Genomic DNA, 115,343 nt, shown 5'->3' on the forward strand with positions numbered 1-115,343 from the left:
TCAGAAATTGCCCAGAGGCGTTTTGCGAGCGTATGGTCTGACGCAGCCTCTGGCAGCCCGGCGTCACCAGGGAGACCGGTTCTTTCTCCCTTGCCCAGAGGCCCATAATAACCTCCGTCCTGCGCTTCAGGAGACGCCAGAGCATAGAGAAGCGGCCAAGCCCCCTCTTCCACTGTCTGTCCCATCATATGAAACACAGGGCCGGCGAAGCTTCGGGCAATTTTACGACCCCAGCGACCAACCGGGGTACCATTCCGATCAAGCGAGCCGTTATTGGAGACAATATCGCTTGCCGCCCAGCCTGGATGAGCAGCCCGTGAATGAATGGGCCAGGGAGCTTTCTTGGCCCGACGGTCTAGTTCCAGAGCAAAGAGCAGATTTGAAAGTTTACTCTGCCGGTAACGTGCCATCGGATTGTAGCGGTGCCGGGCATTCAGATCGCCAAACGGAATTTCACCCTTCAGGGCAGCAAGGGACGCGACAGTCATGATTGTCGCATTGCCTGCGGCTAACAGAGGGAGCAGCCGTCCGGTCAGAGCAAAATGACCAAGGTGGTTGGTACCAAACTGAAGTTCAAACCCGTCTTTTGTGGTGAGCCGGGATGCAGGGCCCATGATGCCAGCATTATTGGCAAGAAGCTGAATGGGGCGTCCCTGCTCGCGCAAAGCGGTGGCAAAAGCTGAAATAGAGGCCAGTGAGGCAAGATCCAGCACTTCAAAGCGGCCCTGCACACTTGGAACACGTTCATACAGACGGTTAAGAGCCGCCCTGCCCTTCTCCAGGTTACGCCCACTCAAAATGATGGAAGCGCCACGCTCAGCCAGCCCACATGCAATTTCGAAACCCAAGCCGCCTGTAGAGCCCGTAATGAGCGCAGTCTGACCATCCAGACGATTCAGATTATCAAGAGACCAGCTGGTCTGGGAAAGACGGGTCATCAGTGTTGTCCTTTTTCGTGGGCTCCGGCGGCTGAGCGCTTTTCATCTTCTTCAGCCTGTTTCATGGCTTCTTCGGTAAGTCGCTTCTCGTTCTTTTTGAGAAAGAGAAACGCTCCTCCCAGACAGCAGGCTCCTACGACGGCCAGAGCAATTCCAACCGGTCCAGTGATCTTTTCGATCTGCTTACCGAGTTCATAGGTGATGAAGGCATAGCCTCCAGCCCAGAAGAGACCGCCCAGCGCGTTGAAAAAAAGAAACGAATGCCAGGGCATTCGGTTTGCTCCAGCCAGAAGAGCAACGAACACACGCAGAACAGCGACAAAGCGTCCAAGGAAGACAACAATCCCGCCGTGTTTGCGAAAAAGATAGCGACCGAGCATCAGGCGCTCGTCAGTCAAGCCGACTTTCTTGCCGTGTTTCTTCAGGATGCTATAGCCAAAATGGTGGCCAAGCAGATACCCGAAATTATCGCCCATGATGGCGCCTGTCACAGCGGCAAGGGCAATCCATCGAATCTCGAGATGGTGTGTACTGCCTGCATAGAGGGACGCAGCAATGATGATGCTTTCCGCTGGCAGTGGCAGGCCCATGCTTTCCAGCATGACTGTCACGCCGATAACGCCGTAGCCATATTCCTGGAGCAGGTGATCGAGAAATTGCGTGAGATGAAACAGTGTCGTGATCCTGTGCGAATATGGCGGAAGGCAAAACCGCCAGCTACGATATTAGGACATCAGACACGGGATGAAAAATGACTGAGCTTTGCCCTCCTCACGTAGCCGGAAACTGGCCCTCCTGGGTTGGCCCTGAACTCGTGGCTGGCCGCACTCTTTCTTTCTCTGAACTCAGAACGATCGAAGACTGGGTATTCTGGCAGGAGACCCGACCAGAAGAGCAAGGCCGCACGGTGATCGTCGGACGACGTCACGATGGAACACTCGTAGATCTGATACCGCCAGAGAGAACCGTCGGAACCCGTGTTCACGAATATGGTGGAGGAGCGTGGGATGTCCGCCTGAAAAACGGATATCCAGAAGTCGTTTTCAGTGACCGAAAGGTCGGCGGCCTGTGGTTCAGCAACAGAGAGGGCACGTTTCAGGCGTTATCTGGCGATCGTGCACCGGAAATGCGTTATGCTGATCTGGCATGGGATACAGCCGGAGACGGTGTTTTCTGCGTTCGTGAAACGCATGACGAAGGTCTGCCAATAGCGGCGCTAGTTCATGTATCACGGTCGGGCCAGGAAACGGTTCTGGTAGACGGAGCTGATTTCTATGCAGCCCCTCGCCCCTCGTTGGACGGTGCCTCTTTGGCCTGGTTCTCCTGGCAGAATCCGGAAATGCCGTGGACAGTCACCCGACTGTATGTGGCACCTATTGACCGAACCGACCTCAAGCTTGGACGAGCCACAGATCTGAGTGGCCAGACACCCTGCAGCATTATTGAACCGCGTTGGGGGGCAGATGGTAGCCTCTATGCGACATCAGATGCTCAGGGCTGCTGGACGCCTGTTAAATTCGTGCATGATCAAACGGGATGGAAAGAGCAGTTTTTCCCAGAGGCTGGAGCTGAGATTGGTCTGCCGCATTGGGTCTTCGGACAAAGAACACTCACGCCACTGCCTGACGGTCAGCTTCTCGCATTAGGAATTCGGGAAGGCCTCACTGGCGTTCTGCTCTTTGCAGAGGGACATTGGAAAACTGTTCAGATGGGAGCGCCCGTCAACGTTCCAGAACGTCTGTCGAACGGACAGTTTGCCTGGATTGATGCCCCCGAAAACGCTCCACCTGCTTTGGCTGTTGGTGACATGGATGGGAATTTCGAGCGTTTTCGCCCAAGTGTGGTGCTGCCTGATACGATTACGTCTGACGACATTGCCAAGCCTTCTTTGTTCTCCTTTCCAACAGCCGGTGGATCGAAGGCATATGCGCTCTTCTATGAACCTGCGAGCAGCACTTCCCATCTAAAACAAGGCGAAAAACCGCCTTTGGTTGTTATGGCTCATGGCGGTCCAACAGGGCGTGCCAATTCAGGCTTTGCTTTCAAAGTGCAATGGTGGACCTCCCGCGGTTTCGCTGTTCTTGATGTCAATTACCGCGGTTCAACAGGGTTTGGTCGCAAATATCGGGAGGCCCTAAACGAACAATGGGGTGTTGCAGATGTTGAGGATTGCCTGGCTGGTGTTCAGTCTCTGATTGAACAAGGGCTAGTTGATCCAGCGCGCTGCGTTATTCGCGGAAGCAGTGCGGGAGGCCTGACTGTTCTGTCAGCGCTGGCACAGTCTGATCTCTTTGCGGCAGGCGCCTCTCTTTATGGCGTTACCGATCTAAGGGCCTTGGCAGCAGAGACGCATAAATTCGAAGCACGCTATCTGGATGGTTTGATTGGGCCTTATCCCGAAAAGGAAGCTGTGTATCTGGAACGTTCTCCTCTCACACATGCAGAGAAAATTTCCGTTCCTGTCCTGTTCCTGCATGGCGGTGCTGACAAGGTGGTGCCTCTCGCACAGGCTGAAGCCATGAGAACAAAACTGGCACAGTCTGATCTCCATGTTTACCCGGACGAAGGTCACGGTTTTAGAGCCCGTGAGGTTGTCGAGGATGCTCTTGAGAGAGAGCTCAGATTTTACCGAACTGTTTTTGCCACATCTGCTGATCCGGCCTTATGAGTAAAGAAATCAAAATAGAAGACTTTATAAAAATTCGATTTTATTCCGGAATTATATGTCTGAATGTTCCGAGTAAGAAATATTCAATTGGAAAGAATGAAATTGCTTTGCCGCGGGCGGCGCAAACATGCTTCCCCTGCCCTTGCGTTTGATCCCGGCACAGGAGAGACTCAGCTTAACCGGTTGCGCATTTATCTGTTGGATGCGCAACCTGACATCCAAGAAATCATCTCATCGGACCTTCTATGAAACATCGCAAACTTGGACGCACCGGTCTTCAGGTCAGTGAAATCTGCCTGGGCACAATGACTTTCGGTCAACAGAATACGGAAGCCGAAGGGCATGCGCAGCTCGATATGGCGCTCGATCAGGGAATCAATTTTATTGATACTGCTGAACTTTATTCCATTCCCCCGCGTGCTGAGACCTATGGCGCGACTGAGACCATTGTTGGAAGTTGGCTAAAAGCTCGCGGCGGCCGTGACAAACTTGTCATTGCGAGCAAAGTTGTTGGACGCAGTTCTTCACCATGGTTTCGGCCCGGCGGTGAGGAAGCCCGTTTGACGCCAAAGCAGATTTACTATGCTGTTGAAGGCTCTTTGCGTCGTCTGCAGACGGACTATCTTGATATTTATCAGCTCCACTGGCCCGATCGTAAAATTGGGTTGTTTGGTGAAGGCGGCACGACGTTTCGGGACGTGCCGGCAGCCAATGAAGTTCCGATTGCTGAAACTCTTGGCGCATTGGGTGATCTGGTCGCACAAGGTAAAATCCGTCATGTCGGTGTTTCAAACGAAACAGCTTGGGGTGTCTCACAATTCCTTGCAGCTTCGCAGAATGGTCTTCCGCGGCTGGCATCCATTCAGAACGCCTACAATCTCATTAACCGGACGTTCGAAATCGGTCTGGCAGAGATGTGCCTGCGGGAAGATGTCGGGCTTCTGGCCTACTCTCCGCTGGCTCAGGGATATTTGACAGGAAAATACCTGAACGGAGCACGCCCTGCTGGCGCACGCACCACGCTCTTTAATCGTGGTCAGCGTTACGAGAAGCCCGGTGTGGATGTTGCCATTGAGGCCTATCACGCATTGGCCCGTGAGGAAGGACTGGATCCGGTTCAGTTGGCTGTGGCTTTTGTGACGTCGCGTCCGTTCGTGACATCCAATATCATTGGGGCCACCAGCACGGATCAGCTTCAGACAATTCTGGATTCAACCCGTCTACAGATCACGCCGGAACTGGAAGCCAAGATCAACGCCATTTACCAGGTGCATTCAAACCCCGCTCCCTGAATTTCAACGATGCGGGCATGAGATCATGCCTGCATCTGTCAGGGGGCTGTGTGCGGCCCGAGCCGTCCAATGACGCGGAAAGCTGTCAGAACTGCAAACGTGCCAAAAATAACGACACCCAGAGACTGCCCAACGAGAATACCAATCGGGCCATAAGCTGAGCCGAACCACACAAACGGGATGGTTCCCAGTGTGGCGCGTCCCCAGTTGAAGCCGGTTGAGTAAAAAGGGTGCCCAAGGTTGTTGAATGCCGTATTGGCGACAAATAGCAGCCCGACGAACATATAGCTCAGGACCAGCCAGCAACAGAACAGGCGTACGATTTCCGCCCCAATACCCTGAACGTTGAAAAGCTGGAGAATGACATTGTGCCCGGCAGCAAGAACAAACCAGGTGGTTCCAACACAGAGCGCTGTCAGCTTCAGTGCGGCCATTAGGGCTTCACGCACCCGATCAAATTGTTGGGCACCAAGGTTCTGCGCCATGATGGGTCCGACAGAACCTGTCAAAGCAAAAACCAATGAAAACGCAACAGGCACAATGCGGTCGATAGTTGCCTGTCCCGAAACAGCATCCAGCCCAAACTGTGCCATGGCATGAGTTACGAACAGTGCGCCTGTTGGTGTGGCGAGATTGGTTGCAATGGCCGGGACAGCAATGCCGCCAATTTTTCGCATCGCAGGCTCAAAGGCTTCTTTCTTTGGCCATTCCAGCATGGCGTGCCCCCGGAGGTTCAGGAAGCCGCTCGCTGTAATGGCACATCGCGCCAGAATGGTGCTGATGGCTGCACCTTCCAAACCTAGATGCAGCACAAAGATCATCAAGGGGTCCAGCAGAGCTGAAACAAGCGCACCTGTCAGGGTAATGCGCATGGACCGTTTGGCATCACCAACTGCGCGCAACAGAGCTGACAGAGCCATTCCCAGGCACACTAATGGAAGAGCTGGCGACACTATGTGCAGGAAGGTCGCCGCGTTTTCCAAAGCTGCTCCCTGAGCGCCAAGCAGCCTGAGAAGTGGCGTGGCAAATACCGCCGTGAGCGTGCCAAGAACGGCCGCGATGCCAACCATGACAGCAATGAAAGCAGATGCGAGACTTCGGGCCTCCGCATGCTGGCGCGCGCCGATCAGACGACCAATGCAGGCGCCAAGTCCAATGGTCATGCCAATGGAGACTGAAATCTGCAGAAAGCTTAGAGACGTCGCAAAAGCGATGGCGGCCGTCAGGGCAGAATCATGCAGGTGGGAGATGTAGAAGTAGTTCAGAAGATCGACAGCAAAAACTGCCATGAGGCCAATGGCCCCGGTTCCAGCCATGGTAATGACATGACGCATGATGCTGCCATGCACGAATCTCGCCGGCTTTATGGGAGAATCGTCAGGAATTCTGGGCTTGGATGGGTCATCTGATGGTACTGGCATGTCGGCATATACTGCCTCGTCCCGTGACAAAGAACCAGTGCCTGAAGTGCTTTGTTGGGAAGGTTTTCTGTCTGCCAGAAAGGAAAGGGAGCGTGGGAGGAAGAAGGAGGTTTTCCGCGAGTGTAAGGGTTTCGTTAACGCATGGTGTGGAACTGTCAGGTCAGATAACACCCGGGCGTGAGGCCCGAAGCCCAGTTTCTGCCGGAGTCCGCCATGTCGATCATCAATTCTCTCAACACGGCTGTCAGTGGCCTCAATTCCCAGTCACATGCTTTCAGCGATCTCTCCAACAACATCGCGAACAGTCAGACGACAGGATATAAAGCTGCAACAACAAGCTTTGCCGATTATGTGACGAGCAATGATCTGGCAAGCGACGGGGAGTCACTGAGCGACAGTGTGGCTGCGACAACCAGGCAGCATACTGACAATCAGGGTATGGTTGTTTCTTCCACAAATACGCTGGCGCTCGCAATTTCAGGCAACGGATTCTTCAACGTTGTCCAACCCACAGGAAGCACGACATCCAGCACAGCGCCGACGTTCAGCAGCCAGCAATTTTATACGCGAAATGGTGACTTCTCACAAAATAACCAGGGATATCTGGTCAACACTTCGGGTTATTATCTGGAAGGGTATCAGGTGGGTTCAGAGGGTGCTTTGAGTAGCACTCTGTCACCTATAAAAATCTCTGATTCCGTCGCATTTCAGCCGACCAAGAGCACAACTGTTTCTCTGTCTGCTGCAATTGGCAGCACCTCTGGGGCAGAAGGTACCAATACATCTACGGCAACAGCCTATGACAGTAAGGGAAATGCTCAGGAGGTGAGCCTGAACTGGAACCAATCCTCCACGGATCCCTTGGTTTGGACTGTCAGTAATTCAGCAGATTCGAGCAATTCAGCCACAGTGAAGTTTAACAGTGATGGTTCTCTGGCGTCTGTAAATGGAGCGTCCCAGTCTACGGGTTCAGCGGCAACCTTTTCATATACAGGGCTGCCGCAGGATATGACCGTCAACCTGGGAACCATCGGGAGCACGTCCGGTGTGAGCCTGGCAACAGACAGCAGTAATTATAGCACCAATCCCACAATGACGACGGACAGCGTCACAAGCGGTACCTTCACGGGTCTGTCTATGCAAAGCGATGGGTCTGTGATGGCGACATTTGATAATGGGCTTTCTCAACTCCTTGCAAAAATACCACTCTCGACGTTCGCAGACCCTAATGGACTCTCTGCCCAGAACGGGCAGGCTTATACGGCAACGGCGTCATCTGGCGCACCGACAGTCAATGCAGTGAACACGAATGGGGCAGGGACGCTCAGCACCAGTTCTACTGAAAGCTCAACGACGGATCTGACCAGCGATCTTACCAAACTTATTGTCGCGCAGCAGGCTTATGGAGCGAATACAAAAATCGTGACCACTGCAAATCAGCTTCTGCAGACCACTTTGGCGATGATTCAGTAAGGCCGGGTGAGGGGAACTCTATATCATGGGGCTGACTGATTCACTTTCGATCGCCGTCTCTGGCTTGCAGGCCGTCCAGTATGGAATGTCTACGGCTTCCCAGAACGTCGCCAATGCGTCTACTGCAGGTTACATCAAAGAAGTCGCAAACGTTCAGTCTGTCGTAAATGACGGGACGGGTGGCGGCGTAAGACGCGCAACGACCAGTCTGGCTACAAACGCACATATCCAGACTGCTTTATATTCCCAGAATTCAGATGTTTCCCAATATACGACAACAAGCAACGCGCTCTCTGTCGTCACGGCTCTACAAGGTTCAACCTCTGCAGATTTTGGTAGCAGCGGGACACTTTCTGACCAGTTGGGAAATCTTCAGTCAGCCCTTATTTCTTTGACCAGCTCCGCGTCGAGTTCGACCACCCAAAGCACAGTTCTTTCGGCGGCCAATAGCTTTACCCAGTCGTTGAACACTCTTGCAGACACTGTGCAGGAGCAACGTCAGAACGCACACGATGGTGTTGTCTCGTCAGTTTCGGATATCAATACCAACCTGACGACTATTGGCTCTTTGTCTACCAAGATCATGGCTCTTAAAGGGCAGGGGCTTGATACTGCGGATATTGAAAATCAGCGCTTTACGGCCTTGTCATCGCTCTCTAGTGAATTGGGTGTGAGCTGGAAGGTTTCCTCCAATGGAGACATGTCCATTACCACGCAAGACGGTGTCACGCTCCCTACACACAATACGTCTTCGGGTTCAGCAAATACCATTTCCAGCACCTGGCCTTTGACGACAGCCTCAGCGCAAATTTCAACCAGTATGAGCTATCCGGGTAACTCAGACGCTAATGCGATTCCGGCAATTACCCTGAACGGAAAAGATATTACTGGTCATCTGACCGGTGGAAGCCTCGGAGCCGATATAACGCTGCGAGATACCACGCTCCCAACGATGCAGGCCCAATTTGACTCTCTAGCCTATACTGTAGCCAGCCGCTTCGATGCGCAGGGAATGTCTTTATTTACAACATCCAGTGGCAATATTCCCGATGCGTCCCAGACGTCCATTGTGCCTCAGGGAAGCGCTGGTTTTGCCCAGAATATTCAGGTTTCCCAGTCCTATCAGGATGATCCATCGCTTCTTGTATCTGGTGAGACTGCAAGTAGCAGTGTTGTCCAGAACGTTCTGTCTTATGCGTTTGGAACCACTCAATCAGATGGCACAGGACAGGTAGCCGCCCCTACCAATAATTTAGGTGTGACGGGGAAATTGTCTACCGGATATAGTGGAAGTCAAAGTCTTGTGGCTCTTGCGACGTCTTTGACAGCCAATCAGGCTGCGACAGCTAATAATGCAAGTAGCAGTCTGTCTCTTGCACAAGCAACGCAGACCAATCTCTCTTCAAGCCTGGCAGGAACATCAACTGTCTCTGTTGATACTGAAATGGCTAATATCGTTACATTACAGAACGCCTATTCAGCCAATGCGAAAGTTATTTCGTCCGTACAATCCATGTTTACCGCTCTTTTAAATGCTGTTGGAAGCTGATTATGACTGGAATTACGGCATTGTTTGGTTATGGCGGATTATCGAATCAACAGACGCTAAACTTGGCTTCGTTATCCCAGATAAAAGATAATCTTCAGGAACAAGCTTCTACGGGCGTAAAATCCAGCAACTACGCCCAGCTTGGAGAAACACGTGCTCAGGCGCTAGCGCTCCAGCCTGCAATCACTCAGGTTTCGTCCTGGAACTCCAACGTAATCATGGCACAAAACAGATTAACGGTCACGCAAAGTACAGTCAGCCAAATTGCGACAATTGCAGACAATCTGAATGACACTCTTTCAACTCTTGTCGGGAATGTTTCCTCAACGGCTATAAGTTCTGCCTCCGAACAGGCTAAATCATATTTATCGTCTTTAGGTAATTTGTTGAACACGCAGGAGGGCGGGAGCTATATTTTTTCAGGGTTGCAGTCTTCCACTGCTCCCGTAAGCACCAGCTTAAGCAGTTCCAGTCTCGCATCTTCTATACAGGAGACTGTAAAAAGCATGGGGAATGGTAGTGCGTCAGATGTTCTGTCAGAGACGCTTTCTCTTGCAAAAGACACCAGCCAGAATCAGCCATTTTCCGCTGCACTTTCGACTGACCCGGTTACTGCTGCACAGCAGAAATTAAAAATCACCGTTGGGACTAATCAAACAGTTTCTGCAGGCATCGTGGCGACAGAGGGAAGTACATCGTCAGAAACGTCAACGGGCTCTCCGATCCGAGATCTCATGCGAAACCTGATGGTTGTTGCTTCTCTAAGTTCTGATGACGCAGGGACCGCAGATTACACACAGTTGGTTCAAGGATTACAGACGACGAATACCGGTGTGACAGAAGGGCTATCCGATATCAGTGGTTCACTTGGAATACAGCAGAACAGCTTGACCAGTCAGAGTGCGATGTTGGCACAAATGAAAGCCGCTCTTACGACCCAGCTTGGAACGGCGAAGGATGCAGATCTTGCGCAGGTTTCCGTCCAATTGAATGATACCAGCAATCAACTCCAGGCATCATATTCCATTATCGCAAATATGAAGGGTATGACCCTTGCAAGTTATCTCTGACGTCTGTTGAAAAATTGACCCTGACGTCGCATATCTTCGTTACTTTCCTAAGAGGAGATTGATGACGATGAGTGCAACGCAAGGCCAGCCGGAACAGCATGAATTCAGTGCAGAGGTGGGGCGTCTGCTCGATCTTGTCGTGCATGCGCTTTATTCAGATCGAGAAATTTTTCTGCGTGAACTTGTTGCGAACGCAGCCGACGCAACAGACAAGCGCCGCTTTGAAGGGCTGACGAACTCTGCTCTTGCTCTTCCCGAAAATGCGTCAATTCGTATTGCCCCGGAAAAAGACAAGAAAGAGTTGGTCATTTCTGACGACGGCGTGGGAATGACACATGATGAACTGGCTCAAAATCTAGGTACAATTGCCCGTTCAGGCACACGCGCTTTTGGTGAAAAACTGAATGCTGCCAAAGCTGAAGATCGCCCAAGTCTGATTGGTCAGTTTGGTGTTGGGTTCTACGCGGCGTTCATGGTTGCCGACAGGGTGGATGTGACGTCCCGCAAGGCTGGGGCAGACGAGGCCTGGACTTGGTCTTCAGACGGGAAGGGCGCTTTTACCCTCACGCCTTCCACTCGCTCTACGCCTGGCACTGACATTGTTCTGCACATGAAAAGTGATGCGGAAGACTTCCTGGACAGCTGGCGTCTTCGATCAATTATTCGCAAATGGGCTGACCATATTTCCTGGCCAATCACTCTGCGTGAGGTCAATGAGGATGGAACAGTCGAAGAGAAAGCTGCCAACGAAGGAACAGCTTTGTGGCGCAAGCCTAAGGCCGAAATTACCCCTGAACAGTACACGGAATTCTACAGGCACATTGCGCGTGCTTTTGATGAACCTTATGCAACAATGCATTGGCATGCAGAAGGTACGACAGAATTCACAGCCCTTCTGTTTTTACCCAACGCCCGACCATTTGATTTCATGGAGCAGTCTCGGGAAAGCAAGATCCACCTTCATGTTCGCCGCATGTTCATCACAGATGAGGCAGATTTGCTTCCCAACTGGATGCGCTTTGTTCAGGGTGTAGTGGATACAGAAGATCTGCCGCTTAATGTGTCTCGTGAGATGTTACAGGCGACACCAGTTCTTGCTCGTATCCGCAAGGCGGTCACGAAACGCGTTCTGACGGAGATTAAAACCCGAGCCAAGGACGCAGATGCTGGATTTAATGCATTCTGGGAAAACTTTGGGGCGGTTCTCAAGGAAGGTTTGTGGGAAGATAGCGAGCACCGTCAGGAAATTGCCGGTTTCGCCCGTTTCCATACAACCCATGGTGACGATCTAACGACGCTTGATGACTATATCTCGCGTATGAAGGACGGACAGGACGTTATCTACTTCCTCACAGGTGACAACCTTGATGCTCTGAAGGCATCTGCACAGCTGGAAGGCTTCCATGCCCGGGGCTTGGAGGTTCTTCTTCTCTCTGATCCAGTAGATGCTTTCTGGCCAGAGCGGCTTCATTCATACAACGACAAAACTTTGCGGTCAGTCGTCTACTCTCATGGAGATCTTGAGAAGTTCTCGACAGACAATGAGGAAACAGTCGAGGCAGCTAACGTAGACACCTTGGTTCCTGCGTTGAAAGAGGCTTTGGGCGATGCAGTGAAAGATGTCCGGAGTACGGTTCGCCTGACAAATAGTGCGGTCGTGATTACGTCTGAGGGAGGCCCGGACTTGGCCATGCAGCGGCTGATGCGCCGATCAGGACAGGCTCTTCCGGAAACGCTCCCAATTCTGGAAATTAACCCTCGTCATCCGTTGATTAAAGCCTTGGCTCAGCGCGTTGAAAAGAAGGAAAGCATTCAAGATCTTGCACGCGTGCTGTTGGATCTCGCGCGTGTTCAGGAGGGCGAGCCCCTACCAGATCCGACTGGGTTTGCTCGGTTGCTTGCAGGTTTGCTTGCCGGAGCTGCTACTGTCTAATAAATCGCTTTTCGGCGATTTAGGAAGAATAGGAAAAAGCGGAAGATTACTCTTCCGCTTTTTTTGGATCTTGAGGGAACGAACGAAACTCTAGCCAGTCAATTTTCTCTGACGGAGTTCTCTGGGCGAAAGACCGAATTTTTGACGGAAGCGCCTTGAAAAATGAGCCGCATTTCTAAAGCCATGTTTTGCAGCGATTTCGGCAATGGCCATAGATGTGTATTCAGCCGATTGCAGGTCCTTATAAATTCTCTCCAGCCTCTTGTTTAAAATCCAACCTGAGACAGCACCTGGTTCTCCATCAAAAAGCAAATAAAGCGCTCTGGATGATATACCGTAGGCACTGGCAATGCTTTTTGGCGTTAAATCAGGCTCTTGTAATCTGCTTTCAATATAAGACCGAATATGTTTTTGACGGTGTTTGCGTCGACCAGCAACGCTTAACTCCAGATCGAGAGAATCCAGAAGTGTTGTGATCAGAAGGTCTGTCAGGTGTTTGAACAAACGCGTCTGCGTTTGAGAGGGGCTGGCTTCCAAGGCACCATCGAGAATTAATTCACAGCAGGTGAGAAGAAAGCGACCGGGGCCTGACTGGATTTCAAAATGGACCACAGGAAGGCCGGATAGGACAGGAAGGTGATTGAGCAGACCGCCCTTTGTCACAGATATAAGAATGCTGTCATTAGTCAGAAGATTTTCGTGATCTAAAGCAGGCTTTTCAGAGTGATGGGTTCTGATGAGCTGTTCACGGTCAATATACAGGTTTCCACCAGCATGTCGTGAGATTGTGAAGAGAGCTCTGTCTTCATTGAAATAGGGGGAAAGGCTCTCAATCGTTTCATGAGAGGCGCCTTGTCGTCTTTGAACGACGGGCTGCAGCCCTTGGGACGGAGTAGCAAGCGTCGCAAGCGGAATAATGCGAGCGGGCAGCTCTGGCGAAGGCCCTTTTTGGGTCATGGCAGAAACTCTATGGAGCCTCCAGAAGAAAACAGGAATGGTCTGCTATAACGAAATTACTCAGTCATAGAAATGAAAATATAGAATTTCGTTATGTGTCTGAGGAATGCCTCTAAAGCATAAAAATTAAAATATCCTTTAAATTTTATATTTCAAAGACGGGTAATATGACCAAAATTCTTTGCAATATCTGCAATATGTGCGTGGTGTGTGAAAAATAATATCTGAGTTCGTTTTGATATTGAAGAAAGAAGTTTAAGTCCCGAAAGAGATCTTTCTTCATCGAATGTTATAAAAAGATCATCTGCGATAAAGGGAAGTTGGATTCCACGGTCGAGAGATTGTTCTACCGAGGCAAGTCGTAATGCCAGATAAAGTTGATCTCTAGTCCCTTCACTCATGGAGTGTACAGGAACAAGAGAGGACTTATCTGGAAGAAGGCCGGACAAGGTCAGATTGTCCGTTCCTGTGTCCTCCAAAGCAATTCCTGCATATCGATGTCGTGTGAGGTGCGAAAACATGCTCCCTGCTTTCTTTAGCAAAGGACCATGAGTTTCCTGGCGCTGTTTTTCCACGAGACGACGTAACATCAGGCTTTGAAGGCGAAGCGAAAGATATCGCGCTGCACGATCATTCAGCTCTGCCTCGACTTCCTGTATCCGCTCGGCAGTTTCGTGCGCGCCGCCTTTATTTTCCAGAGATGTCAAAATTTGCCGAGCATCCCACAATCGCTTTTCAATTTCCGAGTGTTTTTTCTTTAGCATAAGACTTTGCTGCTCAAGTTCGTCAGATTCCCTTTCAAGTGTTTCAGGGTCAGACTTCTTTGCTTCTAACAAAAGGGCCTCAAGAGCCCGGCCGTTACCCGCGGAGAGAATAATGGTGTTCAGCTCATCACGGCGTTGAAGCAGAGTGGCGCGACGCCTAAGTTCCGCAGCGATATTATGGAGATCGTCACTGTATGGAATGCCAAGCCTCATTAATATGGGAGCTAGGCTTTGCCGCAATGATGCGAGCCTCATATTTGTGGCTTCGAGAGTTTCCTGGAGTGTTGCTCTTTGGGTTATGAATTCTTGACGTTTGTGTTCAGCCTCTTCGGACTGTTGAAGTGAGGTGCATAAATTTTCCAACGATTTCTTGTTATGCTTTTCAAGCATGAAATTGAGGGAATTTTTAAATTCCAGAATATCCGCGTAATTTTTATGGTTCTCTTTCTTTTCGCTTTCCAAACGGATTTGAATTGATCGCGCCTCTTGCACATCAACAAGATCAACATGCCGGGCCCCAGCAGGATAATGACAAGAGGCACATGCTGTTTCCCATGAAACCTGCCATGCGGCCAAATTATGCTTGAGCGTCTCAAGTTGACGCTCTTCAGCTGCGATAGCAGTTTGCAGTCTTTCTTGGGCCTGTTTTTTATCCAGTGCACTCCTTAAATGAGCCTCATATTCATCCTGAATATTTTGAGCATGCTGGAGGCAGAGAACAAAATTATCAGTCTGAGCCTCATGTAGATAAGGTGATAACTGTTCTAGTGCAGAACGTTTTTGCTGCTGTTTTTTCTGAAAAGATTCTGCAATTTGTTCCTGATGCTTTGATTTGGAAAGAGCATCAAGTCTAGCGTCACACCAGCTCAGAAACTCTTTAGGTGGAAGTGCGGGCAGTCCAAGATATTTTAACTTTTCAAACCAAGTGTTTTGGCGAGAAATTTGTTGTGATTTAACAAAGAGAATGTTTTTCTCAACCTGAGCAGCTTCAATTTTAATGCTGCTAATATGATGGCTAAGATCGTTCAGTCGAGCCGATTGCTCAGCATGAGTATGGCGCCGATCTGCAAGAATATCTGTGTTTTTCAGAAGAATGAAAAATGCATTTAAAACAGATGGATCCGGATATTGCTCTGTTTGTAAAATACCCTGAATGTTGCACCAGGTCGTATCGCGGAGATCTCGTGCATTTGAAAGAGCTTCTATGGAAACAGCATCGCCAGATTTTTCCAAAATATCACGATCAAAGATTTTCTTCGAAAGCGTTTCTTGGAGTTTTAGGAGAAGGCTATTTTCCTGAAGAGACTTCTCCTCAAGATCACGCCATTTAAGATACTCTTCGTCAATGATCTCTTTTTCCAGAACAGGAAGACCATCCAGCGCCGCCCAACGATTTTCAGTACTTGCTGACCAAGGAAGCAGACGATCAAATGCTGCATTAGTGTCGTGAATGGCTGTTTTCAGATCCTTCCTTAATTTTTCAATTTCATCATCAATTCCACTTAGGCTTCTCGCATAGTTCAAATTGGTTTTTAATTGCTCGAAATCGGCTGTAGAAACGGTTTTCTGCTTGTCAGAAGAAAAATTAGAAGATCGTATTAAATCAAAATCTTGGCGTAATTTTTCCAAGCGATCTTTTATTTCATGCTCAAGGGTCAGATAATTTTCTCGCTCTTGAAGCTTTTTATTTAAGGCGTCCAGCGCGCCTGCGTCAGGAAGGCGATTGGGCGTTGCGCAATGTCGTGCCCAAAATTGCTCCATCCAGATTTCGTCATTGCGAATTCGGCCTAACCTTAAATTTGTATCGATATCGATTTTATTTATAAAATCATTCCTGTTAGTTAATGATATTATCTGGTTTGCATCATCTAAAATTTTGCCTCTAGGTTCGGACTTATTTATACGTTCTGATATCGAATCTAATTTTAATTTTGTTGCGGATTCGATAGTTGTTTCTGTTTTTATTTCTGAAAGAATAACTTCAAAATTGTCGCATTCAGAGAAAGAAAATTCAGGAAGTCCTGATTGCGAAAGTCGTAATTGCAGATCCATAAGCTGAAGATAGGGAATGCTGATGTTTCTGGCCCGAGAGTTTTCTCTCTGCCGCACGACAAGGCGTTGTTGTTCAGCATTACATTCAGAAAGAGCTTTCTCTTCTTTTTCCTGCGTCTCGCGGGCGACAGTTAAATCGTGAGGGAGGACTGCGGTATTTCTCAGGGTTTTATTCAGATCTGAAAGGTCACGCTTTGCTTTCAGAATGGCAGATGTGCTGCTTCCCTTTCGCCATTGAGAATTCATTTCTTTTTCGAGAGAAGTTATCAGGCCGCCCAAACCGCCGACACCCAAACTTGCAGAAAGAATTTGCAGGCCTGCATCGTCCTTAAGGCGGCGCATTTCCTCACCGCCTTCACGCAGGCGACGATGGTCAAGAGCCCATCCGGTTTCGAAGCTTTTAGCGTCCAGGTCTCCCATCCATTGTCTTAGCAACTCGTCACTTTTGGGGGTGGCGTCATCGGAGGCGTAGAAGGTCTGTGTGCGGGCCCTACGTCGTATGCCCTCCAGTACCGCTCCGTTGTGACTTACCTGCCCGCCAACTCGCAGAAGGGGTGCTGCACTTAACCAGTCAGCACTGATGTGATGCGGGAACTGAAAGAGAAAATCCCTGATAGCTGCAAGCATCGTGGATTTCCCGGCTTCATTGTGTCCATGAATGACGTGAAAATCCCCTTCCGATTTTGGGAAGGTAATAGTGCGGTCTTGAAAGCCGCCATATCTGAACAGGTCAAGACGATCAAACCGCATCAGCTTGCGCTCCCCATCAGTCGTGCGCGCAAGGCAGAACTTGCTTCATCCAGCGGCCAACTATTTTCATCAGCCATCAAAGTACTTCTCTCGACACACCCAGGAAGTGCGGAGAAGAACATTTCAAAGTCATCAGAAAGCGTTGCTATAAACTCGGGATCGCTCATGAGCTCCGACAAAGCCGCATCCAGGTCATGGAGTGTATTTGTAGAGGGCGGAGAGGTTGTCTTGTTCCGGAGCTTCTCCAAGGCGATTTGGTTCTGACCGGTGTCCAGAGAGACAGCAACGCTCCTTAAATCGTCTTGCCAGCAGGTGGATGCACAGAGGCTGTCATGCAGAGTGGTTGTTCCCGTTAGCGTCACACGTGCGACAACGGTGCGTCCGTCGGCCTGAGCCAGAGCGTGCTCCATACGGAGCCTCGCGGCATGCATGACGTCATCCAGGTCATGCAGGTCCGCTATATCTATGACGATATGGCTCCAGCGTATGACATCACAGGCAACTGGTGTGACAGACTGAACGGTGTTGTTTTCGACACTGACGAGCATTGCCCCACAAGTGCCTGTCTCCCGGATGTGGCGCCCTTGAAGCACCCCAGGAAACACAATCCATGGATGATGACAAACAATCTGCCGGGCATGAACATGCCCTAGAGCCCAATAGTCATAGTGCTTTGACGCAAGTGTTTCGACGGAGCAGGGCGCATAGGTTTCATGTTCGCCGTAGCCGGAAAGAGAGGTATGGAGAACACCAATATTGAACCATCCGGAAACAGGCTCAGGGTATGTTGGCGTCATGTCTTTTCGAACATGTCTTTCACGAAAGCTCTGACCATGCAGGGCGACCTGGATGTCTTCCAGTCGTATGGTTTCAGGAGCATCATAACTGAAGTGATCGATACCAGCCGGTCGAGGAAGCTCACGTGCGATGACGGACTGAGCGTCATGATTGCCCGAAAGAGTAATCACTCGAATTCCAGCATGCACGAGGCGACTAAGAGATTTCATCATGTAGAGGCCGGTACTGGCGTCCTGCCAGCTCCCATCATACAAATCGCCTGCGAGGATCAGAAAACTGACCTTTTCCTCGATGGCAATAGCGATGAGACGATCCAGAGCTCGCCGGGTTGCATTCCGGATTTCTTCCAGTGGAAGACCCTCATAACGGCTTAGTCCTTTAAGGGGGCTATCGAGATGAATGTCGGCGGCGTGAAGGAAGCGGAAACTGGACATAGCGACACTCTAACGCGAGAGCAGAAACGAGCGAAGAGTGTTTTGGAAGATGGCCTTGACGAAGCAAGACAACCCACCCTATGCCGGATCAATGGATAGTGGGACAGCCTACGGTAATGCACCTCGTGAAGTGATTGCTGGAGTAGGACAACGGCCCACTCCCAAGCATCAGTTTTCTCTCGTGACCACGGTACGGTGGGAAACACCCTATATTTTAGAGTGGCTTACCTATCATTTTTCGATAGGGTTCGAGCACGTCTACATATATTGCAATGATGACGACCCAAGCGAACTTTATGATGAAGTTCTTCCTTTAACTGTCGGCCCCAATCCTAAAGTGACATTTGTTCACTATGGGGTTGTCGGTGCCCAGTTTCAGATGTTTTTTCATTATTTACGCCACTACTCGACTGAGACAGAGTGGCATATGTTCCTGGATGTCGATGAGTTTTTGTGTCTGAAAGATTGCGACAACATCGAAAAATTTCTTGGAAAATTCCCACAGAATGATGCTCTTTATTTCAACTGGTCATTTTTTGGCAATAATGGGCATAAAATTCGCCCTAAAGGTTTCGTCCTGACAAATTATACGCGCCGTGAGAACGGAGCGACGCCATTTACAAAAATCCTCGTAAGGTCAGCGGCTGTTCCTTATCAGGTTATCTTTGAAAACCCGCATGAAGCAATTCACCATAATCTTCTCACGGTAGCACCGGATCTCAGGGCCACGAATGTTCTGGGAGAGACGATGCTTGGCTACTATGAAAATTTTCCGGAAAACGCGTGGGCATATCTTAAGGAAAACGAGCGAAATCACAGTATAATGAATATCGCTTTTATTGCTCATTATAATATAAAATCAGAGCAGGACTTTGAAATCCGTGCAAAGCGGAGCGTTGTCGGGAGTTTTAGTGGTCAAAACACCTGGAAGTTAATGACGCAGGCAGAGCGCGAAAACTTCTTTTCGATGACGAATGCTGTTCACGACACTTATCTGGCCGATTACTGGAAAAAATTATCTGATGCGCGTGTAACCTGCGTTTTTCCGATTTCAATGTGGCCGCTTTTGTCAGAGGGATGCACCGCTACGCAGTCTTCAGCACTTTTGGACATCTCTCCAGAAGACGACGCTGAGGGTCCACTTTCAGGACAAATCGGTAATTTCCCTGCGCACCATACTACTGAAGAAAAAGACCCGTGGTGGCAGGTCGATCTTCAGGAAGAAGTAAGCGTTCATGAAGTGCGGTTGTTTAATCGACTTGATACTGCATTAGAGCGTGCAAACAATCTGGCAATCTCTGTTTCAGTTGATGGAGAGGCTTGGGCCGAAGTCCATCGTAAGGAAGACGGACAGATTTTCGGTGGTGCCGACGGGAGCCCCTACATTTGGGTGGCCCCAGAAGGTATCCGAGCGAGATTTGTAAGGATTACAATTCTAGGTGAAAGAACATACCTGCATTTCAGTCAGATTCAGGTTTACGGCCTGCCTGACTGAAGAGGGCGACTATGTTTTCAATGATTGGTGAGATACTGCGCCACGATAAAGGGCAAACTCTGCTGTAGCTTGTCAGTCGAAGCTGTTTCCTCATTGCGAAGCCGCTCCAGAAGAGACAGGTCGCTGCTGAAACCCAAGCGGTCTGCAAGGATCGCCAGCATATTCAAAGATGCAATCTGATGAGCGCGGTAACTGACGTCGGTGAGTACGTTCTTGAGGAGATTACTTTCCTCTCCAGTGCTCAATAAACTGGAAACAGTGCTGAGAATGGAAGATACGGTCTCATGCGCTGCGGGCGTTTGCCGACCATGTCGGCTCAGAAGGGCCGTGATGTCGCTGACATGTTTTCGACGCAGGATAAGGTCCTGTTCCATCTGGGCACTCACACTTCCATAGCGCTCGCAGAATGGAAGCTCTGAAAGAACGGTCTCGATAGCTTTGGTCTCGATTGCCAGATGGTCCTGCAACCGCTCCAGATAAATATCCAGTGCTGTTGTTTCTGCGGACTTTGTTCTGCCAGCCATGGGTTTCCTCTAGCGTCAAGACGACGGGGTCTTGGCTTATATCTGTGCATGACGCCTAAACTGTCAACGTCATGATGAAAATTCGGCGGAGGGTACAAAAAAAGTCCTCATACCAGAGACTGGCATGAGGACTGTACGAAGCGATATCTGGTCGGAAGATCAGAAACCGGCGCTGACGCTCGCAATAGCAGAGAACGGAGCTGCGATGGCGTAGGTGGGGACAGAGGCACTGACAGTCTTGCCAAAAATACCAACTGTCGGCTTGGCATTGGTCTGAAGGCCCTTCACGAAGCCCAAGTATGCCTTGTCTGTAATGTTGGAGAAGTTCAGCTTGATGTTCGGGCTCTGCAGGAAGCCAATGGTCTTGAAGCGGTAGCCAACATTCACGTTCATGACGACATAGCCTGGAATGGACTGGTCGTTCATGAAGGTGGAGTACTGCTTGGCAACATACTTCAGGTTGTAGGCACCGAAGAGGTGACCGTCATCATAGTCAAGGTTGAAGGCAGCCTGGAACTTTGGTGTTTCCGGAGCGAACTTACCTTTGGTACGCAGATAGTCGATGCCTGTACCGCTACCTGCCTGCAGGTTGCTGCCCAGACGGGCATCAACATACTCGAAGGAAACATACGGACGGAGGTGATAGAAGATCGGACGCGTTCCGATTTCAGCATCCACACCGTTTGTGGTCTGACCACCAGCGTTGATATTGGTGGAGTAATAATTCGTGCATGCAGAGTCCATGCACTGGCTGGTGGACATCAGACGGTTCGTGAAGTCGTAATGGAAATACGTCAGAGAGCCCATAATGGTTGGGCCAGTGTAACGGTAGCCCACTTCTTCAGAAATCGAGATTTCTGGCTTCTGGTTCGTGTTGGCGTGCGTTGAGTAGCCGGAACCAGCATAATAGGCGCCGGAGTCATACAGCGCATAGTTGGTTGGCATACGGAAATTGGTCGCAGCAGACACAAAGATCTGGTTTTCCGGATTGATCTGGTAACGAGCTGCGAAGGTTGGCAGCGGTTCCTTGTACGTCTGGCTGATATTGCGGCCGGTGGAAGTGTCCGGCAGCATGTTGGTGCCAGTACGAAGTACAATCGCGTATTTGAAACCAGCGTCGATTGTCAGCTTGTTATTCAGAAGTGACAAGGTGTCACCAATGAACATCGTATGGACGCGTGTCTGTGTTAGCGTGTTGCGGTATTGGTATGTCTGTCCGTTGGAAAGAACAACGTTTTCTGCGCTGCCCCAGATGTCCCAAGGATTACCGTCTTCACCGACGCCTGTGTAAGGGCCCTGCTGTGACTGCTTGGAATATTCGAACCAGTAACCAACCATCAGGCGGTTTGCACCTGTTGTGAGGGTCAGTTTCGTGGTTGCACCCGGACGGTAGGTTTTGGTGATGGACGGGTTGTAGAGGGTGCGCGTTCCGCTTTGCCCGTTGATGCTACCTGTAACCTTGGTGGTACCGTAGCTGAGGCTGTTCAGGTTGGTGCTGTATGCGCTGCCGCCACTACCTTCGCCATACCAGAAATACGGTGTTTCCGTCAGAACCAGGTGATCAGCCAACTTGAAGGTGGAAGGTCCACTGACATAGATGTTGGTGAAAGGATTCTGGTGCAACTGATAGTACGAAACGCCCTTGTCGGACGCGCTCGTGTTGTAAGACGAGTTCCAAACCGTGTTGGAGATCGTTGCGCCAGTCGTATTCTTATACGTCGTGCCATCGGCACGGGTACACGTTGCGTTATTGGAGCATGGTGCAACGTAACGGTTTCCAACGCCGCGACCATAGGCATTCCAGGATGCCTTGTTCACGCTTGGTGTCAGATAATTGTAAAGACGGTTACCCACGATCGCGAGAGAGACGCGGTTCCCGTCACCCCAATCGTTTACGATTTTCGTTTCAGCGTGCAGCTTACGCTGCGTAGCATCGCTGTTATTCACACCTTCGGTGGCATAAGACCCGGAGAAGTAGGCACGCAGATTGGTGTGACCAATCTTGCCTGTGTCGAGCCGCAGGAAGCCGCGGGTGTAATCGTATGAGCCGTATGAAACGTCAAATGCGCCGCCAGCCTTCATCTTCGGGTCGATCATATACATGTCGACCACACCGCCTGTGGCGCTGATGTGTGGGCTATCCAGATCTGCCGAACCCTGGGCAACGCGAACGGTGCGAAGGTTTTCGGAATCAACGATTTCCTGCGAATACACGGCGAAGTTGCCGATATCGTTGATCGGGAAACCTTCAAGGGTGAAGCCGATCTGTGAGGAATCAAGGCCGCGCATGCTCATGGAGCTGCCAGAGAGACCTGCAGGATCAGTCGAAGAAACGTTTGCACCCGGGAGCAGGGAAATCAACTGCATCGGGTCAGCGCCCGGAACCTGCTTCTCGATGAAGTCACGCGAGACGGCCGACACAGACTTTGCGCTGTCCTGCTTCTCCATCAGACCGCCGCCGACGGCACGACGTGTTACGCCGTCGAAAGAATGCCGACCGCTGACGGAGACATGCTCTTCATGCACATCTGTCGGAGCCGTATTACCCATCATGGATGGGGCGGCTATTTCCGTCTTCGGATGAGCCTTTTGATTTGGATGTTTCGTATCTGAAACAGGCGCTGCAAATGCTGGCAGTGTGCCAAATGCGATCAGCGCTGAGGTCGAGAGGAGGCGTGTAAGGCGCATCGTCTGTGGGGTCTTTCTCGGCCAGGTGGGTTTGGTTCGGCCGAGAAAGACCATGGTTTGCAGTGATCTTCAATCAGATCATGTAAGTCACACTATGACATTTAGGGTGTATGGTAATTTCGCAACAACACAGTCTTTCCGGGGCTATTTATAGAGCGATAGCTGTATGCTTTGTGACAGTTTAGAGAAAAGGGTCCTATTTTTCCCTTTGTCTATTCTTGGCGTTACGGGCGCAGCGCTTCATCCTGCTGGTAGAGCTTGCGGATTCTGCGAGCTTGTAGTGCCGTAACTTCGATTGCGTGCGGGTTCTGATTCAGGTGTGGGATGACGTGGCCCCGCATGGCTGGAACGAGTTCGGGCAGTTGCGCAATTTGTTCCATAGGAAACAGGTTATCCACCTCAAGCTGTCCGTCTTTTCCGCAAATGTACCAGGCCTGCGGGCGGAAGACGTGGTCTACGTCATATGGGGATGACTGGCTTTCCACGTGTGTGATGGCATCGTCCAGCGTGTGGAATGAGCGGTAAAGTGCATTTACAGAAGAGTGGATTTTGACTGTCGAAGTGCCGCCTTTTCTTGCGAACGCCCAGGCGGAAACAAATCGCTCTACCGGATCACGCCAAATGGCAAAGCTCGGCAGTTCCTTGGACAGCTCCGGTGTGACGTGGCGATAGTATCGAAACGTCTGATGCATCATGGAATAGCCGTAAAGCTGGTTACAGATTGATGTTCCGCCATTTTTGGGAACATGAATAAACAGTGCACCAGCACTTCGAATACATTCCAGACGTTTCAAGCGCTTTTTGCCCAAGGGCAGGTGCAGATGCAGTTCAGCAGCTCGTTCGTGAATGTCATTGAATTGCTGAACGCGGAAAAGTCGGCAGAGAAGAGATTGTGGAATGCCGTCTGGTACAGGCCTGAGTACCGACGATTCAGGAATTTTTTCCTGAACCAGGGTCGAGTATGACGGCATATTCTGTAGCTCCGGTTTTCAAACTGGGGCCACACTGGTCTACGAACCAAAGGGGGTCAAAGACCACCTCGTGACAAAAAGAAACCTCTTTAACAGCTTTGTCATGAAGCTCAGGAATGAGGCTTTGAATGCGTTTCCAGGTTTATGCGTTTTCCATAATGACGGGCCAGAAGCGTACAGGTGAAAAGCTGGATCTGGTGATAGATCATAAGGGGCAGAACAATGATGCCTACCGAGGCAGAGGGAAAGATAACGCTTGCCATCGGAACACCAGAGGCCAGCGATTTTTTTGAACCACAGAACTGAAGCGCGATGCTGTTTTCCGTGGACTGGTTCATGCCCTTACCCATGAAATGCGAGGCCACCAGCACCAGCGCGAGCATGAAGCTGTCCAGTAGCGCCACCTCAAGCAAATGAAGCGGTGAAACGCGGTGCCAGATGCCTTCGACAACGGCTGAACTGAACGCGGTGTAGACGACCACGGCGATGGAGCCACGATCTGTGAACGAAATCAGGAATTTGTGGCGTTTGACAATCGGGCCAATCCATTTCTGAAGGATCTGCCCGAGAATGAACGGAAGAAGCAGTTCCTTCGCAACGTCCAGAACGCTCTCAAGGGGTGAATGACCTGCACCAACGTGACCAAGGACAATGCCTGTCAGAAGAGGGGTCAATGCAATGCCTGCAATATTCGACACAGTGGCTGCGCAGATGGCCGCAGGAACATTGCCGCGTGCAATCGAAGTGAGGGCAATCGAGGACTGAACGGTTGAAGGCAGGCAACACAGGAAAAGAATGCCAGCCCACAAATCTTCCCCGAACAGAGCATTCGGGAACAAATTGCGGAAGAGCAGATGCAGCCCGATGCCAAGAAGCGGGAAGAGAGCAAATGTGCAGAGTAGAACCGTTCCCTGAAGGCGCCAGTCACGCACGCTTTCGATAATGGCATGGCGCTCAAGTTTGGCCCCTTGGAAGAAGAACATCAGGGTGATGAGAACCGTGACGACCTGCTGCAGGATATGTTGCATTTCCCCGCGGCAGGGCAGGACGGAGGCCAGGACGATCGCGCAGATCAGGGCCATCAGGAAAGGGTCTAAGCGCTTCATGACGCCCTTATGTGCGTATTCGCAACGGACATGCAATGTCCTTCCTCTTTTTGAAGACGAGCGCTTTCCTGAAAGGCTTCCGGGTTAAGGATCCTCCTGTATGGTGGAGGTATGACAGATCGAAACGACAGGCCCGAACTCGGGCGCCGCACGGCTCTGGCCAGCATTCTAGCCGCAGGAGCTGCTGTTGGCAGTAGCCGGATTGCCAGAGCCGCCGAGGAAACGCCGATGTCTGCAATGACTCCTCATCACGATGAACCCAGCAATTCCCATCAGGAGCCGGGCAATCATCCGGGGATAGCAAGCCAGCCTGTTGTCAGAACGCAGAGTGACTATCTCTATCGCCCCACGGTTCATTTCTCGCCACAGACCGGCTTCATGAATGATCCCAATGGTCTGATTTTCGACGGGCAGACGTATCATCTCTATTACCAGTACGACCCCTTTGCCCCCTATGCGGGTCAGGTGCACTGGGGGCATGCAACCAGTACGGATTTATACACGTGGCAGGATCAACCTATCGCGATTGATCAGACAGCCGCTGGCGAGGCGTATTCAGGGTGCGTGGTTCTGGACCGAAATAATGATTCTGGTCTTTTCCCCCCGAAGGCAAGCTCCCCTACGCAAGGGGACACTCCACCCGCTCCCAAGACGGCAACGCAGGCGGCAGTTGAGGCCTTGGCTCCCGGCTTGAACAAAGCCACGTCAGATGTGCCATTTTCGCCGGAAAACATGGACGTTCTTGGTCCGGGGACGAATGCTCCCTTCGGGCATGTCTTTGATCCACCGACAACAGCTGAACTTCCGCCAGCGGCTCCTTCGGTTCCGCCGTTACCATCCATGCCGGGTGGTCTGGTCGCTCTTTACACGCGCGCCACACCCCAGAAGCAGACGCAGTATCTGGCCTGGAGTCCGGATGGCGGTAAGCGCTTTATCGACTACGAGCACAACCCCGTTCTGGATATCGGGCTGAACTCTTTCCGCGATCCGAAAGTGTTCTGGCACCAACCCAGTGGAAAGTGGGTCATGGTCGTCGTGAAGGCTCGGGCTCACAGGGTGGCCTTCTACGGATCGATTGATTTGAAACACTGGATGCATCTCAGTGATTTTGGGCCAGCAGGTCTGTTCGGCGTGGATTATGAATGTCCCAATCTTATTGAATTGCAGGTTGAGGATGAGGGGAAGACGTCCCGTTGGGTGCTGTTCGTTTCAGTCAATCCTGGTGGACCTCAGGGCGGAAGTGTCACGCAGTATTTTGTAGGGGACTTCGACGGTGAGCGCTTTATCCCCGAGAATACGGTCATAGGCCTGACGGACTTCGCCAAAGACAGCTACGCCATGCAGGTTTATGAAAACATGCCGGGCAACGAGGCTGTCTATTTCGCCTGGTTTGGAAATTGGCAGTATTGCGAAGAGGTCCCGAACAGAAGCTGGCGCGGTCTTATGACCCTTCCGCGAACCTTGTCGCTCAGACGGGACGATATGAACTGGCTACGGTTGGTGCAGCGTCCTCGAGGACTGGAAACGCTGAGAGGCGAGCAGATTCCCTTTCGGGTTGAACGTATTGCTGCTCAGAGCGGCGTTCAGGTCTCCATCCCCACAGGCCAGGCCATTGAACTTTCTCTGACGGTAACCGTGGATGAGCGCAGAAACCCGCAACCCGATGGCAACAAGGGGCGAGCGGGTCGCTTCTTGATTGTCTTCTCCAACGGGCAGGGAGAATCTCTCTCTATCGGGTTTGACGCATTTTCAGCTCAGCTCTGGCTAGATCGCGGAGATCTGCATGGCTTTTCGCAGCCATTTTTCACGGAGAGGTTCTCCACGCCACTAACGGCAAACAGCCGACGTTTCTCGTTGAAACTGGTTCTGGATGCGTGTGCGCTCGAAATCTTCATCAATGATGGCTTGTCGGTCGGGACAGCTCTGGTGTTTCCTGCAAGTCCCTTGGATACACTCAGTCTTCAGGCAACGAACGCTGGTGCAACTATCGAAAATCTCAGTCTGTATCCTCTGCGGAAAACCATGAATCGTCCGACCGCCATATGATCGCAAACAGCCAAGGCTTCTGAACCGCGATACACGGAAGGCAGCGAAAGAGTAACAATGCATTTTACCCAGACCTTTGATGCGCACTCCTTTCTGGATACGTTCGGAAGCTATCTGGCTGCTTTTGTATTTGGGACGCTGATCGGGGCGGAACGTCAGTTCCGCCAACGGACCGCCGGGCTGCGTACCAATGCGCTGGTCGCGATTGGTGCGTCTGCTTTCGTAGATCTTGCGGAGCGTATTGGCGGAGATGTCTCGGCCATTCGCGTGATTGCCTACGTGGTATCAGGTGTCGGATTTCTTGGCGCCGGCGTCATCATGAAAGATGGCCCTAATGTGCGGGGCCTGAACACTGCGGCAACACTCTGGTGCTCAGCCGCCATCGGTGCGTGCACAGGGTGTGATATGATTGCAGAGGCAGCTCTGCTGACCGTCTTTATTCTCGGTGCCAATACGGTGTTGAGAGTTTTGGTGAAATGGATTGATCGGCGCCTGCCGCCGCAGATTGATGCAGTGGATCAGGAATGACGGCTCTGTTCGTGAGTCTCGGCGCAGCTAAGACGAGCTAGGCTTTAAGGTTTAGCACAAACAGATTTTTTTATTTTCTGGAAAAAATGGTGCCCAAGACCGGGATCGAACCAGTGACACTGCGATTTTCAGTCGCATGCTCTACCAACTGAGCTACTTGGGCACCGGGCTTAAGGTGAGACACCCGCTGCGGAAACGGGGTTTAGCTGATGATTCGCTTGGGATCAACCCTCAGTATGAGGATATTCTTCAGAGTCTTCTTCATTATCCTGCCTGAAGGATGGAACGCGGTAGTTACCGTTGAACCAGCGTCCCAGATCAATGTCTGCACAGTGCTGTGAGCAGAAGGGCCGAAAAGCCGGTTCCGTTGGGCGATTGCAGATAGGGCAGGTGGCACTCATGACAGGCTCCAGCTTGCTGGGGATGCGTTTGGATCCATGACCAGCTCCAGAGGAGCGGCCCGGCGGGAAGTAAAGTCACTCAGGGCTTCCGGATCGTTCTCCAGAGCCCTGACGAGAGAAATGGATGCTGTCAGAGTGCGACCCTTGCGGTCTTCTCGCAAAATGGTGCGGAGCACTGAGAGCGCCCTCCCATGTGGGGAGGACAAAAGCTCATGCAAGGGAGGTCTGCGCCGCGGGCGAGTGATTTCCAGAAGGCCGGAAGGCGTGGCTCCGAGCACCTGCGACTTCAAGGGATCCCCCAACAGGGCATCGCGCAGGAAGCTGACGAGGGCAGGTCTCTTGCGAGTTTTAACGCCTGCGGGATCAACCAGCAGCGTCCCTGACAGATTGCGGAGGCGGATCTGTTGCGCCAGGGCCGGAAAACTTGCGACGTTTCCCTTGAAGTCAGGAGCGCTGGCGCTGTCCAGGTCTATGGCGATCAGGGCGGGGGTGGGAAAGATACTGGCTGTAAGTTGGCCAAGATCTGCAAATTCGGAGCCAAGTTCGTCAAAGTCGCTTTCCAGCGTGTCGTCAAAAGCCTGCTGGCATCGCTGAAACCGGGGGCGCAGTCGGGCCGGAAGGCGCGCGGCAATACCTGGCGCATCAACGTACAGAGGGGCGTCAGGATAGCGGTCTGCCAGCTCTTCCAGTGGTGAAGGGCCGCATGCCAGAAGCGTCGGTGCAACAGGCATATCCGGCACAGGCTCTGCTTTACGCAGGCGCAGGCCCTTTCCATTCTGTGCGGAGCGACTGACGCGGACGGAGATCAGCTCTCCTTGAACCAGCGCGTTCCGGCAGGACAGAAAGCCATTGTCTCCGTTGTGGAGTGTGACAAAGGCCCCGCCCAATGCGGGAGCGACCGTTTGAATGCGCGCAATGTGCCAGTCATCAAACCCATCCGGAAGGCCGGGACGCCAAATGGCCGCATCCAGAAGGGTCTCATGGTCCGTAACCGCAATCCGCACATCGCCCGGAGAGCAGGCGGCGCGGATCTCGATCACGCGATCCACCCACCCTGACGACGGGGCTGCCCGCGCAGAAGCTGTGCGGTTTCGAACAACGGAAGACCCACAACAGCAGAGTAGCTGCCGCCAATCTGCCGGATATGAGCTGCGGCAGCCCCTTGGATGGCGTAGCCGCCAGCCTTGCCCTGCCAGTCTCCGTTGGCGATCAGTGCGTCGATCTGGCTGTCAGTCAGTCGGTGGAACGTGACGGACGTTTCCACAAGGCGCTCATTAGCCACACCGTCCTGCCACGCAGAGGTGGGACGCAGAGCCACTGCGGTCAGCACTTTGTGGTTTCGGCCTGAAAGCAGCCGCAGACACGCGCGTGCAGTCTGTTCATCCTCCGCCTTGGGGAGAATGCGTCGTCCAACCGCAACGACAGTATCCGCACCGATCACCAGAGCTGCATCCTGACGCTGTGCTGCTGCATGGTCAGCTTTCGCTCGGGCAAGACGCTGGACCAGCGCGCGGGGAAGTTCACCGGGGCGCGGTTCCTCATCCACATCTGTGCCGATGACGTCATCAGGCACAATTCCAATCTGCTTCAGAAGAGCCAGACGTCGGGGAGAGGCAGACGCCAGAACAAGCGCCGGGCGATCTGTCATGCCGTTTTCAGGCACGGGAGACTGGGAAAGGGGCATACGCCGCAGTCTCTTACTTGAAGCGGAACGTGATCCGGCCCTTGGACAGGTCGTATGGGGTCATTTCAACGTTTACGCGGTCACCAGCGAGAACGCGGATACGGTTCTTGCGCATCTTGCCGCTCGTATGGGCGAGAATGGTGTGCTCGTTGTCGAGCGTGACACGGAACATGGCGTTGGGCAGCAGTTCCATGACGGTGCCGGTGAACTCGATAAGGTCTTCTTTGGACATGGGAATCCTTGCTTCAGGGACAGGGTAAAGGTCTGCGGATGGCAGTGGCCCCGATCGGAGCCTGAAAATCCAGTTCCGCTATGTGCGGACTGTCCGGCAAAAGGTCAAGCTTAACGCGGTTTTTCTGATGTTTTTGGCCGAAATGATTGTGGACTTTTCACAAGACATACCGATTGTCCATGGCACCGGGTATGAAAATGGCAGAAATGGGCTGGCGCTTCGGTAATATGAAACAAAAGCGGGACGGCTTCTGACAGCTCCGCCCCGCAGGCGAGGACATGCGTGGCGAAAAGGTATGAGTGGGTGCGAGCGGTGCCTTCGATTGTCTGGGCTTTGGTCCTTGCCGTGCTCATGGGGCTGGGCGAGGGCGTGCATCTTGTCCCGCTGGATAGTCTAAGCCGTTTTCCAGTTTTCCAGGACGGAATCCAGGCCGTCGCTGGGCAGCGGTATTTCCTGGGAGATGCGTGGCAGTGGCCTTTGCTGGACACACACTCCCTCCTGGCACCTCGGGGTGCCAGCGTAGCAATGACAGACAGTACACCGTTACTGTTGTTACTGTTCAAACCGTTCGTGGCTCTGCTTCCTGCCGGATTTGTACCTTACAGGCTCTGGCTGGTGTTCTGTTTCCTTATGCAGCCGGTCTCTATGGTTCTGGCGCTATCCGCTGCGGGTGAACGGCGTTTTACGGCGTTGATGTCCGGAGCAATCCTGGCTCTCTGCATGCCATTTTTTCTGGGACGTATCATTCATCTCAGTCTGATGGGACAATTCCTTCTTCTGTCGGCATTTGCGTTTTATTTCTCCCTTGTGCGGGGGAAAAAGTGGGCTTTGGGGCTGACGCCGATCTTTCTTGTGATCTGCCTGCTTATTCATCCGATCCTGATGCTGTTGGCCTCTGGGACTATTGCGGCAGCAGCTCTGACGCTTCTGTGTCGGAGGGCTAAGGCGTCGCGTGAGGTAGCCTGTTCATGCGGGGCTGGAATTGCATTGGTCCTGATTGTCAGCGAGGTGCTGGGATATTTCCGGTATGCTCAAGGCGCTGGCGGGTATGGTCTGTTTTCCATGAACCTGCTGTCACCCTTCTGGCCCATGCATTCTAATCTGCTGGCGTTTATTCCTGCGCTGCATTACGGCATGGAGACCCAGTCTTTTGAGGGCTATTCCTATCTCGGTGCAGGGCTTCTTTTGCTTTTGTTCTGTGATGTGGTCTTTTGCAGGCGCGAACTTCTGAGCGTGATGTGGCGGCATGCCGGACTGTCGATTTTCCTTGGAATTATGGCGCTCTACGCTGTTTCCAACACGGGATATGCAGGGCCATACCGGCTTTGGCACATAGCCCTGTCGCCCCCTTTGGCAGACGTTTTTCGTGCGAGTGGACGATGCTTCTGGCCTGTAGGATATGGCCTGCTGATCGCGGCAATCCGTCTATCCCGCTTCATACCGAGAAGGGTGGGAGGCAGCCTGCTTATTGTTTGTGCCTTGCTGCAATTCCTGGACACCCGCTCGTTACGCGCGCAGGCACATGACCTGTGGAAGGCCGATTTTCCTGTTACGGGCGTTACCAGGTCTTTGACAGGTTTGATTGGGGACGCGCAGCAGGTAGCGCTCTACCCGGTTGCAGGCTGTGGATTGGATCTCTACGGCCCGGATGCCGATCGGATTATGATTGTTTTTCGGCTCTCTGCCGAACAAAACCGTCCGATCAATACGTTCTACCTGTCCCGCCCGCCTAAAGATTTGGCATGTGGCAGAGAAAAGCCCCAAGCCAAACAGGCGGAGGGGATGCTCGAAATTTATGTGGGCGGATTGCAGCCTGCAGCCAATCGGCACTGTCAGGATTTAGACGGCCTTAAGATTTGCCCGCCCTCGTAAGGGCGGGCGAACACTTAGTTTTTGATCTGGGCCAGACGCAGCGAAAGACTCAGAGCATGAGCATCCAGCCCTTCTGCCTGTGCTAGAGCAACACCCGCGGGGCCGATCTTTTCAAGTCCGGCTTCATCCGCCTCAATCGTCGTTGTGCGTTTGATGAAGTCGAACACAGAAAGCCCTGATGCGAAACGGGCCGTGCGGCTTGTGGGCAGAACGTGGTTGGGGCCGCCAACGTAATCGCCGACAGCTTCCGGGCAGTAGCGGCCCATAAAGATGGCCCCCGCATGGCGGATTTTTGCACTGAAGGCACGCGGTTCGTCGAGCAGAACTTCAAGATGTTCAGGAGCAAGCTGGTTCACAATCCGGGCGGCTTCATCCAGATCCCGAACGACAATGACTGCACCATGGTCTTCCCAGCTGCTGGCCGCGATAGCGGTACGGGGAAGGGTTTCCAGTTCTGTCTGGACAGCCACCGTTACTGCCTCTGCAAACGCGGCATCCGTGGTGATGAGAATGGCCTGTGCCTGTTCATCATGTTCAGCCTGCGCCAGCAGATCAACTGCTGCCAGACGGGGATCATTATTCCCATCTGCTACAACGACAACTTCCGAAGGCCCGGCGATGCTGTCGATGCCAACATGACCAAAGACCTGTCGCTTGGCTTCCGCCACGAACGCATTGCCTGGACCGACAATCCGGTCCACCGGAGCAATCAGTTCTGTTCCATACGCCATGGCGCCCACAGCCTGTGCGCCGCCGATCCGGTAAATCTCTTCTACGCCGCAGAGACGGGCAGCTGCCAGAACAAGTGGGTTCAGCACCCCATCGGGAGACGGAACACACATAGCCACGCGCTGCACTCCGGCGACGCGCGCGGGAAGGGCATTCATCAGAACCGAGGAGGGATAAGCGGCTTTTCCGCCGGGCACATAAAGACCCACGGCATCCAGAGCCGTCCAGCGCATGCCAAGCCGGATTCCTTCGTCGTCCGTGAAATCCAGATCCTTCGGCATCTGTGCAGCATGGAACGCTTCAATGCGCCGGGCAGCAATTTTGAGAGCATCCATCAGGTCTGATGGGACAAGATCTGCCTGCGTGGCAATTTCTTCCGCGCTGATGCGTAGGTTTTCAGCAGGCAGAGTCAGGCGGTCAAAGCGGGCCGTATAGTCACAGAGTGCCTTGTCCCCGCGCTGACGAACATCAGCCAGGATGGCCCGGACAGGCTCTGAAACGCTGCGCTCGTCGCTGCTGCGATCTGCCAGAAGGTTCGCAAGATCCTGCTCAAAACTGGCGCTCAGGGTGTCGAGACGTTTCATTTTGACGCTCCCTCAGTGTTGAGGGCTGCACGGAATCGCTCGATCAATGCGCCAATCTCTTCAGGGCGCGTCTTGAGCGCAACGCGATTGACGATCAGGCGGCTTGTGACGTGCGCAATGGTTTCGGTTTCCATAAGGCCGTTGGCACGAAGAGTGGAGCCCGTATCAACCAGATCCACGATTACGCTCGCCAGATCCAGGGTCGGCGCAAGCTCCATGGCACCATTCAGGTGCACGATTTCTGCATTCACGGCGCGGGACGCAAAGTGACGGCGTGCAATGGTCGGATACTTCGTGGCGACACGCAGGCGTGACTGGGACGCTGCCGGATCTTCAGTGACGGTTTGGGGGCGCGCCACGGAAATTCGGCAGCCACCAATTCCGAGATCAAGCGGTGCGTAAATGTCCGGATAGTCGAATTCCATCAGGACATCTGCGCCACAGACACCGATATGCGCTCCACCATACGCTACGAAAGTTGCGACGTCGAAAGAACGGACGCGCACAACATCCAGATTTGGATAGGAGGTGCCAAATCGCAGCCGACGGCTGCTTTCCTGAAGGCAGTCCGCATCGGGTTCGATGCCTGTTCGTGTCAGAACGGGGGCTAACGCCTTGAGAATCCGCCCTTTTGGAAGGGCAAGGATCAGCGGAGAACCGCTTCGGTCAGAAGTGTCCGTTCCGGTCTGAGGCGCTGTCATGGGGCGTCTGTCCTTGCTGTCCGCAGCCAATGAAAAGAGAACAGCAGCGCATATCACGAAGCGGCGGTCTTCCAAAATTTCTTGACAGGGAGGGTGCATATCGATGCATCTTGTATGTATGTCTGCAAACATAGAGACATTACTGTTTCCGACCCCCCTTTCTGCTGCGAGTGGCCTGCCCCTGCGCGCACAGATGCGGGAGCGTATCCTGACAGCGATAGGGTCTGGTCTGCTCTCTCCGGGAGACCAGCTTCCCACGATGCGGGCGTTGTCAGTTCATCTTCGGGTTGATCTCAACACTGTGCAGCGCGCTTACGCGGAACTGGAACGGCTGGGTGCCATCGAGACATATCGGGCGCGAGGCAGTTTTGTGAGCCAGCATCCTCCATCGGCCGATATTGATCGAAAGAGGGGAGAGCTCATGGATCTCGCTGCGGCAACAATCGCCCGGAGCCATGCTTTGGGGCTCGATCCAGACGCCCTCCTCCGGGCCATGCAGCACCTTCTTGAAGCGTCTTCGCCCACAATCGCGCCAGAGACCGGCGCCGGAAAGGCATAGTCATGATTTCGTATCCAACACTTCCGTCGTCCGTGTCGCGGCGCAGCAATGGCCTTCCTGTTAATTCGGTGTCTATTGCACTGGCTCTCGGGTGTGTTCTTGTCGGCGGGGGCTTACAGGCTCTGACCTTTAACCTCGCCTTCTCGATCATCGGCGTGGTGCTGGGCGTTCTCGTCCTTCTGTCTCTGAAGATGTGTAATTCCTGGCAGCGTGCTCTGGTCTTGCGCGCCGGTAAAATTCAGGGTTTGCGGGGCCCTGGGCTGTTTCTCATCATCCCTTTCGTAGATCAGGTCACCGAAGTGGTTGATCAGCGGATCAGGACGGTTCCGGTGCATACGCGGCAAACCCTGACGCGTGATACGACGCCGGTGGATGTGGATGCTGTTGTTTTCTGGATGGTTCATGATCCACTCCGCGCCATCACGGAGCTGGATGACTACGAGGGGTCCGTATCCATGGTGGCACTGACTACCCTGCGTGAGGTGGTCAGCAGCTCCGACCTTGCCGTGTTGCTGGAGGATCGTCGCAGAATTGATGACCAGCTTCGGGACCTGATTGAGGTCAAGACACGCGAATGGGGTGTTACGGTGCAGGCCGTTGAGATCCGTGATGTTCAGCTGCCAGATAATTTGCAGGATGCGATGAGCCGTCAGGCGCAGGCAGAGCGGGAACGTGCAGCGCGTGTTACGCTCGCCAGTGCCGAACGTGCTGTTGCTGTGGAACTGGCGGCTGCAGCCAAAACGTATGAAGCCTCACCGATTGCCCTGCAGATTCTTCAGATCAACCGCGTTTTTGAAATGAACAAAAACCGTGGAACGACCATTCTGATGCCGACCACCATGGCAGACGCGATGGGCAGTGCGACCGCCTTTGCTGCGGCCGTGCAGGCCGCAACACAAACGGATTCTGAAGCACCATCAGCCTGAATCACGTCAGAACGTGGCTTTTGATGAGAGGCTCCAGCCAGTCCACGAATGTTGTCACACGATCACCAGCGGAGTGCCTGTGTGGATATAGAATGGTCATGGGCAGAGCCTCTGCGCACCATTCAGGCATCACGCTGACGAGCTCTCCAGCCTGGATGTGCTGCTGCACGTCGTAGGCCGGAATCTGGATCAGACCCAGCCCGGCCAGGCAGCAGGCAATGAGGGCTTCAGCATTATCAACCGTCACCCGACTGGGTGGCGAAGCGGTTCTGGTCTCTCCGCCCTCCTGCCATTCCCATTCTTCCGGTCGGCCAGTAACGGGGGATGCATATCGCACCACGTAATGATCGTTCAGGGCATCTGGGTGGGCAGGGCAGCCAAACTGGTCAAGATAGGCCGCACTCGCGACGTTAATCAGATTGAGTTCTCCGATCCTGCGACTGATGAGACCAGAATCCTGCAATGGCCCTACACGCAAAACGCAATCCGCTCTGTCTTCCACCAGATTGATGGCTCTGTCCGTGACGCCAAGATCGACGGACAAGCCAGGGTGACGGGATAAAAAATCGGGTAAAGCCGGGGCGACAATGAGACGCCCGATCCTGCCCGGCATATTGACCCTTACGACACCGCTGAGGCCGTCACGGTCTTTCCGGAACAGCGTTTCAATGTCTTCCACCTCTCCAATGACGCGCAGGCAGCGCTTGTAAAAAGCCAGTCCGTCCTGAGTGGGAGAGACCGCGCGCGTGGTTCTGGCGAGCAAGCGTGTTCCTGCGCGCGTTTCCAGATCACGAATGGCTGTGGAGATGGTCGAACGTGGCATGTTCAGCATGTCAGCCGTGCGTGTGAAACTGGAAGTTTCAACGACTCTGGTGAAAATGCGGAAAAGGTCGATCCGGTCCAAAAAAGTCTCCGCAGAGCAGGGCCCTGAGTTTGTTCGTGATTCCTGACAGGTGTCGTCAGGAATACAGTCTTTGTTGTGTCCCGTCAGACGGTAGCCTGCGCGTTCCATTTCAAAAACGCGGAGACCGGATCATGACAGATCACAGTATCAAAGGAAAAACGGTTCTTATTGCTGGGGGCGCCAAGAACCTTGGCGGCCTGATCGCTCGGGATCTTGCGGCTCATGGGGCTCGTGCCATCGCCATTCACTACAACAGTGCAGCGACAAAACCCGATGCGGACGAAACGATCGCGGCTCTCAAAGCTCAGGGCGTGGAGGCCGTCGCCTTTCAGCAGGACCTGAGAACCGCGGGTGGGAACACCAAGCTGTTTGCTGACACTGTGGCTGCGGTTGGTCGGCCAGATATTGCGATCAATACGGTTGGCAAGGTGCTCAAGAAGCCGATGGCGGAGACGTCTGAGCAGGAGTTCGACGAGATGTTCGACGTGAACACGAAGTCGGCTTTTTTCTTCATCAAAGAAGCCGGAGAACATCTCAACGACAACGGCAAGATTCTGACGCTCGTTACGTCACTTCTGGGAGCTTACACGCCGTTCTACGCCACCTATGCAGGAAGCAAGGCGGCCGTCGAGCATTTCACACGGGCTGCTTCCAAAGAGTACGGTGCACGGGGCATTTCCGTGAATGCGATTGGTCCCGGGCCAATGGATACGCCCTTCTTTTATGGGCAGGAAGGTGCGGATGCCGTCGCATATCACAAGACGGCGGCTGCCCTGTCCGCTCTAAGCAAGACCGGCCTGACCGATATTGAGGATGTTGTTCCCTTTGTCCGGACGCTTGTATCTGATGGCTGGTGGATGACGGGTCAGACCATTCTTGTGAATGGTGGATACACGACCAAGTAAGAAAAAAGGGCTGCCAGGGGTTTTCTCCCCGGCAGCCCTTTGCAGGCTCAGAATGTCGCGTTGATACGGCCGTAGTAGTAGCCGCCGTTGATCGGCACCTGTGCAGAGTTGGAGTCATAGACAGCGGCACCGTAGGAGCTCAGCTCTTCCGGAAGCTTGCGGGGACGAACGTTGAAGACGTTGTTACCGCCAACAGCCACATGCCAGTGCTCGTTGAAGCGATAGCCGACTTCAAGATCGGTCAGCCAGCGCGGAGTGTTCTTGAACTGGCCAAAGCAGGTGTTGGAGTAACGAAGGGCGGCCCCGCCGGCAGCAGCGCAGGTAGCAGAGGTTGGCGTCCAGTCCTGATAGGTCATCATGCTGGTGGTCTCGCCGTAACGCGTCTGTCGCACGTTGATGTCCCATTTCCCAACCGTGTAGTACGCGTTGAGGATGATCTTGCTCCGCGGGTAGCCCGTGGTGAGATACCCAATTGTCTGCGCATTGAGCAGCGGGTTGCCATTTGTATCGCTGGCAACATGATGCATGCGGGTACGGTTCAGATCCAGCGCCATGCTGAGAGCGAGATTACCGTAGCGATGCAGGTGGAACGTGTAGTCCGCCTTGATGTCCAGGCCCTGTGTCCGCGTGCTGGCAACGTTGGCAAAGTAATAGGCCGAGACGTTGCTGATATCGAAGGAGTTGACTGGCAGCGCGTAACCCATGGCCTGAATGGCGTCGACAGCCGCCTGACCCTTCGTGGTTCCACCTTGAGAAATGCGGTTGCGCAGATTGATCTGATAGACGTCTGCCTCCACGTGGAAGCCCTTGACCGGTTCCACGACGACGCCGCCACTGGAGCTTACGGAGTATTCGGGCTTGAGCGGGCTGGCACCCAGGATCTGTGCTGCTGCGGAGCTGACAGGCAGAAGACCGCTGGCGCTAGTCGGGCTCACGCTCATCGTGCTGTAGTGCTGCTCGGCGAGGGTCGGGGCACGGAAGCCTGTGCTGATCGTTCCGCGGAAGGCCAGCCATGGCGTTGCGTCGTAGCGTGTGGAGACCTTGCCGTTCTGCGCATTGCCAACATCTGTATAATGCTCGAAGCGGCCTGCGAAATCCAGATCCCAGTGCTTCAGAGGGTGGAAATCGCCATCAATATAGGCGGCCCAGATGTTTCGGCTCCAGGAGCCAGCATTCTGTGGTCGCAGGCCAGCATAACCCTGCGTGCCACCAACTTCGTAAGAAGCGGGTTCACCAGCGACGATGTCATACATTTCGAGGCGATGTTCACCTCCAAAGGCAAGAACCATCGGGACGGTGTTGAAGATGTTGATCTTCCGGCGGAAATCCAGATTGTTGGTCCACTGGGCATTACGGTAGTTCAGCGCGCGCACAGTCGTGGGAGACCAGCCACACCCGGTGGAGGAATAATTGGCGACGTTGCCGTTGTTGCAGGTAGAGCCCAGCATACCGGTGTTGGCCGTGTTCTTGTTGCTGATCTTGTCCTGATCCGCACCGTAAACCGTGCTTAGATCCCAGTCGAAGCCATAGAAATCATGCCCTTTGAGGCCGAGTTCACCGGCGTAGTCGTCTTCATCAATGACTTCGAGGGGGGAGAAACCGGAGGGATAAAGCGTCGGGGCAATGCTGGGAACGCGGTAATTCTGAATGGCTTCGGCATGACGATGGGCGTAGGTCACCTGCCCATACAGATCGATTTTTTCAGTAATCGGCTTCCCGAAATCAATCCCTAGATTTTCGCGGGTTTCTTCAGGGGTGCTCATGATTTTGTTGGAGTTTTTCGGCACGTTTACAGCGTTGGCAACAACACCCGTGTAGTAGCCATTGGTGTTCGCGCCAGTGGGCCAGCTTCCAAGAAGGCGATGGTCATTCGCGCCAGCGACAAAGTGATCCGTGTGATAAACCTGTCCGCTGATGTGCATATAGCCATCATGTCCAAGTTTCAGGCCGCCGTCAGCGTTGAGCTGGTACTGCCAGCCGTCGCCATTGTAGGCGTTTGCGCCGGTCTGAGCTGACATGTTCAGGCCGTGATTCTGCTTTTTGGTGATGATGTTCACCACACCGGCAATCGCGTCAGAACCGTACATGGCTGCTGCGCCATCTTCCAGAACTTCGATGTGGTCGATCATGTTCGCCGGGATCATGTTCAGATCGACTGGCGTTGAACCAAACTGCGGCCCGGCGTTCTGAACAATGTTGGCTGTGACGTGGCGGCGCTTGCCATCAATCAGGATCAGCACCTGGTTCGGGTTCAGGCCACGCATCCGGATTGAGGATGTGAGAGCTGCGGTATCACTGCCCTTTGCAGAAACGTTGATCGAAGCATAGGTGCGGGTCAGGGCATCTGCCAGATTCATCTGGCCGGACCGTCGCAATGTTGCGGCGGACACGACTGTTACCGGGCTTGAGCTGTCACGAGCCCTTTTGTTACTGGCGTGTGTGCCTGTAACAATCATGCTCTCATTGCCACCTTCAGCAGCGCGACGCTGCACAGCCTGACGCTTTACGGTCGTGGGTGTGGTCGCTGCCTGCGCAGGTGTATGGTGATGTACTACCTTGTGATGAGTATCCGTTGCTGCCGTTGGTGTTGCGGCCAAAGCATGGGTTTCAACAGAGGACGCCAGGAGAGACGTGGTTGCGAGGAAAAAAAGACGCCTTGATGACATACCGTCGACTCCCAATAAGCTACGGCCTTCTGCAGCACCAATGCTGCTGTCATTATTCATAACGAACTCGTTACGTCTGGCTACGCAAATTCTGATACCGAAATGTTTTGTCATTCTGGAAAAGAAATGAAGACCGCAATCAGGAAATTGCGGCCTTCCGTAAACTCAGTTTTTGAAGATGTCAGGCGGTCTTGTTGAAAGCCGCTACAATATTGGAGAGATTTCTCTGCCGTCTGGTTGCCAACCGAGCAGCCGTCAGGACTGATCTGGCCTGAGAAATAGCTGTGTCCAGATCAGAATTAATGATCGTGTGATCGAATTCCGCCCAGTGAGAGATTTCATCCAGCGCGGCTTTCATGCGCTTTGCAATTTCTGCAGGATCATCAGAGGCCCGTTTGTGAAGCCTGCGTTCCAGCTCTTCGAGTGATGGTGGCAGAACAAACAGGCTCACCACGTCTGCGGGGAGGGCGGCTCTCAGTTGGCGATGGCCCTGCCAGTCAATGTCAAAGACCATGTCATGACCGGCTTCCAACGCTTCTTCAACAGGCGCACGCGGAGTGCCATAGCCGCGGCCGAAAACTTCTGCCCACTCAAGAAGTTCGCCGGCCTCTGCCATCGTGCGAAACGCTTCGATATCCCGGAAGTGATAATGAACACCCTCAACTTCACCAGGACGGGGCCCACGGGTCGTCACGGAAACAGAGTGCTTCAACGACGGCTCTGACGCACGCAGAGCGTTTGCAATCGTGGATTTACCCGCACCGGAGGGGGCTGAAATCACCAGGCAGACACCGCGTCGGGGCTGTTGGATCATGAGGGTCTCCTTGATGTTTCCTGAGGCAGGACAATGTCGCTGCCTCTAGCCTGAAAACCCCTTGTCTGACCAGATGTTCCTCAGGTTTCCGACTGAAGCTGTGCTGTTATTGCGCTGCTGAGAGACCGCCTGCGGGATCCGCCAAGGATGTGGCCGAGGGGGGCCAGCACCTCGATATGGTCACAGATGATCTTAAAAACGGCGAGCATCGGGACAGACAGGAAAGCACCGGAAATGCCCCACATCCAGTCCCAGAACAGAAGAGACCCCATGACGAAAACCGGGTTCAGCGTGAAGCGCCGGGCCAGAAGCATGGGGGTGATGGTTTCTCCTTCCAGCACATGAATCAGCAGGTAGATGGAAGGTGGAACCAGCGCATAAAGCAGGGACGGGAAGGTAAAGAGCCCTACAACGAAATAGACTACCATTCCGGTCAGGGGGCCGATGATCGGGACGTAGTTGAGCAGAAAAGCCAGAACCCCCCAGAGCAGGGGATTGGGCATGCCCGTTGCCCAGCACTGGATCATGTTCGCAAGCCCCACCAGCAGGTTCATCATCGTGATGGTTGCAAGGTAGAGCGAGACATTCCGTTCAATCTGGGTCGTGATCTGAACCAGTCGGCGCTTCTTTCGGAATGTGGGCATGATTTCCACAATCCGACGCAGCAATGTGTCTCCTTCCGTCATGAGGAAGAAGAGCATCAGCAGCATGGAGAAGAAGCCGCCTGCAATTTCTCTGGTGCCTGCGAGAACGGACGTCCCAAGGCGGCTCAGGGCATTCTCCCCGCCGATTGGCGCTGCTACAGCATGTGAGCCAGAGGGTCTGTAGCCGCCGAACATGCCGGACAGCCGCATGTAATCCCGTTCCATGACTTCAATCGGCCCGCGCATGACGGCCAGTTTGCTTTGAAGAGCAGGCAGTGTCTGTGGAGCACGGGAAATCCATCCTGCCGCCGGGACAGAAATTGTTGTCGCAATTCCACCAACCACACCGAACATGGCAACGATGAGCAACAGCGCAGCCAGATGTTTGGGCAGATGCAGTTTTTGCCGAAGAAAACGCATCGGCGAGATCATCATCAGGTTGACGACCAGCGCGAACACAAAGGGCAAAAGGATGGGAGCGGTGAAATACAGCGAGTAAAACACGGCCAGAATCGTCAGGATCAGGACGCAGATGTCCCTGACGTTCAGGTGCTGACGTAATATGTTACGGTCGAGCGTCGGATCTGGCAGCTCGTCTCCTTCCCGCTGACTGGGTCGACTTGGGCCGGATGCATCCTCTTCCGGCGGAAGAGAGCCTTTCTGGCTGGAAATTGCGGAAGGCTCTGTCGGACAGCCGGACATGTTTGACGCCTGAAGCGGGGAGGGGTGACATCAGGGTAAAAGCCCTGACAGAGGACACAGTTGCGTGTTCTGCCCAAAAACCCTCTTGAACTCCAGTGGGAAGAGGTAACTAAATAATGATCAGAGCTGGTAGGGGTCTGCCCTGCTGGCGAACCTGGAGCTAGGAGAACAGCCATGGCTTGGAACACGCCGAAAGTTACCGAAATTCCGCTAGGCGCAGAAATCAACTCGTACGTCTGCGGCGAGAAGAAGTAATCATCTTTTCCCTTTCGGGGAAAAATGGCGGCCGCCTCCCACAGGGGCGGCCGTTTTCTGTTCATGCTTCCCAGACGGTTTTCTGAAAAATGATTGATGTCATCGTGCTCGGCTCCGCGGCCGGCGGTGGTTTCCCCCAATGGAACTCCGCAGCGCCGGGTTGTGTAGCCGCCCGCACGCGACAGGGCGCACGCCCTCGCACTCAGGCCTCCATTGCCGTGAGTGCTGATGGAGAGCACTGGTTTGTTCTCAACGCTTCCCCTGATCTCCGGCAGCAGATTATCGAGACTCCGGCCCTTCACCATCAGGGTAGTCTGCGCGGGACGCCGATCCAGAGCGTCATTCTCACCTGTGGTGAAATTGACGCCATTACGGGTCTGCTGACCCTGCGGGAACGTGAGCCTTTCACGCTCATGGGGAGTGACTCCACACTGGAGCAACTGGCGGCTAATCCGATCTTCGGTGCGCTCGATCCTGCGATTGTTCCTCGCGTTCCTCTGACGCTTGATGCGCCTATAGCTTTGAAGCTGAAGGATGGCAGCCTGTCAGGCCTGACGCTCACAGCCTTTGCTGTGCCGGGGAAAGCTCCGCTTTACGCTGAGGCTGAAGGGTCGCGGCCTGATGAAACTTTGGGTGTGTCGATCACGGATGGGACTCAGACGGTTCTGTTCATCCCCGGCTGCGCCCACATCACACCAGAAATCATCGAACGTGCCGCTCAAGCGGATATGCTGTTTTTTGACGGCACTCTGTGGCGCGATGATGAAATGATCCGAGCGGGACTGAGCCCCAAGACAGGTCAGCGTATGGGGCACGTCTCTGTCCGGGATAGTGGTGGGCCGGTGGAGTGCTTCGCGTCCTGCTCAAAACCGCGTAAAGTCTTGATTCACATCAACAACTCGAACCCGGTTCTGATGGAAGACAGTCCGGAACGCAAAGACGTCGAGAACGCGGGGTGGACCGTGTCCGAAGACGGCATGACTTTCAGACTGGAAACACCATGACACTCCTGACCCCTGACCAGCTCGAAGCTCGCCTCCGCCAGATTGGTGCTGAGCGCTATCACAACCGTCATCCGTTCCACCGCAAGCTGCATGACGGGCTTCTGACGAAGCAGCAGGTGCAGGCCTGGGCCTTGAACCGCTATTATTATCAGGCGAAGATCCCAGCCAAGGACGCCACGCTCCTTGCCCGCCTCCCCACCGCCGAGCTGCGCCGCGAATGGCGTCGCCGCATCGAGGATCATGATGGTACGGAGCCGGGAACAGGCGGTGTCGCCCGGTGGCTCGTACTCACGGATGGTCTGGGTCTTGATCGGGACTACGTGGAGAGCACGGACGGCCTGTTGCCCGCGACGCGCTTTGCCGTGGATGCGTATGTGAATTTCGTGCGTGATCAGTCCATTCTGGCTGCTATCGCGTCGTCCCTGACCGAGCTGTTCTCCCCGACGATCATCAGCGAACGTGTCTCAGGGATGCTGCGGCACTACGACTTCATTTCTGAAGAAACGCTGGCCTACTTCACACCGCGCCTTACGCAGGCTCCTCGGGATTCGGACTTTGCGCTGGCCTATGTCCGGGAAAATGCCCGCACACCGGAACAACAGCGCGAAGTTTTGGGTGCTCTGGAGTTCAAGTGCTCCGTTCTGTGGTCCATGCTGGATGCGTTGGATTACGCGTATGTTGAAGGGCATATCCCGCCGGGCGCTTTCGTCCCATGAGTGTGACGGAAGAGACCGTCCTGTCCTTCGCGCGTGGTCATCGGTTGCAACATGACCGTGTTCGGGATGTCTGGCTTGTCCAGGCTCCCGAAAAGGCTTTCATTATCGAAGGCGCCGCCCCACATATCCTGGGTCTTGTGGACGGAGAGCTGGCTGTTGGCTCTATTGTAGAGAAGCTGACGGAACAGTTCTCCGCCCCGCGCGAAGTCATCTCCACGGATGTTCTCGCGCTTCTTTCTGATCTGACGGAAAAGGGCGTTCTGCGCGCATGACTTTGCCCCAGCCACCGATGAGCCTTTTGGCTGAACTGACCCATCGTTGTCCGCTTGCCTGCCCATACTGCTCCAATCCGCTGGACCTGGAACGCAAGGCGGCAGAGCTGGATACGGCTGGATGGAGACGGGTGCTTGAACAGGCAGCGGAGATGGGCGTCCTGCAGGTTCACTTCTCGGGCGGTGAGCCAATGGCCCGGCCAGATCTGGTCGAACTGGTGACGCTGGCGCGCAAGCTGAATCTTTATACAAACCTCATTACGTCCGGCGTCCTGCTGGATGAAGCTAAACTTGATGCGCTGGATAAGGCCGGACTGGATCACATCCAGCTTTCTTTCCAGGATGTGACGGAAGAGGGCGCCGAACGCATTGGCGGCTTGAAAGGCGCGCAGCCTCGCAAGCTTAAAGCCGCCCGGCTGATTCAGGCTTCCGGGATTCCCATGACGTTGAACTTTGTTGTCCATCGGGAAAATGTCGCGCGCATTCCGCAAATGTTTGAGTTGGCACGTCAGCTTGGGGCAGGCCGCGTCGAAATTGCTCATACTCAGTATTATGGCTGGGGCCTCAAAAACCGCGATGCGCTGCTTCCCAGCAGAGAACAGCTCGAAGAGTCCACGCGTGCTGTAGAAGCCGAGCGTGAGAAGGGAGGTCTGGCCATTGATTACGTCACGCCAGATTATCATGCAGACCGTCCCAAGCCCTGCATGGGCGGCTGGGGGCAGCGGTTCGTGAACATCTCCCCCTCTGGTCGCGTGCTTCCCTGCCATGCTGCGGAAATCATTCCGAATGTGACCTTCCCGAACGTGCGGGATGAATCGCTGGCCGAGATCTGGAACAATTCCCACCTGTTCAACATGTTCCGTGGAACAGAGTGGATGCCGGAAGCCTGCAGGGCCTGTGACCGCAAGGAGATCGACTGGGGAGGCTGTCGTTGTCAGGCGCTGGCTCTGACAGGGAGTGCCGCCAACATGGACCCGGTTTGCAGCCGCTCACCATTTCATGACATCGTCGAGAAGGCGGTGGAGCAGGCAGAAACGCCTGAACTGGTTTACCGCCGCTTCTGAAGTTTTGTACCGAGTTTCCCATGCCCGTTCCGGACATTGACCAGTTTCACGCTATCTCCATTAGTGCGCTTGCTCACAAGCTTGCGGCGGAGGGGCGCAGCATCATTCATATGGAATTTGGTCAGCCCTCCACTGGTGCGCCAAAGGAAGCCATTGAACGGGCACAGCATATTCTGGCGACAGATCCCATGGGATACTGGGAAAGCCAGCCGCTCAAGGAGCGTATTGCCCGGCATTACCAGGAGACCTACGGCGTTGCCGTTAAGCCAGAGCAGGTAATCCTGACCTGCGGCGCCTCCCCGGCGCTTGTCCTGGCTTTGACAAGCTGTTTTGTGCCTGGGCAGCGTATTGCGCTCGCGCGACCGGGTTATGTTGCTTACCGCAATACGCTCCGCACACTTCATATGGTGCCGGTGGAAATGCCTTGCGGAGAAGCTGAACGCTTCCAGTTGACGGCACAAGCCGTGGCCAAGCTGGAACCTGCTCCAGACGGTCTTATTATTGCCAGCCCCGCCAATCCAACGGGAACAATTCTGCCAGACAGTGAATTGCAGGCTATCATTGATGTCTGCAAGGCCCGTGGAATCCGGATTGTATCAGACGAGATTTATCATGGTCTGAGCTACGGGGAGCCCGCCCATAGTGTTCTGGAACATGATCCACACGCGCTGGTGGTCAACAGCTTTTCAAAATACTTCAGTATGGCTCCATGGCGGCTGGGGTGGCTGATTGTACCATCCGACACGATAGATGCTGCTCGGGCGCGCATGGGAAACCTTTTCCTTACACCGTCGGCACTGAGTCAGCATGCAGGACTGGTCGCTTTTGACTGTCGGCAGGAGCTTGATGGCCATATTGAGACCTATCGGCGAAACCGCGATCTGCTTCTTGAAGCTCTGCCCGCGCTTGGCCTGACGCATATCGCACCACCGGACGGTGCATTCTATATCTACGCGGATATTAGACATCTCACAGAGGATAGCCTGTCGTTCTGTCGTAAGCTTCTTCTGGAAACGGGGGTCACGACGGCGCCTGGTGTAGACTTCGACCCTGTTCATGGGAACCGATTCATACGTTTCAGTTTTGCGCTTTCAACTGATTTGATTGAAGAGGCAATTCGCAGGTTGAAAACCTGGTTTAACGTACAGAACGCTTAAGGTAGGTGCTCGATCTGGTACTAATTGAGCATTTATTAATAATTAATTTTGCAGGTCTTGAAAATACTTAAGCCTGGGTTAAAATTGGCGAGACAGTAAGAAACCCTTCATGCTGTCGTCTGTCTAAGTGGGAGTATGAGACATGAAGGTTGCAGTATGTCTGGTTGTAAAAAATGAACAAACGGAAATTATTTATTGGGCCGCGTGGTATAAGGCGCTAGGTTTCGATACTCTAATTATTTATGACGATTTCTCCGATGATGCAACGGAAGAAGTAATTCTTTCCATGCAGGGCGGAATTGATATTCGTTATATGAGAAACGCCGTTAACCGCGACATTCATAATGTGCGTCAGGTGCGTGCTTATAATGATGCCGTCATTCGATATGGTCATGAGTTTGACTGGATTGCGTTTTTCGATGCAGACGAATATCTCGATCTGTATGGGAAAAATATAAAATCTTATCTGTCAGAACAAGGCAATGCATCGCTCGTTGCATTTAATTGGTGCTGTGTTGGAACAAACGGGTATGTTAGCCGCCCAGAAGGCGTTCCATTTCTGAATTACACCCGAATGGGCAGTAATGAACTTTTCTGGAACCGGCATACCAAAGTTATATTCCGTCCTGATCGGTTGTCGAGGTCGGTTTACCAGGTCCATAATGTCGATGTTCACGGCACCAGTGTAGACAGTGAAGGTCTGCCTGTTGAGTGGGAATCTCCGAGCGGTGGTTTCACCCGGAATATTCCGACGTGGAAAGGCGCACGCCTTATTCACTACCAATCCAGATCTCTGGAACATTATATTAACCGGGATCGCCATCTGGAAGACGTCCGCAGAGATGTGAACGACCCGCTTCATACTGTCGTGAATAATCCAGAATATAATGCTATCGAGAGCACCATATCTGCCGATTACATTCGTGATTTCTATAAGTGGATGGATCATATTGTCTCGCAGCAGACACATACGATTGCACGCGTTTTACGCTCTACCTCATCCTGTTTTATAACTCAGCTTGAGAGCATCCTTGCACCCCCCAATGTTCCTGTGTTCCAGCCTGCCTATAAGGCAGAAGCTCATGAAATCGCGCATAACTGGATTTCATTTCATACAACTCCAGGAAAAATACTGAGCGAACATTTCGATGGTCGAAGCTCTTTTGTCGCCTTTCATATTGAAAACCATTTTGGCCACAGGCTGACATCTGTCGACGGTAAGCTGTCTACAGATTCTGAAAATGGAATTCCGTTAATTGGAATTTACTGTGAAGGAAGTGAATATGTTCACGTATTCACGTCTAGTGGAGAAGAGCTAAGGGTCAATGGGGACTCTCGCGTCACCAGAGTGCTGACTTATAAGGTATGGAATAACGAAGATGGGTCCATTTCTATTTCCCATCCAAGAACCCATAGATATTTAGGTTTTGCTCCGGACGGAACATATAATATTCGTAAAATTCGTGCGCTTGCATGGGAAAGCTTCAATTTGAAGCTCGTGGACATCGCTGAGTGCCCACAGTTTGTGCGTGATGCAGGTGTTTACCTTGGACGTATCACCAGTCTTGAAGACTTAAAGCGTTCCTGCGAAACCGCAGAGCAAGTTGATGGCTTGGTTATCAATGCTCTTACAGCGCTTGATGACGTCTCCAAGTCGGCAGTTTCTTTCTTGAGCCGCGGCATCCTTGGCGAACATATTCTCTGACCTGCCTCACAGCACCCGTCTTCAGAGCTTTCTGAGGACGGGACAACCTTTCCAGAGCCCCCTTCGCTGGGAACTCTGAAAAGGTCTTTCATGCTGTAAATCGGGGCAGCTTAAAGGGGAGCGTAGATCGCGCCCAGATAGTCAGGTGTGCCACTCACACGGTCTAGGTGCGGGTAACGCAGGCCATCATGATATGGGATGGAAATCGTGCTGATATGCTCGCCAGATTTTACCACAAGCCTGATCGGCTGCTTCGGGTCTTTCTGCGCATCCGCGATGGCATGACGCAAACGATCCCCAGTGTAGGCCATGTCATTGACAGCCAGGATTGTCTCCCCTGATGCCAGGCCGGCCTTGTATGCCGGGCTCATCCAGTGAACGCGTGCTGTTTTGCCATCACGTGTGACACTCATACCGAGCGAGAACGTCAGATCCACACTATGGCGAACGGCCTCTGATGCTTTGATGAAGGATGTTGGTTTGTCTGTGTAGACAAGCTTGTAGCCACCGTTTGTCAGGCCATCCAGCGGAGCATGCGGCCGGATGGTGTCCAGACGATCATGCAGGAATTTGGCCCAGTCATATGGCTGGATACTGTTCAGGGTCGAAGCCACTTCATCGAACTGATAGGGGCTGACAATAAAGCTCCCATTATTCGTGCCGAAAAAGGCCTTCGCGAAATCGTTCAGAGATTTCTGCCCGTTGGAAAGCTTGCGGATCAGCGTATCTGCGTCGAGCCAGACAAGCTGCCCTTCCACATAGTAGTCTTCCGAACGCTGCCAGTCGCGCCATGACAGAGGGGCACGCTGAGCAATAACAGGGTCATTGGTGGTGTCTTCCAGCGGGCGCCACAGACGGCCTGTCTGGTTTTCGTAGGTCGCTGCCATATAGGCCAGCGCTTCGAAGCCCTGATCCTTCGTCACAAGCCCTGAACGGGCTGCAAGAACATTCCCCCAATACTGGGTCTGGCCTTCATACACCCAGAGCAGGGAGCCGCGTTGTGGAACATTGAAGTTTGGAGCCCACATATCAGCCGGGCGACGATACTTGCCGTTCCAGGAATGCGTATACTCATGCGCGAGCAGATCACGCTCGGGGAACGTTTTATCCCATTCCGTAAAATACCCTGGAGCAGCAGCATTTTCGCTGGATTGATGATGCTCCAGCCCGATCATGCCCAACTCTTCCGTCAGAGCGAGCAGGAAGTCGTAATGGTCATAATGATGGGAGCCGAAAAGAGCCGTAGCCTGTTTGACGAGGTTCTTATGGGCTTCAATCTGCTGCGGCGTTGCATTCAGGGAGTCTGCATCGTCTGCAACAACATTGAGTGCGACAGGCACATGATCCGGCCCGGTCAGATCAAACTTACGGAAATACCGGCCCGCATAAATCGGGGAGTCGACCAGCGTATTATAGGTCGTTGCATTGAAGTGGGTGTCATCGCCATAGGCAGAGGCGCGCAGAGCGGAGCCAATCTGCCATCCATGCGGCACCAGAACGCTTGGTTTGACCGTAATATCCCGCGTGAAATACCCAGCTGGATATAGAGAAACCTGATCCCACTGAACATTGACGATGGATGGCGTCATGACGACACGGCCCTGACCCGGCGTAACCGGAGACAGAAGCTGGAAATGAACGTCAAGTGTGGGGGTCGTGGCTGAAACGGGAATATGAAACGCAGCGATATTGACCGTGTCGCGCTTCCAGGGAATCGTCTTGCCACCTGATTGGATTTTCAGGCTGGCAAGCTGCTCAATGACGCCTGTCGGGGAATGATCACCCGGAATCCACATGGGATACAGCAGGATCAGTTCGCCTTTCTCTACAGCCTCTTTCGGAACGGGAACCGTTTCATGGATGGACATGACGTGATGGGCCGTGTCTGTCGCATCAACAGCAACCGTCAGAGCGCCGGGAAAGGGCTTGTCCTGCGGGTCTGGGATGGCGGCAGGCAGAGGGAGCGGCTCTGGCTGAGGCTGGGCAAAGGCTGGGGCAACCAGGCTGCTGAATGCAGTCAATGCCACCAGAAAGCGCATACGCATCATAAGAAAGGTTCCGATTTGTAAATCAAAGTCCTTCCTGCCCTAATTGTCCCCGCGCTTGCGCACAAGGGGCAATAACCTTGCCCGCGTCAGATACGCAGAAAGACTATTGAGCTATTTCCGGCAGACATGCGCGGATTGTCCATCCTGTGACCTCTGGTGTCAGATGCAGAGGAACGGCATTTGGCAAACGGACATTGACTGGCAGACTCATTCCTGCGCGAAGGCTTCTGAACAATGCACCATGCGCGACAAAGAGAGGGGTTTCGTCAGCTTGCAGCGCTCGGTTAACAGCCCCTACAGCGCGTGCCTGGAGCGTAGCGAAGCTTTCAGCACCTTCGGGCGTATAGCCGTCTTCGATCCATGGATCGTACCATTCCCCCATGGGCTGCCCTTCCTGCACTCCGAAGCAGACTTCCTTGAGCTCCGGATCGATAATCAAAGGAAGGTCAGGGCCTCCACTGTCTCGAATGGCATCGCGCGTGTGTTCCGCCGTGACAAGAGCGCGAGATAAGGGAGACGCGATAATCCGATCGAAGGGATTTTCTCCCTTCCGGAACAGGTCCGCGAAAATCTGTCCTGCTCGGACGGCCTGTGCGAGCCCCGTAGAATTCAGGGGGATGTCTGTTCGGCCCTGGGAGAGACCTCTGAGGTTCCAATCCGTTTCACCGTGCCGGAGATACCAGTAAGGCTTGGTCAGGATCTTCGGCATGGATGAAACCTCCAGAGATGGGAAAGCTTAGTCGAAGAGAGAGGAAACCGAGCTTTCGTCTGCAACAGCGCTCATGGCGCGAGCCAGAAGATTAGCAGTCGTAATCTGGCGAATGTTTGGCGTATCGAGCAGCGCCTGGGTAGCAGGGATGCTGTCCGTCAGTGTTAGCATGTTCAAAGGACTGTTTTTCACGCGCTCGCAGGCATTACCAGTCAGAACGCCGTGAGTGACATAAGCCTCCACGCCTTCCGCGCCGCGGCTCATGAGAGCATTGGCCGCGTTACAGAGTGATCCGCCGCTGTCCACAATGTCGTCAACCAGCACACAATACCGTCCCGAGACATCGCCAATCACGTTCATGACTTCTGACACGCCGGCGCGCTCACGGCGCTTGTCGATGATGGCCAGGTCAACGTTCAGACGCTGTGCAAGCTGACGTGCGCGGACAACACCGCCAACATCAGGAGACACAATCATGAGTTCCCGGTCCGGAAGGCGCGTTTTGAGGTCCCGCACGAAGAGCGGAGCTGCGTAAAGGTTGTCCGTCGGAATATCGAAGAACCCCTGGATCTGCATGGCGTGCAGATCCATCGTCAGGATACGGTTGGCGCCGGCTTCCGTCAGAAGGTTGGCGACCAGCTTGGCGCTGATGGGCGTACGTGGGCCGGACTTACGGTCCTGACGGGCATATCCGAAATACGGCATGACAGCCGTTACCCGGCGGGCAGATCCACGACGCAGTGCGTCCAGCATCACCAGCAGTTCCATCAGGTGATCGTTTGTCGGCATGCAGGTGCTCTGCACCACGAAAACGTCCTCACCGCGGACGTTCTCCTGAATTTCGACAAAGACTTCGCCATCCGCGAAGCGTTTGACCACGGTTTTGCACACGGGCAGCCGTAGTTCACTCGCCACCGCACGAGCCAGCGGCAGATTACTGTTGCAGGCAACGATCTTCATGAAACGGCCTCGTCTGGTATCCGTCAGGGGGAGAATTGCGCGCTTTCTAACAGCGCACCCCCCTGCTGTCATCAGTTCTGAGCCATTCTTTGCACGGAAGTTGGGCTTGATGTGCTGACCGATGCAAGCGAAACACATTCAAGAACTGTCTGCGCGGCCTGCTGGAGGCTGCTTCAAGCTTCAGGAAAGGTCGGAATATGGCCCTGAAAGACTGTACGGGTTTTGTTGGCCGGAGACTTCTGATTCAGGACCTCCCAAGCCAGCGGGACGTCAGGAATGCTGTCTTTGTCCCGCCTGGAACGGCCCCGCAGTGGGGACTTTTCGAACCTTCGGGCCGAAGCGTTCCTGAGGCGATGCTCTATACGGGCGCGGGCTCACTCCACACACCTCTCTGCTCCCGGGACTACCCTGACCTCCCTGATTGCCCAGTCCTGAGCGACAAGTTCGATTATTTTTTCCTTGGAAACATTAATCCGTCCTACCTCTATTTTTTTGCCAACGTATTGTCCTGCCTGTGGAGTCTTCCTCCCTATGCGCGCTCACGGCTGAAGCTCGTCTTCAGCAGCCCGCAGCCTCTCGCTCAACTGATGGCACAAAGCTATTTTCGGACGATCGTGACGGCGCTTGATCTGACTGAAGATCACTTCATGCAGGTTCTGTCACCTGCGCGCTTTCCACGGATCACCGTTGCAGCGGCTGCATTTGAAGAGCTTTCACTCGTTCATGATGTCTTCGCAGATCTGGCTCACAGCATCGGGCGAAAGATTTTACCCGAAGGCGCGCAGGATCACCCGGGACGCGTTCTCTTTTTCTCACAGGAGAAGCTCTCTCAGGGCAACGTCAGGGTAGAAAATGAGTCCGTTCTAACGGCGGCATTGAGAGCAAAAGGAATAGGGACTGTTTATCCCAGCCAAATGACTTTCCGGGATCAGCTCAAGCTCTGGGCCTCAAATCCCCTCGTGATTGGTTATAATGATGCCTGTCTTCATACGAGCATCTTCTTCCCTCAGCGAAGGGTTGTAACGCTGGCACATAGCCCGGATATGTGGGCGAACCAGTGTCTGGTCGATAAGGCGAACAACAATCATGCCCGCTATCTGTACGATAGTTCTGGCCTGGAGCCTGTCGGGGCTGGAGGTGGTTTCCAAATGAACTACCGTATCCCTGACCCGGAGAAACTTGCAGATGAACTGGCGGATTTTACCTTGGGCTAACCGGAACGAGACGCTGGAAAGATGCGGTCGAATGCTGTTTCATTTTGAAACAATCGGGCCATACAAACGTCTTCTCGCGGATGAACTTTCCTCCGCGAATAGCGTTTCGATATCGAACGCTTCTTCAAGGAGTTATACCCAATGTCCATCAAGTCCGTCGCCCGTGTTGCACTTTCCCTGACGCTACTGTCTGGTGCCGCCGTCTCTCTCTCGGCCTGCAACACTGTTCGGGGTGCTGGTCAGGACGTCAGCTCCGTGGGCCACAATGTGTCTCGCGGTGCGAACGCAACGCAGGATGCCATTCAGCGTCACACGGATGCTTCCACGCACTGATTGCTGTCTCTCACTCAAAGAGAACAGTAAAAAAAGCCGTCAGAGTGCTCTCTGGCGGCTTTTTCTATGGGGCTTAAGAAAACCTACAAGATCACGAAATATGACACATAAGCAGTTTTCACGTCTCTTTGTGTTCGATTCTACTTGTAATCTGTGATTTCCCGGTCTCATATTCCTGACTGAACAGACGTTCTCGGGGCGGGGTGAAACTCCCCACCGGCGGTATTGAAGGGATTTCGGTCCCTCCTAAGCCCGCGAGCGCCTTCTTATCCACGGATAGGAAGGGTCAAGCAGATCCGGTGAGACTCCGGAGCCGACGGTCATAGTCCGGATGAGAGAGAACGCAGCACTTGCCCGATTGCTCGGGTGGAAGGAACGTGCATCTTCGCACTTTCCTACTGCGAGCATCGGCTGAGGGCGGCGTGCGCCCTGCGAACGTCCCGAATAATGGGACCGTGACCGCAGCCTTGTTGAAACAAACCACCTTTTCCAGCGCAGCGAGCGCAAGCCAGGTCCGAGCAGGATTTCGCTTAGCCCTTGACCATGCGGCCGACACGTTGGGAGCAACCTCTCCCAATCCGTCTGTCGGATGCGCACTGCTCGATGCAGAAGGTCGTGTTCTCACCGTCGGCGTTCATCCCAGGGTCGGGCAGCCTCATGCGGAGGCAATGGCTCTTGCACAGGCTCGCGATGCCGGCGTTCTGGGCGCTGTGCGCACCGCGATTGTGACGCTTGAGCCCTGCAATCACACAGGGCGTACACCTCCCTGCAGTGAAGCGCTGCGCAATAGTCCCGTCGAACATGTCTGGATCGGCGTTGCTGATCCTAATCCGCAGGCTGCGGGCGGCGCAGAGCGGCTGCGGGAGATGCCGAACGGGCGCCGCGTGACATTCCTTTCGGATGTCCCGGAAATGGCAGATCTTGAACGCGATTGCCGTGCCCTGATGGCGCCTTTCCTGAGTCGCGTCGTTCGTCATCGTCCGTGGATCAGCGTCAAGCAGGCTCTGGATTCAAATGGTACGATGATTCCGCCGACGGGACAGACGACGTTCACGTCCGAAGTCTCGCTGACGCTGGCTCATCGTCTTCGCCGCGCCACCGATGCCATCATCACGGGCATCGGTACGGTTCTGGCTGACAAGCCACGCTTTACGGTGCGTCGGGTAGCAGATCACGCGGATCGCGGCCCACGCCTTCTTGTGGTGTGTGACCGGAAAGGGCGTCTGCCCTCAGACTGGAAAAACGAGATGGAACAGGCTGGCTTCACGGTTCTGGTTAGTTCTGACCTTCTCTCCGTACCCGCCATGCTGGCCGAGCGCGGCGTGAACTGGGCCATGGTGGAAGCCGGTCCATCTCTTCTGAAAACAGTGTCCGACGCTGGTCTATGGGACGACTGGCTGACCATCCGCAAAGACGGTGACACTGATCACATCGAACTTCAATCGCGGGACGAGAGCCCGCTACGACTGCTGAGGGAAAGCGCATGTTCTCTGGAATCATAGAGCGTCTGGGTACTGTCAAAGCCGTATCCCTCCGTGACAAAGCCATGGACCTGACCGTCGAGACGGCCTTTCCGGATCTTGAGCTAGGCGAAAGCGTCGCAGTGAATGGCGTCTGTCTGACGGTTGAGACGTTCGATGCGGCTGGCGTGGCAACATTCCACCTGAGCGGCGAAACTCTCTCCCGGACGCCCTTGGAGCAGCTCAAAGCCGGTTCCCGCGTTAATCTGGAACGTGCGGTCGCAGCCAATACCCGATTGTCGGGGCATATCGTGCAGGGACATGTCGATAATGTTGCGACGTTTGCCAGTGTCGAAAAATCCGGAGACTCTTACGCCCTCCGCATTTTCGTCCCACAGGCCCTGCGCCAGTATGTCGTGGAAAAAGGCTCCATCACGTTCGATGGGATCAGCCTGACGGTCAACGAACTGCATGATGATGTTGTTCGGGGAAACCAGTCCGGATTTGAGGTTGGTCTGACAATCATCCCTCATACCTGGGACCATACGAACCTCTCGTCCCTCACAGTCGGAACACGCATGAACGTGGAGGTCGATGTACTCTCCAAGTATGTCGAAAACCTGCTGCGCTTCTCGCCTACACTTGGAAAGGTTGCGTCATGAAGCCATCCCTGAAAGCTGCCATCGAAGCCATTCGCGCAGGTGGCATGGTCGTCATGGTTGATGACGAGAACCGTGAAAATGAAGGCGATCTGGTCATGGCGGCACAGTTCGCTACTCCGGAAGCCATCAATTTCATGGTGCGTGAAGCGCGGGGTCTGGTCTGCCTTCCTTTGGAAGCTGAGCAGGTGGACCGTCTTGGCCTACCCCCTATGGTCAGCCGCAACCGTGACCCGCGGGGCACGGCTTTCACGGTCTCCATTGAGGCGGCTACAGGCGTAACTACTGGCATTTCGGCCGCAGACCGTGCCCGGACAATCGTTGTTGCTGCCAGCCCTGACGCAACAGCAGCGGATGTCATCTCGCCGGGGCACATCTTTCCTCTGCGCGCGCACCCAGAGGGCGTGATTGCCCGTAACGGCCACACGGAAGGGTCGATCGATATTGCGCGCCTCGCTGGCCTCGAGCCTGCGGGCGTGATCTGCGAAATCATGGCGGACGACGGGAGCATGATGCGCCTGCCCGAACTACGCCGCTTCGCTGCAAAGCATGGAATGCCAGTCGTCAGTATTGCGGACTTGCAGGAGTGGTGCCGCGAGCACGGGCGTGGCTCCGTGGATGATGCTCAACTGATCAGCACACCAGTTCCTGCTACCGGTGAAATGGTGGCTGTATCTGCTCTTCCCAGCATTTTCGGTGGCCATGATCTGAAGATCCATGCTTTCCGGGCCGTAGACGGTGTCGAACACGTGGCCCTCGTGAAGGGAGATCCTTCTCAGGGAATCCCGCTGGTTCGACTGCACTCAGAATGTGTCACGGGTGACGCATTGGGTTCTTTGCGGTGCGATTGCGGCGCTCAGCTTCGGGAAGCTCTTGAGCGGATCTCGGCCTCTGAATGCGGCGTGCTGGTTTATATGCGCGGTCATGAAGGCCGGGGCATTGGCCTTGCCAACAAGATCCGGGCTTATGAGCTTCAGGATGGCGGCATGGACACCGTAGAGGCAAACGAGGCTCTGGGCCTGCCGGCGGATGCCCGTGAATGGGATGCAGCCGCTGACCTGCTCCGGCATCTGGGCGTCACGTCCCTTCGCCTTCTGACGAACAATCCGGACAAGGAATCCAATCTTGTTCGCTTCGGTTTTGATGTGCAGTCCCGCGAGCGACTGGAAATTGAAGCCAACCCTTTTAACCGTGCCTATCTCGCCACCAAGCGGACGCGGATGGGCCATTTTCTCCAGGAACAGCCCGCATGAGCAAGCATATCCCTGTCGCCCCTGACCTGCGCTTTTCTCCAGCCCCCAAAATGGCGATCATCGTCAGCCGTTTTAACACTGGTATTACAGGTGGCCTGAAGAATGGGGCGCTCGAATGGATGGAAGAGCGCGGCATCACGGATGTGGACGTCTACGATGCTCCTGGTGCGTTTGAGCTGCCGCTTCTTGCCCAGCGACTGGCTAAATCAGGCAAATATGAGGGTGTGATCTGCCTCGGCTGCGTCATCAAGGGAGACACAGCCCACTTCGAGTTTATCTCGCTGGGTGCGACCATCGGTATCATGCAGGCTCAGCTCGCAACGGAAGTGCCGGTCGCGTTTGGTATCCTGACAACTTACACCGAAGCACAGGCTGTTGCCCGTTCACGCGAAGACGCTGAGAACAAAGGCCGTGAAGCTGCTGCGGCCTGTGTGGAAAGCGTAGCTTTCCTTCGGAACGTGCCGGTTTCAGCCTAAAACCAGCTTTTTATATCCCGGGCCTTGGGTGAATGATCCCTTGGCCCGGTATTTTCGATTTCAAATAAATCCCCAGAGAAGTCCGGGGACATGTCTATGAAGTTTCTCGCGATCACTGGGTGATAGAAGAGCGATCATCTTCAGGAAAAGATAGATGCTTGGAGCGTCTTTTTCATTCCGAAGCCAAGTGATTAAAGAATCAAACGTCATCTTTCCAGATGTTGGTAAAGGGGCCGTCATCCTCTGCCAGCTATACGTGACATTAAACTCGGGCCTGAGTGACGCTTCTTCCCAGTCCTTGGCCTGTCTGCGATTAGCTTCTACCTGTCCGATACCATCATGAGGAAGAATGAAGCAGAGGTATTCGCCGGAGAGAGTTGTTCTCAGCGCTGTCCCTTCAGGCTTGTCCTGTATGGTTTTCGCAATCTGATAAGTCAGTTCACTGAAAACCCTGTCGTCGCCAAAAACCTTTAGCGCGCGATTGTGCTCGACATGCACACCATCGCGCACGAAGAACGTAATCAAATCGGGCGTATCAGCGAAAACGGCACCATACACGGGTAACAAGCTACGTTCGGACATCACCGCAGGAGAAGCGTGGCAGACATCCCCCGTACTTGCATCAATACAAAGCTGTGTCTCAAAATATGCAGAGTGAATGCTGAAGACACGGGATTCCAGTATTTCACCCTCGTAATCTGAAATCGCTACTGTAGGAGGATATTGCTTTCTTAAATCCTCAATAGCCCGCGCGACCATATTTCGATTAATACTGACCTGGATCGGGCGAATTTTCGGAATGAACCGAAGAGGCTCAAAGTCCTCGACATCATTGCGATCAAAATGGTCCCAATAGCCGAGACTGTCACTGAGATCGGCATTCAGGCGGCGTTTGATACGCTGGATGTAATGCTCCATGCTGCGGCAGATGTAATGCAGGACAAAAGCATCTTCCCAGTCAATTTCCTGCACGGCATTCGCTGAAGGAACATATTGCCCATTGGGTCTGACATAGCGTTCTGCCGGGACATCAAACCAGTGTGGGTTATGATACGTGTCGCCCATGCATTCCGGTCTGACAAAGCTCTTGACGAGAACATTGTCGCCCAACTCCGGTGTCGAATGCTGAGTGAAGGCTTCGACTGTCATTTTACGGGGGCGAACGACCCGTCCGGAGCTCCCTTGAATACGCCAACTTAATGCGAGCCCATCGGCATGAGGAAAGCGTTCAAGGAATTCTGGAAGGCTGTTTGCGTGACGAAAGTAAACATATTCATCGCCGTCCAGAAACCCGAGCCAGGCATAATGACCTTTGGCCATTTCAGCAGCCTGCATAAAGCAGTTCCGCTGACGCCAGTAGAAATCGGGTTCTGCTACCGGGTCGGTTTGAAAAGCACGAATATTAAAAGACTTGGCCGCAGCCTGAATGATTTCCCATGTTCCGTCTGTGGAGTGATCATCAAAAATGAAGAGGGTCTTCACTCCCAGCCCGAGGTGCCAGGCAATCCATCCTGCAATGTCAGAAAATTCATTCTTGACGAATAGGGCGATAGCTACAGATGACGGCACCATGGGGAAAAGCACTCCTCAGCTTGAGAGACCCGGCGCTGCAAAAACAAGGCAACCAGATGCTGTCTGCCTGCATACCCGAGACTCTCCTCGTAGGGGAAGCCCTGTTGGGATGTCTTTATCCAGTAGAAAACAGGAGGATAAAGACACATGACCCAAGAAAATTAAGAGATTTTTTGTGTGTGCGAATAAAAAAGTAAATTAAACCCGCACAAAACATAAATATTAAAAAATTAAAATGAACTTAAAGCAACTCGTTTCCAGGAATTGTCTGCAACACAGACATAATGGTAGTTTTCATCATCAGTAAATTCTCCGGCCTGACAGGGCGCAGAGCTGGAAGCAGGTGTTTTCAACGCTTCCTTGTAAGACGTAGCTACTACGTCTTTGAGTGTTGTCGTGCCACTGCTCACAGTCAAACCATTCCCTGCTGCCAAGGAACCTGTCGTCGACGTATTCCCCCAGCTATCGACTGTAAGGCACGCCGCCCCTGAAGACGTCATATCAAACGATGCTGCATTAGACCCGCACAAAGCCAAACCATTTTTGGCCCAGCCAGGATTGAAGGCAATCGCTGCTTCAAATGTACCGTCTACGTTAAATGATGAAGATGACTGGCGTGGACCAAACCAATAGGAAACATCCATACCATTCGCGGCTGCTCCCCCCGTATTAGCATTATTGGTCTCTGAGAGAGTATCAGTTTGAGACCAAAGTTTGACGCTCTCCAGGTACCCAATGTTTGCTGTTGGCTCCTGCCAGTACTCAGCAATCATTTTTTTCGTGCCAACAACAGCGGCTGAACCGATCCGGGAGCCAACTTTATAAGCGTCTCCATCAAAATCTATTCCGTCAGAGCCCAGCCACGCCCGAATGCCTTCCGGCCAGAGACCAGCGACTGAAAGACCATAGCTATCCTGGCTGACCTTATTGTCGAAGCCTGCCCCGATGGTTAGACCATGCATGGTCGCGCCGTAGTCTGGGCCATGATACCAGTTGTCGAGTTCTTCATCGCATTTGCGAGAAAGACCCAGCCGCTTCATGGCTTCGCCATCTGTTCCGGATTTGATGATGACTTCACAGCTGGTGTTACGTGTGAAGTGTTTGATGTACGTCCCAAACTCAATGAAAGGATGCGTGAATTCGGCATACTGGGTTTGATCCAGCGCATCTACTCGATCGGCGGCTGACGCTGTGTTTTGAGTGCCAACCTGTGGCACGTGTCCACTATCAACGGCAGAGCCACTGATAGGCTGCCATTGTCCGGTCATCGTAAACTGCGTGAATGTTCCAGTACTGTCAGAATCATTTTTCCATGATTCCAGCATGCCTCCGTAGAACTGTTGGTCCTGATTGCGATGTCCCTGCACACCATCCAGCGACAGACCTGAATAAAGCGTTGGTCCGGCTACAATATTGGTCATGACATTCATGTGGTAGTGCATGTAGTCAGTGTAGCTTGCGGGCAGAGCTGGTCGAATGATTGCGCCAGACGTTGTAAACGTCACACTATGGGACGTCCCATTTTCATCTGGAAAATCTGCACCAGCAATATACCAAGGCGGATTGTTGGTTGCGAGTTCGTATTCCGTGACGGCGTCCCAACCCCCTGCACCACAGTTAGCGCCTGTTCCCGGGGCATAGGTCATGACTGAAGAATGGACACATCCTCCATTATCTCCAACACCATATGGAAGGGCATAGAACTTGCTGAAAACGCTATCGTACAGGCGATGTCCACCAAACATGGCCATTTGATCGGCCATATTGTTCATGGAAACACCAACAGTAATTCGTGGCCCTGCGAGATGGGATGGAGCATCGCCCTGCCAGCCATTACTCGTCAGATTTAGGGGAATACTCCCCTGATTCCCTTCAGATAAACCTGTTTGTGTCAAAATTTGTGAAGCTGTGTTGACCCCAGCCGTAACCTGAGCCTGATCATTCAGGCCAGCAATGCCTGACTGTACGTTGATTTTTGCTGTAGTCAGGACACTGGAGGGGAGTTGGTCTGCTATATTGCATGCAACAGGAGTGCCATCGGCATTTGTTCCGCAGACTTGGGCAATAACAGTTGTGGAATGCCACGCCCCGTCTTTGCCTTTATAAGTGGGAACAACGGGATAGCCCTGCGAATTTATACCTGTCCCCACGGTAACAGGGGCAATAGAGCCTGTAGGTGTCTTGTAATAAAGTGGAATATCCCCGGCAAAAGAAGGGGAATATCCGATCACTCCAGAAAGAAGTGACAAAACAGCAATAAGGAAACCCGGTTTCCTTGGAAAATTTAAATCCATATTGAAACCATTTATTTTAAGGGAAATATTATACAGGAATACACTATTCCTATAATGCCTTAATTAATGCATTTTTTATTCAAAAAGTCAATTAGAAGCTGATGTCAGCACATTAGAGGTTCCTGTGCCTCTCGCGCGTCAAACTTTTTCCTGATCGGAAAACGGGGGCATTCCTGAAACAAAGGTTGTGGAGATGCAGTAAGACGTCATGCTGCGTGACCCGGCATCTCTTCTGAAATTTATGACGGCAGGACGAGAGAGGCCAAGAAAAATATGTTGGCGAAACAATGCCGTACTAGCTCTGAGTTTCGTCAATACAATATGAGAGCGTCTCAGACTCAAAAGTCAAAAACGCTCTCATGGTAAAAGATGATTTTTGGTGCAAAAATTACCAGGGAAGCAGAGACTTTCCGAGAGCTTTCTGTGCTTGAGGAGTCATCCCCAGGTCATTACGGTTCCACCAGCCGCCGCCAAGGGACTGGAACAGACCCACACTATCAGAGAACCTTGCGCCCTGTGCCTGAACATAGGCCAATCGCGCCTGAGCATGAGACTGCTGGGCTTGGAGCACCATCAGCTCACTGACATCTCCCAAGCGAAGCTGAGCCTGAGCAATCTTCAGACTCTTCCCCGTAGCAGTATAGGCACTCTCATTTGCCATCAGCGCATCAGCATCAAAGTCCAGTGCATGAAGGCTGTCTGCGACGTCCTGAATGGCACTCAGGACTGTGGCCTTATAGGTCTCGTTGGCCTGTAGCAGGTTGTCGCGTGCCTGCCGCTCGGCATGCAGCAGGGAGCCGCCCTGGAAGATTGGCTGCATGACAGTTGCAGCGATCGTCCAGTTTCCATATCCTGGCTTGAAGAAGTCGCTCATGGTCCCGACGGCCTGCCCTGGGAGGGCACTAAGCTGCACGTTGGGCAGACGGTTGGCGATCGCCACACCAATCTGCGCGCTTGCAGACTGGATCTGTGCCTGTGCCGCCCGAATATCCGGACGTTGATTCAGAAGATCTGAGGGCAGCGAGACCGGCAATGTCTGCGGAAGCGTAAACTGTTCCAGCCTGAAGGTCGGCAGCGGAGTATTGGGTGCTACCCCCACCAGAACAGCTAACTGATCCCGGGTTTGAGCCAACTGAAGATTCAGAGAGGGAAGGGTAGCTTCAAGCTGCGCCACCGAAGCAAGCTGCGCCACCATGTCCTGCTCGGACGCGTCTCCGAATTTCTGCCGGGCCGTAATTAGCTTGAGAGCCGATGTCTGACTGGCAATCAGATCCTGTGTCGCTTCGATCTGCGCACGCAGCGTGGCCTCGTCAATTGTAGCGCTCACCAGATCGGAGATCAGAGTGAGAGCGGTAGCTTCAAGCTGAAATTTCTGAATTTCAGCCTGCGCGCCCGCGGCCTCAATCGCTCGCCGGGTCCCACCCCAGAGATCCGGAACATATCCGATCGTCAGCTGAGCGGTATGAACATTATAAAGCCAGCTGTTGTTGTTCGGAACCGGAGAGTAAACGCGCGAGGTCTTATTGCGTGTTGGGTTGAAAGAGGCCGAGATCGTCGGATACAGACCCGCCCCTTCAATCCGCCGTTGCTCCCATGCAGACTTCAACCCTGTCTGCATGGCTTTCATGGACTGGTTGTTGGCCAGAGCCTGCTCAACAAGCGCATTGAGCTGCGGGTTGCGGAAGACTTCCCACCACTTTCCAGAAATGTCCACGCCGCTCTGGAAGTGTTGAGCCACTCCTGTCCCGCTTTGGGCATTGCCAACCGTCCCGGCGAGCGGCGTAGCTTGATAGTTCACATCCTTTGGAAGGTCCGGACGGTGAAAGTCCGGACCGACTGCGCAGGCTGATATCAGAACCGACCCTAGAAGGGCGGTCGTATTTTTAAGAACCCGCTTCATGTCGGGGCTCCATTCTCTTCAGACGGACGCGGACGACGGGCATCCCGACGCTCCACCCACATTTCAAGCTCACTGAAATAGACGGGCAATGCAAAGAGGGTCAGCAGTGTGGCAATCCCAAGCCCACCTACGACGACTGTTGCAAGCCCACGCTGCACGTCCGTGCCAACGCCGGTTGCCAGTGCCGCCGGGAGCATGCCGGCGCTTGCAACGGTTGCCGTCATCAGAACCGGACGGAAACGCTCACCAGCACCAATGATCGTGGCATCCCGGACAGAACGGCCTTCGGAGCGATGTCGGTTGATGCTTGAAATCATGATGATGCCGTTCTGCACCGCCACACCGAAAAGGGCGATAAAGCCCACAGCTGTAGCGATGTTCAGGGTTTCTCCACGCACATGCAGCGCAATCAGGCCACCCAGCGTCGCGAGCGGAACAACGCTCAAAATAAGCAGTGCCTGTCTGATTTTACCGAACTCGATAAACAGCAGCACCAGCATCATGGCAAACATGACGGCCAAAGCAACGGCAAGACGCTTCTGTGCGCGTTCCTGCTGCTGGAATGTGCCTGCCCATTCCAAAGTGTACTTCTGCTTGTCATAATGGACGGACTGTTCAATGCGGGCCTGCGCATCGGCAAGGTACTGTGACAGCGGGCGTTCGCCATTATCGACACGGATAGTGATCTGACGATGGCTCAGCTCATGGGCAATATTGCTTTCACCCATGCGCAGGTTCACGCGGGCCACCTGAGACAGTGGAACGTAAGCCCCCTGCGCCGTCAGGAGAGGAAACTGCGACAGGCTTTGCAGGTCCTGTGCATCCTTGCGAGGGATACGCAGTGTAGCATTGTAGAAGCGGTCATCCTCATACACCGTGGAAATTGGTGCATCACCGATCGCATAGGACACAGCATCTGAAATGTCAGAAATGTTGATGCCATAGCGGGCTGCCGCCAGACGGTCAGCCGTGACATCAATCTGCGGAATGCGCGGTTCCTGGAAAATGGAAGCTTCCGTCGTTCCTGGAACCTGATGCAGCACATCGACAATCTGCTGGCCAACGCGACGCAGCTCTTCGAAGTCATTTCCATAAACGCGAAGCACGAGCGGGCTATGTGCACCACCCACCAGATCGCTCATGTTGTCTTCGATCGGCTGACTGATGCCAAATTCGATACCTGGAATTTTCAACAACCGTGCATGCAGACGCTGAACGAACTGGGCTTTTGTCTCACCTGATGGCCACTGGTCATAGGATTTCAGGCCAACCGGCATCTCGATATGAGATGGCGTCCAAGGATCAGTACCGTCGTCGGATCGACCAAGCTGTGTGATGGCGTAGGAGGTTTCCGGAAATTCCCGAACGGCGCTTCGAAGTTCGTTGGCGATCTGCTCGCCTTTTTCCATCGAAATTCCGGTCGGCATCTGCACCTGCAACCACAGGGCGCCTTCGTCGAGATCGGGAAGGAACTCCCGGCCAATGCTGATTCCCAGAAATACAACGGCCACTAGGGCGCCAAGGCCAGCGCCATAAGCAATCAGCGGGCGGTCGATGAAATGGCCAAGCCAGTGAATATAGCGACCATGCAGCCACTCCAGCGGGCGATTATGCCAGATATGCCGTGGCTTGCGCAGCGCCAGAAAGCTGAGAGACGGAATCAGCGCCAGAGCACACAGCAGGGCACCCAGCAGAGCGAAGCTGACAGTATAAGCCATTGGCCGAAACAGCTTCCCTTCACTTCCTTCAAAAGCAAAGAGCGGGCTGTAAGCGAGAATAATGACGAGTGTTGAGGAGAAGATGGCATGACCTGCCCGCTTCGCGACGGTCAGTACTTCCTGGGAGTTCAGAGCTTCGGTCGGCCGTTCTTCTCTAACACGCAGGATCGTCTCGGTAATGACGATGGCACCATCGACAATCACACCGAAATCGACTGCACCCAGCGAGAACAAATTCGCCGACATGCCGAGGAAATGCATCAGGGTGAAGACAACTGACAGCGCCAGTGGAATGGTAATGGCCGTGACAATGGCACTCCGGGGGCTTCCCAGAAACAGCGTCAGAATCACGCCTACAAGGAGAATACCCTCAATCATGGTCTCCGTGACCTTGTGGGTCGTGGAGAGAACCAGATTGTCGCGATCAATATAAGGAACGACGCGAATGTGCTGAGGGGCGAGCTGTGTCTGAAGCTTGGCAACCGTCTGGTGCAGGTTTTCCAGCACTACAGACGGATTCTCACCACTCAGCATGGTGACCACGCCCTCGATGGTATCGGGGTTATGGTCCTTCCCCAGAATGCCCTCGCGCACCTGATGCCCGAACTGGATGGTTCCCAGATCACGCACCAGAACAGGCACGCCATCACGCTGGGCCACCACAATATTCCCCATGTCCTCAAGGGAGTGAATCATGCCTACACCGCGGACGATATAGGACTGCTCGCCTCGCGTGACCCGACCACCACCTGCGTTGATATTGTTGTTCCGGATCGCGGACAGAATATCTTCCAGGCCGATGTGATAGCGGAACAGGGAGGAAGGCTTGAGAACGAGCTGATATTCCCGAGTGAAGCCGCCAAAATTATTGACGCTCACAACACCAGGAACGTGCAAAATTGCCGGAATAACCGTCCATTTCTGGACGTCCGACAGTTGCATCAGGTTCTTGTCGTCTGATTCCAGCGTATAGCGATAGATTTCGCCCGTTGGGCCAGAAATTGGTCCCAGAGAAGGCTGTGCACCATTGGACAGTGGATTGCTGGCAAGAATGGTTTCAACCTGCTGACGGGCCCAGAATACATCCGTCCCATCCCGGAAAATCAGCGTGATGAGGGAGAGCCCAAATGTGCTGGTAGAGCGACTGTCCGAAACACCAGGAACGCTCGCAAGCATGCGCTCCAGAGGAATCGTGACCTGCTGCTCCATTTCCTCCGCAGCCAGACCGGACTGCTGGGTCGTCACAAGAACGCTGACAGACCCAAGGTCCGGATAGGCTTCAACAGGAAGGATACGCCACGCAATGCTTCCCATGACGGCAAGCAGAACGGCGGCAAAGAAGACGATGTTCCGGCGCACGAAGCACCAGGAGATAAAACGTTCGATCATGATGGCTGGCCCGTCCGGTCAGTCGTCGTTCAGCAGAATGGCGCCGCTGGTCACAACACGCTCACCCGCTGACAAGCCGGAGAGAACAAGCACATCGTCACCTTCATCATAATTGATAATGACTTCACGCCTACGAAAAGTGCCCGGAGCAACCTCAACGAAAACTGAAACCTGATCGTTGTTCATCAGCAGCGCGGATTTCGGTACCCGAACAACATCGTTCTCCGAAACACCCAGATTGGCTGAAGCGAACATGCCGGGACGCAGTAAGCCTTCCGTATTCGGGCAGACAACATAAACGTTGAGGCGCCGTGTATCAGGCTTCAATGCAGGATCTCGTGTTGCAACTGGACCGGAACATGTCTGGCCGGGAAGGGCAGGGAACGTGACATCCAGCGTTGCGCCACCCGTTATATCAGACATGCGGCTTTCCGGAACGGCAGCAGCGACCCACACGGAAGAGAGATCCAGCAGCGTCATCTGAATGGCCGTTGAGTCCGTGATGTTTTGTCCCACAGCCATGTTGGTTGCGGAGACGACACCATCCACGGGCGAAACCAGCGGCACCTGCCCCTGCGCAGCGTAATCAGAGCGTGCACCCAGAACCTGCAGGCGCTGATGTGTTCTCAGAGCTTCCGCTTCTGCCTGAGCCAGATCATTGCGTGCAGATTCAAGATCTTTCACGGCATTTCCGCCTGCAGCCAGAACGCCGCGTGCACGGTCATAGGCACGCTTGGAGAAATCCAGTGCAGCACGCGCACGACGATCGTCAGCCCAGGCCTGATCCAGATCGCTGGCTGCAATTGTCGCCAGCACCTGCCCACGGGAAACATGCTGGCCGAGCTGGACGGCGACACTCATGATCCGGCCAGTTGCTGGCGCCAGCACATTGACCTGATGATCAGGCAGAGCAACGACCTGCGCCGGCAGGGCCACTCCAGCTGTATCATGCGACAGGGAAACCGGAGCGACCACAAGGCGTTTCTGCAAAGGGCTGCCATCCCGCAAGACGAGACTACCATTCTGCCGTGCAAACATCGGTTGCTCGGGGGTAGCCGCGTGAGGCGGAGCGAAGAAATAGGTTCTCAAGAAAAGAACAAGGAAAACCAGACCCAGCAGGCCGAGAGCCAGAGCGCTGGCGCGCGCAACACGCATACTTTTTGAAAACCCCGTATCTGCCAGACGACCAATGCCGCAAATGCGGCAGAAGCATAAACCGCCCTGCTATTCCTGAACCCCGACGATTTCATGGCAATCGCTACGTGACATAATCATCGGTCAGCATCACTAGAAGCTGAAAACTCGGATTTTCTAAAGGCTTCCCGCAACATATTGCAAAAATTTTATCGTTTTGACCCAAAAATTACATAAAAAAAGCAGCTCACCCCGTGAAGGATGAACTGCTTTTTAGATCTTGAACCGCAGGAACGGATCAGAAGCGGTATTCGATACCAGCTGCAACCGTGGTCGGGTTCAGGCTGTCACGTGCGTGAATGTATGGGCCAGAAGCGCCACCGCGTTCGTTGACGAATGCCGGAACGGACAGCCACATCTGCTTGGCGTCAAAGTTGAAGAACCAGTTGCCTACGAGCTGGTAATCGAAACCAACGTTGGCTGCCGGACCAACCGTGGTGCGCAGATCAAGCTTCTGAACTGCTCCGCCTGCCGGGCTGATGTTGTGGAAGAATGCCAGTGTCAGACCTACACCTGCATAAGGGTTGAAGCGCTTGTGCGGGCGGAAGTGCCAGGCCAGCGTCAGTGTCGGCGGCAGAACCCACGTGCTACCCAGATCAACCTTGCCGAGAGCTGTGTCTTCAGCGGCAAGCTCATGACGTGTGCTGGCTGCGATCAGATCCAGAGAGATATGATCTGTAAAGAAATACTCAAACGTGAATTCAGGAGCGACCTGGTTGGTTGCCTTGACGCGACCACCGATCACCTTCACGCGGGACGATGTATCCTGCGGAAGAACACCAAGAGCAGACAGACGGATCAGGAAGTCGCCCTTGCCCAGGCCGATCTTCGTGTTCGCACAGGTCTCGAACAGGCCGCAGTGCCCGGATGACGGCGGTGCAATGTTGACCTGTGGCACAGGAGCTGCCGTCATGGGAGCGGAAACAGTGGCCTGAGGAGCAACGACAGGAGCTGTCGTCTGAGCGAAGGCAGGAGATGCCACCAGACCTAGGGCAGCGACCAGCGCAAGAGCTGAAGTCTTCATATTAAAGGGTTTCCATCAACAATAGTTGACCTCACAAAGCACTCCTCCCCATGCCTCACCTTGACCTGGATCAAGTCTGGGGAATTATGTGCTATGGGTGTGGCGGCACAGCAAATGTTACAGGCCGGGAGAGTTCCAATCATCATGACATCAACGCGTATCCCGGACGAAATCCACGATCGCTGTGCTCATTGCATTGGTCGCGAACACAGTATCTGTAATGCGATTGACGATTGTGATCTTGCTATACTTGCCAGTGAGTCTTCAAAAATGACTGTTCCGGATGGACGGTCATTTATAGAGGAGGGCGAGCCAGCCCACGATTTTTTCGTTGTGACTGGTGGCCGCGTCAAACTGTTCACACTTCTTCCAGATGGGCGCCGTCAGATTACCGGTTTTGCTGAAGGTGGAGATTTCCTGGGGCTTGCAGCGTCCACGAGCTATGCATTTGGTGCAGAGGCGCTCGGCACTGCGGTTCTGTGTCGTTTTCCCCACGCGTCCATGCAGCGACTCACAAGTCGCTTTCCCAATCTGGAGCATCGATTACGCCAGGAAGCGTCGCGTGAACTGACTTTGATGCAGGCACGCATGACGTTACTGGGCCGAAAGACGGCACGCGAGCGCCTTGCCACATTTCTGATGGAACGTGCGCGCCTGCTCTCCGCGCCAGTGCCGGAGCCTCATGCGCCGATTGAGCTTGATCTGCCCATGCCGCGAACCGATATCGCTGATTATCTCGGATTGACTATTGAAACAGTCAGCCGTGTTCTGAGTGCCTTTAAACGGGAAGGTCTCATAAGCATTCGTGGCATCACTCACATTACAATCATGCAACCTGACCGCATTGCAGCAATTGCGGAAGGCCTCGAATAAAGACTGATTTGTCGGGAAGCCACATTCCCGCCATGAAATGCTGATGTCTTCCCGCAAGACGACTACAGGAGATTTCATGACAAACCGTATTTTCTTTCGTTCGCTTCTTGCTGTCAGCCTGCTGACCGGTTCTGTTTCAGTGGCTTCCAGCGCGTATGCTGCTGACCCGGCTGCTGCCACGCAGAGCACACAGAACGATTTTCTCGGTAACCTTTCCCAGAAAGAAGACAATCTCAACAACCGCGTAAAGAATTACCAGACGCAGTCGGCTGCTTCTCAGGCTGAGCGCACACAGAAGATTCAGGCTCTCAAGAGCCAGTACACGAATGCTCCGGCTAACGAAAAAGCCAACATTCAGAACAAGATCAACAACGAGCGTGACAAGCTGAACACGGCTCGTACCGCCCAGACGGAAAAGGTTCAGAAGCTGCGCAATGCGCCGCAGGAGCAGAAGAACCGTCTGAATGCGCTTGGCAAGAAAAGCCGTAGCGATGCGACGAACTTTCTGAATGGCGGTCTCTGAGACAGCCTTGCCAGCCGGAGTAATCCGGCTGGTATCTTGTTAGGTTACAGAGAGCGAAACGCTTTCATAGCGCGGTCCCGACCGTCCTGAAGCTCGACAATCGGACGTGGGTACGTCTTTCCCAGAATGACGCCAGCATGGCGGAGTTCATCTTCCCGCGCGCTCCAGGGCTCTAGCAGTGCCTTTCCTGAGAGCTTTTTCAGCTCCGGCACCCACTGACGAATATAATCGCCGTCAGGGTCAAATTTTACACCCTGTCTGGTCGGATTAAAAATCCGGAAGAACGGCGCGGCATCAATGCCCGTTCCCGCAACCCACTGCCAGTTCATGGCATTGCTTGCCCAATCCGCGTCCACCAGAGTGTCACGGAACCAGGCTTCCCCTTTACGCCAGTCAATCAGCAGATGCTTCGTCAAAAATGACCCGACGATCATTCTCGCCCGATTATGCATCCATCCTGTCACCCAGAGCTGCCGCATGCCAGCATCCACAACAGGAATGCCGGTACGTCCCTGTTGCCATGCTTCCAAATCTGTCTGGCTCGTGCGCCACGACATGGATGAAAATTTCTGATTCAGGCTGGTCTCAGGCAGAAGAGGTTGATGAAAAAGGGTGTATTTCGCGAACTCACGCCACCCGATTTCGGAGAGAAAAATTCTCGCGCCTTCTTCGGAAGCCCCTTTACGCTGAATCGCGGCCCAAACCTGCCGCGGAGAGACTGCTCCTGACGCCAGATAAGGGGACAGGCGCGAGGTTCCTTCGCGCCCTAACTCGTCCCGGCCGGTTCCATAACGGGTACAGTCATGCTTCAGGAAGTCCTCCAGATGCTCCTGTCCCTCCGTTTCTCCCGGCTCCCAGTGAGAGCGCAACCCGGCGGCCCAGTCAGGCTGGGTGGGAAGGAGAGCCTGCTCATCAAGACGATGATCGGAAAGCAATTTACTCTCAACAGGGTAGAACGACAGGTGGGACGGTGCATCTACAGGATCGGGAACATCCTGAAGCTGAAACACTTTCCAGAAAGCTGTGAAAACACGGTAGAATTTTTCTTCTTTCGTGCGAACCCGCTCAGGATCCAGCAGGACAGTTCCCCAGTCTGCTGTCACAGAGACACCGTTTTTACTGAGCGCATCAGCAATACGGTCGTCCTGTTCCTGCTCTTTGGCATGAAACCGGTGATGCCAGAAAACGCAGTTAGACCCAGTTTCTTTCGCAAGCGCAGGGATCAGCGTCTCTGCGGAGCCATGAAGCGTCAGGAGCGCTCCATGGTGTTGAGCCAGAGATTTTCTTAGCTCGGCCAGTGCGCCATGAAGCCACCACCGGGATGCCGCTCCCAGACGGTGGAGTGCAGGTGTCTCATCATCAAGAACGTAAACGCAGATCAGCGGTCGCCCGGTTTCCACAGCAGCCTGTAGGGCGGGGTGATCTGCTAGGCGAAGGTCATCCCTGAACCAGACGATGACAGGGGATTCTTTAGTCTGTGACGCGCGGGCAAGCATTCGGCTCTCTTTCCGAGGGCATGAAGGGCAGAGGATGAAAACCTCGAAAACAGGGCTCACAGAATGCGTGAGCTGAAATTAAGCGTGCTTTGCGTCAGATGGTTTCACAGTTTGTGTCGACGCGGGCAGCGGCTTGTGCTCCCGGCCGGAATAATTGGTGATGATGGTCCGTACAGCGCCTGCGGCTTCTTCAGCAGCCATGATCGCCGTATCACCCCACGCATTATCCAGGGAATGAGCCGGAACATCGTGAAGCTGTGTTGCTGCCCCGGCTTCCTTGCCGTCTGGCGTGATGACATGCCAGACGATCTCGATGTGCTGCATCAAAGTTTTATCGACTGTCCCCGCAGTTGTGACCTTCACGATGCCCTGAACCGTAAAATCCGCGTTCTTGGCGTTGGTCTGCACAGAGTTTGTTTTGTCAGGCAGCGAGGCATAGAACGCCCGGGCTAGAGAGGTATTTCCATCGCCGGGCGCTCCTTTAACGCCTTCAAAATAGATATGAGCAGCACGGCGCATGAGGCTGTGAGGATCCTGTTGCATCATATCTGCCTGGATACCGGTCAGGAGATTGGCCAGTTCCGGAGCCTCCTGCATGGCGGCGCCCTTAATGGCCAACGGATCTCCCGCACTCCAGCCTGCCATATCAACCGGTGCGCCATCGCCTTCAGCGCGGGCTTTCCCCTCGGGCGTCATGATGACGTAGTGCGGTACAACGGCTCCGTTGCGTGTGCTGGCGCTCAGTTTCAGCCACCAGTCCCCGGGCTTTTTCGGCTGGGCAATAGCCGGCACCGACTGTGCCACCATGGCTTCCGCAACGTCATGAGCCCACAGCTTCGCAGCATCATCGGACAACAGGGACTCAGAAGATGTCGGAACGGCTAGTCGGGCAGGAGGCAGGTTTGCCGTTGCGAGCTGTCGGGCCTGTTGTCCCGGGTCCGAGAAAGGGCGGGGCATGCTGAAGCAGCCAGCCAGACAGAGGGGCAGCAGAACAGGCAGGAAACGGCGCATCAGGGCTCCGGAACAGTGATAAAGAGACCGGCGAAGTGTAAGGGATCACTTCGCCGATGTCGAAACTGCGGATCAGCGGCGGATCAGAATGTAATTGATCGTCACATCGATATCGAAGTGGTCGCCCTTCATGTCCGGCGGCACTGGCGGCAGTTTGGCCCCTTGGAACATGCCCGTCGTGGCAGCATCCAGTGAGTAGGAGCCGGACTGGCCCGTCAGCCGGACTGTTTTCACATGCCCGAATCTGTCCAGAACAACATGGACAGAAGATGGACCATCCTCTCCGGCGCGGGCGGCATCTTCCGGATAATACATGTGAGACCGGATCCAACGATCAATCTCGCTGCCGTAATCTTCACTGACGCCCTTCACGCTGGTGCGTGTCTGATAAGGCGCGTTAATGGCGCCATTCATGCTGAGCGGCCCCAGCGACATGTCAATCGGTCCGCCCGATCCCGCTGCGCGTCCACGGCGATGGCGATAGGGCGATGGCTGTTCACCGAAGGACAGATCCATCGGATGGGCGAACGGATTGTTGTTCTGTGACCGGTTCGAGCGATGGGCACGATGACTGTGTGACGTCGTCTGTGTGCTTCTCTGGCTGGGGGCGGCGCCCGGCGTAACCTGCTGAGACGGCGTGGTCTTGGGAAGCTCAGATGACGATTCTTCGGGCACGGGTGGGGCCGATGGCGTTTCAGGCGTCGGCACGGCAGGTGTTGGCGCAGATTGCTGTTGCTCTGGCTGCTGCTGTTCCTGCTGGGTTTCTTCCTGGCTCTGGGCAGGCGGCGGTGGCGGAGCGCCCCCCTGATCATTGGCGCGTGGTCCCTGCATGCTGCTTTTTGAGGGAGGCTGGTCAAAAACCATCTCAACCTGCGGCTGCTCGCTTCCTGCAGGTGAACCATGCACGCCCTGATGCTGCGTAAGCAGCAGGGCGAGGACTGCCGCATGAAGGCCAGCAGAAATGCAGAACGGAACAGTCGGCCCCGGTTCCACAATGGTCTGTGGACGCATCATGGGCGTCAGGACGGGGCGAACCGGGCTTTTCGCAGGTGGGACATAATCCTTCAGTCGGGACCGGAAGCCCTTCGGTGACTGAAGATGTGCATTCACAGGGCGTAAGGACGCAGCGAACAGCTTTGGCTCGCGACGCTCCACCTTGCCATTGGCAGACGGCATTTTCCCGCTCATACGTTGCGGGCCTGCTCAAAAGAGGAAAGGTGGCGGCAAGTCATCGCCAGGCTTTATGCACCAGGGCGGGCGGGTTCGTCATCCGGCAGGCTGGTATCCGGTCTGGGGGTGGGCATTGCGTCTGTCACTATCATGGCAGTAATGGCCAGTTCACGAAAGAGACAAAGCGCTATGTTCCTGGCAGGAAAGACAGCTTCATGACAGACAGTCTCATATCGTGTCTTTCCGTTGATCCGGATGTTGCAGCCGCAGTCCGCAGGATTGGTCCATGTCGCCTTCAGGGAAGAGGCGATCAGGAGCCATATCACGCCCTCCTCCGTGCCATCGCCGGGCAACAGCTCCATGGTGTGGCTGCGCGCCGTATCTTCGGGCGGCTATGCCTTCTTGGCCCTGAGGCGTCCGAGGATGGCACGCCTCCATCGCCTGATGTCCTTCTTGCTTTGTCCGAAGATGCTCTGCGTGCCTGCGGCCTGTCTGCTAGCAAGCAGAGCGCCATGCGGGGCGTTGCGCAGGCTCGCTTGGATGGGCTTGTGCCCAGCCGACAAGACGCTGATGCAATGGAAGACGAGGACCTGATCCAGCGGCTGATTACCCTTCGTGGTGTCGGACGATGGACCGTTGAGATGCTGCTGATGCTGACGTTGAACCGACCCGATGTGATGCCGGTGGATGACTTTGGTGTCCGGGAAGGTTGGCGCCGGATTAAAGGGCTGGACATTGCGCCGAAGCCCAAAGCCCTGAAAATTGAAACGTTTCCCTTTTCCCCACATCGCTCCGCGCTGGCCTGGTATTGCTGGCGCGTGGCGGAAGAGGGGCGAAAAACTGCTCCCAACGTGTTGACGGGTTAGTCTGGGGAGTTGGCCGGTTCGTTGAGGAATGCCATCATTTCAGCAATGAAAGGGCGGGGTTGCTCCGCATGCAGCCAGTGACCTGCGCCCTCCAGAGTTTGTATCCGGGCATGAGGAAACAGTGTCATGATCAGGGGGTGGTGCTCCAGCCTGACATAGTCGGAATTGCCCCCACGAAGGAACAGAGCAGGCCCTTCATAAGGAATAGCCTGAATTTCAGGCCAATCTTCGATCAGATGTATCCCGTGCGTAATGTCATCAAATCCAATGGCCCAGCCCGGCGTGCCGTCGAGGCGAACATTCTGAGCCATCAGCTCCGCGACGGCTCTGCTGCCTGTGACGGGTTCCAGCAAGTCCAGCGCGCCACTCCGGGTCAGGTCTGGCGGAAACGTGATGGCATCCAGTCGGGCAATCATATCTCCATGGCCCTGCTGGGTCCGCGCGGGGGCCATATCAGCGACCATCAGGCGGACTACACGGTCTGGCTCTGCCAGAGCGAGCATCATTGCAACCTTCCCACCCATGGAATGTCCGACGACCGAAAAGGAATCGACCCCGAGATCATCAAGGGTTTCCAGCACATCCTGCGCCATGGCCGCGTAGCTAACGGGGCCATGCGGACTGTCTCCGTGATTGCGAAGGTCTAGGGCAATCGTCCGAAATGCCTGGGCTGCCTCACGCTGAAGAAAACCAAGATTACGGGCACGTCCAAACAGTCCATGCAGGAAAACGACCGTTTCCTGTCCGTCCCCGCGTTCGATGGCGTTGAGTTTCATGCATGATCCTTCCATGACAGCGGTTGATCGCAAGCAGCGTTCCAGCCAAACAGAACTACACCTGCCGCCGGGGAGACCTCTTGTCCACCAGCCCCACCCGTAACGAATTGCGTTTTCGCGTGAGTCGCCATCTGCGCGAGCTCCTTCGTCACCCCACCCAGGCTCCCGTGACGCTGCGTGCGATGGTGCGCGCTGACGAGATCTGGCTGACTGTTCTGGCTGCCGTGGTCGGGGGACTGTCTGGGCTGTGTGTTGTGATTGTTACAACTGTCACCCTGTTTCTTCACAGCGCACTATTCGGTCGCGGGAACACTGTGGACGGTCACCTTTCCGGCCTGACATGGCTCCCTCCATGGCGTCTCCTCCTCGTCCTGACACTGGGCGGCCTTGTCCTTGGGATATTCGGTGCGGTGGTTGCAAAAGTTATGCCCCGCCGTCCGGTCGATCCCATTGAAGCCAATGCTCTGCATGGTGGTCGCATGTCTGTGCGAGACAGCACGATCGTTGCGCTTCAGACGATTCTTTCCAATGGCATAGGGGGCTCCATCGGCCTCGAAGCAGGCTTTACACAGATTGCCTCTGCTCTTGGGTCCCGCATTGGCCAGTCTTTCCGGGTCCGTCGTGAAGATCTGCGTGTTCTGGTGGGCGCGGCTGCTGGTGCGGCGATCGGTGCGGCATTCAACGCGCCCGTGGCGGGGGCTTTTTACGCCTTTGAACTCGTGATCGGCTCTTACTCTCTCGTCAGTCTGTCACCCGTCGCTGTGGCAGCTCTTGCCGGTGTGGGTGTGGCGCATCTGTTTGGTCACATGCCTGCTGCGGTTATGATTGCAGACCCGGGGACCCTGACGTGGGATGGGAGTGTCAGTGTTGTTGTCATCAGCATTCTGTCTGCTCTAACCGCCATCGGCGTCATGTATTGTGTGACCCAGACCGAGGTTCTGTTTCGCAAGCTCCCTGGCCCTGTGTGGCTGAAGCCTGCCGTCGGCGGACTGATGGTTGGTGGGTTAGCAGTCATTCACCCATCAGTCCTGTCGGCGGGACATGACGCCATGCGAGTGGTTTTTGCGGGATGGATTACGCCTCGTCTGGCTCTCGGCCTGTTGATACTGAAAGCGCTGGCCTCCTGTATTTCCATCGGCTCCGGATTCCGCGGGGGGCTGTTCTTTGCATCTCTGTACCTCGGTAGCCTTGCCGGGACGGTGTATGGCGCGCTGCTTGAATGGATCGGCTTGGCGCCAGTGTCCCTGACGGCTTGTGCTCTGATTGGCATGAGCGCCATGGCCGTGGCCATTATCGGTAGCCCTATGACCATGGTGTGCCTGCTTCTGGAACTGACAGGCAGTATTTCCATGAGCGGTGCAACATTCGTAGCCGCTGTTTTGTCGCTCCTCACTGTGAGACGTCTGTTCGGCTATAGTTTCGCCACATGGCGTTTTCATCTGCGTGGTGAATCCATTCGCTCTGCCGTGGATATCGGGTGGATGCGCTCTCTGAACGTTCGGCGCATGATGCGCGGACAGGTGCGAACCATCTCGTCTGACACCCCCCTGAACCGGGCACAGGCTCTTTTTCCTTTGGGCTCCGCGCAGAGAATTGTCCTGCTGGATCGGGACAGCCGCTATGTGGGAATGGTTAATGTGGCAGAGCTCCAGGCCGTTCCTGCGGCCTTAACGCCCGTGCAGAGCCTCGCCCATTTCGAAAACGCCATGTTGACGCCTCTGCTGACAGTTCGGGAAGCCGTGGAACTGTTCGAACGTGCAGAAGCCGATGCCCTCGTTGTCGTGGAAGATCTTCAGTCCCGTCAGGTGGTTGGTATCCTGACGGAACAGCACGCTCTGCGTCGCTATGCCGAAGAGCTTGAGCGCAGTCGCCGAACACTGGCCGGCGAAGAGGGATCAGCCGTGTGACGGTTCACCCTTGGCATCGACGTCTATGCGTTTCAACATGACAGTCCATTCACAGGAGAACACTCATGTCCAACACCCCTGAAGATCGTCTCGCCGCCCTTGAAATCACACTGCCGGAAGCTGCTGCACCGGTTGCGAATTACGTTACGACTGTCCTGACAGGCAATCTGCTGGTTGTTTCGGGTCAGCTTCCTCTCGTGGATGGTAAGCTGCTCATTACCGGCAAGCTGGGCGACGAAGTCTCCAATCATGCAGGTGTTGCCTGTGCACGCGCATGCCTCATCAACGTCATTTCCCAAGCCAAAGCCGCTCTGGGCGGTGATCTGTCCCGCATCAAGCGGGTTGTGCGTCTCGGTGGTTTCATTGCCTGCACACCGGAATTCACGGAACATGCTGTTGTCATGAATGGTGCGTCTGATCTCGCGGTTGAAGTCTTCGGAGATGCAGGTCGTCATGCCCGCTCCACAATTGGCGTTCCAAGCCTGCCAGTGAATGCACCGGTTGAAGTGGAAGCCCTGTTCGAAGTCGTCTGATTCCACCGGACTGGATGGGCTTCTTGCCCATCCAACTTCATGGAAAAGACACCAAGACGTTGCCTTTTCCATGCCTGATCAACACGTTTGCCCTATGGGTTATGTACGTTTGCAGGATCAGCCGTCATGAGCGCCTCTACTCCCCCGCCATCAGAAGCGACTGACTGGACGCTGACGCTTCATGCGTCCATCCATGAAATCGGCCCGGCTGAATGGAATGCCTGCGCCGGCGACGAAAATCCGTTTGTGTCCTTCGGGTTTCTTTCGGCTCTGGAAGACAGTGGATCCGTCGCAGATCGAACCGGATGGCTTGTCAGGCATGCTGCCCTACGCGCTCCCAATGGAACGATTGCAGCGCTCGCTCCTCTCTATGGGAAAGCCCATTCCATGGGTGAATATGTTTTCGATCAGTCCTGGGCGCGGGCCTATGAGGCTGCTGGAGGGCACTATTATCCCAAGTTCCAGTGCGCGGTTCCGTTTTCCCCAGTCCCCGGTCCGCGCCTTCTTGTCCGGCCTGATCAGGTGGAACCACAGGCCGTCGCACGAGCGCTGGCATCGGCTTTAATGCAAGCAGCCCGGCAACTAGGTCTGTCCTCCGTACATGCGACATTTTGCGATGACGCCTCGATGGAGGCATTTGAAAGCGCCGGATACCTCAAGCGCCTAGGCATTCAGTATCACTGGCAAAATCAGGGATACGCGTCTTTCGAGGATTTCCTGAATGCCCTGTCATCCCGTAAGCGCAAGGCCATTCGCAAGGAACGCAAAACAGCCCAGACCGCTGGCCTTACATTCGTGACAAGGCAAGGCGCGGACATTACCGCTGCGGACTGGAAAGCCTTTTATCGATTCTATCAGTCTACGGTCGATCGAAAATGGGGGAGTGCTTACCTGTCTGAAAGCTTCTTCCCGATGCTTTCAGAGCGCTTGGGCAATAGCGTCGTTCTGATGCTTGCGGAGCATGAAGGGCGCCCTGTGGCTGGGGCCCTGAATCTGATGGGGAAAGATACTCTCTTCGGGCGCAACTGGGGATGTGACGGAGAGTGGCCCTTCCTCCATTTTGAGCTGTGCTACTATCAGGCCATCGATTTCGCCATTGCCCATGGGTTGACCCGTGTGGAAGCTGGCGCGCAAGGGGAACATAAGATCCAGCGCGGCTATCTGCCAGCTCTTACGCGTTCGGCGCACGCCTTTCTGGATCCGGGACTGGGGAGAGCTGTTGCGGCTTTTCTTGAAGAAGAGCGGAGCGTTCTTCTGGATGAAGCCGAAGCCCTGGCAGCAGGCTCTCCATACCGTCAGGACGACTTGTCCTGATGGGGGCAGTTAACGATTGGGAAAGGGTCTGACAGTTAAGCTTCCTTCATGACAGTGGAATGCCGGAGCTTCAGCCGTGGAGAACAGCACCTATATTGCCCTTTCGCGCATGGATGCCCAGCAGCGCGCCATGTCGGTGGTGGCAGACAACATGTCCAATGCTTCCACGGTCGGTTACAAACGCGAAAACGTTCTGTTCAGTGATTATCTCTCCCGGCAGCACGGAAGTACCCAGCCCACGGGCGCTGAGACTCAGGCCTATACTCAGGATCGTGCGACCTATCGTGACTTCCAGCAGGGCGACATGCAGCAGACGGGAAACCCGCTCGATCTTGCCTTGGGTGGAGAGGGATATTTCCAGGTGCAGACCGCCAACGGTGTGCGACTGACGCGCGCTGGCCGCTTTGAAAAGCAGCAGGACGGAACGGTAGTTGACGAAAGTGGTAACGCCCTTCTGGACCGGGAAGGGCAGCCCATCGTGCTGCCAGCAACGGATCATCAACTCACCATTTCTTCCGATGGTGTCATAACCACTGAAACCGGTGAAGCCGGGCAGATCGGTATCGTCACTGCACGGGACAACAACACCCTTCAGGCTGAGGGCAGTCATCTTCTCCGATCAGACCAGCCAACCGATGCCGTGGACAGGCCTTCGATCCTGCAAGGCATGGTCGAGGGCAGTAATGTGCAGATGATGTCCGAGGTCACGAAGATGATGGATATCCAGCGCAATTTCGATTTCATGGCGCAGTTCGTCAACGCCGAGGCGACACGTCAGCAGAACGCCATCGATAAAATCGTTCAGGTCTCCGCCTGACAGACGTCCTGACGGGACAAGGATTAAAGCCACATGCGCGCACTCGATATCGCTGGAACGGGCATGCAGGCCCAACAGACCAACGTTGAAACCATTTCCAACAACATCGCGAACATGAGTACGACCGGATACAAACGGTCCCGTGCTGAGTTCCAGGATCTCATCTACCAGAATATCCGCCGGGTCGGCACGAGTTCGTCTGATACAGGCACGACTGTGCCTGCCGGAGCGCAGGTTGGTTTGGGTGTAAAAACAGCCGCTATTTATCGCATCAATGATCAAGGTAGTCTTGAACAAACCAGTAACTCTCTGGATCTAGCCGTGCAGGGCAAGGGATACTTTCAGATCCAGCTACCCTCCGGACAGTTGGCTTACACGAGAGACGGCACCTTCTCGATGGACAATACGGGATCGCTCGTAACAGCTGATGGCTACCAGCTAAGCCCGACCATCACGATCCCCAATAATGCCCAGAGTGTCAGCATTGATCAGTCCGGGCAGGTCAGCGTAACGGTCGCCGGGCAGAACAATTCAACTGTTGTCGGTCAGCTCCAGCTTGCGACTTTCACGAATGAAAATGGCCTGGACGCGATGGGCCAGAACCTGTTCACGCCCACCACGGCCTCTGGCGATGCAATGCTCGGAACCCCGAACACAACGGGTTATGGCAGTGTCATGCAAGGCTATGTTGAGAACTCGAACGTCAATGTTGTGACGGAAATTACAGATCTCATTACGGCGCAGCGTGCATACGAAATGAACAGCAAGGTCATTACGTCAGCAGACGATATGATGCAGACTCTTAACAACCTTGGCGGCCGCTGAGCGTGAAAGGAGGGTGGTGGCAAGTCGGACTGCTGGTGTTTTCAGCCGTAGCAACGGGTTCCGTCCATGCGGCCACGCTCCGTACGAATATCAGTATCGATCATGCCCGTGTTCATCTTTCCGATCTGTTTTCAGGCCTGACGTCAGCGCAGGACGCCGATATCGGAGACGCTCCTGCACTTGGCGCAAGCTATGTTGTAGGTGGCCCGCAACTGACAGCGATTGCTGCACAGTTTGGTGTGGACTGGCCAGATGCATCACCCTTGGTCTCTACGACGGTGACGCGGGCCACACGTTTAATCGGGGAGGATGATATTCTACCGGTTTTGCACCAGGGGCTGGATTTGTCTCAGGACGCTCATGTTGAAATTACCCTAAGTGGTTTTCGGTCTGTGCCAGTTCCTGCGCAGGATCAGGCGGCTCCAGTTCTTCTGCATCTGGAGCGGCCACCACGAGGGGGGGGGCATTTCAATGCCCGGATGGAGGTTCCAGCTACATCGGGTGGCAAAGCAACATCCTTTTCGGTGAATGGCTCCGTGACCATGGAGGTCCGGGCCGTGACGCTTCGTCATGGGCTTCATCCTGGGCAGCCTGTGCTGCCTGAAGATGTGAGTGTTACTTTGGTCCGATCATCCGATGTGCCTGAAGACACGTTGCAGACCGTTGATGATGCAGTTGGCCTGGAAGCAAGAAGCAGTCTGTCTGCGGGACAGGTTCTGGCGTCCTCGCAACTTGTGCACCCTCAACTAGTGCGGCGGGGATCACCCGTGGTTTTGTTCTACACCTTGCCGGGAGTTCGCCTGACAGTGTCAGGAAACGTTCTGGAGGCAGGTGGCAAAGGCGATACTGTTCATATTTATAATGCCAACAGTCACATGGTTCTGACAGGGCGGGTCATGGGACGAACCGAAGTCGAGGTCATCCCGGACATTGCTCCCCTTTCAGCGGACAGTCGAAACCGTCCTGCAGCAGTGAACTTGCCGACGTTATAAAAAAGCCTGAAACGCAGTGGCATTTCAGGCTCCAAAATGAAAAGCAGTCCGCGCGTCTGGCTTAACTCTGGTTCTGCACACTGTTGGGCATAGCGCGGTGCTGGAAGACCTTTCCAATGCGAAGCACCAGTCGTCGGACCCATTTTCCAATCGCATCCATCCAGAGATAGACGATCGGGGTGGTATAAAGCGTGAGCAACTGACTTACGATCATGCCTCCGAGTACAGAGACGCCTAGTGGGGCACGCATCTCGCTCCCGTAACCATGTCCGATGATAAGCGGCACAGCACCGAGGGCCGCAGCGAGAGAGGTCATGAGAATTGGGCGGAAACGCGTGATGGATGCTTTGAAAATGGCATCCTTGGGCGACAATCCATCATGGCGCTCTGCATGAATGGCAAAGTCGATCACCAGAATAGCGTTCTTTTTCACAATGCCTGTCAGCAGAATGATGCCGATAACAGCAACAACACTGAAGGGCATTCCAAAACACCATAGCCCTATGATGGCACCAATGCCGGCAGAGGGCAGCGTGGAAAGAATGGTGATGGGATGAATCAGGCTCTCATATAGAATGCCAAGCACAATATACATGACGGCAATGGCTGCTGCGAACGCCAACAGTGCATTGATCATGACTTTGGTTGTATCGCCCGCTGTCCCCGTGAACTCGCCCAGAACACCTTCTGGAGCATGGGTATTTTTCAGCGTGTCCTGAATGAGCTGTACGCCCTGAGCATAGGTCACGCCGGGCGCCAGATCGAAGGAAATAGCGGTCGAATAGTACCCGGAACGATGGGTGACATCGAGCGGCTGCTGTTTCCATAGAATGGAAGCCACGTTTTCAAGCGGGATCATCTTTTCTGTCGAAGACGATACAGCGGCGCCGCTGGAACTGTTGCCGGAAATCTGGTTGGCCAGTGAGTTCTGAATAGATGCCGTTGCAAGAGATGCAAATGTGCTTTCAGTCCCGCTGGTGGAGGCTTGGGCTCTAATCAGGTTGGACGCCACACCGCCCGCCGCTGTGCCAGCAGAAGTTGAAATCCAGACCTGATGCAGCATGTTGGGATCAGTTCGATACTGCGGCCCCAGAACCATGACGACCCGGTGTGTCGTCAGAGGAAGGTGGATCGTGGAGACGATGGTCTGGCCGTAGGAATCATACAGAACATTCTGGATTAGCTGCGGTGTGATGCCATACCGTGCTTCCGTATCGCGATGGACCGTGACGTAGGCCGCGATGGACTGGCTTTCCGTTGCCGAAGAAAGGTTGACCAACTGCCCGGATGCACGCAGCGCTCCCAGCATTTTAGGGAGATAGCCTGTCAGGCTGGCAATATCTTCGCTGCGGAGAACATATCGATAAGCACCCGTATTTTTCTGGCTGCTTCCCCCTTGGCTATTGCCGCCGACATTCCAGAACATCACGTCTGCTCCCGGTTCAACGGGAACAGCCTTGCGAATACGGGCCAACACTGTCGCTACCGGAGCGCGCTCGCTTTTCTCTTTCAAATGCAGGTAGAGCTGGCCGGAGTTTTTATCGTTACTGAAAATGGTCGTGGATGTTACGTCCGGGTCCCGCTGCACGATTGCACCGACAGCACGCAGCCTGCGGTCAATTTCATCAAAGGACATGGTCGCATCGCCCTGGATGCGACTGCCAATCAGGGAAATATCCTGCTCGGGGATAAATTCCTTGGGCATGACGATGACTGAACCCACGAGCAGGATAAAGCTCAGGGGAAGGGTCAGCCCCATAAGGATCGTGTGCCGCAGGCACCAGTGCATGGAACGGGCGTAAAGACGCACGAGGCCATCCAGCCCCGCTTCAGTAAAGCGCACGATGGCGCCTGTAAGACCCTTACGGGGAGCGGTCCCATGATCAATTTCAAGCATGCGAGCGCACATCATGGGTGTCAGGGTGAGGGACAGCCACATTGAAATCACGATGGCGGAAATCATCGTCATGCAGAACTCGAACATGATCGAGCCCGCAGTTCCCGGCAAGAACAGCAGAGGAATAAACACCGCAACAAGCGAGGCACTGATGGACAGGACCGTGAAGCCGATTTCCGACGAGCCAACAATGCTGGCTTCGTAATGATCCATCCCGTCTTCAATGTGCCGCGCAATGTTCTCAAGCACCACAATGGCATCATCGACAACGAACCCGACAGCGATCGTCAGGGACATCAGAGATAGAACATCCAGAGTAAAGTTGAAGTATGCCATTGCGGCCAGCGTGCCGGACAGGGCAATCGGCACAGTGACGGCCGGGATGACAGTGGTCATGACCCTGCGGAAGAAAAGCAGGATGACCAAGACCACCAGAATGACGGAAATGATGAGGGCGTCTCTCGCATCATCAAGGGCGGCCCGAACGGAGCGGGATGTATCCAGGCCAACAGTTAATTTGACGCTACCCGGCAGACCCTCTCGCAGTTTGTCCAGATTAGCGTTGATCCCGTCCACGATCGCCACGGTGTTGGCATGAGGCTGACCGGAAACGATGAGCGTAATGGCCCGGTGACCATTGATGTAGCTCGTTTGATAAACGTCCTGCACACCATCGTAGACGTTAGCGACGTCCTTGAGGCGAACGGGATACAGTCCGTTCCGGTATCCGACGATCAGATCCCTGTATTCGCTTGCTTTGACGGCCTGGTCGTTGGTTGACAGCAGCATGCGTGTGCCATGACTGTCGATGAAACCCTTTGGAGTGAAGGCATTGGCAGAGGCGAGGGCCGAGCGAATATTCTCAAGCCCGATGCCCCATTTATACAGAGGTCCCGGATTAAGCTCTACGCGAACGGCTGGGTTCGATGAACCAACGACTTCCACACGGCCTACTCCTTTGACCTTGGCCAGATAAGGTTTGACCTGAATATTGGCCACATCATAAAGCTCGGCCTGTGTCAGCTGGTCTGTCGTGACACTGAGCAGGTAAACCGGGAAACCACTGCCATCCAGCTTGAAGGCCTGCGGATCATCGTCCAGCGTGCCGGTGGGAAGATCGCTGCGGGCAGCCCGAAGAGCGGCCTGTACGTCTCGCAGGGCCCCGTCGATGTTCCGGGAAGACGAGAACTCAATGAAAATCTGCGCCTGACCCTGGCTCGTGTCAGACTCAATGCTCTTCACATCGGCAATGGAGCCAAGGCGCCGCTCCAGCGGGGTCGTGACAGAGGTTGCCATCTGCTGCGGGTCCGCACCCGGCTGTGATGCCACGACCATGATGTTGGTTGTGGTTGCATCAGGCATCGTCGCAACAGGCAGAAGAGGATAACAGATGACGCCGGCCATGAAGATGGCAAGAGACATCAGGATTGTTGCGACGGGGCGGTCAATGAAAAAGCGGCAGAAATTCATGCCGACAGCTTATCCCCGATTATGGTCTTTTGGTCATTACTATTAGGACACGAAAAGTCATTTTCGTACCGTGAGACTGGTCAGTAATCGGGCATTCCACCCGGTCGGGCAGAGGGCTGCCTGCAATAGTAACGTTCAGCCAGACGCGGCGGCAAAAGATCTGTCAGACGTGCACCCAACCCAAGCCAGAACGGAAACATGATTCGTCTTTGTCCCCGTAGCGTTCCACGCAGAATGCGGTGTACTGCCTCTTCTGTGGAGACCAGACCTGGCATGGGAAAACGATTGGCCCGCACCATCGGAGTTTTTACAAACCCGCAACAAACGCTTGTGAGGGAAATTCCCTGTCGTTCCAGGCTCGGAGCACTGGCAACGACAAACCGATCAATTGCGGCCTTGGAGGCTGAATAAGATGGGGTCCCTGGGTAAGAGACAAAGCTCGCGACTGAAGACATGACGCAGATGCGGCCTCTGTGACCGTTTCTGTCCGGCTTTTGCTGCCGCATCTGTTCGATAGCTGGGAAAAGGGTGTTGAGGGCACCCGTCAGATTGGTTTCAAAAATAGCTCTTGCATGTTCTTCACGTTCCATGACCGAAGGCTGTCCGTGGGAGGGCGGAAGACCACCAGTCAGGCCTGCGCATGCAAATACCATGTCCAGTCTGGAGCGACCGGATTCTCCTACCCACTCTGCCATTTCCGTTCGGTCGCGCACGTCTATGCAGCGAGTATGAACGACTGCCCCCAAGGACGAGCATTGCGCTTGAGTCAGGTTCAGGCTGTCCGAATGCAGATCTCCCAAAAACAGGGTCTGGTGTGGCTTGGAAAGGCGGTTTGCCAATCCCTGACCAATTCCAGAACCAGCCCCTGTAATGAGGATCGTCATTGTGCAGGGCAGTTGTTCGTAGGCTTCTGCCCGGCAAGGAGGGTTCGTGCGAAACCATGAGCATCTGTGGTGACCGCAGCAAGAGTGCCACTATGGCTGGCACCCCCATAGGTCGTGTGGCTGACGGAAGTCCCTGCAGCACATAGTGCATTTACCAAACGATGCTGCTCGCTTGGGGAGGAGTGCAGATCCTGCGCGCCTGTTGCAATCATGACAGGTGTTGAGAGCGAGAGGGACGGATATTCAGCCCATTTCAGTGCTGGCGCCAATACAGCATCGGCGCCAGGCTTGAGTGTCGTGGCAGGTGTCAGTCCTGAACGGTGGGCCATCGGAAAGAAATCCGAACTGCATGTGCTTCCGGCGTCATGCATCAAAGCCAGAGCCCGGTTTGTAAAGACAGCGTTGGCGTCAAAGGAAGGGTCAGCCTGAGCCAGAGATGCGCCAAGAGACAGGAGTTCCGGAACGACTGGTGAGAAGTTGTGCGGATTACGAGGGTGCATAAGATCCTGAACGCCCTGCGCATCCAGATAGGGCGGCGCGACAGCGATCGTTCCCAGAATATGCAATTGAGGCGCGTAGGACGCCGCCATTGCAGAGGCTGCCAGAGCCGCCTGAGCGCCTTGCGAATGGCCACTGAGAAGTACTGTCGTGGAGATCGAAGGAAGGCGTTCGTGAGCGGCTCGAACGGAATCCAGGACGCTCATCCCTTCTGAACGGGCATTGAGAAGTAATGCCTCGCCGGGCTCCCCAAGACCCGGATAGTCTGTGGCGACGATCGCAAAGCCCTGTCGCAGCCAGGGACCATAAAAGCGTTCCTGAACAGTCCCGAGGCCCATGACAGAAGGCGCACATGTCAGATGCAGGCCACTTTCTCCATGAGCCCAGGCCAAGACAGGCCACCCACCAGCGGGCGGCTTGCCTGCGGGAACCAGAACTTCCGCTGACACCCGAACAAGCTGCTTCGGATTGCGGGCATCTGCGCTGCGATAAGTGAGACGCCATGCCTGACCTGGAACATGAGAAATCATGTGATCCAGACGCATCGCCTGACCCGCTGCCACCGGGACGCTGACGGAATAGGAGTCTCCGTCATCCTGTGATGCACAACCGGACAGGGCGGCACCCAGAGAGGCAAGGCTGAGAAGTGTAGCGCCCATCGTTCGGCGGAAGCGAATGAATGTCATGGTAACTCATGGTCTCCTGAGGAGGAAAACGCATCATAGCAGCGCCGGTTGTCTCCGGGGAGCCATCCTGACTTGGAGGCGAGGCCATCCGGCGCTACAGAAGATGTCACAGAAGACAGAAAGGAACCGATTATGAGCGATACCCCTCCCGACCGCCTGTGCGCCAGCCCGGACAGCCCATACTACAATGAAGACGTGCTGAACCGCGGCGTTGGTGTTCGCCTCAAGGGCGAAGAAAAGACCAATGTTGAGGAATACTGCATCAGCGAGGGCTGGGCACGTCTGTCTGTTGGTAAGGCCGTGGACCGCAAAGGCCGTCCGATGACCCTGAAGGTCACGGGGACGGTTGAGGCCTGGTTCAAGGACGACGAAAAGGACGCATGATGACGCAGGTCAGCCCCCGCCGGATTATTATCGACACGGATCCCGGTCAGGACGATGCCGTGGCAATCCTGCTGGCGCTGGCCTCGCCAGAACTGCAGGTCGAAGCGATCATGACCGTTGCTGGCAACGTGTCGCTCGCCCAGACCACGAAAAACGCCTGCGCCCTGCTCGAACTGGCAGGGCGTGAGGATGTACCGGTTTTTGCCGGTGCCGCACGGCCTCTTCATAAGGCGCCGATCAGTGCGGAATACGTGCATGGTGAAACCGGAATGGGGGGCGCTAACCTGCCAACCCCTCGTCTCCGTGAGCAGCCGATGGACGCCGCTACCCATCTGATCGATGTGCTGCGGAAGGAGCCAAAAGGCGCCATTACGCTGGTTTGCCTTGGTCCTCTGACCAATCTGGCACACGCCCTGACGCACGCGCCGGATGTTGCGTCCAAAATTTCCCGGATTGTCGCAATGGGTGGCGCGCAGCGCGAAGGTGGAAACATCACACCAACTGCGGAATTCAACTTCTTCGTTGATCCCCACGCTGCGAAAATCGTGATGGGTGCAGGCATTCCTGTCACGCTGCTCCCGCTCGATGTGACCCATCGCGCCATTGCGACTCCTGCGCGGCTGGCACCGATTGCTGCGCTCGGAACACCTGTGGGCGATATGGTTGTCCGGATGCTGGGTGCTGAAGACCGCTTTGAGAAGCTGAAGTATGGGTGGGAAGGCGGTGCACTCCATGACCCGCTGACGATTGGCTGGCTACTGCGGCCAGACCTGTTCTCCGGACGGGACTGTAACGTCGAGATCGAGATTGAAGCACCGCTTTGTCTGGGACAGAGCGTTGTCGATCTTTGGAAGGTAACCGATCGCCTCCCTAATGCGTTATGGATTGATCACATTGATTCCGACGCGTTCTACACTCTTCTTACCGAAAGACTGGCCCGTCTGGTTTAGGGTCTTCTTTTGTCAGCCCATGACTCTGGAGCATCGAACATGACAGATTCCAACCCGCAGGATCGCTTCTCCGTCGTCATCGTTGGTGGGGGTGCTGCAGGCATCACCATTGCAGCGCAGCTTCGACATCAGCGACCCAACCTGTCGATTGCCATTATCGAACCATCTACGACGCATGCCTACCAGCCGGGCTGGACGCTGGTTGGAGCCGGCGTGATGACACTGGCGGAAACGCTCCGTCAGGAAGGTGGCCTGATTCCGAAAGACGTGACCTGGCTGCGAGACAGTGTGGTGTCTTCCGATCCTGACGCGAGCACGGTGACGCTCGAAAGTGGCCGTGTGGTGGAATATCGTCGGCTGGTTGTATGCCCCGGACTTCAGTTGGACTGGGATAAAATCGAGGGACTACCCGAGACGCTGGGCCGTAATGGCGTGACGTCCAACTATTCCCGTGAAACGGCTGCCTACACATGGGAATGCATCCGTCATCTTGATGGTGGAAAGGCGCTCTTTACACAGCCTCCTATGCCCATCAAGTGTGCTGGGGCACCGCAGAAGATTGTCTATCTGGCGAGCGATCACTGGCGCAAGGAAGGGTCGCTTCACCGCACGGAAGTCGATTTCTGTATGGCGGGCGACGCGCTGTTTGGCGTGGCATACTACGTGCCTTCCCTCCAGAAGCAGATCGATTTTTATGGGGTCAATCTTCATAAGAAAGAGAACCTCATTAAGGTTGATGGGGAGAAACGCGAAGCCACCTTCCAGATTGTTGGCACGGACGAAACTGTTGTTCGGTCGTTCGACATGCTGCATGTTGTTCCGCCACAGTCCGCCCCGGATTTCGTCAAGAAAAGCCCCCTTGCCAATGCCGGTGGCTGGCTGGATGTGGACCCTACAAGTCTGCGTCATGTGAAGTACGATACCATTTTCGGCGCTGGAGATGTTCTGGGTACCAGTAATGCCAAGACAGCTGCTGCCGCGCGCGAGCAGGCTCCCGTTGTGGTCTCGAACCTGCTGGCCTCTCTCGACGGTCGCCCTCAAACAGGGGCGTATGATGGATATGGTGCCTGCCCACTGACAGTGTCTTACGGCAAAGTCGTTTTGGCAGAGTTCCTGTATGGCGGGAAGGTTGCTCCGAGTTTCCCGTATGATCAGCGGAAACCCAGCCGCTTCGCTTGGCTCCTGAAAACCGAAGTTTTCCCGCGCCTGTACTGGCATGGAATGCTCAAGGGGCATGACGTCAAGGTCAAGCACAAGGTCAAAGAAAGCGCCTGATCTATAGGTATTTCACGAGAAGAAGCCGGGGGAGACCCCGGCTTTTTTTGTGCTTTTTCAGGGTGTGTTCAGCACTGGCAGAAATGTCTTGAGTGTGCCGTCATTGGGTTGCGCTGGAATATCCAGCAAATGCGTCACCAAAGAGTAGACATCGACATTGTCAAAGGGCGGTAGCACCTTACCGGCTTTGAAGTCCGGGCCATTCGCAACGAAAACGGCGCTCATTTGCGGTGCTGCGGGATCATAGCCGTGAGCGCCCTTATACGGGTTCTGAGATTTGTCTGGAGTAGTGGCCTGAATCATCCAGCCGACATCAGCAAGACAGATATAGGCAGGGACACGGGGATTCTTTCCATAGTGAAATCGTTCCGGAATTTCAGCTTTGCGCCAGCATGTCATATGCGAGTGCGACTGAAGGAGCGCTTTCTCCAGAACTGCCGTTTTTCCCGGCACAGCATTTACCCCGGCGTAAGCGCCTCCCGTGATCCAATGATAAGAGGAGGCTGGCGCGATCTGATCCATGGGAATGATATGATTTTCCCCAACGGACGCCATCCCATGATCTGCGACGACTATAATATCAGCGGGAATATGACGTTTTTTTAGCCCCTCGATCAGTTGCCCGATGCCATCGTCAACATCTTCCAGGGCAGCCTCAACTTCAATAGAGTCAGGCCCAAAATGGTGGCCCTGTGTGTCAACGATATTGAAATAGAGTGTACTGAATTCAGGACGCTTTGCAGGTTGCGCGTCATACCAGGATAGCAATGTGTGCACGCGTTCGCTGTCAGACATCTGCGAACGGAAAGGCAGCCATTCGTCTGGCCGCATATTATGAATAATAGCTTCTGATCCAGGCCAAAACAGTGTGCCAACATTCAGCCCATGCTGTTTCGCGGTCACCCAGATTGGCTCAGCTTCATTCCACCAATAAGAGTCCTTGCTCTGCATGGTGAATTTTATTCCGGGATGATCCGCATCATACATTGTATTCCCGACAATCCCATGGTGGTCGGGTCTGAGGCCAGTCACCAACGTGTAGTGGTTAGGGAATGTAATGGATGGAAAAGAAGGCCGCATACCCTCAGCAGAAACGCCATTCCGAGCCAGCTCTAATAGGTGAGGTGTCAGCCCTCTGGAAAGATATTCTGTTCGAAAACCATCCAGAGAAATCAGAATGACAGTTGGCTTCCCGATCCATGGCGTCGGCTGAAGTGGCGTTGAAGCACAACCGCTGATAAGGGTCAGAAGGGTCGCGCTAAACGCCTTGGCAAGAAGCTTTTTCATGCTTCCAGTTAAGCGGAATTTTCAGAACGAAAACAGAGCATCTCTCCCACGCGAGTGCGAAGTTTTCGTGACGTCTCCGGTGCTGAGCACAAAAAAAGAGGGGCTAGAAGCCCCTCTTTCTCGTGTCATATCTAAATCGAAAAGATCAGAAATGAGCACCGATGTTTAGTTGGAACGACCGTCCCATGATGGCATCATAATAACGGGTTAGGCTGACTGTGCCGGGGTACTTTGGAAGTGCTCCGGTAATATTGTTGATCATGAAGTTGGCATCAATGTTCTTGGTGATTTGATAGCCAAACGTTGTGTTGAAATACGCAAAACCCGGACGGTTGTTATGTTCGTACGTATAGTCCGAAACCTGCAGGGCATACTTGGACTTGCCATAGTAAATGGTCTGCCACTGGAAGAAAATCGGGCCACGCGTATAGTTGAAGTCCAGCGTGAACAGATTGTTCGGAGACGTCGTATCGCCATTCAGGACATACGTGCTGCCAAGATACGTCTGCTGATTGCGCAGGTAGTGAGAATAGTTTCCACGAAGTTCGATGTTGCCAGCAGACTGCGGTAGGCCGAGGCGCTGCAGCGGAACATAGTAATCGATGTTCGCCTGCATGATCTGCATGTGCTGGTTGGCAATGTTGAAATAGCCGGACGTGAAGCTCTCAACCTGGTGGTCCGAATCACGCTTGAAGGAGTTGCAGTATGCGTTGTTCGGGTAAGAGCCTGAATCATAGCAGGCATTCATCAGATCGCCGACACTCAGGGATGTGATCTCATTGTTGACTTTGACATCAACAAAAGAGGCCGTCATGTCGAGACCACGGACGAAGTGCGGATGGAAATCCAGCGTGCCTGTGTAGCTGTGAGACGTCTCGTTCTGCAGCTTTGCGTTGCCGCCTGATTTGCCCTGCGCTGTGTAATAATTGATGTTCGAGCTGAAACCGCCCTTGGGAATTCCTTCCTTTGCGCAGTTCGCTGCTCTCGTTGCAGGAGCAGGACCAGAGGTGATGTACTCGATGGAGCAGGGATCTTCTGCTGTATTGTAGGTCGTGCTCTGGGGCGCAAAAAGCTCGGTGACGGACGGATTACGAACGGACTGGGCATAGTTCCCGGACAGGCCGAAATCCTGCGTTGGCCACCACGCACCACCAAACATGTACGTCCAGTAGTTGCCGGTCATGCTGTTGTTGATAAAGCGGCCGTTTGCTGTTGCGGACAGGCTGTAAACGCCCGGGACATGCATGTTCGGGGAAACAAGCGGAATATCCAGCTCACCAAAGACTTCATGCGTGTGATAGGCGCCCGACGTAATGGGGATGGCGGTTGAGTTGCCGTACTGCTTGTAGGTTCCGTCTGCCTGCTGCTCACCCTGGAAGAAGCTGCCTGGGTTGAAGTTATAGCCTTCACGACGATGCTCGTAGCCAAGATCCCAGCGGATATCACCAGCCGGCAGGTGGGCAACCGTGCTGTGAATTTCTGCCTGAAGATCGCGCTGCGCGTTTGTGTTTTTGCTGTGCGCATCCGAAATGACGTAGTCGCGGGCGGCTGGCGTCATCTGGTTATAACCAAACGGGTTCAATGGCGAGCAGGTGGAGCTCCGTGTGACTGCCGTAGAGTTTGTATAGCCTGGAGAGCAGACAATATTGCCGCTGGCGTCCGTCGTGGCGTTCAGCGCATTGGTCAGGTTCTGGGTGGCAATAGACGGTTCCCAGGTGTCGTTCATGTACTTGCCGTACACACCCTTCACAGACCACTCGAAATGACGGCCAACTGTGTCGAAATCACCGTTCAGGCCGCCTTGGAAGCGGAACATCTGCATGGTGGTACGATACATGCCTGCGTCAAGATCCTGGTTCAGGCGTGACAGATAGAACGTATCCGTCGGCTTTCCTGCCGCCTGAAGAGCATTGACAATCTGTGCGCGTACGGCTGGCGTCAGGTAGGGATTGTTCGTGCTAAGTTTGTACGCACCATTGACGACCGTGTTCGTCTGATAGCTTTGCAGGCTCAGTGGATCATCGAACTGAGGCGTGTTCCAGGTACCCTGACCAACCAGGCTGGACGCTGTTCCGCGGGCATACCATCCCTGCCATGTTGCATGCAGGTGATCTGTGAAATCATAGTGGCCGAGCGTGGTCAGGTTCAGCTTGTCAGATGGCGCATAAAGCTGGTTGTAATCCTGCAGCGCGATGCCGTTCCCGCCTGAAGCGCGAAGTCCGTCCTGCACAGCAGAGTTATACGTGATAGGAACGAGAGACTGGCCGTTAGGGCTGAACATCAGCGCCTGTCCGGCGGCGTTAGGAATAGCGTATCCGGCTTTACCTGCCTTGACTGGAAGCTGACCGTAAACGGCGCTTGTGGTCGGCAGACCAGTGACCGAGTTCTGCAGGAAACGAACGCCTGGCGTCAGTACTCGGGCATATGGCGTGGTCGAGCCATAAGCAGGTCGAGCGTAGGTGGTGGACAGGCTGCCTCTTGTATAGGGGCGGTCATTCGCGACCATGCCGCCAGCATTGCGATATTCCACGTCGAAAACGACGCCGCCCTTGCCGTGGTCAAAGTCTGTGCCAGCCTTGAACGTAATCTTTTCCTGCGGCGCATCCAGCTTCTGCGTCCAGTTACCCTGTGCGTTGAAATCAACACCCTTGAAATGATCGTCGAGCTGATAGTTCACGACACCCGCAACAGCATCAGCACCATAAGCCGCGCCTGCGCCACCGAGACGGGTATCAACCTTCTTGATCAGGGATGTCGGAATTGCACTGACATCAACCTGCGAGCCTGAGCCTGCACCATAGTTGGAAGCGGTTGATCCACCCACCATGCGCATGCCGTCAACGAGGGTGAGGGTACGCTGTGAGCCAAGGCCCAGAAGAGAAACGAACGACTGGCCAGCACCGAAGCTGCCCTGTGAACCGATAGGGGAGTTGTCACCTACCGTGAAGGCGGTGTTCTCACGCATCAGGGCAATGCCCATGTCCGTGTAGCCACGGGCACGAAGCTGCGCGGCATCGACGGTTGAGCCAGCCATAACGTTCGTCAGGCGCGTTTGGGAAAGACGCGTTCCTGTAACGGTAACGACTTCAGCGGCAGGTGATGTGCCTGGCTGCAGGTTGGCATTCGTAATTGTCTGAACGGGCGCAGACACAGGCGCAACTGTAACGGGCTTGGCTTGAACCGATGTCTGAGGACGTGCGGACTGCACTGTTGCACGGGGTGCAGCCGCTTTTTTCGCAGCAGACTTGTGAGCGGCAGAAAGATGCTTCGTCGTCGTCTCTGCACAGGCTTCAGGAACAGGAAGCGCTGTGTAGGAAATACCAGCCAGCAAGGCAATTTTCAAAAAAGTCCGGGAGGGTTTCAGTGAAAAGCCCGGACGGGCCAACGTTGGAAAAGAGGTGTTCATTGCTGGCAGATATCCCTTCGTTTCATGTCTCAATGTATCTTCGATTACAAAACTGAAAGGAAATGTCTCCTGTGCGCAATGGTAACAATGCGATTTTGCAGTGAGATTTTCTTGGTGTGTCCATTACAACACATTTATTTCAAATTATGTATTTAACGAAAATGGGTCTTATCTGTTATCGGATACCGAACACTTTAAAAAAACCGATTTTGTCTACGGTATTTTCCTTTCATTTTTTAAAAGTGACGATTGAGAAAAATTCAATACCGATCGAATAGGAAAAGACAGTACAGTTGGCAGGAGGTTTTATTTGAACCGGCATGGCTGATCTGTGGTCGGCTGTTCATTAGTCTGAATGACCATGAGTGTCACAGCATCATCGCCGACATTTCCTGCAAAATGCCCGATGTGACCTTGTGAGTCCTTACGGCTCATTTGGTCTTCACCCAAAGAAACATCCCCCGGTCCCATCTCGACACGTGTTCCGTCCATTGCGGTGACGTACCATGTGCCTTTGAGGGGAATGATCCACTGGACTTTCGGGTCAGGGTGCCAGCTTCCATCCCAATGTGGGGGTTGCACAGTGGAGATGATCTGAGCCTGTCCGCTCTTGAGGCGGTCCTGCCATTGCGGTCCTGCCGGCTTGGACATGGTTTTCAGAATGTAATTGTGAAACGGACAGCGCGTCATATGGCTGACGCCATTATGGTCCGTCCAGTTGTGCCAGTAATATGCAGTGGGAGGTGCAGGATCTGCAGCTTCAGCCGCGTGATAAAATGCGGTAACGCCAAGAGCGAAAGCAAAAAGCAGAGAGATAGGGCGCATGGCTTATTGTTCCTCATGTCGTGCTGGGGGCTGATAGCGAGGCTTTGGGGCGATATCGTCAAAGCGGCTGCGTGAGGGTGTGGACAGAAGCTCGATAATCATGCCCCACGGCGCACGCCCGTAGCAGAACATGTTACCAGGGCCAGCTTCGAGAGAAGGCTGCCCCTGTGGCTCTGTCAGAAGCTCGCCACCCGCTTTGGTGAAGCGGGTGCAGGCCGCATGAATATCGTCAACATAAACGGCAAAGTGCTGTATGCCGAAGTCACAGGCGCGTACGGCAGGTCTCTGGTCTGGGCCATGAATTTCAAAGAGTTCGAGCCCGGGTCCATGCCCCAGAGACATCATACACATCTCCCAGACTACACTGCCAGTTGGCAGCCCGAGTATCTTCTCTGTCTGCGGACCCTGTTGGGGTTGGGTGTGGGTAACGTTGCGGTATAGCGCAACAGCACCCAGTGCGGTTTCTAGAAAGCGGATGGCAAGGTTGATGTCGGGTACGGTCACACCGACATGGTCGATACCTCGCGGAAGTCCTGAATGGTCTGCACTCACGGAGAGATCCTTCATGGTTATGAAGGTCTCAACCTGTGAGTTAAAGAACGGTTGCGGTCAGCCGTTCACATTAGTGACGAACTATGTCAGTTCAGGCGTCGTCGATCGGACGTTTCGGGAGAAGCGCCGGGACGAAGAAGAGTGTGCAGATCAGTGTGCAGCCCAAAGACATGAGAAGCAGCCGGCCCATGCTCGCAGTGCCCGGATGAGCGGATGTTGCCAGCGATCCAAAGGCCGTTGCTGTCGTCAGGGCAGAAAATAGAACCGCGCGTGCGGTCGGAGAGGTCAACGGCCCCTTGATACCTTCACGCCAGTTCATCACGAAGTAGATATTGAAAGACACGCCAACCCCGAGAAGCAGGGGAAGAGCAATGATGTTAGCGTAGTTCAGTGTTTCTGGAACCGTGACAATCAGGATGACAGTCAGGAGAGCCGACAGCAGGAGCGGCGCCATAACAAGAGCTGCGTCCAGAATGCGGCGAAGCACCACCAGAAGAATGATGCCGATCATAATCAGAGCCGAAATGGCGGCAATCGTGAAAGCATGAACGATGGTGTTCGCGCTTTCGGTGATCTCCATGGCTGGCCCACTGATATCCGGATTGACCGAACGCAACTGGGACACAAACCGGTGCATGACGGGCGTCTCGGAAATCTGTCCTTTCGGATGGATCGTCAGGCGCTGACGACCGTCAGGAAGTGCGTAATCCTTCCGGATGTCATCTGGGATATTGTCGATCGTGATGGGCTTCGGCTGAAGCGCCGTGCGGAGCATTGAGAGCTGATCCGGCAAAAAGCGTGTCAGGGCATGACTGGCATTGACCAGTGTTGCGTCAGGGGCTGTCGAGAGCGTGTTGAGAGCCTGGCGGATTTTTTCAAGTGGTGCAGGAAGCTGATCTTTCACGCTGTCCAGTTTGGCTGCGGCTGCGATAGCGGATGCACGAATGGCTGCTGCGTCTGGTGCAGGTGAAGGGTTCTGAACGGTAATCGTCGGGAGAAGGATGGAAGCCGTGTCCTCGATCATAGCCAGTTTGTCGGTCTGATCGTCCGGGACGAGCGCTCCCAGCCACAGCACATCATGGACGCTCGACAGCTTGGAGAAAGCCGCCGCGTTCTTTGCCGCATCCTGAACATTCGGGACCAGAAGCTGAGCAAAATATGGGGTGGTAAGAGGGTTATCTTCCAGAAGGTGAAGGGCGTGCATGCCCTCTGTATCTGGGTTCTTCGTATGAAGAGGATCTGCATCGAACTTCAGCAATGGCATCAGGGCAACGCCCACGACCCCGAGAAGTGCGAACACGCCCACGACCTTTCTGCGCTTGTGACGCAGCATGTGATCGACTGGCGCCATGAACGTAAAGCCTGGTTCTCCTTTCCCAAGCTTCGCCCGGAAGAGCGTCAGCAGGGCCGGGAGCAGTGTCATGGTGCACAGGAAGGCAATCAGCATCCCGAAGCCTGCAATCAGGCCTAACTGAGCAACACCGATGAAGCTTGTCGGGGTGAAGGCCAGAAAGCCCGCAGCCGTTGCAAGCGACGCGACCAGAATCTGGGCACCGCTTTCCTGTCCGGTAAGAACAAGGGCGTCATGCAGAGACGGCATGGAGCCATCTTCGTTGCGCTGTCCCCGGAAGCGGACGCTGTACTGAATGGCAAAATCCACAGCAATGCCCACGAACAGGATCGCGAACGCCACCGAGATGAGATTGAGTTCCTTCACGCTAAGTGCAGCAAAGCCGGTCGTCAGCAGAAGGCCTGAAATCAGTGTCAGCAGAATGGGGACAATGACACGGATCGAATGCACGGCCAGAATCAGCCAGAGTGCGACCAGAACCAGCGAAACGACCAGACCAAGCACCATGCCGTGCGCAACGGTCGAGAACTCTTCGTCGTTCAGCTTGACTTCACCGGTGATGCTGCCCGTGGCCTGACCGGATTTTACGAACTCAAGGTTATCGATTGCCTTGCGCATCGCCGTCGTGGCGCCTTCGCCAGGCTGGAGAGAGCTGTAATCCAGCTTGGGCTTCGTGACGACGAATTCGTAACGGCTACCCAGTTCGGCCAGACGACCAACGAGAAGGTTTTGCCAAGACAAATCCTGAGGATGACCAGCTGCCGCTTTGGTCAAAGAGTCTGCAAAGCCGTCCAGAGCACCATTGAAGCCGCTGGGAATGCCTTGCCCCGCTTGGATGCCGTCTCCGATCAGACCTAGAGCGCCGAATAGACCTTGGGCAGAAGGATCCGCTGCCAGGGTTCCAAGAAAGGGCTGAGCAGAGACAATGGAATCCAGAAGGGGTTCGAGGTCCTTCTTGTCCAAAAACAGGAAGCCGTGACTGTTGTAGAAGGGGTTGTCGCCGGGCAGGCTAACCAGCTCAAAGTGCTCGTGGTCTTTACTCAGCTCCGCAGCAAGCGCCCGTGCCGTGGCCCGACCCTGTTCCGGAATGCGGCTGTCGATGATGGCAACGAGCTGATTGTCATCCTGCGGAAAGAGACGGTTCATCTCGTCCGTCCGCTGTTTCCACGGCAAGTCGCTGGCAAACATCTTGCCGGTATCAGTTGTCACACTGAGGCGCGTGATACTCAGTGCGACACATCCCGCACAGAGGAGCGCAAACAGAACCACCACCAGTGGCGCACGACGTGCACAGGCGGCATTCAGCCGGCCGATCAGATCCGAAAACATGGGGCCTACCCTTAACAGAACGGGCAGCATTTCCCTACCCCAACCTGACATTTCCGCCATCATGGGGCACAATGGAAGCCATGACGTGGACTCTCGATGGCTTGGCTGAACATGAAAGTGTGATCAAGGGCAGCACTTTCCTTGCGCGCGCGGCCCCTGTTGCAGATGAAGCCGCAGCACTGGCGTTCTTTGCTGAGGTTGCTGTCCCGGACGCGACTCATAATTGCTGGGCCTTCCGGACGGGTCAAAGATACCGTGCCAGCGATGATGGAGAACCCTCCGGAACAGCAGGGCGCCCGATCCTTTCTGCTATTGAGGGGCAGGATTTCGACAATGTGATGGTGGTCGTCACCCGGTGGTTCGGTGGTGTAAAGTTGGGGGCCGGTGGGCTCGTCCGGGCATATGGCGGTGCGGCTGCGGCCTGTCTGCGAGAGGCGGCCAAAATCGAGCGGATCGAAACCCTGCCTCTGCGGTTTCATTGTCCCTTCTCGGTTTATGCGCAGGTTGAAGCCAAACTGCCGGGGTGGCGTGCAGAAAAGACACTGTGTGACTTTGATGCAGAGGGTGCGTGGTTGACGGTCGCTGTACCTGTTGAAGAGGCAGACATGATCACGGAATACCTGCGAGACCTGACACGTGGTCAGATGGCCATCTCTCGCCCGGATCTATAAATCACTAAATAAAAAAGTTATAAATAAAATCTCTCTTTACATACTGTGTAATATGAGGCTCACTCGTTTTCGTTGCCTCTTCATGTCAAATTGTGGTTCTCGATGCTTCTTTCTGTCGTCTCTTTCCGTCATGAAAGAAGCCTCATTGCCGGAGTGCTTCTTTTGACGGTCAACCTGGGTCATCACGCAGGTGCCCAGACCGTTCCTTTGAAAGCCAGTCCGATTGAGTCCCCTCCAACAGAGGAGGAGTGGATCAAGGTTCCTTCCACCGAGCGACCGATCATCCAGGATTATCCCCATGCCGGCGTGGTCGGCCAGCCACGGCGAATCACTGCCAAGCAGAACCGTGCACCGAATGGTCATCAGGGGCCGTGGGGTGATTTCAACTACGGAAACGGCGAAGCGGCGGGGTTTGGCCCCGTGGGTCGCTACGGTGCAGCGGCCTGGGCGGAGGACTGGAGCTACCTGCGAGACAAAAGCAAGCGCACGGACTTTTTTGATCCACTCAAATTCATCGCCTTGAACAATAGCCGCACGATCTGGCTGACCCTGTCGGGAGAATCGCGGTTACGAAACTGGTATGAGGAAGCGCCATTTCTGGGGCGCAGTGGAAAAGCCCAGTCAGGCCGCTTCGGCATCCGAAATCTGATCGGGGCAGACTTGCATCTGGGTGAGCACGTGCGTTTTTTCGGTCAGCTCATCAATGCGGATGCAGGCGGTTGGAAGGGGTTCGGGTATGGGTCGACATATCGCAAGAGGCTGGACCTGCAACAGGGTTTCGTCGAACTGAAGGCCAAAGTCGCCGGCGCACAGACAGGCTTTATGTTTGGACGCCAGCAGTTCCTCGATGCTCCGTCCTACATGTTGTACAATCGTGAAACTCCAAACGTTCCCCTGTCCTGGAATGGTGGCCGGTTTTACGCCCTCTGGCCCCGGATCCGCGTGGACGCATACGATTTCGTTCAGACGAAAACAGACAGTCCTCTCATGTTCCACAACACCGAGGATTATGGGACGCGCCTTTACGGTGGAAACACCACGATGATCGTTCCAGCATTTTCCGTTGGTAGCGAGCGCGTTCACTCGTTTCTGGACCTGTTTTATATCCGCTACAGATACAGCAGCGGTCTATCTGCCGTTCCGATAGCAGCGCGCGTTCTTAAAGGAACATCCTCCCGCGGTAATCTGGGGTTTCGCTGGTATGGAACATCAGCATCCGTCGAATACTCGGTGGGGGCACTCTACCAGAACGGGACATTCCAATACGCCGGGACAGAGCGGAAAAGCAGCGTTCGTGCGTGGGCCGTCAACACGATCATAGGCTACAGGCATACACCTTCTCCCTTGCATCCCTTCTTGGGTGTGCAGGCAGATATTTATTCCGGTGGGTCGGATGGTCAGAACGGAACGGTGCGCACTTACATGGCGCCGTTTAATCCACAGACCAACTATCTGGATACGACGACCTATATTTCACCGTCCAATCTGGTGAGCCTGTCTCCGGTTATCAGCATCACACCCTGGAAAGGCTTTGCGTCCCTGCGTCTGAAGGCACCGTTTATGTGGCGGGAAAACGCAAACGGGGCGATCTGGAGTTCATCTGGCCCATACACATTCGCTCATGCTTATCGGGGAGGATATGTGGGCGTCGTACCGCAGGCTTCGCTGACGCTTCAGATCAACCATCATCTGACCTGGCAGATCTATGGAGCGCGGTTCATGGCGTCACAGAGTTTGCGCAAAGCGGGCGCGCAAAGTGGCAGCTATGCGCAGTCAAACGTGACATTCAGGTTCTAGAAAACTGTTAGTTCAGGACGGGTTCTGACCTGTCCTCTGGCAATGGGGGCGTCTCGATCATCACGGGCGGAAGAATGTCTTCCAGACTGGCTTGTATAGCCTTCTCGGAAAAACGCTCTTTCAGTAGCTTCCTTGCGGCCGCTATCTGAGCCTTTGCCGCAGATGGTACCAGAAGAGCAGCTGTTTTTTCCGCAAAATCTTCCGCACTGTCAGCGATGGATTTTGCCCATATCGGGCTGGACGCATCTACGAGCCCCTCCGCTGCGACGGACGTCATGACAATCGGCAGCCCAACAGACCACGCATCCAAAACCTTGCCCTTGATACCCGCGCCATATCGCAGTGGAGCGACACAGAGCGACACGTCGGACAGGATATCTTCAAGGTTGGAGACATGCCCCGTAACTTCAATGTCTTCGTCTGCAAGCATGTGAACTGCGTGCGGCATGGCGCTCCCGATCAGGCGACAAACAAGATTGGGAATGCGTTTCTTAAGGCGCGGTAGAATATCCAGAATGAGCCATTTTGCAGCGTCTGTGTTTGGGGCATGGGCAAAGTGAGCGACAAACGCAATGACGGGCTTCTCCTGGCGTTGCCGGGAGCGGGTTTTAACGGGAACCGCCCAAGGGACAACGTGAATATTTGCTGTAGGCACCATGCGCTCGAGACGTTCGGCTTCGATTGCAGAATGGGTCAGAACACTGTCTGCCAGCCAGGCACACATGTTCTCCCGCACTTCAATACGCGTTGCTGTTCGCGCAAGCTCAGGAAGATTTTCTATCCCTGCCTGACGCTGCAGGCGAAGTGATGCGAGATCGGCAACGCTCCAGATCAGTGTAGCTGTTGGGGCGAAGGCGCGGGATAAGGCGGAATAGCTTTCAGCATTATTCAACCGGTGAAGATAGATAACATCCAGCCCTGGTCCGAGGCGTTTGAGAGCTTCTTCCGGGCCAGTGAAGACTGGTGGCATCAGGCAGTCGATGCCCAGCGAGGCAAGGCGGAGATAATCCTGCTCTGAAGGTGCCTGACGGGACGCTATGAAACAGCAATTATACCCAATCGCCTGTGTCGCACGAATATGAGACAGCAGCGCTACAGATCCAGCATCCACTGTAGGGTCGGGAACGCGGTCGTCCACGAAAAGGGCGCAGGGCATGACTGATGTGACATCGTCATGGCGTCGGTTGGCCCGGTAAGCAAAAGCACGATCATCGATACTGGCAATATCCGAACCAGCCTGCTGTCGCAGAGTCTCCGCCGCTTTTGTCAGGAACGTCAGAGCCTCTGATCTCGCCGCTGGGGTGTTCAATCCTTGGAGCAGAGCGCTGAAATAATGCTTGAGAGGTTTATCCAGATGCTCGGCGGTCGGAAGGTGACAGGGCTCACCAAACCGCTCCTGACCATGGAATAGTTGAATAACGTGGTCTTGTTGCGGATCCAACGCGGCGTCAAATACATAGTCAAAACCGTATCGACCGGAATTCAGACCAGCGTCCCTCAGGTCTCGGCGAAACTGGTTTGCAGGAAAGCGCACGGTTTGTACGCCATCAATTACGGCTGTTAGCCAGACAGTTCTGACTGGATTCAGCTCATCCATGATCCAGCCTGCAATATGTAGACGGTCCACGATGTCTATCGTTCCGACAAGACGGCTGGGCTGCGGATCAATATGAAAAGGAGAACCCTGAAAAGCACGATCCTGCAGGCTGTCACGAACGTCTATCAGGCACCCTTCATGCGGTGGCGGCTCGTGCCAGGCCCAGTCAAAAGCACAGCATCCGTCTCGGGCTACGTTTCTCAGGTCTGCGCGAAATGTTGTAGCCGCAATTTCTTGGACCAACTGGCCGTTTTGGAAAATGTGCAGGCGGACAGGTCGATCTGGATTTTTTAGATCAACCGCCCACCCAGCGATGCGCTCACGGTTACAAATGTCGATATAACCAGCCAGAAACTGTGGCACAGGGAAGACTTATCCTTGCAGATCAGGCTGCTTCATTCGGAAAGAGACATTTTGCATGCTCTTTCAAGCGGCTGTGAATTTGGGCAAGTTCAGGCCCATCTTCGAGACGTGGCGCGCAGTATCTGGGGTGCTGTCGGGGAGCATCAGGATACAGGGCTTCATATTCATGTGCGTTGTGGAACATCCCTCGGGATCTGTCATCCAGAAAGCTTTCTGAGGGTGCGCCTTCCGCAAGCAGAATGTCATGGCTGTCGAGCTCGATGTGAATATATCGGATCGTCTCCGGTTTTTGAATCTGGAGAATGGAATGATCATTGACCAGATGCAGGGCAGGAATGAGATAGCCGTCGATCAGCATGGCGTGTAGCGGAGAAACAATCAGGTCCCGCTTTGGAAGGTTATTTCCCAAAGATCCCTTGTGAAACAGGATGGGTAAGACGTCCCGGTTGCCGTAGGCAAAAAGTGGGTCATAGGCGCGACGTCCGATCCACCGGATAGGGCGAGCATCCCCTGATGCTGTTAAAATCAGATCACCAATAACCAGATCTTCTACAGGGCACTCTCCCTGAGGAGTCTGAATTAGCGTTCCCGGGCAATAGCAGGGTGTACCGTAAAGCATTTCTGTCCCGCCGCCCGAAGGAGCATTCCGAAAATAGATCGGAGATGAGAAAGCACTTGTGACAGCAATTTCTTTCACAACGGTTCCACTGGACATGACGTCCAGAAAAACCGCTGGTGTTGCGGTTTCAGAAGACGCCTGAACCGTCGCGCCGCTTGTGACATTCTGGATCGACGGAGCAGAAACAAAAACTGCGCTTAACCCGTTTGTCGAAGCAATATCCGAAAAAACAATTCCACCCCCTCGCTCGATTGTCAGCGGATCTGTCAGAATTGTACTGGCGCCGAGGCTCACGGTGCCACCACTGCTGACTGTGAGGTGCGACAACGTGGCGCCGTTTAGTGCGGTGAGGCTTCCGCCGGAAAAGACGGTGGTATGATCGGCCGTACCACCGACTGTCATGATTGCTTCGTTGTAAACGGACGTTTTGTCTGCGTAGCCTGAAACATCCAGAGTAGCGTAGACGTGGGACGTCACATTTACACCTTGCCCCGTCTGAAAATTCCACCCGTTCCAGCTACTGGAGAAGCCAGAAAGGGTCGTGTCAACAGAGCTGCCTCCAGCCTCAATTGTGGACGCTCCGCCAAATCCGATCCGGTTGCCCGAGACTGTGCCGCCACTTTCGACAGTCTGGAATGTCTTGATGTAGCTAAAGGACTGGGTGAGACCTGTATAACGCTGCGCCTCTCCGGTTTTTCCAGAAAAAACAGTATCGATAGCAATGCCACCGCTTTCGATGACCTGAAAAGAACTCGTGTTCTGCAGCGCATAGGGTGGAAGATATCCGGTCAAGACCGTCCCTGACGCTACTCCACCGTTCAGGACGGTTTGGATGGCGATGTCTTTCACAATTGTGGAGACTGCTGCGCCACCGGCAATAATATCCTGCCGAGCAAACTGGGTTGTCATGCCGGCGCCAGTGCTGCCAGCGGAAAAAACCGAGCTCCCCTGAAGCAGCATGCCACTTGCCGTTCCTCCTGAAACAACCTGTGTTGCATCAGGAGAAATGGTGCCACCGTTGACCACCTGGCCTGAGCTTACGGTCGTAACGGGGCCATTTCCTGAAGGAAGTGGTGTTGAGGAGGATGTCTGCTGGCTCGCCATCTCAATACTCGCTTTCGAAGGGACAGCACCCGACAACAGAACATTCAATGGACGTTCAGTAGTCTGAAAAGAATCAGGCCGTCATGGTTCGTAAAGCTTAGACAGAGAAGGAAATAATATGTCGCAAATAAATCGTTAATTCACGATTTATTTTCTATGTGCCAGCAGGATTTATTCAGCCTGCACTGGTTTCGGTGAAAAGACCTACGAGATCTGTAAGGTGCCCTATCTCGCGTAATTTGAGGCCTGCGGGCGGCTTGACGCGAGCGGAAGCAGCGGAAACCCTTCTGGGAAGAATAGCCTCAACAAATCCCAGCTTCGCAACCTCTTTAAGCCGAAGATCAGCCTGGCTGACTTGTCGGATTTCGCCGGAAAGGCCGACCTCCCCAAAATAAGCAGCGGTTGAAGATGCAGGCTGACCTGTCGCTGCGGAGATCAGAGCTGCGGCCACGGCCATGTCTGCGGCAGGCTCATTGACTCTTAACCCACCAGCCACGTTCAGGTGGACGTCCATGTTCGCGAGTTTCAAGCCGCATCTTGCATCCAGCACGGCCAGCAGCATGTTCAGGCGAGACGTATCCCATCCGACAACGGCGCGACGTGGTGCCCCGTCTCCAGCCTTGGGGGATAGCAGGGCCTGAACTTCCAGAAGAACGGGACGTGTGCCTTCAAGGCCAGCAAACACAGCCGATCCAGCAATGTTGCCGCGTCTCTCGGCGAGGAACAGGGCGGAAGGATTGGGCACCTCCGTCAGCCCCGTATCAGTCATGGCAAAGACGCCGATTTCGTCGGTTGCGCCAAAGCGGTTTTTGGCTGCGCGTAGGATGCGGAACTGATGACCGCGATCACCTTCAAAATACATGACAGCATCAACCATGTGTTCCAGCACACGCGGCCCTGCCAGAGACCCTTCCTTCGTAACGTGACCGATCAGGATCAGGGCGAAGCCGAGTGTTTTGGCCAGGCGGATGAGTTCGAATGCGCTGGCCCGGACCTGCGCCACGGACCCTGGAGAGCTTTCCACGCTTTCCAGCCACATGGTCTGAATGGAATCAATGACCACGACAGTATGGGACCGATCGTTTTCCAGCGATCCCACGATGTCTCCGACATTGATGGACGCCGCCAGATCCAGGGAATCCAGTGTCTTGCTGTCCCGGTCCAGCTCCAGTCTCTGCGCGCGAATGCGGATCTGATCGACGGATTCTTCGCCCGAGACATACAGAACCTTGTGACCACTCCGAGCTAGCGCACAGGTTGTCTGGAGCATCAGGGTGGATTTACCAATACCTGGATCACCGCCAACCAGAACAACGGATGCAGGCACAAGACCGCCGCCAAGAACGCGGTCCAGCTCTGCGATGCTTGTCGTGATGCGTGGGGGCGGCTTGGCCTCACCATCAAGGCGAACGGTCTGAAGACGCCCGGTGCTCAGCTTGCCCGTTTTGCGGGCTGTAGGTTCGGAAGTTTCCTCAACCAGCGTGTTCCATTCCCCGCAAGCTTCGCATTTGCCCACCCATTTGGAATAGACAGCCCCACAGGACTGGCAGACAAAGCGTGCGGTTGGTTTCTTGGCCAAGGGAATCTCTCTTCACATGGACTCTGGATGCTCCCGATATAGGGAGCGTTCCCGTTATGATCCAGTCAGAGAAGGCGTTAATCGTCTGTGCGGATGATGATGCGTGCCATGATGCGGGCAGCCGTCACGATCATAAGCAGGATCAGTGCCTGAATAAGGATATTCTGGCTTTTGGGCGGGTGCATGAACAGAATGAACACCATCGGCAGCGCGATGAGATACGTCAGACCAAGACGCTGCCAAACTCTGCGGGAAATGGGAGGGCGTCGGAACGGCTTCATTTGCGAAGTTCCATGGTGATCGGGCCTTCCCGGCGTCCATGCGTGAACTGGTCCACCATTGCATTGCCTGAGTTCATCAGGTCTGCGGCCAGCCCCTGCCAGACCAGTTTACCCTGGTAAAGCATGGCAGCCTGATTGCCGATCCGCTGCGCTGAAGCCATGTCATGCGTGATGGCGATCGCCGTTGAGCCCAGCTTCTGAACACAATCCACGATCAGTCCGTCAATGACGGCCCCCATGATGGGATCAAGGCCTGTGGTCGGTTCGTCGAAGAACAGGATGTTGGGCTGTCCGGCAATGGCGCGAGCCAGTCCGACGCGCTTCTGCATGCCGCCTGACAGCTCAGACGGGCTGAGCTGTCCAACAGAGGGGTCCAATCCAACCTGCTGGAGGATTCCGCCTGCCAGTTCACGCGCCTTGGATCGGGACGGAACTGGGCCGTCACGGTCCGAGTGCTTGGCCCGAAGCCCGAAGGCGATGTTGTCCGCGACACTCATGCTGTCGAACAGGGCGGCGTTCTGGAACAACATGCCAATCTGTCGCCGCAGGATTTCTTGCCGCCCACGGGGAGCCGTGAGAACGTTCTCGCCATCGATTTCGATAGTGCCAGCATCGGGCTCGATCAGGCCAAGGATACACCGCAAAAGAACGGATTTTCCTGAGCCGGAACCGCCAATTATGACCATGGAGGTGCCGGTTTCGACATCAAGGTCGATTCCGTCGAGCACGACCTTGGGGCCGAACGCCTTCGAAAGGCCGCGGATGCGGATTTTGGGTGTGCTCATTGGGAGAAGAACAGATCTGTGAGGAGGTAATCAAACAGCAGAAGCAGAATGGAGGCGCCCACGACGGCCGCTGTGGTGGCTGAACCCACACCTTCCGCACCGCCGCGGCTGTTATAGCCGTGGTAGCAACCCAGAAGAGCAATGAGGAAGCCGAAAGCCGCTGCTTTAACCAAACCGACCACTACGTCCATGGTCTTCAGCGAATCCAGCGTGGCCGTGATGTAGGTGGACGGTGAAAAACCAAGTTTTGCGACTGATACGGTGAAACCGCCAAGAACACCCAGAACGTCCGCCACGATGACGAGACAGGGTAGGGCGATGGTTCCCGCCAGAAGACGTGGCGTCACCAGATATTTCATCGGGTTGGTCGAAAGTGTCGTCAGGGCATCGATCTGATCGGTGACGCGCATAGTCCCGATCTGGGCAGACATTGCGGCACCGACACGCCCGGCAACCATCAGTCCTGCCAGAACCGGCCCCAGTTCGCGGGTGACAGCCAGAACCACAATCCCGGCGATAGCGCTCTGGACGTGATACTGCCCAAACCCGACATAGGACTGCAAAGCGATGACGGCCCCGGAGAACAGGGCTGTCAGGGCCACAACCGGAAGGGAGAAGAACCCCGTTTCGATCAGCGTGGACAGGAAGATGCGCCAGTAGAACGGTGGCCGCACGAGATGCGACAGCCCTTCCAGCGCAAACATGGCGAGAGCACCCGACTGGCGGACGAGTCCGAGGACGGCACGGCCAAGGGCCGCTATGGGATCAAGAACGGCATTCACCCTTCAGCCCCTACCCTGCGCGCCCGGCTACGTCAAAGTCTGTCTTGCTCAGGCGGAGCGTTCCAGGTCACGGAACTGGCGCTCCAGCGCAAAATCCGGGGAGGTTACGAACTGTTCCATGCGCGCCAACCTTGGCTCCATACGGGCCAGGCGGTCGTTCAGGCGCACCAGAGTATGGTTTGAACTGAAAGATGTCGTCTCCGGGGCGTGGCGTTGTTTATGACGCGCGCTCTGATCTCTGGCTGTGTGAATAACCTCTTCATACAGATCGACAGCACGGCGTGTGTAATAGACATGGGGGGCGTCACCTGCAGATGATTGTCCTCCCATGCGACGGTCAGCCATGCGTGTTTGCCAGTTTCGCGTGAAAGCGGAGAGGCCTTCAGCAATATCGGCCCAGAGAGCACCAAAAAAGGACTCCCCGGTCCGTTTGCGATAACGTCTGGCATGACGCAGGACCAGCCAGACGCAGACCACGATCAGAACAAGACGGAGGCCGCCCAGATGGTGGCCGCTGCTATGTTTGCCGAAAGAGCCAAGAGCCTCCCAGCTTTGCTGCGTGCCGGAATCGAAATTCACGGACTGACCAAGGCTGGCTAAAATGTCTTTCGTGATCGCCTGCCCATCAATCGGTGCGGCTGCGGTGACATGTACGCCGGGGCCTGTGGTATGAACTGTCAGGTCTCCCGAGCCATAGTGACTGCGGGATAATGTTCCTGAAACACTATCGACCAAAACGTTCCCAGATCCATAAAGTGACAGGCTGGCTGAGATGGCACCGACATGTGCTGTGATGTCGGACGAACCGAGATCCCGAATGGAGAGGTTCTCTACTGAGCCACTTCTGAGCAGCATGTTTCCTGATGATGTCGCGGACAGCTCAACACGAGGTGCTGTTACGAGCCCGACAAGCAGGTCTCCGCTTGAGAAATTGAGAACGTGCACATCGCCTGTCACCGTAGCAATGGAAACATTACCGGATCCGGTCATCCGCAGATCCACGCCCGTTGCGCTGTTGACGCGTACGTCACCGCTTCCGGAAAAGCCACTAAGATGGCCGGATGGTCCAGTGACAGTGATGTCGGTCTTGTTGCCGCGGAGATGGATATTCGTCCCGGCTGGAACCTGAATTGTCGAGCTGACTTCGGTGCTGCAGGACGGGTCACTCAGAGCAAGTTTGAGTGTCTTGTCCCCGGCGGCTGTCAGGTTGCCATTTCCCTGAACAACCTTCGCTGTATCACCCTCAACAATATGAAGGTCTGTCAGGCAGGTCGGTGCCAGTTCCAGCGTAGCTCCCGTGACGGAGCTTACACGTTCTGGACTTGGAAACGCTGGGGGCGCCGGTGGAGCCGGGGGAGCAGGAATGGCAGGGGCTGCGTCCTGAGAGAGGGCCGGGCTGATCATCGTTCCTGTAGCAAGCAGGAGGCCGAGGATGCTCCCTGCAAAACGTACCAGATCGTGGGATATCTTCATCATCAGCCTCCCTGTTTTGGTGTATCGCCTTGAGGCGGCATGACCGGAGCTGTTGGCGTCAAAGGAGCAGGCGGCGGTGCCACAGTGTCCGGAAGAGGAGTCTGTGGCAGTTTCTGAGGAGCTTCCGGCGGCGCCGTGGGGACACTGACTGAGGGTGTTTGCTGCGTTGGGGTGGGGGTACTTGGTGCGACGGCAGCCGGGGGCGGTGCGGCGACAACAGGAGGTTGAACGGCTTCCTGTTCCTGCTGGGCCGGTTTCTGAGGCACTGGTGCCGGTGTTGGCGCTGCAGATGTTGATGGAGCTGGAACAGAAGGCTGGCTGATCTGCGGAGATGTTTCTGTTGAAGCTGGCGGCTGAGGAGCCGGCACCGAAGCTTTGGGAATGGGCGGAGGAGCGACTGGCAGCGTAGCCGTAACTGGTGGTGCGGCCGGTGTCACGACAGTCGGCGGCGGAGCAACTGCCGCCGGTGTTCCGACATTTACCGCGCCACTGCCAGACCGAACGATCGGGCCGGAGACGCGCTCAATATTGACGGCGCCTGTGCCGTTGGCTGTCACCGTTGCAACGGAAGCGTTGCCATGAACGGTGGCGGTCGCATTGTCTGACGTCACGATCGTCAGGGCTTCGATACTGCCCTGTGAAACCATGAAAGAGGCATCGTTCGACAGTTGTGCAGATAGAGCGGTCAGTTGTGCAGAGTCGGCGATCAGCGTTGATGTGCCAGAAGCCACGATCTGGGCCGCCCGTTCGAGAGAGCCGATATGTACACTGGAGGCACCATGCATGCTCAGATCAAGGGACTGCGTATTCTCGATATCCATCGTCGCGGAGTCGAGGCTGGCATCAAGAGACGCCAGTTTTCCTTTGATGATGAAATGCGTGTCATGGCTGTCATGGATCGAGACGCCAGTATAAGGCGACACACTGATCGTGACCTTACCATTGGGTGCGCAACTTTTCGTGGCGATGGAGATGCGGCTGTCCGACTCTTCCTTGCCGCTGCGCATCGTTACCTGCGTTGCATTGCTGCTGTCTAAAGTAGCGCCGTCTTTCATGCCTGGGTCTACGACGATCCGCACCTGACCTGTGCAGGGAATCGCCATATCCAGATCAGATCCGGACATGGTGACGCGCGCGGCCTGAGCCGGGTAGGCAGAAACTGCCCCTGTCAGCATGGACAGCAGCAGCATGCGCAGGGCGGTGCGGGATGTCATCGTGAACTCCTAGCTCTCCAGCCCGGGATATCCTCGTCGAGGATGCGTTCGAGCTGGTCGATCCTTTCTTCCAGACGCGTAGCATGGGCCTCGGCCTGTGTCAGGGCAGCCTGCAGATGTGGATCTGAGATGCCCTGATTAGGAAGGCTGCCCGTTCGGGCACGCAACAGGCGCGGGCCCAGGACGAGCGCCGGGATAAAGCCAAAAAGCAGGACAAGAGCGACGATATCCTCATTCATGACTCAGACTTTCTTGCAGCAGTCATCAGGCTTCGCGCTTCTTTTCTGCAATCCGGCGTTTCAGAGTCTCGAACTCATCTTCTACAGCCGCATCCGTCTCCAGAGCGGCCAACTCTTCGTGCAGGGAGGGGCGACCAGACCGACGTCCCAGATCATAGGCTTCGGCTTTGCCTTCCAGTTCATCCAGAGCGCGCTCGACCTGTTCGAAACGGTTCAGCGTGTCATCAATGCGGGTATCGTAGAGCTTTTCACGCGTTTTGAGGCGGCCTTCTGCCGTGCGGGCACGCATGGTCAGGGTTTTCTCACGGGATTTCGCATCCGCCAGTTTGGCCTGAAGCTTGGTGATGTCGTCGTTTTGCTGCTCAAGACCTTCCGTGACCTGTGCAATCTGGCGTTCAAGTCCTTCGCGGGACTGTTCGACCGTGTGACGTGCTGAGAGCGCCGCCTTGGCCAGATCGTCCCGGTTGCGTTCGATGGCCAGTGTGGCCTTGCGGTGCCATTCGTCTTCTTCGTGCATCATGGTGCGCACGCGACGTTCAAGCTGTTTGCGCTCGGCGATGGTGCGGACGGCCTGACTGCGCACTTCAACGAGCGTGTCTTCCATCTCCTGGATGACAAGGCGGATCATCTTCTGCGGATCTTCTGCTGTGGCGAGAATCGCATTGAGATTGGAGTTCACGATGTCGGCGAGCCGAGAAAAAATACCCATGACGCTTTCCTTCCTGAGAACTGGATTAGAGCACAATGACCTGTCTTGTCAGCGGGCTCGTTTTGGGGATGTTATGGTTGTGACAATCTGAAGTGGCGAACGAGGCTCAGAAATGGCGAGATCCACCCAAGCGGACGAGGTTCCGACACCCATCGGGCGGGCTCCGGCATTTCTGGCGATGCTGGACCAGATCTCCCGTCTTGCTCCTCTGAAGCGCCCCGTTCTGGTGATCGGAGAGCGCGGGACGGGGAAGGAACTGGTCGCGGCGCGGCTTGCGTTGCTGTCGGACCGCTGGGACGCACCTTTGGTCAAGCTGAACTGCGCGGCCCTTCCGGAGGCGCTGTTGGACAGCGAGTTGTTCGGACATGAGGCTGGCGCGTTTACGGGTGCGCAGAAGCGGCGTTTGTCCCGGTTCGAGCGTGCAGATGGCGGGACGCTGTTTCTGGATGAAATCGGTACAGCGTCTCTGGCGGTTCAGGAAAAGCTGCTCCGCGTTATCGAGTACGGCAGTTTTGAGCGTGTTGGCGGCAGTGAGACAATTCGCGTGGATGTGCGTTTGATTGGTGCCACCAACGCTGATCTTCCGGCCATGGCGCGGGAGGGAACATTCCGCCCGGACCTGCTCGACCGACTGGCATTCGATGTGGTCAATGTCCCGCCTCTGCGAGCCCGGCAGGACGATATTCCCCTGCTGGCCGACCATTTTGCGACGCGGATGAGCGCGGAACTTGGCCGAAAGCTTTTCGCGGGGTTTTCTCAGAAAGCTTTGCAGCGCCTGATTGACTACGACTGGCCCGGCAACGTCCGTGAGCTTCGGAATGTGGTGGAGCGCAGCGTGTATCGTATGGATCAGCCTGAGCGCCGTCTGGATGAGATTGTGCTTGATCCGTTCGTCACGTCTGACTGGAGTAGCGTTGTGGCTCCAGCCTCGACCGGGGAAGGTCATGTTCAGGGAGACGTTCCCCAAACCTTCCCACTGGATTTTGCTGAGACAGTTAAAGGTCATGAACGTGCGTTGCTGGAAGCGGCCCTCAAGGAGGCGCAGTTTAGCCAGCGGCAGGCCGCAGATCTTCTGGGGCTGACCTATTATCAGTTCCGCCACCACCTGCGGCTGCACGGTCTGGCCGACAAGGAAGCGCGGAAGGCCCTGACCAAAAAAGGATGAACGCAGTTTCATACCTGGGTTCATGCATGAAGTGTGCCAGATTTTGTGGTGTAGGGATTTTCAGGAATGATTCCGTTTGTGGGGTAAGTCATTTGAGGGAAATTTGACCATTAATTGGTAAATCAGGCCAAAAATTCTGCCGCACTTCAATCGATGAGAAATACTCAATTAAACCATTTAATATGGTTATACAAAATAAAATAGTTGAATAATAGGTGAAGCGCGCCTATGTCTCCTTCACGTCGTGATTCTGGCGCGTGTGAACAGGGATATGGGTGCAGTAAATGCCTCTCTCACAATCCGAACTTCAACATCTTTTGGATACGCCGGAGAGTCACGCACTTGAGGAGGCGCTCGTGAGCCTGAAAGGCCGCGTCGCGGTTATTTCCTCATTTGGAGCTGAGTCGGCCATTCTTCTGGATGAGATTGCCCGGATAGACCCGTCTGTGCCGGTTTTCTTTCTGGATACACGGCGCCATTTCCCGGAAACGCTCTCCTACCGTGATGAGCTTTCCGATGCGCTCGGCCTTCAGGACGTCCGGACTATTTCTCCCTTGGCTCGGGAACTTGAGAACAGAGATCCACAGGATCAGCTCGCGGCATTCGATCCGGATGCCTGCTGCGCCCTGCGTAAAGTGGAGCCTTTGGAGTTGGTGCTTCCGGAATTTGATGTCTGGCTGACCGGGCGCAAGCGCAGTCAGGCCTCAACACGGGCAGCTCTTCCAATTGTGGAACCACAGCCGGATGGCACCGTGAAGCTCAACCCGCTTGCGGGATGGGGCATGGAGAAAATCGAAGCAGAGATGCGTCGTCGGAACCTGCCGCGGCATCCTCTGGTTTCAAAAGGATACACTTCGATTGGCTGTGCGCCTTGCACACGGCCGGTTGGAGACGGAGAAGACGGGCGGGCAGGTCGTTGGGCCGGTCTGACCAAGACAGAATGCGGCATTCATCGGCCGGCATGAACATGGAGCGGACAATGACGCGGACACAAACCCTGGCGGAACCGCGCGTCATGGATGATCTTGACCAGCTCGAAGCTCAGAGCATTTTCATCCTGCGTGAAGCCTATCGGAAACTGAAGCCCCTCTCGCTGCTGTGGTCCCTCGGGAAGGACAGCAACGTCATGGTCTGGCTGGCGCGCAAGGCGTTCATGGGGCGCGTGCCGTTCCCGGTCATGCATGTGGATACCGAGAAGAAATTCCCGGAAATGTATGCCTTTCGGGATGAGTACACCAAGAAGTGGGATCTGGACCTCCTTCTGGGATACTGCCCACCGGTCGAAGAAATCGATCCGTCCCTGCCGCCCGCTGCACGTTCCGCAGCGCGCAAGACGGCGGGTCTGGCGGCAATGATCGACAAGCACAAGCTGCGTGGCGTGATTGCTGGTATTCGCCGTGACGAGCAGGCCACACGTGCCAAGGAGCGCGTGTTCAGCCCGCGTGGCGCCGGTCATCGCTGGGATGTTCGCAATCAGCCGCCCGAATTCTGGGACCAGTACGCCACGCCGTATGAAGACGGCATGCATATTCGTGTGCATCCGTTGCTGGCTTGGCGGGAAATCGACATCTGGCGCTACATCGAACGCGAAGGCATCCCCCTCGTGGATCTGTATTTTGCCAAGGATGGTAGGCGTTATCGCTCTCTGGGTGATCAGGACATCACAAGCCCGATCGAGAGCAATGCCACGACCGTAGCCGAAGTGATTGCCGAGCTGGAAAGCAGCAAGACATCCGAGCGCGCCGGGCGTGCCATGGATCATGAATCAGAAGACGCATTCGAGCGTCTGCGCGTGGCGGGGTATCTGTAAGATGGGTGACATTATCGCAACCCAGGAACTCTCTGGAGCGTATCGCGCGGCCGCCACGCCGATCGTGATCGTCGGGCACGTCGATCACGGTAAATCTACCCTGATTGGACGTCTGCTTTACGATACGGACAGCCTTCAGGACGGCAAGCTGGCGCAGATCGTTGAGAGCAGCCGCAAGCGTGGTCTGGCGGTGGAGTGGAGCTTCCTGCTCGACTCCCTTCAGATCGAGCGCGATCAGGGCGTGACGGTTGATTCCACGCGGATTCCATTCCGTCTGGGCTCCCGTGAGTTCGTGATCGTGGATGCGCCGGGCCATCGTCAGTTCCTGCGCAACATGATTACGGGTGCTGCCGATGCCGAGGCGGCAGTTCTGGTTGTGGATGCTCAGGAGGGTGCACAGGAGCAGACGCGGCGTCATGCCATGCTGCTGCGTCTGATCGGAATCCGGCACGTCATTGTGCTGCTGAACAAGTCCGACGTTCTGGGCTTTGACGAGGCCAAGATCGTTCAGGCCGAGTCAGATGTCCGCCAGCTTCTGGGCCGTCTCGAAATCGAAGTTGAAGCCGTTGTTCCGGCGTCTGCGCGTGATGGTGACAATATTGCCAGCCGTTCCGAGCGGTCTGCTTGGTACAAGGGGCCGACGCTGATCGAGGCTCTGGCCAATGTGCCGCCGCCGACGTCCCGTCTGTCTCTGCCGTTCCGGATGCCGGTGCAGGACGTTTATCGCTTTGATGGCGTGCGTTACGTCGCCGGCCGGATCGAGCGTGGCACTGTTCGTGCGGGCGATCGTCTGGCAATTGGTGCCCAGGGCCAGATTGCAACGGTTGCAGAAGTCTGCCGCTGGCATGCGCCGGAACTGCCGGTTGCTGGTGCGGGTGAATCCATTGCGCTGCGCCTGGAGCCGGATCTGGTGCCGGATCGTGGGGACTTGCTGTTCCCGGCGGATGATAAAGCGTCAGCACCAGAGCGTTCTGCCCGTATTCGCACGCGTCTGTTCTGGTTGCGTGGTGAGCCTCTTCGTGTTGGTGAAAGCTTCACGCTGCGACTGACAACAGCAGAGCATGATGTGACGGTGGCGTCCATTGATGCGGTTGTCGATCTG

94 protein-coding genes, 1 tRNA gene, 1 pseudogene and 1 riboswitch (2 of these 97 only partly in view) are annotated in these 115,343 nt (G+C 54.7%); of the genes and pseudogenes, 44 read left to right on the top strand and 52 right to left on the bottom strand.

The window, feature by feature from the left end:
• Together ABDK75_RS00595 and ABDK75_RS00600 are read right to left on the bottom strand one after the other, a co-directional pair.
• A protein-coding gene (locus ABDK75_RS00595; RefSeq protein ID WP_346004684.1) for an SDR family oxidoreductase crosses the window boundary here: on the bottom strand, positions 1-938 show its 5' portion. Its footprint begins 34 nt before the window's first position; 938 of the gene's 972 nt are visible here — the first part of the coding sequence; it begins with the start codon at positions 936-938; its stop codon lies beyond the left edge, outside the window.
• On the bottom strand, positions 938-1,540 hold the full coding sequence (locus ABDK75_RS00600) for a DedA family protein (protein WP_198150526.1): 603 nt from the start codon (positions 1,538-1,540) through the stop codon (positions 938-940). The genes ABDK75_RS00595 and ABDK75_RS00600 overlap by 1 nt, the downstream gene beginning before the upstream one ends.
• Before the next feature lie 149 nt (positions 1,541-1,689).
• Here ABDK75_RS00600 and ABDK75_RS00605 point away from each other — a divergent pair, with 149 nt between their 5' ends.
• Positions 1,690-3,606 carry a prolyl oligopeptidase family serine peptidase gene (locus tag ABDK75_RS00605; RefSeq protein ID WP_346004685.1) on the top strand — a complete coding sequence of 639 codons (1,917 nt, stop codon included), beginning with the start codon at positions 1,690-1,692 and terminating at the stop codon, positions 3,604-3,606.
• Positions 3,607-3,851: 245 nt separating this feature from the next.
• Positions 3,852-4,898, top strand: a complete 1,047-nt coding sequence (locus ABDK75_RS00610; RefSeq protein ID WP_346004686.1) for an aldo/keto reductase — start codon at positions 3,852-3,854, stop codon at positions 4,896-4,898.
• 38 nt (positions 4,899-4,936) lie between these two features.
• On the opposite strand, the gene ABDK75_RS00615 is transcribed toward ABDK75_RS00610, so the two are convergent.
• Positions 4,937-6,232: an MATE family efflux transporter gene (locus ABDK75_RS00615; RefSeq protein WP_202206887.1), complete on the bottom strand. Its 1,296-nt coding sequence runs from the start codon at positions 6,230-6,232 to the stop codon at positions 4,937-4,939.
• A 300-nt stretch (positions 6,233-6,532) separates the two neighbouring features.
• Here ABDK75_RS00615 and flgE point away from each other — a divergent pair, with 300 nt between their 5' ends.
• The 4 genes from flgE (at position 6,533) to htpG (ending at position 12,344) form a co-directional block, all read left to right on the top strand.
• Positions 6,533-7,792 (top strand): flagellar hook protein FlgE, encoded by a 1,260-nt coding sequence (gene flgE, locus ABDK75_RS00620; protein ID WP_202206888.1) that lies wholly within the window; start codon positions 6,533-6,535, stop codon positions 7,790-7,792.
• A gap of 25 nt (positions 7,793-7,817) precedes the next feature.
• Positions 7,818-9,341 carry a flagellar hook-associated protein FlgK gene (flgK, locus tag ABDK75_RS00625; protein ID WP_346004687.1) on the top strand — a complete coding sequence of 508 codons (1,524 nt, stop codon included), beginning with the start codon at positions 7,818-7,820 and terminating at the stop codon, positions 9,339-9,341.
• Positions 9,342-9,343: 2 nt separating this feature from the next.
• Complete coding sequence (locus ABDK75_RS00630; RefSeq protein WP_346004688.1) at positions 9,344-10,411, top strand: flagellin; 1,068 nt, start codon at positions 9,344-9,346, stop codon at positions 10,409-10,411.
• Between the two features lie 67 nt (positions 10,412-10,478).
• Positions 10,479-12,344, top strand: a complete 1,866-nt coding sequence (htpG, locus tag ABDK75_RS00635) for a molecular chaperone HtpG (protein ID WP_346004689.1) — start codon at positions 10,479-10,481, stop codon at positions 12,342-12,344.
• Positions 12,345-12,434: 90 nt separating this feature from the next.
• Here the strand turns inward: htpG and ABDK75_RS00640 are convergent, their stop codons facing one another.
• The 3 genes from ABDK75_RS00640 to ABDK75_RS00650 all read right to left on the bottom strand — a co-directional run bounded on the left by ABDK75_RS00640 (position 12,435) and on the right by ABDK75_RS00650 (position 18,099).
• Positions 12,435-13,301, bottom strand: coding sequence for a helix-turn-helix domain-containing protein (locus ABDK75_RS00640; RefSeq protein ID WP_339406739.1), 867 nt, complete (start codon positions 13,299-13,301; stop codon positions 12,435-12,437).
• A gap of 152 nt (positions 13,302-13,453) precedes the next feature.
• On the bottom strand, positions 13,454-16,867 hold the full coding sequence (locus ABDK75_RS00645; RefSeq protein WP_346004690.1) for an AAA family ATPase: 3,414 nt from the start codon (positions 16,865-16,867) through the stop codon (positions 13,454-13,456).
• On the bottom strand, positions 16,867-18,099 hold the full coding sequence (locus tag ABDK75_RS00650) for a DNA repair exonuclease (protein WP_346004691.1): 1,233 nt from the start codon (positions 18,097-18,099) through the stop codon (positions 16,867-16,869). Before ABDK75_RS00650 ends, ABDK75_RS00645 begins: the two co-directional genes overlap by 1 nt.
• A 49-nt stretch (positions 18,100-18,148) precedes the next feature.
• On the opposite strand from ABDK75_RS00650, the gene ABDK75_RS00655 reads away from it, so the two are divergent.
• A complete protein-coding gene (locus ABDK75_RS00655) occupies positions 18,149-19,594 on the top strand; it encodes a glycosyltransferase family 2 protein (RefSeq protein ID WP_346004692.1) in 1,446 nt (481 codons plus the stop codon).
• Positions 19,595-19,611: 17 nt separating this feature from the next.
• On the opposite strand, the gene ABDK75_RS00660 is transcribed toward ABDK75_RS00655, so the two are convergent.
• The 4 genes from ABDK75_RS00660 to ABDK75_RS00675 all read right to left on the bottom strand — a co-directional run bounded on the left by ABDK75_RS00660 (position 19,612) and on the right by ABDK75_RS00675 (position 24,883).
• Complete coding sequence (locus ABDK75_RS00660) at positions 19,612-20,118, bottom strand: DUF892 family protein (protein ID WP_346004693.1); 507 nt, start codon at positions 20,116-20,118, stop codon at positions 19,612-19,614.
• A gap of 159 nt (positions 20,119-20,277) precedes the next feature.
• Positions 20,278-22,806, bottom strand: coding sequence for a TonB-dependent receptor domain-containing protein (locus ABDK75_RS00665; protein WP_317215406.1), 2,529 nt, complete (start codon positions 22,804-22,806; stop codon positions 20,278-20,280).
• A gap of 224 nt (positions 22,807-23,030) precedes the next feature.
• Complete coding sequence (locus ABDK75_RS00670) at positions 23,031-23,777, bottom strand: sulfotransferase family 2 domain-containing protein (protein ID WP_346004694.1); 747 nt, start codon at positions 23,775-23,777, stop codon at positions 23,031-23,033.
• Between the two features lie 110 nt (positions 23,778-23,887).
• Entirely contained in the window at positions 23,888-24,883 is a 996-nt protein-coding gene (locus ABDK75_RS00675; RefSeq protein WP_346004695.1) for a bile acid:sodium symporter family protein, read from the bottom strand.
• 111 nt (positions 24,884-24,994) lie between these two features.
• Here ABDK75_RS00675 and ABDK75_RS00680 point away from each other — a divergent pair, with 111 nt between their 5' ends.
• Together ABDK75_RS00680 and ABDK75_RS00685 are read left to right on the top strand one after the other, a co-directional pair.
• Positions 24,995-26,929, top strand: a complete 1,935-nt coding sequence (locus ABDK75_RS00680; RefSeq protein ID WP_346004696.1) for a GH32 C-terminal domain-containing protein — start codon at positions 24,995-24,997, stop codon at positions 26,927-26,929.
• A 57-nt stretch (positions 26,930-26,986) separates the two neighbouring features.
• A pseudogene (locus ABDK75_RS00685) lies at positions 26,987-27,418 on the top strand (MgtC/SapB family protein); the annotation flags it as partial.
• 126 nt (positions 27,419-27,544) lie between these two features.
• Here ABDK75_RS00685 and ABDK75_RS00690 read toward each other — a convergent pair.
• From ABDK75_RS00690 to infA, 5 genes are all read right to left on the bottom strand, one after another.
• Positions 27,545-27,620, bottom strand: a tRNA-Phe gene (locus tag ABDK75_RS00690).
• Between the two features lie 61 nt (positions 27,621-27,681).
• A complete protein-coding gene (locus ABDK75_RS00695; RefSeq protein WP_211502471.1) occupies positions 27,682-27,858 on the bottom strand; it encodes a DNA gyrase inhibitor YacG in 177 nt (58 codons plus the stop codon).
• Entirely contained in the window at positions 27,855-28,898 is a 1,044-nt protein-coding gene (locus ABDK75_RS00700) for a ribonuclease E/G (protein ID WP_339406722.1), read from the bottom strand. The genes ABDK75_RS00695 and ABDK75_RS00700 overlap by 4 nt, the downstream gene beginning before the upstream one ends.
• A complete protein-coding gene (locus tag ABDK75_RS00705) occupies positions 28,895-29,542 on the bottom strand; it encodes a nucleoside triphosphate pyrophosphatase (protein WP_211500334.1) in 648 nt (215 codons plus the stop codon). Before ABDK75_RS00705 ends, ABDK75_RS00700 begins: the two co-directional genes overlap by 4 nt.
• A gap of 13 nt (positions 29,543-29,555) precedes the next feature.
• Positions 29,556-29,774 carry a translation initiation factor IF-1 gene (gene infA / locus ABDK75_RS00710; RefSeq protein WP_007282896.1) on the bottom strand — a complete coding sequence of 73 codons (219 nt, stop codon included), beginning with the start codon at positions 29,772-29,774 and terminating at the stop codon, positions 29,556-29,558.
• Between the two features lie 282 nt (positions 29,775-30,056).
• On the opposite strand from infA, the gene ABDK75_RS00715 reads away from it, so the two are divergent.
• Entirely contained in the window at positions 30,057-31,646 is a 1,590-nt protein-coding gene (locus tag ABDK75_RS00715) for a DUF6311 domain-containing protein (RefSeq protein WP_346004697.1), read from the top strand.
• A gap of 14 nt (positions 31,647-31,660) precedes the next feature.
• Here ABDK75_RS00715 and hisD read toward each other — a convergent pair whose 3' ends face one another.
• Positions 31,661-32,959: a histidinol dehydrogenase gene (hisD, locus tag ABDK75_RS00720; protein ID WP_346004698.1), complete on the bottom strand. Its 1,299-nt coding sequence runs from the start codon at positions 32,957-32,959 to the stop codon at positions 31,661-31,663.
• The gene (gene hisG, locus ABDK75_RS00725; RefSeq protein ID WP_346004699.1) at positions 32,956-33,660 is read right to left on the bottom strand and encodes an ATP phosphoribosyltransferase; all 705 of its coding nucleotides are present in this window, start codon (positions 33,658-33,660) and stop codon (positions 32,956-32,958) included. Before hisG ends, hisD begins: the two co-directional genes overlap by 4 nt.
• Before the next feature lie 118 nt (positions 33,661-33,778).
• Here hisG and ABDK75_RS00730 point away from each other — a divergent pair, with 118 nt between their 5' ends.
• Complete coding sequence (locus tag ABDK75_RS00730) at positions 33,779-34,219, top strand: GntR family transcriptional regulator (RefSeq protein ID WP_211500337.1); 441 nt, start codon at positions 33,779-33,781, stop codon at positions 34,217-34,219.
• Between the two features lie 2 nt (positions 34,220-34,221).
• The gene (locus ABDK75_RS00735; RefSeq protein ID WP_346004700.1) at positions 34,222-35,145 is read left to right on the top strand and encodes a slipin family protein; all 924 of its coding nucleotides are present in this window, start codon (positions 34,222-34,224) and stop codon (positions 35,143-35,145) included.
• A 1-nt stretch (position 35,146) separates the two neighbouring features.
• Here the strand turns inward: ABDK75_RS00735 and ABDK75_RS00740 are convergent, their stop codons facing one another.
• A complete protein-coding gene (locus tag ABDK75_RS00740; RefSeq protein ID WP_202206906.1) occupies positions 35,147-36,049 on the bottom strand; it encodes a LysR family transcriptional regulator in 903 nt (300 codons plus the stop codon).
• 131 nt (positions 36,050-36,180) lie between these two features.
• On the opposite strand from ABDK75_RS00740, the gene ABDK75_RS00745 reads away from it, so the two are divergent.
• A complete protein-coding gene (locus ABDK75_RS00745) occupies positions 36,181-36,954 on the top strand; it encodes an SDR family oxidoreductase (protein WP_211509603.1) in 774 nt (257 codons plus the stop codon).
• A gap of 47 nt (positions 36,955-37,001) precedes the next feature.
• Here ABDK75_RS00745 and ABDK75_RS00750 read toward each other — a convergent pair whose 3' ends face one another.
• The 3 genes from ABDK75_RS00750 to ABDK75_RS00760 all read right to left on the bottom strand — a co-directional run bounded on the left by ABDK75_RS00750 (position 37,002) and on the right by ABDK75_RS00760 (position 41,780).
• Complete coding sequence (locus tag ABDK75_RS00750; RefSeq protein ID WP_211495667.1) at positions 37,002-39,620, bottom strand: TonB-dependent siderophore receptor; 2,619 nt, start codon at positions 39,618-39,620, stop codon at positions 37,002-37,004.
• A 181-nt stretch (positions 39,621-39,801) separates the two neighbouring features.
• Positions 39,802-40,434, bottom strand: coding sequence for a guanylate kinase (gmk, locus tag ABDK75_RS00755; protein ID WP_099211344.1), 633 nt, complete (start codon positions 40,432-40,434; stop codon positions 39,802-39,804).
• Between the two features lie 80 nt (positions 40,435-40,514).
• Positions 40,515-41,780: an AI-2E family transporter gene (locus ABDK75_RS00760; RefSeq protein ID WP_346004701.1), complete on the bottom strand. Its 1,266-nt coding sequence runs from the start codon at positions 41,778-41,780 to the stop codon at positions 40,515-40,517.
• 174 nt (positions 41,781-41,954) lie between these two features.
• Here ABDK75_RS00760 and pqqA point away from each other — a divergent pair, with 174 nt between their 5' ends.
• From pqqA to ABDK75_RS00795, 7 genes are all read left to right on the top strand, one after another.
• Positions 41,955-42,035 carry a pyrroloquinoline quinone precursor peptide PqqA gene (pqqA, locus tag ABDK75_RS00765; RefSeq protein ID WP_010502998.1) on the top strand — a complete coding sequence of 27 codons (81 nt, stop codon included), beginning with the start codon at positions 41,955-41,957 and terminating at the stop codon, positions 42,033-42,035.
• Between the two features lie 89 nt (positions 42,036-42,124).
• Positions 42,125-43,039 (top strand): pyrroloquinoline quinone biosynthesis protein PqqB, encoded by a 915-nt coding sequence (pqqB, locus tag ABDK75_RS00770; protein WP_211509602.1) that lies wholly within the window; start codon positions 42,125-42,127, stop codon positions 43,037-43,039.
• Positions 43,036-43,755 carry a pyrroloquinoline-quinone synthase PqqC gene (pqqC, locus tag ABDK75_RS00775; RefSeq protein WP_064275209.1) on the top strand — a complete coding sequence of 240 codons (720 nt, stop codon included), beginning with the start codon at positions 43,036-43,038 and terminating at the stop codon, positions 43,753-43,755. The genes pqqB and pqqC overlap by 4 nt, the downstream gene beginning before the upstream one ends.
• A complete protein-coding gene (pqqD, locus tag ABDK75_RS00780) occupies positions 43,752-44,027 on the top strand; it encodes a pyrroloquinoline quinone biosynthesis peptide chaperone PqqD (protein WP_203548049.1) in 276 nt (91 codons plus the stop codon). The genes pqqC and pqqD overlap by 4 nt, the downstream gene beginning before the upstream one ends.
• Entirely contained in the window at positions 44,024-45,091 is a 1,068-nt protein-coding gene (pqqE, locus tag ABDK75_RS00785) for a pyrroloquinoline quinone biosynthesis protein PqqE (RefSeq protein ID WP_346004702.1), read from the top strand. The genes pqqD and pqqE overlap by 4 nt, the downstream gene beginning before the upstream one ends.
• Before the next feature lie 20 nt (positions 45,092-45,111).
• Complete coding sequence (locus ABDK75_RS00790) at positions 45,112-46,248, top strand: aminotransferase class I/II-fold pyridoxal phosphate-dependent enzyme (RefSeq protein WP_346004703.1); 1,137 nt, start codon at positions 45,112-45,114, stop codon at positions 46,246-46,248.
• 142 nt (positions 46,249-46,390) lie between these two features.
• Positions 46,391-47,953 carry a glycosyltransferase family 92 protein gene (locus tag ABDK75_RS00795; RefSeq protein ID WP_346004704.1) on the top strand — a complete coding sequence of 521 codons (1,563 nt, stop codon included), beginning with the start codon at positions 46,391-46,393 and terminating at the stop codon, positions 47,951-47,953.
• A 110-nt stretch (positions 47,954-48,063) separates the two neighbouring features.
• Here ABDK75_RS00795 and ABDK75_RS00800 read toward each other — a convergent pair whose 3' ends face one another.
• The 3 genes from ABDK75_RS00800 to ABDK75_RS00810 form a co-directional block, all read right to left on the bottom strand.
• Complete coding sequence (locus ABDK75_RS00800; protein ID WP_086633275.1) at positions 48,064-50,001, bottom strand: M61 family metallopeptidase; 1,938 nt, start codon at positions 49,999-50,001, stop codon at positions 48,064-48,066.
• Between the two features lie 103 nt (positions 50,002-50,104).
• A complete protein-coding gene (locus tag ABDK75_RS00805) occupies positions 50,105-50,710 on the bottom strand; it encodes a histidine phosphatase family protein (RefSeq protein WP_215766556.1) in 606 nt (201 codons plus the stop codon).
• Between the two features lie 27 nt (positions 50,711-50,737).
• Positions 50,738-51,670 (bottom strand): ribose-phosphate pyrophosphokinase, encoded by a 933-nt coding sequence (locus tag ABDK75_RS00810; protein ID WP_046900960.1) that lies wholly within the window; start codon positions 51,668-51,670, stop codon positions 50,738-50,740.
• A 197-nt stretch (positions 51,671-51,867) separates the two neighbouring features.
• Here ABDK75_RS00810 and ABDK75_RS00815 point away from each other — a divergent pair, with 197 nt between their 5' ends.
• The 6 genes from ABDK75_RS00815 (at position 51,868) to ribH (ending at position 57,065) form a co-directional block, all read left to right on the top strand.
• On the top strand, positions 51,868-52,884 hold the full coding sequence (locus tag ABDK75_RS00815) for a glycosyltransferase family 61 protein (protein WP_346004705.1): 1,017 nt from the start codon (positions 51,868-51,870) through the stop codon (positions 52,882-52,884).
• A gap of 141 nt (positions 52,885-53,025) precedes the next feature.
• The gene (locus ABDK75_RS00820; protein ID WP_046900458.1) at positions 53,026-53,217 is read left to right on the top strand and encodes an entericidin A/B family lipoprotein; all 192 of its coding nucleotides are present in this window, start codon (positions 53,026-53,028) and stop codon (positions 53,215-53,217) included.
• 185 nt (positions 53,218-53,402) lie between these two features.
• A riboswitch (FMN riboswitch) is annotated at positions 53,403-53,564 on the top strand.
• 120 nt (positions 53,565-53,684) lie between these two features.
• Positions 53,685-54,719 carry a bifunctional diaminohydroxyphosphoribosylaminopyrimidine deaminase/5-amino-6-(5-phosphoribosylamino)uracil reductase RibD gene (gene ribD, locus ABDK75_RS00825; RefSeq protein ID WP_346005809.1) on the top strand — a complete coding sequence of 345 codons (1,035 nt, stop codon included), beginning with the start codon at positions 53,685-53,687 and terminating at the stop codon, positions 54,717-54,719.
• Complete coding sequence (locus tag ABDK75_RS00830; RefSeq protein WP_346004706.1) at positions 54,701-55,339, top strand: riboflavin synthase; 639 nt, start codon at positions 54,701-54,703, stop codon at positions 55,337-55,339. The genes ribD and ABDK75_RS00830 overlap by 19 nt, the downstream gene beginning before the upstream one ends.
• Complete coding sequence (gene ribB, locus ABDK75_RS00835) at positions 55,336-56,589, top strand: 3,4-dihydroxy-2-butanone-4-phosphate synthase (protein WP_215749666.1); 1,254 nt, start codon at positions 55,336-55,338, stop codon at positions 56,587-56,589. Before ABDK75_RS00830 ends, ribB begins: the two co-directional genes overlap by 4 nt.
• Positions 56,586-57,065 (top strand): 6,7-dimethyl-8-ribityllumazine synthase, encoded by a 480-nt coding sequence (gene ribH, locus ABDK75_RS00840; protein WP_346004707.1) that lies wholly within the window; start codon positions 56,586-56,588, stop codon positions 57,063-57,065. Before ribB ends, ribH begins: the two co-directional genes overlap by 4 nt.
• Before the next feature lie 60 nt (positions 57,066-57,125).
• Here the strand turns inward: ribH and ABDK75_RS00845 are convergent, their stop codons facing one another.
• The 6 genes from ABDK75_RS00845 to ABDK75_RS00870 all read right to left on the bottom strand — a co-directional run bounded on the left by ABDK75_RS00845 (position 57,126) and on the right by ABDK75_RS00870 (position 68,156).
• Positions 57,126-58,637: a glycosyltransferase family 2 protein gene (locus ABDK75_RS00845; protein WP_346004708.1), complete on the bottom strand. Its 1,512-nt coding sequence runs from the start codon at positions 58,635-58,637 to the stop codon at positions 57,126-57,128.
• A gap of 230 nt (positions 58,638-58,867) precedes the next feature.
• Positions 58,868-60,886 carry a hypothetical protein gene (locus ABDK75_RS00850; RefSeq protein WP_099211368.1) on the bottom strand — a complete coding sequence of 673 codons (2,019 nt, stop codon included), beginning with the start codon at positions 60,884-60,886 and terminating at the stop codon, positions 58,868-58,870.
• 433 nt (positions 60,887-61,319) lie between these two features.
• Positions 61,320-62,831 (bottom strand): efflux transporter outer membrane subunit, encoded by a 1,512-nt coding sequence (locus ABDK75_RS00855; protein ID WP_346004709.1) that lies wholly within the window; start codon positions 62,829-62,831, stop codon positions 61,320-61,322.
• Positions 62,828-65,938, bottom strand: a complete 3,111-nt coding sequence (locus tag ABDK75_RS00860; protein ID WP_211495650.1) for an efflux RND transporter permease subunit — start codon at positions 65,936-65,938, stop codon at positions 62,828-62,830. The genes ABDK75_RS00855 and ABDK75_RS00860 overlap by 4 nt, the downstream gene beginning before the upstream one ends.
• Before the next feature lie 18 nt (positions 65,939-65,956).
• Positions 65,957-67,093, bottom strand: a complete 1,137-nt coding sequence (locus ABDK75_RS00865) for an efflux RND transporter periplasmic adaptor subunit (protein ID WP_346004710.1) — start codon at positions 67,091-67,093, stop codon at positions 65,957-65,959.
• A 277-nt stretch (positions 67,094-67,370) separates the two neighbouring features.
• On the bottom strand, positions 67,371-68,156 hold the full coding sequence (locus tag ABDK75_RS00870) for an OmpW family protein (RefSeq protein WP_086633264.1): 786 nt from the start codon (positions 68,154-68,156) through the stop codon (positions 67,371-67,373).
• 270 nt (positions 68,157-68,426) lie between these two features.
• Between ABDK75_RS00870 and ABDK75_RS00875 the strand changes: the two genes are divergently transcribed.
• Positions 68,427-69,029 (top strand): Crp/Fnr family transcriptional regulator, encoded by a 603-nt coding sequence (locus tag ABDK75_RS00875; RefSeq protein ID WP_235271778.1) that lies wholly within the window; start codon positions 68,427-68,429, stop codon positions 69,027-69,029.
• A 76-nt stretch (positions 69,030-69,105) separates the two neighbouring features.
• Positions 69,106-69,552: a hypothetical protein gene (locus ABDK75_RS00880; RefSeq protein WP_099211952.1), complete on the top strand. Its 447-nt coding sequence runs from the start codon at positions 69,106-69,108 to the stop codon at positions 69,550-69,552.
• A gap of 44 nt (positions 69,553-69,596) precedes the next feature.
• On the opposite strand, the gene ABDK75_RS00885 is transcribed toward ABDK75_RS00880, so the two are convergent.
• The 3 genes from ABDK75_RS00885 to ABDK75_RS00895 form a co-directional block, all read right to left on the bottom strand.
• Entirely contained in the window at positions 69,597-71,048 is a 1,452-nt protein-coding gene (locus ABDK75_RS00885) for a deoxyribodipyrimidine photo-lyase (protein ID WP_346004711.1), read from the bottom strand.
• 78 nt (positions 71,049-71,126) lie between these two features.
• The gene (locus ABDK75_RS00890; RefSeq protein WP_099211378.1) at positions 71,127-72,059 is read right to left on the bottom strand and encodes a hypothetical protein; all 933 of its coding nucleotides are present in this window, start codon (positions 72,057-72,059) and stop codon (positions 71,127-71,129) included.
• Positions 72,060-72,131: 72 nt separating this feature from the next.
• Complete coding sequence (locus ABDK75_RS00895; protein WP_211498318.1) at positions 72,132-73,247, bottom strand: energy transducer TonB; 1,116 nt, start codon at positions 73,245-73,247, stop codon at positions 72,132-72,134.
• A 197-nt stretch (positions 73,248-73,444) separates the two neighbouring features.
• Here ABDK75_RS00895 and ABDK75_RS00900 point away from each other — a divergent pair, with 197 nt between their 5' ends.
• Entirely contained in the window at positions 73,445-74,095 is a 651-nt protein-coding gene (locus ABDK75_RS00900; protein WP_346005810.1) for a DNA-3-methyladenine glycosylase 2 family protein, read from the top strand.
• Here ABDK75_RS00900 and ABDK75_RS00905 read toward each other — a convergent pair.
• Complete coding sequence (locus ABDK75_RS00905; protein ID WP_346004712.1) at positions 74,092-74,871, bottom strand: alpha/beta fold hydrolase; 780 nt, start codon at positions 74,869-74,871, stop codon at positions 74,092-74,094. The genes ABDK75_RS00900 and ABDK75_RS00905 overlap by 4 nt on opposite strands.
• Before the next feature lie 131 nt (positions 74,872-75,002).
• Here ABDK75_RS00905 and ABDK75_RS00910 point away from each other — a divergent pair, with 131 nt between their 5' ends.
• The 6 genes from ABDK75_RS00910 (at position 75,003) to flgA (ending at position 81,259) form a co-directional block, all read left to right on the top strand.
• The gene (locus ABDK75_RS00910; protein ID WP_346005811.1) at positions 75,003-76,778 is read left to right on the top strand and encodes a chloride channel protein; all 1,776 of its coding nucleotides are present in this window, start codon (positions 75,003-75,005) and stop codon (positions 76,776-76,778) included.
• A gap of 65 nt (positions 76,779-76,843) precedes the next feature.
• Positions 76,844-77,311, top strand: a complete 468-nt coding sequence (locus tag ABDK75_RS00915; protein ID WP_010503058.1) for a RidA family protein — start codon at positions 76,844-76,846, stop codon at positions 77,309-77,311.
• 126 nt (positions 77,312-77,437) lie between these two features.
• On the top strand, positions 77,438-78,625 hold the full coding sequence (locus tag ABDK75_RS00920; RefSeq protein WP_346004713.1) for a GNAT family N-acetyltransferase: 1,188 nt from the start codon (positions 77,438-77,440) through the stop codon (positions 78,623-78,625).
• Positions 78,626-78,701: 76 nt separating this feature from the next.
• Positions 78,702-79,442 (top strand): flagellar basal-body rod protein FlgF, encoded by a 741-nt coding sequence (gene flgF / locus ABDK75_RS00925; protein ID WP_086633257.1) that lies wholly within the window; start codon positions 78,702-78,704, stop codon positions 79,440-79,442.
• A 33-nt stretch (positions 79,443-79,475) separates the two neighbouring features.
• Positions 79,476-80,267, top strand: coding sequence for a flagellar basal-body rod protein FlgG (gene flgG / locus ABDK75_RS00930; protein WP_046900475.1), 792 nt, complete (start codon positions 79,476-79,478; stop codon positions 80,265-80,267).
• A 35-nt stretch (positions 80,268-80,302) separates the two neighbouring features.
• On the top strand, positions 80,303-81,259 hold the full coding sequence (gene flgA, locus ABDK75_RS00935) for a flagellar basal body P-ring formation chaperone FlgA (protein ID WP_346004714.1): 957 nt from the start codon (positions 80,303-80,305) through the stop codon (positions 81,257-81,259).
• Between the two features lie 61 nt (positions 81,260-81,320).
• Here flgA and ABDK75_RS00940 read toward each other — a convergent pair whose 3' ends face one another.
• The 3 genes from ABDK75_RS00940 to ABDK75_RS00950 form a co-directional block, all read right to left on the bottom strand.
• Entirely contained in the window at positions 81,321-84,626 is a 3,306-nt protein-coding gene (locus tag ABDK75_RS00940) for an efflux RND transporter permease subunit (protein WP_346004715.1), read from the bottom strand.
• An 80-nt stretch (positions 84,627-84,706) separates the two neighbouring features.
• A complete protein-coding gene (locus tag ABDK75_RS00945) occupies positions 84,707-85,510 on the bottom strand; it encodes an SDR family NAD(P)-dependent oxidoreductase (protein ID WP_346004716.1) in 804 nt (267 codons plus the stop codon).
• Positions 85,507-86,694, bottom strand: coding sequence for a lipase family protein (locus ABDK75_RS00950; protein ID WP_346004717.1), 1,188 nt, complete (start codon positions 86,692-86,694; stop codon positions 85,507-85,509). Before ABDK75_RS00950 ends, ABDK75_RS00945 begins: the two co-directional genes overlap by 4 nt.
• Before the next feature lie 132 nt (positions 86,695-86,826).
• On the opposite strand from ABDK75_RS00950, the gene ABDK75_RS00955 reads away from it, so the two are divergent.
• From ABDK75_RS00955 to ABDK75_RS00965, 3 genes are read left to right on the top strand one after another with little or no spacing between them, the layout of a single operon-like run.
• Complete coding sequence (locus ABDK75_RS00955; protein ID WP_046900479.1) at positions 86,827-87,078, top strand: DUF3297 family protein; 252 nt, start codon at positions 86,827-86,829, stop codon at positions 87,076-87,078.
• Positions 87,075-88,028 carry a nucleoside hydrolase gene (locus ABDK75_RS00960; protein ID WP_346004718.1) on the top strand — a complete coding sequence of 318 codons (954 nt, stop codon included), beginning with the start codon at positions 87,075-87,077 and terminating at the stop codon, positions 88,026-88,028. The genes ABDK75_RS00955 and ABDK75_RS00960 overlap by 4 nt, the downstream gene beginning before the upstream one ends.
• 39 nt (positions 88,029-88,067) lie before the next feature.
• Complete coding sequence (locus ABDK75_RS00965) at positions 88,068-89,303, top strand: FAD/NAD(P)-binding oxidoreductase (protein WP_346004719.1); 1,236 nt, start codon at positions 88,068-88,070, stop codon at positions 89,301-89,303.
• Between the two features lie 57 nt (positions 89,304-89,360).
• Here the strand turns inward: ABDK75_RS00965 and ABDK75_RS00970 are convergent, their stop codons facing one another.
• From ABDK75_RS00970 to ABDK75_RS00990, 5 genes are all read right to left on the bottom strand, one after another.
• A complete protein-coding gene (locus tag ABDK75_RS00970) occupies positions 89,361-90,590 on the bottom strand; it encodes an ectonucleotide pyrophosphatase/phosphodiesterase (RefSeq protein WP_346004720.1) in 1,230 nt (409 codons plus the stop codon).
• A gap of 145 nt (positions 90,591-90,735) precedes the next feature.
• Positions 90,736-93,996: a TonB-dependent receptor gene (locus ABDK75_RS00975; RefSeq protein WP_346004721.1), complete on the bottom strand. Its 3,261-nt coding sequence runs from the start codon at positions 93,994-93,996 to the stop codon at positions 90,736-90,738.
• A gap of 306 nt (positions 93,997-94,302) precedes the next feature.
• Positions 94,303-94,821 (bottom strand): cupin domain-containing protein, encoded by a 519-nt coding sequence (locus tag ABDK75_RS00980; protein ID WP_211498330.1) that lies wholly within the window; start codon positions 94,819-94,821, stop codon positions 94,303-94,305.
• 3 nt (positions 94,822-94,824) lie between these two features.
• Positions 94,825-95,388, bottom strand: a complete 564-nt coding sequence (locus ABDK75_RS00985; protein ID WP_346004722.1) for a VOC family protein — start codon at positions 95,386-95,388, stop codon at positions 94,825-94,827.
• Positions 95,389-95,464: 76 nt separating this feature from the next.
• Positions 95,465-98,053, bottom strand: coding sequence for an MMPL family transporter (locus tag ABDK75_RS00990; RefSeq protein WP_346004723.1), 2,589 nt, complete (start codon positions 98,051-98,053; stop codon positions 95,465-95,467).
• Positions 98,054-98,124: 71 nt separating this feature from the next.
• Between ABDK75_RS00990 and ABDK75_RS00995 the strand changes: the two genes are divergently transcribed.
• Both ABDK75_RS00995 and ABDK75_RS01000 read left to right on the top strand, forming a co-directional pair.
• Positions 98,125-98,724, top strand: coding sequence for a YigZ family protein (locus tag ABDK75_RS00995; RefSeq protein ID WP_046900485.1), 600 nt, complete (start codon positions 98,125-98,127; stop codon positions 98,722-98,724).
• A 102-nt stretch (positions 98,725-98,826) separates the two neighbouring features.
• A complete protein-coding gene (locus ABDK75_RS01000; RefSeq protein ID WP_408874401.1) occupies positions 98,827-100,521 on the top strand; it encodes an alginate export family protein in 1,695 nt (564 codons plus the stop codon).
• 7 nt (positions 100,522-100,528) lie between these two features.
• On the opposite strand, the gene ABDK75_RS01005 is transcribed toward ABDK75_RS01000, so the two are convergent.
• The 10 genes from ABDK75_RS01005 to pspA all read right to left on the bottom strand — a co-directional run bounded on the left by ABDK75_RS01005 (position 100,529) and on the right by pspA (position 111,266).
• Positions 100,529-102,481, bottom strand: a complete 1,953-nt coding sequence (locus ABDK75_RS01005; protein ID WP_346004724.1) for a glycosyltransferase family 4 protein — start codon at positions 102,479-102,481, stop codon at positions 100,529-100,531.
• A 22-nt stretch (positions 102,482-102,503) separates the two neighbouring features.
• Positions 102,504-104,252: a Hint domain-containing protein gene (locus tag ABDK75_RS01010; RefSeq protein ID WP_346004725.1), complete on the bottom strand. Its 1,749-nt coding sequence runs from the start codon at positions 104,250-104,252 to the stop codon at positions 102,504-102,506.
• 127 nt (positions 104,253-104,379) lie between these two features.
• On the bottom strand, positions 104,380-105,783 hold the full coding sequence (radA, locus tag ABDK75_RS01015; protein WP_064275239.1) for a DNA repair protein RadA: 1,404 nt from the start codon (positions 105,781-105,783) through the stop codon (positions 104,380-104,382).
• Between the two features lie 77 nt (positions 105,784-105,860).
• On the bottom strand, positions 105,861-106,064 hold the full coding sequence (locus ABDK75_RS01020) for a hypothetical protein (RefSeq protein ID WP_064275240.1): 204 nt from the start codon (positions 106,062-106,064) through the stop codon (positions 105,861-105,863).
• Entirely contained in the window at positions 106,061-106,849 is a 789-nt protein-coding gene (locus ABDK75_RS01025; protein WP_046900489.1) for an ABC transporter ATP-binding protein, read from the bottom strand. The genes ABDK75_RS01020 and ABDK75_RS01025 overlap by 4 nt, the downstream gene beginning before the upstream one ends.
• The gene (locus tag ABDK75_RS01030) at positions 106,846-107,631 is read right to left on the bottom strand and encodes an ABC transporter permease (RefSeq protein ID WP_046900490.1); all 786 of its coding nucleotides are present in this window, start codon (positions 107,629-107,631) and stop codon (positions 106,846-106,848) included. The genes ABDK75_RS01025 and ABDK75_RS01030 overlap by 4 nt, the downstream gene beginning before the upstream one ends.
• Before the next feature lie 48 nt (positions 107,632-107,679).
• A complete protein-coding gene (locus ABDK75_RS01035; protein ID WP_346004726.1) occupies positions 107,680-109,107 on the bottom strand; it encodes a GIN domain-containing protein in 1,428 nt (475 codons plus the stop codon).
• Positions 109,107-110,318 carry a hypothetical protein gene (locus tag ABDK75_RS01040; protein ID WP_346004727.1) on the bottom strand — a complete coding sequence of 404 codons (1,212 nt, stop codon included), beginning with the start codon at positions 110,316-110,318 and terminating at the stop codon, positions 109,107-109,109. The genes ABDK75_RS01035 and ABDK75_RS01040 overlap by 1 nt, the downstream gene beginning before the upstream one ends.
• Positions 110,315-110,557 carry an envelope stress response membrane protein PspB gene (gene pspB, locus ABDK75_RS01045; RefSeq protein ID WP_211498336.1) on the bottom strand — a complete coding sequence of 81 codons (243 nt, stop codon included), beginning with the start codon at positions 110,555-110,557 and terminating at the stop codon, positions 110,315-110,317. Before pspB ends, ABDK75_RS01040 begins: the two co-directional genes overlap by 4 nt.
• Before the next feature lie 25 nt (positions 110,558-110,582).
• A complete protein-coding gene (pspA, locus tag ABDK75_RS01050) occupies positions 110,583-111,266 on the bottom strand; it encodes a phage shock protein PspA (RefSeq protein WP_046900493.1) in 684 nt (227 codons plus the stop codon).
• 112 nt (positions 111,267-111,378) lie between these two features.
• Here pspA and pspF point away from each other — a divergent pair, with 112 nt between their 5' ends.
• The 4 genes from pspF to cysC form a co-directional block, all read left to right on the top strand.
• Positions 111,379-112,431 (top strand): phage shock protein operon transcriptional activator, encoded by a 1,053-nt coding sequence (gene pspF / locus ABDK75_RS01055; RefSeq protein WP_346004728.1) that lies wholly within the window; start codon positions 111,379-111,381, stop codon positions 112,429-112,431.
• Between the two features lie 284 nt (positions 112,432-112,715).
• Positions 112,716-113,396, top strand: coding sequence for a phosphoadenylyl-sulfate reductase (locus ABDK75_RS01060; protein ID WP_064275243.1), 681 nt, complete (start codon positions 112,716-112,718; stop codon positions 113,394-113,396).
• Positions 113,397-113,446: 50 nt separating this feature from the next.
• Positions 113,447-114,241 (top strand): sulfate adenylyltransferase subunit CysD, encoded by a 795-nt coding sequence (gene cysD, locus ABDK75_RS01065; RefSeq protein WP_346005813.1) that lies wholly within the window; start codon positions 113,447-113,449, stop codon positions 114,239-114,241.
• Position 114,242: 1 nt separating this feature from the next.
• A protein-coding gene (gene cysC / locus ABDK75_RS01070) for an adenylyl-sulfate kinase (protein WP_346004729.1) crosses the window boundary here: on the top strand, positions 114,243-115,343 show its 5' portion. Its footprint extends 780 nt past the window's final position; the window shows 1,101 of its 1,881 coding nt (coding positions 1-1,101); its start codon is at positions 114,243-114,245; the stop codon falls past the right edge of the window.

The sequence above is a fragment of the Gluconobacter sp. OJA genome, assembly GCF_039638325.1.
Lineage (GTDB): Bacteria > Pseudomonadota > Alphaproteobacteria > Acetobacterales > Acetobacteraceae > Gluconobacter > Gluconobacter cerinus.

Excerpts from the sequence above, each read along its gene's own strand:
- ABDK75_RS00600 (WP_198150526.1), bottom strand. The coding sequence starts at position 1,540 with ATGCTGGAAAGCATGGGCCTGCCACTGCCAGCGGAAAGCATCATCATT.
- ABDK75_RS00605 (WP_346004685.1), top strand. The coding sequence starts at position 1,690 with ATGACTGAGCTTTGCCCTCCTCACGTAGCCGGAAACTGGCCCTCCTGG.
- ABDK75_RS00610 (WP_346004686.1), top strand. The coding sequence starts at position 3,852 with ATGAAACATCGCAAACTTGGACGCACCGGTCTTCAGGTCAGTGAAATC.
- ABDK75_RS00615 (WP_202206887.1), bottom strand. The coding sequence starts at position 6,232 with ATGCGTCATGTCATTACCATGGCTGGAACCGGGGCCATTGGCCTCATG.
- flgE (WP_202206888.1), top strand. The coding sequence starts at position 6,533 with ATGTCGATCATCAATTCTCTCAACACGGCTGTCAGTGGCCTCAATTCC.
- flgK (WP_346004687.1), top strand. The coding sequence starts at position 7,818 with ATGGGGCTGACTGATTCACTTTCGATCGCCGTCTCTGGCTTGCAGGCC.
- ABDK75_RS00630 (WP_346004688.1), top strand. The coding sequence starts at position 9,344 with ATGACTGGAATTACGGCATTGTTTGGTTATGGCGGATTATCGAATCAA.
- htpG (WP_346004689.1), top strand. The coding sequence starts at position 10,479 with ATGAGTGCAACGCAAGGCCAGCCGGAACAGCATGAATTCAGTGCAGAG.
- ABDK75_RS00640 (WP_339406739.1), bottom strand. The coding sequence starts at position 13,301 with ATGACCCAAAAAGGGCCTTCGCCAGAGCTGCCCGCTCGCATTATTCCG.
- ABDK75_RS00645 (WP_346004690.1), bottom strand. The coding sequence starts at position 16,867 with ATGCGGTTTGATCGTCTTGACCTGTTCAGATATGGCGGCTTTCAAGAC.
- ABDK75_RS00650 (WP_346004691.1), bottom strand. The coding sequence starts at position 18,099 with ATGTCCAGTTTCCGCTTCCTTCACGCCGCCGACATTCATCTCGATAGC.
- ABDK75_RS00655 (WP_346004692.1), top strand. The coding sequence starts at position 18,149 with ATGGCCTTGACGAAGCAAGACAACCCACCCTATGCCGGATCAATGGAT.
- ABDK75_RS00660 (WP_346004693.1), bottom strand. The coding sequence starts at position 20,118 with ATGGCTGGCAGAACAAAGTCCGCAGAAACAACAGCACTGGATATTTAT.
- ABDK75_RS00665 (WP_317215406.1), bottom strand. The coding sequence starts at position 22,806 with ATGCGCCTTACACGCCTCCTCTCGACCTCAGCGCTGATCGCATTTGGC.
- ABDK75_RS00670 (WP_346004694.1), bottom strand. The coding sequence starts at position 23,777 with ATGCCGTCATACTCGACCCTGGTTCAGGAAAAAATTCCTGAATCGTCG.
- ABDK75_RS00675 (WP_346004695.1), bottom strand. The coding sequence starts at position 24,883 with ATGAAGCGCTTAGACCCTTTCCTGATGGCCCTGATCTGCGCGATCGTC.
- ABDK75_RS00680 (WP_346004696.1), top strand. The coding sequence starts at position 24,995 with ATGACAGATCGAAACGACAGGCCCGAACTCGGGCGCCGCACGGCTCTG.
- ABDK75_RS00695 (WP_211502471.1), bottom strand. The coding sequence starts at position 27,858 with ATGAGTGCCACCTGCCCTATCTGCAATCGCCCAACGGAACCGGCTTTT.
- ABDK75_RS00705 (WP_211500334.1), bottom strand. The coding sequence starts at position 29,542 with ATGCCCCTTTCCCAGTCTCCCGTGCCTGAAAACGGCATGACAGATCGC.
- infA (WP_007282896.1), bottom strand. The coding sequence starts at position 29,774 with ATGTCCAAAGAAGACCTTATCGAGTTCACCGGCACCGTCATGGAACTG.
- hisD (WP_346004698.1), bottom strand. The coding sequence starts at position 32,959 with ATGAAACGTCTCGACACCCTGAGCGCCAGTTTTGAGCAGGATCTTGCG.
- hisG (WP_346004699.1), bottom strand. The coding sequence starts at position 33,660 with ATGACAGCGCCTCAGACCGGAACGGACACTTCTGACCGAAGCGGTTCT.
- ABDK75_RS00730 (WP_211500337.1), top strand. The coding sequence starts at position 33,779 with ATGTCTGCAAACATAGAGACATTACTGTTTCCGACCCCCCTTTCTGCT.
- ABDK75_RS00735 (WP_346004700.1), top strand. The coding sequence starts at position 34,222 with ATGATTTCGTATCCAACACTTCCGTCGTCCGTGTCGCGGCGCAGCAAT.
- ABDK75_RS00745 (WP_211509603.1), top strand. The coding sequence starts at position 36,181 with ATGACAGATCACAGTATCAAAGGAAAAACGGTTCTTATTGCTGGGGGC.
- ABDK75_RS00750 (WP_211495667.1), bottom strand. The coding sequence starts at position 39,620 with ATGTCATCAAGGCGTCTTTTTTTCCTCGCAACCACGTCTCTCCTGGCG.
- gmk (WP_099211344.1), bottom strand. The coding sequence starts at position 40,434 with ATGATCCAACAGCCCCGACGCGGTGTCTGCCTGGTGATTTCAGCCCCC.
- ABDK75_RS00760 (WP_346004701.1), bottom strand. The coding sequence starts at position 41,780 with ATGTCCGGCTGTCCGACAGAGCCTTCCGCAATTTCCAGCCAGAAAGGC.
- pqqA (WP_010502998.1), top strand. The coding sequence starts at position 41,955 with ATGGCTTGGAACACGCCGAAAGTTACCGAAATTCCGCTAGGCGCAGAA.
- pqqB (WP_211509602.1), top strand. The coding sequence starts at position 42,125 with ATGATTGATGTCATCGTGCTCGGCTCCGCGGCCGGCGGTGGTTTCCCC.
- pqqC (WP_064275209.1), top strand. The coding sequence starts at position 43,036 with ATGACACTCCTGACCCCTGACCAGCTCGAAGCTCGCCTCCGCCAGATT.
- pqqD (WP_203548049.1), top strand. The coding sequence starts at position 43,752 with ATGAGTGTGACGGAAGAGACCGTCCTGTCCTTCGCGCGTGGTCATCGG.
- pqqE (WP_346004702.1), top strand. The coding sequence starts at position 44,024 with ATGACTTTGCCCCAGCCACCGATGAGCCTTTTGGCTGAACTGACCCAT.
- ABDK75_RS00790 (WP_346004703.1), top strand. The coding sequence starts at position 45,112 with ATGCCCGTTCCGGACATTGACCAGTTTCACGCTATCTCCATTAGTGCG.
- ABDK75_RS00795 (WP_346004704.1), top strand. The coding sequence starts at position 46,391 with ATGAAGGTTGCAGTATGTCTGGTTGTAAAAAATGAACAAACGGAAATT.
- ABDK75_RS00800 (WP_086633275.1), bottom strand. The coding sequence starts at position 50,001 with ATGATGCGTATGCGCTTTCTGGTGGCATTGACTGCATTCAGCAGCCTG.
- ABDK75_RS00805 (WP_215766556.1), bottom strand. The coding sequence starts at position 50,710 with ATGCCGAAGATCCTGACCAAGCCTTACTGGTATCTCCGGCACGGTGAA.
- ABDK75_RS00810 (WP_046900960.1), bottom strand. The coding sequence starts at position 51,670 with ATGAAGATCGTTGCCTGCAACAGTAATCTGCCGCTGGCTCGTGCGGTG.
- ABDK75_RS00815 (WP_346004705.1), top strand. The coding sequence starts at position 51,868 with ATGGCCCTGAAAGACTGTACGGGTTTTGTTGGCCGGAGACTTCTGATT.
- ABDK75_RS00820 (WP_046900458.1), top strand. The coding sequence starts at position 53,026 with ATGTCCATCAAGTCCGTCGCCCGTGTTGCACTTTCCCTGACGCTACTG.
- ABDK75_RS00830 (WP_346004706.1), top strand. The coding sequence starts at position 54,701 with ATGTTCTCTGGAATCATAGAGCGTCTGGGTACTGTCAAAGCCGTATCC.
- ribB (WP_215749666.1), top strand. The coding sequence starts at position 55,336 with ATGAAGCCATCCCTGAAAGCTGCCATCGAAGCCATTCGCGCAGGTGGC.
- ribH (WP_346004707.1), top strand. The coding sequence starts at position 56,586 with ATGAGCAAGCATATCCCTGTCGCCCCTGACCTGCGCTTTTCTCCAGCC.
- ABDK75_RS00845 (WP_346004708.1), bottom strand. The coding sequence starts at position 58,637 with ATGGTGCCGTCATCTGTAGCTATCGCCCTATTCGTCAAGAATGAATTT.
- ABDK75_RS00855 (WP_346004709.1), bottom strand. The coding sequence starts at position 62,831 with ATGAAGCGGGTTCTTAAAAATACGACCGCCCTTCTAGGGTCGGTTCTG.
- ABDK75_RS00860 (WP_211495650.1), bottom strand. The coding sequence starts at position 65,938 with ATGATCGAACGTTTTATCTCCTGGTGCTTCGTGCGCCGGAACATCGTC.
- ABDK75_RS00865 (WP_346004710.1), bottom strand. The coding sequence starts at position 67,093 with ATGCGTGTTGCGCGCGCCAGCGCTCTGGCTCTCGGCCTGCTGGGTCTG.
- ABDK75_RS00870 (WP_086633264.1), bottom strand. The coding sequence starts at position 68,156 with ATGAAGACTTCAGCTCTTGCGCTGGTCGCTGCCCTAGGTCTGGTGGCA.
- ABDK75_RS00875 (WP_235271778.1), top strand. The coding sequence starts at position 68,427 with ATGACTGTTCCGGATGGACGGTCATTTATAGAGGAGGGCGAGCCAGCC.
- ABDK75_RS00880 (WP_099211952.1), top strand. The coding sequence starts at position 69,106 with ATGACAAACCGTATTTTCTTTCGTTCGCTTCTTGCTGTCAGCCTGCTG.
- ABDK75_RS00885 (WP_346004711.1), bottom strand. The coding sequence starts at position 71,048 with ATGCTTGCCCGCGCGTCACAGACTAAAGAATCCCCTGTCATCGTCTGG.
- ABDK75_RS00890 (WP_099211378.1), bottom strand. The coding sequence starts at position 72,059 with ATGCGCCGTTTCCTGCCTGTTCTGCTGCCCCTCTGTCTGGCTGGCTGC.
- ABDK75_RS00895 (WP_211498318.1), bottom strand. The coding sequence starts at position 73,247 with ATGAGCGGGAAAATGCCGTCTGCCAATGGCAAGGTGGAGCGTCGCGAG.
- ABDK75_RS00900 (WP_346005810.1), top strand. The coding sequence starts at position 73,445 with ATGACAGACAGTCTCATATCGTGTCTTTCCGTTGATCCGGATGTTGCA.
- ABDK75_RS00905 (WP_346004712.1), bottom strand. The coding sequence starts at position 74,871 with ATGAAACTCAACGCCATCGAACGCGGGGACGGACAGGAAACGGTCGTT.
- ABDK75_RS00915 (WP_010503058.1), top strand. The coding sequence starts at position 76,844 with ATGTCCAACACCCCTGAAGATCGTCTCGCCGCCCTTGAAATCACACTG.
- ABDK75_RS00920 (WP_346004713.1), top strand. The coding sequence starts at position 77,438 with ATGAGCGCCTCTACTCCCCCGCCATCAGAAGCGACTGACTGGACGCTG.
- flgG (WP_046900475.1), top strand. The coding sequence starts at position 79,476 with ATGCGCGCACTCGATATCGCTGGAACGGGCATGCAGGCCCAACAGACC.
- ABDK75_RS00940 (WP_346004715.1), bottom strand. The coding sequence starts at position 84,626 with ATGAATTTCTGCCGCTTTTTCATTGACCGCCCCGTCGCAACAATCCTG.
- ABDK75_RS00945 (WP_346004716.1), bottom strand. The coding sequence starts at position 85,510 with ATGACGATCCTCATTACAGGGGCTGGTTCTGGAATTGGTCAGGGATTG.
- ABDK75_RS00950 (WP_346004717.1), bottom strand. The coding sequence starts at position 86,694 with ATGACATTCATTCGCTTCCGCCGAACGATGGGCGCTACACTTCTCAGC.
- ABDK75_RS00955 (WP_046900479.1), top strand. The coding sequence starts at position 86,827 with ATGAGCGATACCCCTCCCGACCGCCTGTGCGCCAGCCCGGACAGCCCA.
- ABDK75_RS00960 (WP_346004718.1), top strand. The coding sequence starts at position 87,075 with ATGATGACGCAGGTCAGCCCCCGCCGGATTATTATCGACACGGATCCC.
- ABDK75_RS00965 (WP_346004719.1), top strand. The coding sequence starts at position 88,068 with ATGACAGATTCCAACCCGCAGGATCGCTTCTCCGTCGTCATCGTTGGT.
- ABDK75_RS00970 (WP_346004720.1), bottom strand. The coding sequence starts at position 90,590 with ATGAAAAAGCTTCTTGCCAAGGCGTTTAGCGCGACCCTTCTGACCCTT.
- ABDK75_RS00975 (WP_346004721.1), bottom strand. The coding sequence starts at position 93,996 with ATGAACACCTCTTTTCCAACGTTGGCCCGTCCGGGCTTTTCACTGAAA.
- ABDK75_RS00980 (WP_211498330.1), bottom strand. The coding sequence starts at position 94,821 with ATGCGCCCTATCTCTCTGCTTTTTGCTTTCGCTCTTGGCGTTACCGCA.
- ABDK75_RS00985 (WP_346004722.1), bottom strand. The coding sequence starts at position 95,388 with ATGAAGGATCTCTCCGTGAGTGCAGACCATTCAGGACTTCCGCGAGGT.
- ABDK75_RS00990 (WP_346004723.1), bottom strand. The coding sequence starts at position 98,053 with ATGTTTTCGGATCTGATCGGCCGGCTGAATGCCGCCTGTGCACGTCGT.
- ABDK75_RS00995 (WP_046900485.1), top strand. The coding sequence starts at position 98,125 with ATGGAAGCCATGACGTGGACTCTCGATGGCTTGGCTGAACATGAAAGT.
- ABDK75_RS01000 (WP_408874401.1), top strand. The coding sequence starts at position 98,827 with ATGCTTCTTTCTGTCGTCTCTTTCCGTCATGAAAGAAGCCTCATTGCC.
- ABDK75_RS01020 (WP_064275240.1), bottom strand. The coding sequence starts at position 106,064 with ATGAAGCCGTTCCGACGCCCTCCCATTTCCCGCAGAGTTTGGCAGCGT.
- ABDK75_RS01025 (WP_046900489.1), bottom strand. The coding sequence starts at position 106,849 with ATGAGCACACCCAAAATCCGCATCCGCGGCCTTTCGAAGGCGTTCGGC.
- ABDK75_RS01035 (WP_346004726.1), bottom strand. The coding sequence starts at position 109,107 with ATGATGAAGATATCCCACGATCTGGTACGTTTTGCAGGGAGCATCCTC.
- ABDK75_RS01040 (WP_346004727.1), bottom strand. The coding sequence starts at position 110,318 with ATGACATCCCGCACCGCCCTGCGCATGCTGCTGCTGTCCATGCTGACA.
- pspB (WP_211498336.1), bottom strand. The coding sequence starts at position 110,557 with ATGAATGAGGATATCGTCGCTCTTGTCCTGCTTTTTGGCTTTATCCCG.
- pspA (WP_046900493.1), bottom strand. The coding sequence starts at position 111,266 with ATGGGTATTTTTTCTCGGCTCGCCGACATCGTGAACTCCAATCTCAAT.
- pspF (WP_346004728.1), top strand. The coding sequence starts at position 111,379 with ATGGCGAGATCCACCCAAGCGGACGAGGTTCCGACACCCATCGGGCGG.
- ABDK75_RS01060 (WP_064275243.1), top strand. The coding sequence starts at position 112,716 with ATGCCTCTCTCACAATCCGAACTTCAACATCTTTTGGATACGCCGGAG.
- cysD (WP_346005813.1), top strand. The coding sequence starts at position 113,447 with ATGGATGATCTTGACCAGCTCGAAGCTCAGAGCATTTTCATCCTGCGT.